At 66.6% G+C, this 114393-nt stretch carries 108 protein-coding genes and 2 pseudogenes (2 of these 110 only partly in view); 75 read left to right on the forward strand and 35 right to left on the reverse strand.

Translation table 11 applies throughout. The features are described from left to right. A protein-coding gene (locus AAYO93_RS00510; RefSeq protein WP_345763075.1) for an antibiotic biosynthesis monooxygenase family protein crosses the window boundary here: on the reverse strand, positions 1–4 show its 5' end (the start). It extends 284 nt beyond the left edge of the window; 4 of the gene's 288 nt are visible here — the first part of the coding sequence; it begins with the start codon at positions 2–4; its stop codon lies beyond the left edge, outside the window. A 105-nt stretch (positions 5–109) separates the two neighbouring features. Here AAYO93_RS00510 and AAYO93_RS00515 point away from each other — a divergent pair, with 105 nt between their 5' ends. Then, a complete protein-coding gene (locus tag AAYO93_RS00515) occupies positions 110–673 on the forward strand; it encodes a TetR/AcrR family transcriptional regulator (RefSeq protein ID WP_345763076.1) in 564 nt (187 codons plus the stop codon). Between the two features lie 139 nt (positions 674–812). Here the strand turns inward: AAYO93_RS00515 and AAYO93_RS00520 are convergent, their stop codons facing one another. Beyond that, complete coding sequence (locus AAYO93_RS00520) at positions 813–1406, reverse strand: dihydrofolate reductase family protein (RefSeq protein ID WP_345763077.1); 594 nt, start codon at positions 1404–1406, stop codon at positions 813–815. A gap of 504 nt (positions 1407–1910) precedes the next feature. On the opposite strand from AAYO93_RS00520, the gene AAYO93_RS00525 reads away from it, so the two are divergent. From AAYO93_RS00525 to AAYO93_RS00535, 3 genes are read left to right on the forward strand one after another with little or no spacing between them, the layout of a single operon-like run. After that, positions 1911–3200 carry an ABC transporter substrate-binding protein gene (locus tag AAYO93_RS00525; RefSeq protein ID WP_345763078.1) on the forward strand — a complete coding sequence of 430 codons (1290 nt, stop codon included), beginning with the start codon at positions 1911–1913 and terminating at the stop codon, positions 3198–3200. Between the two features lie 26 nt (positions 3201–3226). Next, positions 3227–4171 carry a carbohydrate ABC transporter permease gene (locus AAYO93_RS00530; RefSeq protein WP_345763079.1) on the forward strand — a complete coding sequence of 315 codons (945 nt, stop codon included), beginning with the start codon at positions 3227–3229 and terminating at the stop codon, positions 4169–4171. Continuing rightward, the gene (locus AAYO93_RS00535) at positions 4171–5064 is read left to right on the forward strand and encodes a carbohydrate ABC transporter permease (RefSeq protein WP_345763080.1); all 894 of its coding nucleotides are present in this window, start codon (positions 4171–4173) and stop codon (positions 5062–5064) included. Before AAYO93_RS00530 ends, AAYO93_RS00535 begins: the two co-directional genes overlap by 1 nt. Before the next feature lie 340 nt (positions 5065–5404). Here the strand turns inward: AAYO93_RS00535 and AAYO93_RS00540 are convergent, their stop codons facing one another. The 3 genes from AAYO93_RS00540 to AAYO93_RS00550 all read right to left on the reverse strand — a co-directional run bounded on the left by AAYO93_RS00540 (position 5405) and on the right by AAYO93_RS00550 (position 9624). Beyond that, positions 5405–5554 (reverse strand): hypothetical protein, encoded by a 150-nt coding sequence (locus AAYO93_RS00540; RefSeq protein ID WP_345763081.1) that lies wholly within the window; start codon positions 5552–5554, stop codon positions 5405–5407. Between the two features lie 64 nt (positions 5555–5618). After that, a complete protein-coding gene (locus AAYO93_RS00545) occupies positions 5619–8513 on the reverse strand; it encodes a hypothetical protein (protein WP_345763082.1) in 2895 nt (964 codons plus the stop codon). Next, positions 8422–9624, reverse strand: a complete 1203-nt coding sequence (locus AAYO93_RS00550; RefSeq protein WP_345763083.1) for an ROK family protein — start codon at positions 9622–9624, stop codon at positions 8422–8424. The genes AAYO93_RS00545 and AAYO93_RS00550 overlap by 92 nt, the downstream gene beginning before the upstream one ends. 143 nt (positions 9625–9767) lie before the next feature. On the opposite strand from AAYO93_RS00550, the gene AAYO93_RS00555 reads away from it, so the two are divergent. Both AAYO93_RS00555 and AAYO93_RS00560 read left to right on the forward strand, forming a co-directional pair. Then, complete coding sequence (locus AAYO93_RS00555; protein ID WP_345763084.1) at positions 9768–11318, forward strand: glycoside hydrolase family 43 protein; 1551 nt, start codon at positions 9768–9770, stop codon at positions 11316–11318. Between the two features lie 27 nt (positions 11319–11345). Further along, on the forward strand, positions 11346–11981 hold the full coding sequence (locus AAYO93_RS00560) for an SGNH/GDSL hydrolase family protein (protein WP_345763085.1): 636 nt from the start codon (positions 11346–11348) through the stop codon (positions 11979–11981). Between the two features lie 628 nt (positions 11982–12609). Here the strand turns inward: AAYO93_RS00560 and AAYO93_RS00565 are convergent. Continuing rightward, entirely contained in the window at positions 12610–12936 is a 327-nt protein-coding gene (locus AAYO93_RS00565) for an ATP-dependent DNA ligase (RefSeq protein WP_345763086.1), read from the reverse strand. 25 nt (positions 12937–12961) lie between these two features. Then, on the reverse strand, positions 12962–13126 hold the full coding sequence (locus AAYO93_RS00570; protein ID WP_345763087.1) for a hypothetical protein: 165 nt from the start codon (positions 13124–13126) through the stop codon (positions 12962–12964). A gap of 157 nt (positions 13127–13283) precedes the next feature. Between AAYO93_RS00570 and AAYO93_RS00575 the strand changes: the two genes are divergently transcribed. Continuing rightward, positions 13284–13889 (forward strand): response regulator transcription factor, encoded by a 606-nt coding sequence (locus tag AAYO93_RS00575; RefSeq protein WP_345763088.1) that lies wholly within the window; start codon positions 13284–13286, stop codon positions 13887–13889. Here AAYO93_RS00575 and AAYO93_RS00580 read toward each other — a convergent pair. Both AAYO93_RS00580 and AAYO93_RS00585 read right to left on the reverse strand, forming a co-directional pair. After that, positions 13852–14454 (reverse strand): GNAT family N-acetyltransferase, encoded by a 603-nt coding sequence (locus AAYO93_RS00580; RefSeq protein ID WP_345763089.1) that lies wholly within the window; start codon positions 14452–14454, stop codon positions 13852–13854. The genes AAYO93_RS00575 and AAYO93_RS00580 overlap by 38 nt on opposite strands. Positions 14455–14527: 73 nt before the next feature. Beyond that, positions 14528–15334, reverse strand: a complete 807-nt coding sequence (locus tag AAYO93_RS00585; RefSeq protein WP_345763090.1) for an SDR family oxidoreductase — start codon at positions 15332–15334, stop codon at positions 14528–14530. Positions 15335–15408: 74 nt separating this feature from the next. Between AAYO93_RS00585 and AAYO93_RS00590 the strand changes: the two genes are divergently transcribed. From AAYO93_RS00590 to AAYO93_RS00600, 3 genes are read left to right on the forward strand one after another with little or no spacing between them, the layout of a single operon-like run. Then, positions 15409–16059, forward strand: coding sequence for an HAD family hydrolase (locus AAYO93_RS00590; protein ID WP_345763091.1), 651 nt, complete (start codon positions 15409–15411; stop codon positions 16057–16059). Positions 16060–16085: 26 nt separating this feature from the next. Then, entirely contained in the window at positions 16086–16808 is a 723-nt protein-coding gene (locus tag AAYO93_RS00595; protein ID WP_345763092.1) for a histidine phosphatase family protein, read from the forward strand. Further along, positions 16738–17667, forward strand: coding sequence for an ADP-dependent NAD(P)H-hydrate dehydratase (locus AAYO93_RS00600; protein ID WP_434056658.1), 930 nt, complete (start codon positions 16738–16740; stop codon positions 17665–17667). The genes AAYO93_RS00595 and AAYO93_RS00600 overlap by 71 nt, the downstream gene beginning before the upstream one ends. A gap of 46 nt (positions 17668–17713) precedes the next feature. Here AAYO93_RS00600 and AAYO93_RS00605 read toward each other — a convergent pair whose 3' ends face one another. Then, a complete protein-coding gene (locus AAYO93_RS00605; protein WP_345763093.1) occupies positions 17714–18019 on the reverse strand; it encodes an ATP-dependent DNA ligase in 306 nt (101 codons plus the stop codon). A 16-nt stretch (positions 18020–18035) separates the two neighbouring features. After that, entirely contained in the window at positions 18036–18353 is a 318-nt protein-coding gene (locus AAYO93_RS00610; protein WP_345763094.1) for a MerR family transcriptional regulator, read from the reverse strand. Between the two features lie 52 nt (positions 18354–18405). Here AAYO93_RS00610 and AAYO93_RS00615 point away from each other — a divergent pair, with 52 nt between their 5' ends. The 13 genes from AAYO93_RS00615 to AAYO93_RS00675 all read left to right on the forward strand — a co-directional run bounded on the left by AAYO93_RS00615 (position 18406) and on the right by AAYO93_RS00675 (position 31274). Next, the gene (locus tag AAYO93_RS00615) at positions 18406–18873 is read left to right on the forward strand and encodes a hypothetical protein (RefSeq protein ID WP_345763095.1); all 468 of its coding nucleotides are present in this window, start codon (positions 18406–18408) and stop codon (positions 18871–18873) included. Between the two features lie 228 nt (positions 18874–19101). Beyond that, a complete protein-coding gene (locus AAYO93_RS00620; protein WP_345763096.1) occupies positions 19102–19833 on the forward strand; it encodes a hypothetical protein in 732 nt (243 codons plus the stop codon). Next, positions 19830–20246 carry a phage holin family protein gene (locus AAYO93_RS00625; protein ID WP_345763097.1) on the forward strand — a complete coding sequence of 139 codons (417 nt, stop codon included), beginning with the start codon at positions 19830–19832 and terminating at the stop codon, positions 20244–20246. The genes AAYO93_RS00620 and AAYO93_RS00625 overlap by 4 nt, the downstream gene beginning before the upstream one ends. Continuing rightward, a complete protein-coding gene (locus AAYO93_RS00630) occupies positions 20243–20812 on the forward strand; it encodes a DUF3618 domain-containing protein (protein ID WP_345763098.1) in 570 nt (189 codons plus the stop codon). Before AAYO93_RS00625 ends, AAYO93_RS00630 begins: the two co-directional genes overlap by 4 nt. Before the next feature lie 145 nt (positions 20813–20957). Further along, positions 20958–21518 carry a Dps family protein gene (locus tag AAYO93_RS00635; protein ID WP_434056659.1) on the forward strand — a complete coding sequence of 187 codons (561 nt, stop codon included), beginning with the start codon at positions 20958–20960 and terminating at the stop codon, positions 21516–21518. Then, positions 21476–22531 carry an acyl-CoA dehydrogenase family protein gene (locus tag AAYO93_RS00640; RefSeq protein ID WP_345763099.1) on the forward strand — a complete coding sequence of 352 codons (1056 nt, stop codon included), beginning with the start codon at positions 21476–21478 and terminating at the stop codon, positions 22529–22531. Before AAYO93_RS00635 ends, AAYO93_RS00640 begins: the two co-directional genes overlap by 43 nt. Continuing rightward, positions 22525–23784 (forward strand): PIG-L family deacetylase, encoded by a 1260-nt coding sequence (locus AAYO93_RS00645; RefSeq protein WP_345763100.1) that lies wholly within the window; start codon positions 22525–22527, stop codon positions 23782–23784. Before AAYO93_RS00640 ends, AAYO93_RS00645 begins: the two co-directional genes overlap by 7 nt. Beyond that, positions 23781–24482 carry a glycosyltransferase gene (locus tag AAYO93_RS00650; protein ID WP_345763101.1) on the forward strand — a complete coding sequence of 234 codons (702 nt, stop codon included), beginning with the start codon at positions 23781–23783 and terminating at the stop codon, positions 24480–24482. Before AAYO93_RS00645 ends, AAYO93_RS00650 begins: the two co-directional genes overlap by 4 nt. A 263-nt stretch (positions 24483–24745) precedes the next feature. Continuing rightward, positions 24746–26077 carry a glycoside hydrolase family 5 protein gene (locus AAYO93_RS00655; protein ID WP_345763102.1) on the forward strand — a complete coding sequence of 444 codons (1332 nt, stop codon included), beginning with the start codon at positions 24746–24748 and terminating at the stop codon, positions 26075–26077. A gap of 88 nt (positions 26078–26165) precedes the next feature. Then, on the forward strand, positions 26166–27185 hold the full coding sequence (locus AAYO93_RS00660) for a zinc-binding dehydrogenase (protein ID WP_345763103.1): 1020 nt from the start codon (positions 26166–26168) through the stop codon (positions 27183–27185). Positions 27186–27212: 27 nt separating this feature from the next. Next, positions 27213–28922 carry an IlvD/Edd family dehydratase gene (locus AAYO93_RS00665; RefSeq protein WP_345763104.1) on the forward strand — a complete coding sequence of 570 codons (1710 nt, stop codon included), beginning with the start codon at positions 27213–27215 and terminating at the stop codon, positions 28920–28922. Next, positions 28919–29827, forward strand: a complete 909-nt coding sequence (locus tag AAYO93_RS00670; protein ID WP_345763105.1) for a fumarylacetoacetate hydrolase family protein — start codon at positions 28919–28921, stop codon at positions 29825–29827. The genes AAYO93_RS00665 and AAYO93_RS00670 overlap by 4 nt, the downstream gene beginning before the upstream one ends. After that, the gene (locus tag AAYO93_RS00675; protein WP_345763106.1) at positions 29820–31274 is read left to right on the forward strand and encodes an aldehyde dehydrogenase (NADP(+)); all 1455 of its coding nucleotides are present in this window, start codon (positions 29820–29822) and stop codon (positions 31272–31274) included. The genes AAYO93_RS00670 and AAYO93_RS00675 overlap by 8 nt, the downstream gene beginning before the upstream one ends. 72 nt (positions 31275–31346) lie before the next feature. Here AAYO93_RS00675 and AAYO93_RS00680 read toward each other — a convergent pair whose 3' ends face one another. Beyond that, entirely contained in the window at positions 31347–32114 is a 768-nt protein-coding gene (locus AAYO93_RS00680) for an SDR family NAD(P)-dependent oxidoreductase (RefSeq protein ID WP_345763107.1), read from the reverse strand. 162 nt (positions 32115–32276) lie between these two features. Here AAYO93_RS00680 and AAYO93_RS00685 point away from each other — a divergent pair, with 162 nt between their 5' ends. The 7 genes from AAYO93_RS00685 (at position 32277) to AAYO93_RS00715 (ending at position 39080) form a co-directional block, all read left to right on the forward strand. Next, a complete protein-coding gene (locus AAYO93_RS00685; RefSeq protein ID WP_345763108.1) occupies positions 32277–33308 on the forward strand; it encodes a LacI family DNA-binding transcriptional regulator in 1032 nt (343 codons plus the stop codon). 277 nt (positions 33309–33585) lie between these two features. Beyond that, entirely contained in the window at positions 33586–34962 is a 1377-nt protein-coding gene (locus AAYO93_RS00690; protein WP_345763109.1) for an ABC transporter substrate-binding protein, read from the forward strand. Next, the gene (locus AAYO93_RS00695; protein WP_345763110.1) at positions 34959–35894 is read left to right on the forward strand and encodes a carbohydrate ABC transporter permease; all 936 of its coding nucleotides are present in this window, start codon (positions 34959–34961) and stop codon (positions 35892–35894) included. The genes AAYO93_RS00690 and AAYO93_RS00695 overlap by 4 nt, the downstream gene beginning before the upstream one ends. Next, positions 35894–36682 (forward strand): carbohydrate ABC transporter permease, encoded by a 789-nt coding sequence (locus tag AAYO93_RS00700; protein ID WP_345763111.1) that lies wholly within the window; start codon positions 35894–35896, stop codon positions 36680–36682. The genes AAYO93_RS00695 and AAYO93_RS00700 overlap by 1 nt, the downstream gene beginning before the upstream one ends. Before the next feature lie 18 nt (positions 36683–36700). After that, positions 36701–37057 carry a tautomerase family protein gene (locus AAYO93_RS00705; protein WP_345763112.1) on the forward strand — a complete coding sequence of 119 codons (357 nt, stop codon included), beginning with the start codon at positions 36701–36703 and terminating at the stop codon, positions 37055–37057. Then, a complete protein-coding gene (locus AAYO93_RS00710; RefSeq protein WP_345763113.1) occupies positions 37054–38136 on the forward strand; it encodes an NAD-dependent epimerase/dehydratase family protein in 1083 nt (360 codons plus the stop codon). The genes AAYO93_RS00705 and AAYO93_RS00710 overlap by 4 nt, the downstream gene beginning before the upstream one ends. Then, positions 38133–39080 carry an aldo/keto reductase gene (locus tag AAYO93_RS00715; protein WP_345763114.1) on the forward strand — a complete coding sequence of 316 codons (948 nt, stop codon included), beginning with the start codon at positions 38133–38135 and terminating at the stop codon, positions 39078–39080. The genes AAYO93_RS00710 and AAYO93_RS00715 overlap by 4 nt, the downstream gene beginning before the upstream one ends. A 10-nt stretch (positions 39081–39090) precedes the next feature. Here AAYO93_RS00715 and AAYO93_RS00720 read toward each other — a convergent pair whose 3' ends face one another. From AAYO93_RS00720 to AAYO93_RS00730, 3 genes are all read right to left on the reverse strand, one after another. Continuing rightward, a complete protein-coding gene (locus tag AAYO93_RS00720; protein WP_345763115.1) occupies positions 39091–39915 on the reverse strand; it encodes an oxidoreductase in 825 nt (274 codons plus the stop codon). A gap of 14 nt (positions 39916–39929) precedes the next feature. Further along, entirely contained in the window at positions 39930–40751 is an 822-nt protein-coding gene (locus tag AAYO93_RS00725; RefSeq protein ID WP_345763116.1) for an FUSC family protein, read from the reverse strand. Positions 40752–41159: 408 nt separating this feature from the next. Next, complete coding sequence (locus AAYO93_RS00730) at positions 41160–41747, reverse strand: TetR/AcrR family transcriptional regulator (RefSeq protein WP_345763117.1); 588 nt, start codon at positions 41745–41747, stop codon at positions 41160–41162. 83 nt (positions 41748–41830) lie between these two features. Here AAYO93_RS00730 and AAYO93_RS00735 point away from each other — a divergent pair, with 83 nt between their 5' ends. The 11 genes and pseudogenes from AAYO93_RS00735 (at position 41831) to AAYO93_RS00785 (ending at position 54125) form a co-directional block, all read left to right on the forward strand. Then, a complete protein-coding gene (locus AAYO93_RS00735; RefSeq protein ID WP_345763118.1) occupies positions 41831–42775 on the forward strand; it encodes an aldo/keto reductase in 945 nt (314 codons plus the stop codon). A 114-nt stretch (positions 42776–42889) separates the two neighbouring features. After that, positions 42890–43258 (forward strand): hypothetical protein, encoded by a 369-nt coding sequence (locus AAYO93_RS00740; protein WP_345763119.1) that lies wholly within the window; start codon positions 42890–42892, stop codon positions 43256–43258. 107 nt (positions 43259–43365) lie between these two features. Beyond that, positions 43366–44358 (forward strand): LacI family DNA-binding transcriptional regulator, encoded by a 993-nt coding sequence (locus AAYO93_RS00745; RefSeq protein WP_345763120.1) that lies wholly within the window; start codon positions 43366–43368, stop codon positions 44356–44358. A gap of 134 nt (positions 44359–44492) precedes the next feature. Continuing rightward, a complete protein-coding gene (locus tag AAYO93_RS00750) occupies positions 44493–46595 on the forward strand; it encodes a beta-galactosidase (RefSeq protein WP_345763121.1) in 2103 nt (700 codons plus the stop codon). Between the two features lie 28 nt (positions 46596–46623). Continuing rightward, positions 46624–47982: an extracellular solute-binding protein gene (locus AAYO93_RS00755; protein WP_345763122.1), complete on the forward strand. Its 1359-nt coding sequence runs from the start codon at positions 46624–46626 to the stop codon at positions 47980–47982. 69 nt (positions 47983–48051) lie between these two features. Next, on the forward strand, positions 48052–49005 hold the full coding sequence (locus AAYO93_RS00760) for a carbohydrate ABC transporter permease (RefSeq protein ID WP_345763123.1): 954 nt from the start codon (positions 48052–48054) through the stop codon (positions 49003–49005). Beyond that, positions 48998–49939: a carbohydrate ABC transporter permease gene (locus AAYO93_RS00765; RefSeq protein ID WP_345763124.1), complete on the forward strand. Its 942-nt coding sequence runs from the start codon at positions 48998–49000 to the stop codon at positions 49937–49939. Before AAYO93_RS00760 ends, AAYO93_RS00765 begins: the two co-directional genes overlap by 8 nt. Then, positions 49936–51933 (forward strand): beta-galactosidase, encoded by a 1998-nt coding sequence (locus AAYO93_RS00770; protein WP_345763125.1) that lies wholly within the window; start codon positions 49936–49938, stop codon positions 51931–51933. The genes AAYO93_RS00765 and AAYO93_RS00770 overlap by 4 nt, the downstream gene beginning before the upstream one ends. A 97-nt stretch (positions 51934–52030) precedes the next feature. Continuing rightward, positions 52031–52912: an aldo/keto reductase gene (locus tag AAYO93_RS00775; protein WP_345763126.1), complete on the forward strand. Its 882-nt coding sequence runs from the start codon at positions 52031–52033 to the stop codon at positions 52910–52912. A 150-nt stretch (positions 52913–53062) separates the two neighbouring features. Beyond that, positions 53063–53814 (forward strand): annotated as a pseudogene (locus AAYO93_RS00780) (helix-turn-helix transcriptional regulator). Beyond that, positions 53811–54125 carry a carboxymuconolactone decarboxylase family protein gene (locus AAYO93_RS00785; protein ID WP_345763127.1) on the forward strand — a complete coding sequence of 105 codons (315 nt, stop codon included), beginning with the start codon at positions 53811–53813 and terminating at the stop codon, positions 54123–54125. Before AAYO93_RS00780 ends, AAYO93_RS00785 begins: the two are co-directional and overlap by 4 nt. Before the next feature lie 39 nt (positions 54126–54164). On the opposite strand, the gene AAYO93_RS00790 is transcribed toward AAYO93_RS00785, so the two are convergent. Then, entirely contained in the window at positions 54165–54422 is a 258-nt protein-coding gene (locus tag AAYO93_RS00790) for a hypothetical protein (RefSeq protein WP_345763128.1), read from the reverse strand. Between the two features lie 70 nt (positions 54423–54492). Between AAYO93_RS00790 and AAYO93_RS00795 the strand changes: the two genes are divergently transcribed. The 3 genes from AAYO93_RS00795 to AAYO93_RS00805 are packed head-to-tail and all read left to right on the forward strand — an operon-like array spanning position 54493 to position 56983. After that, on the forward strand, positions 54493–54981 hold the full coding sequence (locus tag AAYO93_RS00795; protein ID WP_345763129.1) for a MarR family winged helix-turn-helix transcriptional regulator: 489 nt from the start codon (positions 54493–54495) through the stop codon (positions 54979–54981). 57 nt (positions 54982–55038) lie between these two features. Continuing rightward, positions 55039–56655: an AfsR/SARP family transcriptional regulator gene (locus AAYO93_RS00800; RefSeq protein WP_345763130.1), complete on the forward strand. Its 1617-nt coding sequence runs from the start codon at positions 55039–55041 to the stop codon at positions 56653–56655. A 40-nt stretch (positions 56656–56695) separates the two neighbouring features. After that, positions 56696–56983 (forward strand): DUF4242 domain-containing protein, encoded by a 288-nt coding sequence (locus tag AAYO93_RS00805; protein ID WP_345763131.1) that lies wholly within the window; start codon positions 56696–56698, stop codon positions 56981–56983. Positions 56984–57008: 25 nt separating this feature from the next. On the opposite strand, the pseudogene AAYO93_RS00810 reads toward AAYO93_RS00805, so the two are convergent. Further along, positions 57009–57669: pseudogene (locus AAYO93_RS00810) on the reverse strand (Type 1 glutamine amidotransferase-like domain-containing protein). Between the two features lie 81 nt (positions 57670–57750). Further along, positions 57751–59232 carry an MFS transporter gene (locus tag AAYO93_RS00815; protein WP_345763132.1) on the reverse strand — a complete coding sequence of 494 codons (1482 nt, stop codon included), beginning with the start codon at positions 59230–59232 and terminating at the stop codon, positions 57751–57753. Positions 59233–59352: 120 nt separating this feature from the next. Between AAYO93_RS00815 and AAYO93_RS00820 the strand changes: the two genes are divergently transcribed. The 3 genes from AAYO93_RS00820 (at position 59353) to AAYO93_RS00830 (ending at position 61363) form a co-directional block, all read left to right on the forward strand. Further along, a complete protein-coding gene (locus AAYO93_RS00820) occupies positions 59353–60003 on the forward strand; it encodes a TetR/AcrR family transcriptional regulator (RefSeq protein WP_345763133.1) in 651 nt (216 codons plus the stop codon). 171 nt (positions 60004–60174) lie between these two features. Continuing rightward, positions 60175–60903: a hemerythrin domain-containing protein gene (locus tag AAYO93_RS00825; RefSeq protein ID WP_345763134.1), complete on the forward strand. Its 729-nt coding sequence runs from the start codon at positions 60175–60177 to the stop codon at positions 60901–60903. Between the two features lie 52 nt (positions 60904–60955). Next, the gene (locus AAYO93_RS00830; protein ID WP_345763135.1) at positions 60956–61363 is read left to right on the forward strand and encodes a nitroreductase/quinone reductase family protein; all 408 of its coding nucleotides are present in this window, start codon (positions 60956–60958) and stop codon (positions 61361–61363) included. A gap of 15 nt (positions 61364–61378) precedes the next feature. Here the strand turns inward: AAYO93_RS00830 and AAYO93_RS00835 are convergent, their stop codons facing one another. From AAYO93_RS00835 to nirB, 6 genes are all read right to left on the reverse strand, one after another. Beyond that, positions 61379–61732, reverse strand: a complete 354-nt coding sequence (locus AAYO93_RS00835; protein WP_345763136.1) for a hypothetical protein — start codon at positions 61730–61732, stop codon at positions 61379–61381. Positions 61733–61752: 20 nt separating this feature from the next. Beyond that, on the reverse strand, positions 61753–62394 hold the full coding sequence (locus AAYO93_RS00840) for a winged helix-turn-helix transcriptional regulator (protein WP_345763137.1): 642 nt from the start codon (positions 62392–62394) through the stop codon (positions 61753–61755). Positions 62395–62399: 5 nt separating this feature from the next. Further along, positions 62400–62834: a VOC family protein gene (locus tag AAYO93_RS00845; RefSeq protein WP_345763138.1), complete on the reverse strand. Its 435-nt coding sequence runs from the start codon at positions 62832–62834 to the stop codon at positions 62400–62402. Between the two features lie 126 nt (positions 62835–62960). After that, positions 62961–64094 (reverse strand): uroporphyrinogen-III synthase, encoded by a 1134-nt coding sequence (locus AAYO93_RS00850; protein WP_345763139.1) that lies wholly within the window; start codon positions 64092–64094, stop codon positions 62961–62963. Next, positions 64091–65113: a uroporphyrinogen-III C-methyltransferase gene (gene cobA, locus AAYO93_RS00855; protein WP_345763140.1), complete on the reverse strand. Its 1023-nt coding sequence runs from the start codon at positions 65111–65113 to the stop codon at positions 64091–64093. The genes AAYO93_RS00850 and cobA overlap by 4 nt, the downstream gene beginning before the upstream one ends. Position 65114: 1 nt before the next feature. Then, positions 65115–67712: a nitrite reductase large subunit NirB gene (nirB, locus tag AAYO93_RS00860; RefSeq protein WP_345763141.1), complete on the reverse strand. Its 2598-nt coding sequence runs from the start codon at positions 67710–67712 to the stop codon at positions 65115–65117. Positions 67713–67952: 240 nt separating this feature from the next. Between nirB and nirD the strand changes: the two genes are divergently transcribed. From nirD to AAYO93_RS00910, 9 genes are all read left to right on the forward strand, one after another. Beyond that, the gene (gene nirD, locus AAYO93_RS20150; protein WP_434056660.1) at positions 67953–69011 is read left to right on the forward strand and encodes a nitrite reductase small subunit NirD; all 1059 of its coding nucleotides are present in this window, start codon (positions 67953–67955) and stop codon (positions 69009–69011) included. A 49-nt stretch (positions 69012–69060) separates the two neighbouring features. Further along, positions 69061–70479, forward strand: coding sequence for an MFS transporter (locus AAYO93_RS00875; protein ID WP_345763142.1), 1419 nt, complete (start codon positions 69061–69063; stop codon positions 70477–70479). A gap of 17 nt (positions 70480–70496) precedes the next feature. Next, entirely contained in the window at positions 70497–72587 is a 2091-nt protein-coding gene (locus AAYO93_RS00880; protein WP_345763143.1) for a molybdopterin oxidoreductase family protein, read from the forward strand. Further along, positions 72584–74164: an FAD-dependent oxidoreductase gene (locus AAYO93_RS00885; RefSeq protein ID WP_345763144.1), complete on the forward strand. Its 1581-nt coding sequence runs from the start codon at positions 72584–72586 to the stop codon at positions 74162–74164. Before AAYO93_RS00880 ends, AAYO93_RS00885 begins: the two co-directional genes overlap by 4 nt. Positions 74165–74169: 5 nt before the next feature. Beyond that, entirely contained in the window at positions 74170–74586 is a 417-nt protein-coding gene (gene panD, locus AAYO93_RS00890; protein WP_345763145.1) for an aspartate 1-decarboxylase, read from the forward strand. 247 nt (positions 74587–74833) lie between these two features. Next, positions 74834–76849, forward strand: a complete 2016-nt coding sequence (locus AAYO93_RS00895; RefSeq protein WP_345763146.1) for an MDR family MFS transporter — start codon at positions 74834–74836, stop codon at positions 76847–76849. A gap of 61 nt (positions 76850–76910) precedes the next feature. Next, positions 76911–77519, forward strand: coding sequence for a TetR family transcriptional regulator (locus AAYO93_RS00900; protein WP_345763147.1), 609 nt, complete (start codon positions 76911–76913; stop codon positions 77517–77519). A 48-nt stretch (positions 77520–77567) separates the two neighbouring features. Then, positions 77568–78182, forward strand: a complete 615-nt coding sequence (locus AAYO93_RS00905; protein WP_345763148.1) for a hypothetical protein — start codon at positions 77568–77570, stop codon at positions 78180–78182. Positions 78183–78240: 58 nt separating this feature from the next. Continuing rightward, positions 78241–79356, forward strand: coding sequence for a 5-methyltetrahydropteroyltriglutamate--homocysteine S-methyltransferase (locus AAYO93_RS00910; protein WP_345763149.1), 1116 nt, complete (start codon positions 78241–78243; stop codon positions 79354–79356). A gap of 18 nt (positions 79357–79374) precedes the next feature. Here AAYO93_RS00910 and AAYO93_RS00915 read toward each other — a convergent pair whose 3' ends face one another. Continuing rightward, positions 79375–80265, reverse strand: coding sequence for a hypothetical protein (locus AAYO93_RS00915; protein ID WP_345763150.1), 891 nt, complete (start codon positions 80263–80265; stop codon positions 79375–79377). A 187-nt stretch (positions 80266–80452) separates the two neighbouring features. Between AAYO93_RS00915 and AAYO93_RS00920 the strand changes: the two genes are divergently transcribed. Further along, a complete protein-coding gene (locus tag AAYO93_RS00920; protein ID WP_345763151.1) occupies positions 80453–83095 on the forward strand; it encodes an Ig-like domain-containing protein in 2643 nt (880 codons plus the stop codon). A gap of 14 nt (positions 83096–83109) precedes the next feature. On the opposite strand, the gene AAYO93_RS00925 is transcribed toward AAYO93_RS00920, so the two are convergent. Next, positions 83110–83742, reverse strand: a complete 633-nt coding sequence (locus tag AAYO93_RS00925; protein ID WP_345763152.1) for a class I SAM-dependent methyltransferase — start codon at positions 83740–83742, stop codon at positions 83110–83112. Positions 83743–83826: 84 nt separating this feature from the next. Here AAYO93_RS00925 and AAYO93_RS00930 point away from each other — a divergent pair, with 84 nt between their 5' ends. Further along, a complete protein-coding gene (locus AAYO93_RS00930) occupies positions 83827–84693 on the forward strand; it encodes an ion transporter (protein WP_345763153.1) in 867 nt (288 codons plus the stop codon). A gap of 42 nt (positions 84694–84735) precedes the next feature. Here AAYO93_RS00930 and AAYO93_RS00935 read toward each other — a convergent pair whose 3' ends face one another. The 4 genes from AAYO93_RS00935 to helR form a co-directional block, all read right to left on the reverse strand. Beyond that, a complete protein-coding gene (locus AAYO93_RS00935; protein ID WP_345763154.1) occupies positions 84736–85698 on the reverse strand; it encodes a patatin-like phospholipase family protein in 963 nt (320 codons plus the stop codon). A gap of 193 nt (positions 85699–85891) precedes the next feature. Beyond that, the gene (locus AAYO93_RS00940; protein ID WP_345763155.1) at positions 85892–87496 is read right to left on the reverse strand and encodes a phospholipase C; all 1605 of its coding nucleotides are present in this window, start codon (positions 87494–87496) and stop codon (positions 85892–85894) included. Positions 87497–87644: 148 nt separating this feature from the next. Next, positions 87645–91082: an esterase-like activity of phytase family protein gene (locus AAYO93_RS00945; protein WP_345763156.1), complete on the reverse strand. Its 3438-nt coding sequence runs from the start codon at positions 91080–91082 to the stop codon at positions 87645–87647. 76 nt (positions 91083–91158) lie between these two features. Next, on the reverse strand, positions 91159–93312 hold the full coding sequence (gene helR, locus AAYO93_RS00950) for an RNA polymerase recycling motor ATPase HelR (protein WP_345763157.1): 2154 nt from the start codon (positions 93310–93312) through the stop codon (positions 91159–91161). A 314-nt stretch (positions 93313–93626) separates the two neighbouring features. On the opposite strand from helR, the gene AAYO93_RS00955 reads away from it, so the two are divergent. Both AAYO93_RS00955 and AAYO93_RS00960 read left to right on the forward strand, forming a co-directional pair. Then, positions 93627–94451, forward strand: coding sequence for a Fic family protein (locus tag AAYO93_RS00955; protein ID WP_345763158.1), 825 nt, complete (start codon positions 93627–93629; stop codon positions 94449–94451). A gap of 301 nt (positions 94452–94752) precedes the next feature. Beyond that, positions 94753–95481 (forward strand): hypothetical protein, encoded by a 729-nt coding sequence (locus AAYO93_RS00960; protein ID WP_345763159.1) that lies wholly within the window; start codon positions 94753–94755, stop codon positions 95479–95481. On the opposite strand, the gene AAYO93_RS00965 is transcribed toward AAYO93_RS00960, so the two are convergent. Then, complete coding sequence (locus AAYO93_RS00965) at positions 95478–97001, reverse strand: MDR family MFS transporter (protein WP_345763160.1); 1524 nt, start codon at positions 96999–97001, stop codon at positions 95478–95480. The two genes, AAYO93_RS00960 and AAYO93_RS00965, sit on opposite strands and share 4 nt — an antisense overlap. 65 nt (positions 97002–97066) lie before the next feature. Between AAYO93_RS00965 and AAYO93_RS00970 the strand changes: the two genes are divergently transcribed. From AAYO93_RS00970 to AAYO93_RS00995, 6 genes are all read left to right on the forward strand, one after another. After that, positions 97067–97672 (forward strand): TetR/AcrR family transcriptional regulator, encoded by a 606-nt coding sequence (locus tag AAYO93_RS00970; protein ID WP_345763161.1) that lies wholly within the window; start codon positions 97067–97069, stop codon positions 97670–97672. A 169-nt stretch (positions 97673–97841) separates the two neighbouring features. Next, on the forward strand, positions 97842–98252 hold the full coding sequence (locus tag AAYO93_RS00975; RefSeq protein WP_345763162.1) for a hypothetical protein: 411 nt from the start codon (positions 97842–97844) through the stop codon (positions 98250–98252). After that, positions 98249–98896 carry a gluconate 2-dehydrogenase subunit 3 family protein gene (locus AAYO93_RS00980; RefSeq protein ID WP_345763163.1) on the forward strand — a complete coding sequence of 216 codons (648 nt, stop codon included), beginning with the start codon at positions 98249–98251 and terminating at the stop codon, positions 98894–98896. Before AAYO93_RS00975 ends, AAYO93_RS00980 begins: the two co-directional genes overlap by 4 nt. After that, positions 98886–100529 (forward strand): GMC family oxidoreductase, encoded by a 1644-nt coding sequence (locus AAYO93_RS00985; protein WP_345763164.1) that lies wholly within the window; start codon positions 98886–98888, stop codon positions 100527–100529. The genes AAYO93_RS00980 and AAYO93_RS00985 overlap by 11 nt, the downstream gene beginning before the upstream one ends. Then, positions 100526–102361: a thiamine pyrophosphate-requiring protein gene (locus tag AAYO93_RS00990; RefSeq protein ID WP_345763165.1), complete on the forward strand. Its 1836-nt coding sequence runs from the start codon at positions 100526–100528 to the stop codon at positions 102359–102361. Before AAYO93_RS00985 ends, AAYO93_RS00990 begins: the two co-directional genes overlap by 4 nt. Then, positions 102361–103485, forward strand: coding sequence for an enolase C-terminal domain-like protein (locus AAYO93_RS00995; protein ID WP_345763166.1), 1125 nt, complete (start codon positions 102361–102363; stop codon positions 103483–103485). Before AAYO93_RS00990 ends, AAYO93_RS00995 begins: the two co-directional genes overlap by 1 nt. A gap of 101 nt (positions 103486–103586) precedes the next feature. On the opposite strand, the gene AAYO93_RS01000 is transcribed toward AAYO93_RS00995, so the two are convergent. Next, positions 103587–104084, reverse strand: a complete 498-nt coding sequence (locus tag AAYO93_RS01000) for a DUF6328 family protein (RefSeq protein ID WP_345763167.1) — start codon at positions 104082–104084, stop codon at positions 103587–103589. Between the two features lie 128 nt (positions 104085–104212). Here AAYO93_RS01000 and AAYO93_RS01005 point away from each other — a divergent pair, with 128 nt between their 5' ends. Further along, positions 104213–105235: an SDR family oxidoreductase gene (locus AAYO93_RS01005; protein WP_345763168.1), complete on the forward strand. Its 1023-nt coding sequence runs from the start codon at positions 104213–104215 to the stop codon at positions 105233–105235. 12 nt (positions 105236–105247) lie between these two features. On the opposite strand, the gene AAYO93_RS01010 is transcribed toward AAYO93_RS01005, so the two are convergent. After that, complete coding sequence (locus AAYO93_RS01010) at positions 105248–106984, reverse strand: glycoside hydrolase family 15 protein (protein ID WP_345763169.1); 1737 nt, start codon at positions 106982–106984, stop codon at positions 105248–105250. A 112-nt stretch (positions 106985–107096) separates the two neighbouring features. On the opposite strand from AAYO93_RS01010, the gene AAYO93_RS01015 reads away from it, so the two are divergent. Then, positions 107097–107828, forward strand: a complete 732-nt coding sequence (locus AAYO93_RS01015; RefSeq protein WP_345763170.1) for a DUF5666 domain-containing protein — start codon at positions 107097–107099, stop codon at positions 107826–107828. 350 nt (positions 107829–108178) lie between these two features. Here the strand turns inward: AAYO93_RS01015 and AAYO93_RS01020 are convergent, their stop codons facing one another. Next, on the reverse strand, positions 108179–108799 hold the full coding sequence (locus AAYO93_RS01020; RefSeq protein WP_345763171.1) for a TetR/AcrR family transcriptional regulator C-terminal domain-containing protein: 621 nt from the start codon (positions 108797–108799) through the stop codon (positions 108179–108181). Positions 108800–108878: 79 nt separating this feature from the next. Between AAYO93_RS01020 and AAYO93_RS01025 the strand changes: the two genes are divergently transcribed. Genes AAYO93_RS01025 through AAYO93_RS01050 form a run of 6 tightly spaced genes read left to right on the forward strand, consistent with a single transcriptional unit; the run spans position 108879 to position 113486 of the window. Next, on the forward strand, positions 108879–109499 hold the full coding sequence (locus AAYO93_RS01025; RefSeq protein ID WP_345763172.1) for a biotin transporter BioY: 621 nt from the start codon (positions 108879–108881) through the stop codon (positions 109497–109499). Continuing rightward, positions 109496–110746, forward strand: coding sequence for a class I adenylate-forming enzyme family protein (locus AAYO93_RS01030; RefSeq protein ID WP_345763173.1), 1251 nt, complete (start codon positions 109496–109498; stop codon positions 110744–110746). The genes AAYO93_RS01025 and AAYO93_RS01030 overlap by 4 nt, the downstream gene beginning before the upstream one ends. Beyond that, entirely contained in the window at positions 110736–111875 is a 1140-nt protein-coding gene (locus tag AAYO93_RS01035; protein ID WP_345763174.1) for a thiolase family protein, read from the forward strand. Before AAYO93_RS01030 ends, AAYO93_RS01035 begins: the two co-directional genes overlap by 11 nt. After that, positions 111872–112561 carry an energy-coupling factor ABC transporter ATP-binding protein gene (locus tag AAYO93_RS01040; RefSeq protein ID WP_345763175.1) on the forward strand — a complete coding sequence of 230 codons (690 nt, stop codon included), beginning with the start codon at positions 111872–111874 and terminating at the stop codon, positions 112559–112561. Before AAYO93_RS01035 ends, AAYO93_RS01040 begins: the two co-directional genes overlap by 4 nt. Continuing rightward, a complete protein-coding gene (locus AAYO93_RS01045) occupies positions 112558–113166 on the forward strand; it encodes an energy-coupling factor transporter transmembrane component T family protein (RefSeq protein WP_345763176.1) in 609 nt (202 codons plus the stop codon). The genes AAYO93_RS01040 and AAYO93_RS01045 overlap by 4 nt, the downstream gene beginning before the upstream one ends. After that, positions 113163–113486 carry a CHY zinc finger protein gene (locus AAYO93_RS01050; protein ID WP_345763177.1) on the forward strand — a complete coding sequence of 108 codons (324 nt, stop codon included), beginning with the start codon at positions 113163–113165 and terminating at the stop codon, positions 113484–113486. The genes AAYO93_RS01045 and AAYO93_RS01050 overlap by 4 nt, the downstream gene beginning before the upstream one ends. A gap of 4 nt (positions 113487–113490) precedes the next feature. On the opposite strand, the gene AAYO93_RS01055 is transcribed toward AAYO93_RS01050, so the two are convergent. After that, complete coding sequence (locus tag AAYO93_RS01055; protein WP_345763178.1) at positions 113491–114006, reverse strand: DUF6611 family protein; 516 nt, start codon at positions 114004–114006, stop codon at positions 113491–113493. Positions 114007–114351: 345 nt separating this feature from the next. Between AAYO93_RS01055 and AAYO93_RS01060 the strand changes: the two genes are divergently transcribed. Next, positions 114352–114393 carry the start of a potassium-transporting ATPase subunit F gene (locus tag AAYO93_RS01060; RefSeq protein ID WP_345763179.1) on the forward strand. The gene runs 48 nt beyond the window's last position, so the window shows 42 of its 90 coding nt (coding positions 1–42); it begins with the start codon at positions 114352–114354; its stop codon lies off the right edge, out of view.

The raw sequence follows: 114393 nt of genomic DNA on the forward strand, positions 1-114393 counted from the left end.
ACATTGGGTCTCCGAATGATTGTTAGGTTGAGACATTAGTGTCTCATGTTGAAACGCGGCGGTCTACAGGCGATATAGTCTGGGCACAACCAATTGTGGGATCGGAGACATGAGCAAGAGCGACGGCGCACGCCTCCGAACCACAGCTGCAATCATCGACAGTGCTGCGACCGTCCTCGCTGAGCGTGGCGAGGCTGCGAGCATGGATGAAATCGCGGCTACGGCCGGGATCGGCCGCGCAACGCTTTACCGCTATTTCACAAATCGCGAGGAGTTGCTCAGGGCAATGGCTGCGGCGAGCGTTCAGGAGCTCGCGGCACGGATCGAGGAATCCAAGCTCGACTCGGTCCCGATCGAGGAGGGTTTCGGTCGCCTTGCACGTGCTCTCCTTGCAACTGGCAAAAAGTTTGTCGCGCTCAGTGAAGACAGCGTCATGTACAGCGCCACCTATCCCGACTTCGACGCCAGGGTAACCGAGCCGATGCGTGCTCTCTTCCGCCGAGGGATCGCTGAAGGCTCTTTGAGGAGCGACCTCCCCTTCGACGTGCAGATCGACCTGTTCTCTGGACTCATCAAAGCAGCGCTGGGCGCAACGGCGAGCGGTCGTCGAGGCGTCGAGGAGACCGCCGCAGCAGTCACCTCCGTCTTCCTCCACGGTGCCCGCGCAGCCTAACGAGAGTCGGACTGCTCCGGTGGGTGCCTCGCCAGCGCGGCAGGTCTGGCGTGGCAGGCAATTCGGGCCTGGAGGCCGGATGGGCCATGACCGACTGGTCGATGTCTGCGCTAGGTCTCGACGTCGAATGACCGTGTGCTCACAGCAGCTCCGCGGTGCCGCGGACGTTCTCGTGGGCGCCGATCTCGTATCGAACGTACCCGAGGTTCTCTCCGATGCCTTTGGCCTCGATCAGGCTAACCCGCCTTTTGTCGCCGAGGTCACTGAAGAGGCGCTGGCCGACTCCGAGGACAACCGGGAAGACAATCAATCGCAGCTCGTCGGCCAAATCGTTTTCGATCAGCGTACGCGCGAGTTGGCCGCTGCCGTAAACGACAACGTCGCCCTCAATTTCTTGCTTCAGCTTGGAGACTTCTGCAAGGAGGGGGCCCCTCAGAATCGTCGAGTTGACCCATACCGGGTCGCCAAGGGTCGACGATACGACGTACTTAGGGAGACCGTTCAATAGGTTCGCGTATTCATCAGTCCTCGAATTCCAGCGTGACCCGAAGTATTCGTCAGTGTGCCGCCCCAACAGCAGGGCCTTGGCGTGCTGCGCCTCGGCAAACAGAACCTTGTACCACTCATCCCCGTCCCCGCCGATGTACTGCTGAAACCAGCCAGTGTGTTTGAAGCCTTCGTCTTGGTTGACTCCGTCGAGAGTGATGTTCTCACTGATAATGATCTTGCCCATTGTGCTTCTCCTGTCGTTACGGTTGGCCCTGCTTTCTATGTAGACACCGGAATGGCAAGGGAATGTGCGCTCCCGGCGCCTAATTGCCCTAGGCGGCGCGTAATCAGTTGATCGGGGCGGTCGCGAGGATCGATCCCAGGGGCTGTCTTCCGTGCCGCGCATCACTTTCGCGGCACACAATCGCCGGCGTTGGCGGCACAAACACTTGGGCATCGCCCTGTTCTCACTCAACGAAGTCAATATGCCAGCGGCGACACCTCTGGCAGCAAGGCGAACGGGTCCAGCGGGTCTACTACCGGGCCCCTCCGGAACGGTTCCGCGACTGACCTGCGGTGCATCCATCACTCAGATTGCGGAGTTATTGTGATGCCGAACGCGAGTCCCATTTTTCGATGTAAGACGAGCAGTAGAATTAAATACGCGACTTGTGCATATAATTACGGCGGGTCGACGTACGACCCTCGTCCCATCAAGATCACAGTCGCTCTCAAGAATGGACCCACCGTGTTTAAACGCCGTACAGCCGTGATCGTCGCGGCCACGCTTACCCTCGCTCTGGCAGGATGTGGCACCAATCTCCAGTCGCAAGGCTCCGGAACAGACAAGCCAATCGTCTACTGGGGCACCTGGGCAGCCAACACCCCACAGGCGAAGCTCTTCACCAGCATCATCAATGACTACGAGAAGAAGACCGGACAGCACATCGACGTCCAGTGGGTCGGCTCGGGGGCCACCGACAAGCTGAAGAACGCCATCGCAACCGGGACCGGACCCGACTTCTACGACACGTCGATCAACGGCGCGCCGGAGATGGCAGCCTCCAAGGCCCTCGGGGATGTCTCCACGATTTTCGACACCCAGATTCCGAACGAGAAGAAGACGATCAGGGAGGTGCTCCCCGCCAGCGTTCTCAAAGGCATCTCGAGCGACAAGGGGCCGCAGTTCGTGCCATACTCGATCTTCTCGATCGGGCTCTGGTATGACTCCGCGACCCAGCCTGACTTCGACACCACGCCGCCGGCGACGTTCGATGACTTCCTCGATGTGGCAAAGAACGTGAAGAGCTCAACCGGCAAACAGCCGATCGCTCTCGATGGCGGAATCTCGCCGTACAACGGCTACTGGTTCTATCAGTTGCTGTTGTCCACCGCAGGCCCCGGAGAGCTGGAGAAGATGGCTACCAGCCCCGCGGCGTGGGACGATCCCGCCGTACGGGACGCCGCGGAGGCGGTCGGCCGGCTCGTCAAGACGAACCTGTTCGAGAAGGACTACATGGCGACGAAGTTCCCGGCCGGTCAGAACGGATGGGCCGCGGGCGACCAGACCTTCATCGCGAACGGCACCTGGCTCGCAAGCGAGACTCAGCCGGTTCGCAGTGCGACCCAGAAGCCGAAAGTCATCGTGATGCCGCCCGTGCACGCGGGTGCGACCGTCACTCCGATGCTCGGCGCTCTCGGATGGGCTGTGAACCCGGACTCCAAGGTGCAGAAGCAGGTCGGGCAGTTCATCGCATTCGCGCTGCAGAAGAAATACAACGACCGCATCGCGACGGACACTCAGAACATCCCGTCGCGCAGTGACTCGCCGGCACCGAAGGAGCTCCTGGAGATCCAGAAGAGCCTGGACGGCGCATCGAAGGTCGCGCTCGACTTCGATGGCACCGGCTGGCTGGCTCCGCAGTGGTTCAACAATGTGTTCGTCCCGCTCGATGATCAGATGATCGGGGGCAAGCTCACGGCCGACCAGTTCCTCGCGCAGGGCAAGCAGAAGACCGCAGCACTGCTAGGCAAGTGAGCTGTTAGTTGACTATCTTCACTCCGTTGCCCCAGGCCGAAATGCCGGCCAGGGTTGCTGATCACGGGAACGGCGGCGCGCTCGATCGGGCGCGCCGCCGGGTCTACCTTCCGATGCTGCTCCCCGCGCTCATCCTGTATGTCGTGCTCTACGTCGCCCCGGCGATCGCGGGGATGCTCATCAGCTTCACGACCTGGTCCGGACTTGGGGCCGAGGCGACCTGGGTCGGTTTCCAGAACTACGTCGACCTGTTCAGGGACCCGGTGTTCCTCGCGGCCCTCGGCAACACCTTGGCGCTGACCTTGATCGTCGGGGTCGCACTGTTCATCATCGTTTCGGCTTCGATGATCGTCCTGCGCAGCACCAAGGGGCGCGCGTTTATCCGCTCCGCCGTGTTCGTTCCCGCGATCATCTCGCCGATCGCCATTGGCGTGTCCGTGTCGTTCATGTTCAACCCGAAGGGTCTGGTGAACGGTGCGCTGGGGGCGGTCGGGATGGGGGCCCTCCAGCGCCCGTGGCTCGGGCCGGACTACATCCTGTCGATCATCGTCCTCGGCGTGATCTGGAGTGCTGCAGGCTTCTACGCCGTGCTCCTGATGTCGGCCGTCGACAGCATCCCCGAGAGCCTGTTCGAAGCGGCCAGGTTAGAGGGGGCTTCGCTGTTCCAGCAGTTCCGCCACATCACACTTCCTCTCACCCGCGACATGTTCTCGACGGCTGCAGTTCTTTGGGTCATCGCGGGTATCAAGACGTTCGAGATCATCCTGGCCGTCACCGGCCAAGCCGGCATTCCGCCGATTCAGGCACGAACACTTGCGATCGAGCAGTATCTGCGAGTGACCACCGGGGAAAGTGGCGGCATCCCCCAGCTGGGGAGCGCCACAGCGATCGGTGTCGTCATGACGGCGATCACGGTGATCTTGATCATTCTGTCGCGGCGTATCGCGCGACGAACCAATCTGGAGCTCTAATGGGTCGCAATCGCACGGACGTTGCCCCGCCGCTGTTGTCGGCATTCGAGTACTTCGTCAGCTTCGCGATCAAGGCATCGCTATGGCTGTGGGTGCTGTTCAACGTCGCCATGGTCGTGTGGATCTTCTTCAACTCGGTCAAGACCCCGCGCGACATTTTCGCGAACCCGGGGCTGCCTGCGAGCTGGCAGTGGAGCAACTACTGGACCGCATTAGCCACGTCGGGGCTGGGTATCGCCGCGGTGAATACGGTTGTGATCGTCGCGATCTCCGTGACGGCCATCATGGGGTTGAGCTTGCCGGCGGCCTACGCATTGGCACGCCTCGGTGGCAAGTCCAAGGGTCCGATCGCGACGCTGTTCGCCAGCGGCATGAGCGTACCGATCCAGGCGCTCACCGTGCCCCTCGTGCTGATCAGCGCCGGGCTTTCGCGGTTCATGGTTGAGTGGGTGTTCGGCACATGGGATCCACGGATCACGGTGGTGCTGTTCTACGTGGTATTCGGTCTCCCTTTCACCGTCTTCGTGCTCGTCGGATACTTTCGTTCACTTCCGGCTGAACTCGAGGAAGCGGCCGCCCTCGACGGAGCCGGCCCGTTCAGGACATTTCGCAGCGTCATGCTCCCACTCGCTCGATCCGGCATCACCACGATGGTCGTACTCAACGTGCTCGGGCTGTGGAACGAGACCGTCATCGTGCTCCTGCTCATCCCGAACCAACAAATGCAGACCCTCAATGTGGCACTCCTGAACTTCTACTCGGCGATGCAATACACCTCCGACTGGGGTGGCCTCTTCGCCGGAATCGTCATCGTGATCATGCCGATGATCCTGCTGTACTTCTTCGTCGGTCGACGCGTGATCAGCGGAATGACTGAAGGATTGGGCAAGTAACCGGTGCGAGCCTCACAGGCGAGGCTGCCGGCGTCCGATAGCGTCGAATCGTGATCCGCTGGGTGAATGGCCCTTTCGGCGGGCGGCAAGACGACCACGTTCGCGCACTGGTCGACGCGCGCCCTGATCTTTCCGGTATTCGACACCGAATGGATCGGGGCGATGCTCGAAGCGCCGCTTCGTGGGAAGCTGCCGGTTGACGATTTCCAAGACTGGCCGTCATGGCGAGAGCTTGTGATCGCTGCGCTGCTCTCAGTCGAAAGGCGATTGGCGGGACGATTGTCGCGCCCCAGACAGTGCTCGTTGAGAACTACTGCGACGAGATCATCCACGTCTCGCGCTAGGGGGAGTCGAGGTCGAAGCCGTCACCCTTGTTGCACGTCACGCCGAGCTCGTAGAGCGCATTCGAGCGGACGCGGTTGAGGAAGCGGCGGTCGCCTGGCGAATCAAGCAGCTGGCCGACTTTGAGAGCGCCGAGTGGATCGCACACCGGACCAGGCTCGTTTCGACGCTGGATCGTACGCCTGAGCAGGTCGCCGAAAGCATTCTGCAGACTAGCTCTGTAACAGCCAGGACGAGATCTCCCACGGGTTGAGTTCGACCTCCAGTCCGCTCATCGCATCGATGGCTGCTCCGGGATTGCCGAGAAGATCAATGGGCGACGCGGAGCGGAACGGCCCGGTGACACGCGCACATGCTGGACTCGGGCTGAGGGCGACCAGGCGCAGCTCGACACCCCCGCTGACTCGCCTCAGGCTGCTCACGTGAACGTCACGTCCACTCACCTCGAACCCGGGTCTGAACCTTCTTGCGGCTGAACCAACCGCGGAGCCTCTGGAGATCAGGACGTCAGAGCGGAACAAGCTCGCACGCTCAACCGCACCGGCAGCACGCCACCCGGCTCGTGAGGGAAGAATCGCGGCGCGGACCGCAACGGTCGAGCCGATTTCCTGTGCACCCGGAATAGGAACCTCGGCGTACGCGGGTTCCTCTCGCAGGGGGTGGACGTTCACGCTGATCGAGCCGACGGCGCGAAGAAGAGTAATCGCGAGTTCAGACTCCCGCGAGCCGGCGGAATCCACGACCTCGTACTCGCTGGCATGCTCGAGCAGCACCGTCACCGGCCCGGCACTCACGAATGAATCGGCCGGATATGTCGGGAGCGGGTACTCGCCCCAGCCGCCCTCGCTTTCACGACCTCGAGCGGTGACGGCGAACTGCCCTTCAGATTCGGAACCCGGGACGTGCTCACCCAGAGGCACGTGCAGCCTGACACGGTGACTGCGAGAGGGATTTACGAATTCGACGTTCAGTCTCACGAAGTCTTCGTGGCTGCGCAGCTCGACGACCATGTCGACGACCACATCGACCAGGTCGATTCCGCGCCGATCGGCATTGCAGTCCAGGTCGGTCGGCCAACGGTAGGTGCGGCGAATCCTCAGCCGGCCTCGCAACGGCCCGCTCTCCAAGACCTCGACCTCCACAGAGACGGGTTCGTCGATGAGGCGATCGTACATCGGGGGGCCGTAATTGTAGCTGTCGCCGCGGTCTCCGCCGTCGACAATTCGACCGACGCCGGATAGGACAGTCCCGTCCGATCCGGTGATCGTCAGACACCCGTGGGTGTCGACTATTGCGCTCACGTCAGCGTTGGAGATCCCGGCCGAACCTGCAACAACGCCATCCAAGACGGTGTCGACATCAGAAGTGACCGCGGCCGGATCGAGAGACACCGGAACGATGGACGATCCAGCGATGGGCAGCTCGATGAGCACTCTCTGGCGTGGTCCGGCAAGCGTGAGCACACGCCACCGACCTGGGTGCGCTTCTGCTGCTTGGTGGAGTTCGGCGCGAAAACCAAGCAGGTCAAAAAGACCGGGGCGCGCGATCGAGGAAAGGCGGAACGTGAGGGTGCCGGGTTCGATGGTGTACGACTCGATCTCGAACCCGAACAGCTCGGTGCGGTGGATACGGTTCGCCACGCGATGCAGGTCTGAAGCCGAGAACGACTCGTCTGCCAGTACCGCATTGGTCTCATCGAGGAGCTGCGTCCGCAGCCCCGTCCCGTTCGCGCTCGCAGATATGCCCCCGAGGTGGGCGGACGACTCCACCTCCACCTCGGCCAACGCGACACGAGCGAACGGAAGGGCGTTGAAGGCGACGAACATGCTCTGCGGCACTGATGTCGCCATCTCAGCGATCACTCCATCGCGCACCGCGCGGGCGATCTGCCCGGCTTCGGCCAGGCGGGCAGCCACCTGCGTCACCGTTTCATCTGTGCCCGACCCGACGACCGAGTCATGTGCGGAGGACTCGATCACCTTGCGCCACGCGGCGTCCAAGAATGGCGAGAAATCGCGTTCCGAGTGCGACGCGGCCAGACGTTCGGCATCGAACAGCAGACGTTCGGATGCACTCATCGCGACCTTCAGATCGCGGCGAATCGAGAGCACGCCCGGGAGAATGTTGCCTCGCACGTGACTTCGAAGTTCTCCCTCGACCACCATGAGTGTCTCGGGGGATGGCATCATGTCGACGTATTCGTCAAGCGTCGCGATACGAGCCGGAAATTCGGGCTGATCTACATGCTGCACCCACTCGAGCAGGGCAGGGTTCGGTGCCATGTGATCGGTCCCGAACATGCCGAGCACGGGATCCGTCGCCCAGCGGTCCGCGGTATTGGATGCGTATTCGGCCACCGCCTCCCGAACCCGCTCCGGGAGGAGGAACAGGTCCAGTGCGTTGCTGTACGTGTCAAAGAGATACTCCGCACGCACGCTCGAACCGTCGGGCGCCCGCCAAAGGAAGGCATGTTCTTTCACGCGGCCGGGCACACCTCGCCAGAGCGCCGTGTGAAGCCTGCCGGTCTTGGCGAGGATCTGAGGCATCTGGGCGATGTGGCCGAACATGTCAGGGAGGTAGCCGACCTTCATCGCGCCGCCGAGCCCTTCGGCGATGGACACGCCCAGCTGGAGATTGCGAACGATCGTCTCCCCCGAGCAGAGGAACTCGTCGAGCAGGATGTACCAGGGGCCGATCGCAAGCTGACCCGCCGAGACGAGCGCACGAACACGCTCCGCGTTCTCCGGGCGAATCGCCAAGTAGTCATCGATGGCCGCTGCTTGACCGTCCAGAGTGAATCGAAACGCCGGCTCGCGCTCTGCGAGTTCGAGAACTTCGTCGAGCACCTCGACCAGCCGGAAACGGAAGACCTGGAAGGGTTCGTACCATTCACGATCCCAATGGGTGTGGGGTACGAATACGATTCCGGCTGCAGATGGTCCACTCATGAAATGGACATTACCCGATTCGGCAAATAAAATACCAACTGTCGAAACTAATCGACGGATCGTGTTTTCAGATGGCCGCGGTGGTGAGTAACTCGGCCGACGGTGCCGGGAAGGCCGACCCCTCGGTGACGGCGGCCGCGAGACGACCTTGCACGACATCCAACGCCAGTCGAACCGCACCGAGGACCACCGACCTGTCCGCCAGGGTCGACAGGCGAATCTCTGGATGGGTGATCGTCCGTTTCCGCACGTGGCGCTCCAGTGGTTCGAGAAAGCTCGCTCCGGCCGCGCTTACGCCACCGCCGATGACCACCACTTCCGGGTCGAGCGCGAGCACGTACGCCGCGACTCCGGTCGCAATCGCGTCGCTGAATCGGTCCACCGCGTCGGCTGCGGGGGCGGCGCCTGCCGCCGCGGACTGGAAGATCTCGGTGCGGCTCAGCTCCCGGCCGTCCACGACGACGCCGGAAAGATGCTCTTGGGAGTGTAGCCAGCCCAGTTCCGGAAGCGCGCCGAGTTCGCCGGCTCCGCCCGCGAATCCGCGGAAGAGGTGACCGGCCGTCATGATGCTGGCGCCGGTCCTGTTTCCCACCAGCACGTAGACGATGCTCGAGGCCTCCTTGGCTACCCCCAGCCAGTGTTCGGCGAGAACGGCGAGATTCACGTCGTTCTCCACGACCACATGGCACCCGAGCGTATCCCTCAGGGTGGAGGCGAGGTCGAGCCCCTGCCAATCGACCATCTCCAGATCGTGATAGATCACACCGTTCTGAACCACGCCAGGGGTCCCCACCGCCGCAATCCAGACGTCGTCGAGACTCATGCCGGCCCCGGCAAGTGCCGCGTGGACGAGATCCACGGCCACCTTCAAGCGCTCGTCGGCGCCGAGGGATTCGGCGACCTCGGTGCGGGTCACGAAGAGGCCCCGCCCGGCGAGGTCGCTGACCTGGACCTCGACCTTGTGTGGTCCGATGTCCATCCCGAGGACGCAACCGACCTCTGCGCGAAATCGAAAGCCCCGAGCCGGCCGGCCCGCTCCGATTCTCGGTTCGGGCTCGATGGCCGCGGCCCAGCCGAGTGGCACCAGGTCGTCGATGATCGCGTCCACGGCGGTGCGCGACAGCCCGGTCGAGTCCGCGAGCTGGGTGATGGTCTGAGGGCCATCCATCATGCGCTCCAGCAGGGCGAGCAGGTTCATGCGGCGCAGAAGCGAGCGATCTCCTGCGACCGCGTGCTGGGACGACGCCCGTTCCGGGTTGGTTTTTGGCATTCTCGGCACCGCTGCTACACTCCTGGTTTATCGTAACAAAGTTGCGTAATTAGTTATTGCTAGTGCAACAGTAGATCAGGATGGGGCCGCATGGGCGCGGACTCGGCACGACACCCTGACGACTCTTCCGGAAGGAGACGGTCATGAATCCCATGTCCGCACCTGAGTACCGCATCGCGCCTGAGGAGGCGAACGTCCCCTGGACGCTCGACCCCTCGACAGACAGGTTCGAGTTCGAGCGCAGCGCGGATCAGAGCGCTCTCGAGCGAGTCGGTCGCGAGAGCGCCCTCTATGTGAGCCGTGCGGCAGCCGCCGATTCGAGGGTGACGACCCGCATCATCGAGCAGTCGGCTCTCCACGAGAGTGGGATTTTCCTGCGCAATGACTACACCGCAGGTGACCGCGCTGGGTGTGTCACACTCGGCGTGACCGCGGCCAATCGACTCGTCATGACGTGGGATCCCGCCGGTGCGGAGACGTACGCGGTGTCGTCCGCCGAGCCGATCAGCGTGCCGCTCTCACTGCGCCTGACGCGGAACGGCATCGCAGTGACGAGCTCGTTCTCGGTCGATGGCATGACGTGGACGAAGCTGCACACTGCACTGGTCCCGGGCAGTGCGGAGCGGCAGGACGCCGGGTTCTTCGCCGCGACCACCGAAGCAGCAAAGGTCGAACGGGTGAGTTTCGAAAGCTTCACGGTGGATGCGACGGAGACCGATCGCCACTCGTCGCCCTACCTGGCGATCGGGATGGATTTCCCGGACCCGGCGGTCATCGAAGCCGACGGTACTTTTTACGCGTATTCGACCAATCTGGTGCCGGCGTGGATGACGGACTCCTCATCGTGGGACAGCGACAACTCGGACCGTATCCTCGCCAATGTCGGCCTGGCGACGGCCGACGATCCCTACGGCACGTGGACCTATCAGGGCGACGCGCTCCCCGTGCTGCCGCCGTGGACCGAGAAGGGGAGGGTGTGGGCACCCGACGTCGATCGCCTCGACGACGGTTCGTACATCATGTACTACACGACCCTCAATGCTGCCGCGCTGGCCGCCACTCAGGAGTACCACGAGTGCATCGGCGCTGCGACGGCATCGAGTCCGAGGGGCCCATTCGTGCCGGTCGGGGAGTGGCCGCTCATCGCACGATCGGATTCGTGGGCCCTTGACCCCTCGGCGTTCGTCGACACTGACGGCACGCGATATCTGCTCTACACGCAGCGCATCGGTGATGACATCACGCAGCGACTGCAGAAGGTCGCCGCCGACGGCATCACGTTCCTTGGCGAGTCGACGCCGCTGTTGCACCAGTCATGGACCGACGGCTCGTTCGAGGCGCCCCACATCACGAAGCACGCCGACAAGTACTACCTCTTCTATTCGACGGGGGATTTCTCCACATATGCGACGCGGTATGCCGTGGCGGATGCGGTAGCCGGACCATACACGAGGGTGGAGACCCCCCTCTTGGCGCCGAGCCCCGGACTCCTCGGCCCTGGGGCGATGGTGACACTGCGCCCTCCGGCCGCATCTGATACCGACGCTCAGACGATCGCGTTCCATATCAGGCTGATGGCGCCAACCGTGCAGCGCGGCATGGCGATCGCCGAAATGGTGTGGGACGACGGAACACCCCGGGTAGACCTCAGTAGGCCACTGTCGACGATGGCGGCAACCACCAAGGAACCCTAAGGTTCCGTGCAGCTCGAAAGGACATCCATGACCATACCGCTGCCCACCAACGGCACCGTGCTCTTCACGGGCGACAGCATCACCGACTGCCATCGTCTCGAGACGGACGTGCCTCGGCTTGGCGATGGCTATGTTCGAGACATCGCGGCCGAGCTGTCTGTCAGGCTGCCCGGCATTCGGGTGCTCAACACAGGGATCTCGGGCAACCGGGTGCCCGACCTTGAGCAGCGATGGGATGCCGATTGCCTCGCGCTGAGACCGGACGTGCTCACGATCCTGATCGGCATCAACGACACCTGGCGGCGCTACGACAGCGATGACCCGACGAGCGTCGACGTGTTCGAGGCGGGCTATCGCCGGTTGCTGACCCGCGTGCGGGACGAACTCGGATGCACTGTAGCGCTGATGGAGCCGTTCCTCACCCCTATTTCGAAGGACCAGGATCGCTGGCGAGAGGACCTCGACCCGAAGATCGATGCCGTGCGACGGCTCGCCCAGCAGTTCGAGACGGTCCTGCTGCCCACCGACCGCGTGATGAACGAGGCCGCCGAACGGCTTGGCGCGGCGGCGGTCGCTTACGACGGGGTGCATCCGACCCCCCTCGGCCACCGGGCGCTCGCTGACACTTGGCTTACCCAGGTATCAGCTGTCGAGCCCGCATGACACGCACACCTCGATCTCCCGGGCGGTCATCGTCGGCGCGGTGCGGTGCGGTTGGTCTTGCCCTGACGAATTGCTTAGTCGACCACCGTCAAGGTTGACGCGGGCTGTCGCTCGGCTTTGTCGGTTCGGTCCGCACGACGAGGATCTGGTCCCTTGATTGCGGATCACCCAAGGCCCACAGCCGGAAGGTTCCCCCCAAACCTTCCGGCTGTGGCTACCTCCGCATTGGCCCCGCAGACCTAGGAGACCTATCGGAACCTAATCGTGATGGTGGTAGGAACCGACGGACAAGGCCCAGCCTTTAGAACTACCAGCCGCATTCCACAGCTCGCTGCGCTGAGCACAGGTCGGGATGGGCCGCGCGATGTTTTCCGGAGGCGTCGCACGAGACGAAATGCTCAGCGACAAGTTCGACTGTGCCCACGAGTTGCCCGGATCGTAGGGCGACCCAGAGATCCCGTTTCTGATGCGTCCACGCCACAGCCGACAGATCGTCCGCCCGTTCGGAGCCGTCCAGTGCGGAGTCAGAACTGGTCATTTTCACGGCGCCCATCTGTCACCCGGTTCCTGTGGTCTTGCCACGGCTTCGACGCTATGCCGAGAACCTCGCGTGCGCGAGGGATTGACTTCACGAAAGCATGGGCATGACTCGCTTCGTTGCGGCGCTTTCCTGGAGCACGTGAAGTCCACGCGGGCTGTTGGAGCTCTGGCTGAGTTGTTCCAGCCAATCGCGGTCGATCGGGGTGGCGACTCTGTCCTCGTACCGGAACACGAGCGGGATCGCAGGGTCGATCCAGACGGAGCAGCGTCGTTGGCTGTCTGCGCCGCACTCATTCCACGTCAGGAAGAACCCTTCCCGCCGTCGCAGTTTCAACCCGATCGCGATCTGTAGGTGGGACAGGGTGCGATCGTCGACTGCGATTTCGTGTCCGTTTCCGTAGACGAGCGTTCCCATCGTTGCCTTTCCACTACCCAACGGTCTAAACGCGATGGCGTCCAGTGAGAAGTCGCACCAGGAAGACGATTACCGCGATGACCAACAGCACGATTCCGATCCAGAGGAGAAAGTTCAGCGACTGCACCAGCCCGCCGGTCAGCAGCAGAATGATCGCGATGATCGCGATGACGATGACAAGGATGTTCATGATTGTTCCTTTCCAGGAGAGCGGCACCTGATCCTTCGACTTCATCACCCTTGTGGGTGTGGCGTCACACCCCTTGGGGTGGAATCGTTGAGGTGTGATGACATCGAGCAGGGCAGGCGGTTCGCCGATCAAGGTCGCTCTTGTCGACGACTACGACGTGGTGCTGCTCGGCCTGGCCCACATGTTCGATCAGTACCCGGAGCGCGTCGAAGTCGTCGAGATCGACGCAGAGGAACCGCTTCGCGACGTCGTCGACATCGTGATGTATGACTCGTTCGCCCAGCCCGAAACCGATCAGGAAGAAGTTGCGTCGCTGATTCGGAATCCCCGTTCGAGGCGTGTTGTGGTCTACACGTGGAACTTCCATCCCTCTCTTGTCGAGAGCGCCAAGAAGCACGGCGTGCACGGCTACCTGTCGAAGACGTTACCCGCGCGTGAGCTCGTCGCGGCTCTCGAGGCGATCCACAGCGGCGAACTCGTGGTCAGCGATCCGCCCAGACGGGCGAGCAGCGCGCCCGGGCTCGACTGGCCCGGACGTCTCGAGGGCATCACGGATCGCGAGTCGGAGATCCTGGCATTGATCGCTCAAGGCAAGAGCAACGCCGACATTGCCGCTCTTACCTACTTGAGCCCGAACACGGTGAAGTCCTACATCCGCAGCATTTACCGCAAAATCGATGTGGAGAGTCGCACCCAGGCAGTGCTGTGGGGCGTTGGCCACGGGTTCACTCCCGATCAGCGGCGTATGGAAGATTGGCGTTGATTCTCAGGGCGTTTTCGATGCTCGCCAGGCGCGGGTCGCGAAGTCCGACCATGTCGGTCTTCCACAGCGCGTCGGGGTAGATCACGTAACCCGTCATCCAGTCTTCGTAGCTCGACAACCGCGCGATCTGGAAGCCGGGTTCCGGGATTCGCAGCGACGGGCGAAGCACGTTGAGCGACACGGCAGAGGTGAACCCGTGTCTGCTGTAATAGTCCGGGTCACCTTCCAGCAGGACGGCAGCAGCCCCCCTTTCGTCGGCTGCCGTCAACGCTTCCTCGAGCAGCCGCGTACCGATTCCTTGACGCTGACGTTCGGGCACGACAGAAAGCGGTGTGAGGGTCAGCGCGTCGACGAGCCTCGGCCGGGCGTCGATCCATGCGGTGCTCAGCTGGACATGTCCGACGATCCCGTCATCGTCTGCCACAAGACTGATCTGCGTCGCACCGGATTCATTGAGGGCACGGATCATGTGGACGACAGGCCCATCGGGTTCCTCGCCGAAGGCCCGGGCGACGATCGCCTCGATCGGTGGCTCGTCCTCCGCATGGGCGGCACGGATCTCCATGCCGCAAACCCTAATAGCTGACCGGGGCGGGGGCTAGCACGATCGTGGGCGGCTGAGATACCGAGGTCCATGGTCACGCCTTTCGCCAGTCGTCGCTTGTCAGGTGCGAGCCGGCTTGCGGTCCCATCTGCAGCACCCCGCCGTCGACGGTCCAGGACGCGCCGGTGACGTAGGACGCGGCAGGCGAGGCGAGGAAGGCGATGACGGCCGCGACTTCGCGCGCGTCCCCCGGGCGACCGAGCGGAATGCCGGGGCGGTGCACCTGGCGCGGGTCCTCATCCGTAGCGTTGTTCATCGGGGTCGAGATCTCGCCGGGGGCGACCGCGTTGCAGGTGATGCCGTATTCGCCGAGCTCGAGGGCGAGTGTCTTGATGAGTCCCCCCAGGCCGTGTTTGGCGGCGTCGTAGGCGGATGACCCGACTCGCGGCTGGTGCTCGTGCACGCTGGTGACGGCGATGATCCGGCCGCCGCGGCCGGCGTCGACCATGCGGCGTGCGATGCGCTGGATGCACACGAACGGGCCATCGAGGTCGGCGGCGACGGTGTTGCGCCAGGTGTCCCAATTCGTGTCGAAGAAGGCCGGTCCGCCGTTGACGCCGGCGTTGTTGACGAACACGTCGCAGCTACCGAGCGCGTCGGCCATGCCGTCCACCACATCACCGCAGGCGGGCGCGTCGGTCGTGTCCAGCCGGGCGACCACTGCGCGTCTGCCTGCCTCACGAACGAGGCGGGCGGTCTCTTCGGCGCCCTGTTCATCCGAATGCCAGGTGATGCCGACGTCGAGCCCGGCCTCAGCCAGCGCGACGGCCGTTGCGCGCCCGATGCCGGAGTCGGAACCGGTGACGATTGCGGTGCGGGGAGCGAAGTCTTCTTCAGTCATGCCGCCGAGTGTCCGCTCGAACGAGTCTCGCGGCAAGGGGTTGCGTGTGGGCTCAAGGCGCGTAGGTATGGGGGATGAGCGTTTCAGCGGTCCTATTCGACGTCGACGGCACAGTCGTCGACTCCAACTTTCTGCATGTCGACGCCTGGCAGCGGGCGTTCGCCGACCTGGGGGAACAGGTGGATGGGTGGCGCATCCATCGCGCGATCGGCCAGGACTCGTCGCGACTGCTGCACTCGCTCGTGGGTGAACGAGACGACGACTGGGTCGCGCGGGCCAAGGAACTCCACTCGACCTACTACCGTGAGCTCGCGCCGCGGTTGCGAGCGTTCGACCACGCGGCCGATTTGCTGCGGGTGCTGAGCGATCGCGGTGCGCGTGTGGTGCTGGCCACGTCCGCTCCGGATGATGAACTCGAGATTCTGTTGCGGGTTCTGGATGCAGGCGATGCCGTCTATGCGACCACGTCTGCCACGGATGTCGACGAGGCCAAACCCGACCCGGGCATCCTGAAGGTCGCGCTGGATCGCGCGGGGGCGGGGCCGGCCGACGCCGTCATGATCGGCGATTCGACCTGGGACATCGAAGCGGCGGCCCGGGCGCACGTGCGCTCGATCGGGGTGCTGTCCGGTGGAACCGGCGCGGCCGAACTGCTCGAATGCGGCGCGAGCCAGGTGGTCGAGGATCCGGCCGCACTGCTCGGGCAGGTCGACGAGTTGTTCTGAATCGGCGTCGGCGTACACTTCCCGCCATGACAGCGGGAAAGCTCCTCCTCATCCGTCACGGCGAAAGCACGGCGAACGTCGCTGCTACGGCGGCCGAGCTCGCAGGCGAGGAGACGATCGCCGTCGGTTCGAGGGATGCGGATGTTCCTCTCTCCGCGCTCGGCGATCAGCAGGCGGCCGCGCTTGCGCTTCGGTTGGAGGCTGAATTCGACGACAAACGTGCGACCCCCGCACTGGTCTGGGCTTCGCCGTACTTGCGCGCGATCCGCACGGCGCAGCTCGCGCTCGGCAGCATCCCCTTCGTCATCGACGAGCGGTTGCGCGACCGCGAGCTCGGCATCATCGACGCCCTGACCGCCCGCGGAGTCGAAGCTCGGCTGCCCGATGAAGCTGCGCGTCGCCGGTGGCTCGGAAAGTTCTACTATCGTCCGCCGGGGGGTGAGGCCTGGACAGATGTCGCATTTCGCCTGCGATCGTTCGTGCGTGACCTGGACAGCGCGGATGACCGGCCGGTTGTGCTTTTCACGCACGACGCCGTGGTGAGTCTGTTCCTCTATGTACTACTGGGTTGGACGGAGCAACAGCTCGACGAGTTCTTGCTGACCAGCGTTGTCGGCAACGCTTCGGTGACGACGCTTGTTCGTGACGATGCAAGGTGGCGTGTCGAGGCATTCTCCGATGACTCTCATCTGGCTCGTGCCGGACTTCCGGCGACCGCGCACCCAGGGGCGGCGCGTGTCACCGAGTAGGCAGGTCACCGAGGTCGACGCGATGCTGCTGCGAGAGTGGCCGCTTCCCGCGCCCGGCGGCTCCAAGCGATCGCGAGGCGAGGTGGTCGTTGTCGGCGGCGCGGCGCGGTCGCCGGGCGCTGCGATACTCGCCGGTCGGGCCTCTCTTCGTGTCGGCGCCGGCCGCCTCACCCTAGCTCTTGGTGCCTCGTCGGCGGCCGCCGCAGCCGTCGCGTTTCCCGAATCCGGCGTGGTAGCGCTCGGCGAGACGGTGTCGGGCGCCATTCGTGGCAAGTCGATTGTGACCGTGCATGACGACCTGGACGCGGCGAACGCAGTGCTCGTGGGTCCGGGCCTCGACGATATCGCGGAGACGGTTCGGATGCTGCGGACCCTTCGCCCGTACGTCGGCGGTGCGACGACTGTGGTGCTCGACGCTTACGCGCTCGCTGCTCTCGCCAAGTGGCGTGGGCGCTTCAACGTCGCCAGGCTCATCCTGACCCCCAACCCCGCGGAGGCAGAAGTCCTTCTCGGCCGCTCGCCCGGTGGACTCGACGAGGCCGTGGCGGCGATCGCCGACCGCTACCGGGCGGTCGTGTCATGTCAGGGGTGGGTGGCCGACCCCACGGGAAGGCTTCTCCGGATCCGCACGGGTGGTCCGGGCCTCGGGACGTCGGGGAGTGGAGATGCTCTGGCGGGGGCGATCACCGGTCTCGCGGCCCGCGGTTGCGAACCACTGCAGGCGACAGCGTGGGGAACTTACCTGCACATGGCTGCCGGCGAGTCACTCTCGCACGAGGTCGCGACGCTCGGCTTCCTCGCCAGCGAGATCGTCGACCGGCTCCCACACGAACTCGCGAGTATCGAAATGGACCTGTAACAAGCGGCGGTTCGCCGTCGCTCGCCGAAGAGTTCGGACCCACTGGTCAGGCGATCGCTGCTTCTTCGGGAAGGAGGTGAAGTCCGCGGGCGCTGTTGGAGCTCTGGGTGAGCTGTTCCAACCAGTTTCGGTTGACCGGTGCGCTCGCGGTGCCGTCGTAGCGGAACACGAGGGGGATCCCGGGGTCGATCCAGATGGCGCAGCGTCTCTCGGTGTCCGTGTCGGTTTCGTTCCAGCTGAAGAAGAATCCTTCCTGGCGCCGGAGTTTCAATCCCATCGCGATCTGCAGGTGGGAGAGAGTGCGGTCGTCGAGGGTGATTTCTTGGCCGGTTCCGTAGGTCAGCGTGCCCATGAGTCGTTCTCCTCTGTCATCCTGAGGTTTCGTCGCCGTCAGCCTTTTCAGCTGTCGTGGAGTCGCCCATCGCGCGGCGCAGGGAGGCGTTTTCGACCTCGAGGTCGAGAACTTTGCCGATTCCGGCGAGGTTGACGCCGTCGTCCTGGAGGTCAGCGACGCGACGCATCCGCTCGATGTCGTCGGCGCTGTACCGCCGGGTACCTCCCTCGGTTCGCGCGGGCCGCAGAAGTCCTTTGCGCTCGTAGAGGCGCAGCGTCGCGGGCGGCAGGCCAAGCAACTCGGCGGCCACCGCCATGCTGTAGAGCGGAAGATCGTCGGGCGTCTTTTCCATGCTTCAAGTTTGCAGCGCCCCAGCGTGATGTCAAGAAGAAGGTGCAGAAAATATGAATCAACCGATCCAGTTTATCTGCAAAGAGATCGCGCGGTATCAGTGCCGGCTACGACACGGCGTGCTCAGCGGATGGCCGCCCGAGCCGATCTGTCAACCGGTAGACGGCGCGGGCGAGACGGTGTTAGGAAGGGGTATGAAGCGGATCTACTACGCGGGTGCGTCAATTCTTACCGGGGAACGAATTGCCGAGTCGGTTCTCCGGTACGCGGAGGCGCTCGCAAAGGCAGGATCAGCCGACGAGATCGCAGTCCCGTCGATTGCCGAGGATGGGAAGCGCGAAGAGGCGATGCTTCTGGTCGGACCCGCCAGCCAGCTTCTTGCCGAGGATGAGCCTTCCCGCTCCGATCTCGAGGATCCTTCGTTCGTGGCCGAGCTGGACAGGAAGACCAGTGCATTGGGCGTTTCGCAGGCCCAGCCGGTTGAGTCGGAAAGCGATCAGATCGACTACGACATGCTCTGACTTCTCGGAGGCGGCGGCACCGCGTTTTCCACGAGCTGCACCCTCACGAAGCTGGTCAGCGTTCTCCAGCCGGCACGTCCGGCTCGAGTGAGCCCGGGCCCAGCGGTTGCGGATACGCGCGCACCGGTACCCCTGAATTGCGCTCGGGGGAATCCCTATTCTTCGCGGGCGTCGGCGCGAACACTGTGCCCCAACCTCATATCCGCACACCGAGGAAGGGCGTTCACCATGACGGACATCAATCAGCCGACAGGCTTCACCGAGCCAGGGGGCTTCAATCAGACGACACCGATGACGACCGGCACCGGCACCGACACCGACACGTCGGAGGGGATCGCCGGCGTCGCTCGCGAGCAGGCCGCACACGTGGCGGAGGCCGCGCAGGAGTCGGGCCAGCACGTCGTCGACACGGCCAAAGACGAGGCGGCGAACGTCGCCCGCGAGGCGAAGTACCAGCTGACCGACCTCTACGAGCAGGCGCAGGATGAGGTGAAAGACCAGGCGGCGGTCCAGCAGGAGCGCGTCGCGGCACGCCTGCGCGACGTCAGCGACCAATTCAGCCAGATGGCCCGCAATTCGTCGACCGGTGGTATGGCGACGGACCTCGTGCACGAGGCGGCCGCGAGGACCGGCGAGATCGCATCCTGGCTCGACCAGCGCGACCCGGGGGCGCTTTTGGATGAAGTGCGTTCGTTCGCTCGCCGCCGCCCGGGTACGTTCATCGCCGTCGCAGCGTTGGCCGGCGTGCTGGCAGGGCGACTCACGCGCTCGGTCGCGAGCGGCGCATCCGAATCGTCGACCGAGACGGACAGGCAGGACAGGAAGCAGACACGGCCGCCGATCAAACGTCCACCGCGGGCGCACATCGTACCGGCGATGGATGAGTACCCCGCGTCCGGCGCGAGCGAATCACCACGCGCCACCGGAACCTCGGACATCGCCGGGACGGAGTGGCCGTGAGCGACATCCCGACTCCATCGGAGCAGAAAGCGGAGACCACCTCGCTCGGCGATCTCCTGACCGAGGTCTCGCGGGACATCTCGACGCTGATGCGGCAGGAGGTCGAACTCGCGAAGGCCGAAATCCGGGAGAGCGCTGTCCGTGCCGGAAAGGGCGCGGGCCTGATGGGCGGCGCCGGGTATGCGGCGCTCATGGCTGTCTTCTTCTTGTCGGTCGCCCTGTGGTGGGCGCTCGGCTACCTGATCGGCAACGCCTGGTCGGCGGTGATCGTTGCGGTGATCTGGGCGATCATCGCGCTGGCCCTGTACTTCGCCGGTCGCAGCAGCATCAAGTCGATCCGGGGCGCCCCGCAGACCGTGGACACCATCAAAGAGATCCCAGACACTCTGAAACGAAATGAGGAGAACCGATGACGAACAACCCAGATGCGATTCGCGCGGACATCGAAGAAACTCGCCGCGAACTCGGCAGCGATGTCGACGCACTGGCCGACAAGGTCAGCCCGTCGAAGATGGCGCAGCGCCAGACCCGAAAGCTGCGTTCCGCGCTCGGCTCGGTCAAGGACACTGTGATGGGTGCGACGGACGATGCGAAAGACGCGGCGGCTTCGGCCGGCGACAGCATCGCGGACGCCGGGCACACGGCGGTGGCCAAGGCACAGGGCAACCCGCTGGCGGTCGGATTGATCGCGTTCGGGGTGGGTTGGCTCGCCGCCTCGCTCATCCCTGCCTCCGAGAAGGAGAAGGAGCTGGCATCCACGGTCAAAGAAGCCGCCCAGCCGTTGGTGCAGGACGTCGCGGCTGTCGCGAAGGATGTGGCTGAGAACCTGCGCGAGCCGGCCCAGGATGCGGTGGATGCGGTCAAGGACACGGCGACGGATGCGGTCCATTCCGTCAGGGCGGAAGCCTCGATGGCCGTCGACGACGTCAAGGACCAGGCCGCCGAAGCGAAGCACGTCGTGCAAGAGGGCAACGGCTAGGGCACGCTCATGCCGGACGGGTTCCGGATGACCGGGGAGAGTGCGGAGCTCCCGGCTCACGCCGTTTTCCCGCGGCTGTCAACCCGTTCATCCGAGCCCGATGTCGGCCTACAGTTCCGAGCACCGACCAACTAGGAGGAACATCGTGGCGACAACGCAGGCGAAGACGACGAAGAAGGCACCGCTGCAGTCCAAGAGCACGACCGTGGGCAACCGGCCGACCCGGCGCGAGAACGCCGAACACGGGTTCATCGCGTCGGCCGAGCTCGCACGCAACCTCCAGCAGGTCCACGTCGACCTGATCGAGCTGCACCTCCAGGGCAAGCAGGCCCACTGGAATGTGGTCGGCAAGAACTTCCGCGACCTGCACCTGCAGCTTGATGAGATCGTCGAGTCTGCGCGTGAGTTCAGCGACGAGATCGCAGAACGGCTTCGCGCCCTTCACGCGACGGCCGACGGTCGTAGCGAAACAGTGGCGCACACGACGAGCCTGCGCCCCTTCCCGAACGGCGAAGTGGATACGGCGGAGACGGTCGACCTGATCACGGAACGGATCGAGGCCGCCGTAGCGACCATCCGAGACGTCCACGACCAGGTCGACGAGGAAGACCCGACGTCCGCGGACCTGTTGCACCAGATCATCGCCACGCTGGAGCAGTACGCGTGGATGGTGAGCGCAGAGAACCGCAAACCGGCCACGAAGTGAGTGCGGCGGCCGAGCGCTACCGTGAAGCGGCGGTCGCCTGCGCGGGGCAGGCGGCACCGCTTCTCGACGTGCTCCGGACCGAGGATGCGGTCTTCGCGCCCCTTCCCGGCTCGCGGGTGGGAGCGACCGCCGAACGTCACCGCATCCTCTCGTGCGCGGCCGCGATCGACATCACTGCGGCCCGCGTGCTCGAGCCGCATCTCGATGCGCTCGCGATCCTCGCGGAGGCCGGGCAGGAGCAGACCGGCAGCGGACACACCTGGGGTGTCTTCGCCGCCGAGGCCCGGGACGTCGCCCTGAACGCTCGACAGGTTGGTTCGTCCTGGGTCCTCGAGGGCGTCAAGCCCTGGTGCTCGCTCGGCGCACGGTTGACGGATGCGCTGGTCACCGCACGCGACGGGGCGGGTGAGCGCAGGCTGTTCCGCGTCGATCTCACCCAGGACTCGGTCGCCGCCGAGCCCACCAGCTGGGCGTCGCGTGGACTGGCCGACGTGGAGAGCGGTCCTCTGCGGTTCGATGCTGCGGAGGCGGTCCCGGTTGGCGAGCCGGGCTGGTATCTGTCACGCCCGGGCTTCCGCTGGGGTGCCATCGGGGTCGCGGCTGCCTGGTGGGGCGGATGCGTCCCTCTCTTTCAGGCGCTTCTCGCGCGTGCGCGCACCGAGTCCGCCAACCCACTGCTCGTCGCGCGGGTCGGCGGCCTGTTCCGGCTGCTCGACGCTGCCGGTCTGCTTCTCGAACGGGCCGCCGAGTCGATCGACGCCTGGACTCCGGCCGGTCGTGTCGACGCCGATCAGGCCGCCGTTCTCGCACATTCCGTTCGGGGCGCGGCTGCCGACGCCGCGGTCGAAACGTTGTCGACGGCGCACGACCTGCTCGGTCCGGCAGTGTTCGGGTTCGACGAGTCGCTGGCCCGCCGTGCGGTCGACCTGCAGATGTACATCTCGCAGTACCATCGCGGTCCCGACGACGTTTCATTGGTGTCGCATCTTCCCGGGTCGGGCCGCTGGTGGTGACGTTCGACGCGCGCGTCGCGGTAACGCGTCCAGACGAGTGGGAGGGCCGCGTCGAGTGGGGCGGCATTCCCCAGATCGACTCCGAAAAGTTCGGCGATGTCGACCAGCTCGTCGTGTTCTCGGCGCACGCCGACGACGAAACGCTCGGCGCCGGAGGGCTCCTCACACGCGTCGCCTGCGAGGGCGTCCCCGTTCGGATCGTCGTCGCCACGGGCGGTGCGGATCGTGCCCGCGAGCTCGACACCGCTCTGTTCGAGCTCGGCGTGCCTGCCGAGGTCGAACTGCTCGGCCTGACCGATGGCGGGTTGAAACACGAGATCGAGCTGCTCCGTAACGAGATCGACCGGGCGCTGGAGCAGCGCGGCGCGCACTGTCTGATCCTCGCGCCCTGGCCGGGCGACCGCCACGGCGACCACCGCACGCTCGGCAGAGAGGTCAGTGACGCGGCCCGGCGTGCCGACGCGAGACTGCTGTTCTATCCCCTCTGGCTGTGGCAGTGGGGCACACCTGACGATGTTCCCTGGCCGCGGCTGGTCGACGTCGCGCTGACGGCGAGCGAACGCGACGCCAAGGCGACGGCGATCGGATGCTTCACCAGCCAGTTGACGTCACCGACCAACCCGGACGGCGTGCTCACACCCGAATTCGTGCAGCACGTCGCTACGCGGGCCGAGGTGCTCATCCGCCCCGAATGGGCTGTGCAGGATGCGCATTTCGAGAAGCTGCACCAGCGTGACGACGACCCCTGGTCTGTGCGCACGCGCTGGTACGAGCGTCGCAAGCGCGAACTGATGGTCGCAGCGCTTCCGCGCGAACGCTACCAGCGTGCGCTGGAGCTGGGATGCTCGGTCGGCGAGACGACAGCCTCTCTGGCCAGGCGGTGCGACGAGGTGGTCGCGGTCGACCACGCAGCTGCGGCGGTCGCGTCGGCGTCACGCCGCCTCGCGGACGCGACTCGGGTCACGGTGGCGAGGATGCGCATCCCGGACGACTGGCCCGACGGAACATTCGACCTCATCGTTGTCTCCGAGATCGGCTATTACCTGGCCGAAGACCAGTGGGCGCTGACCATCGAGCGCTGCCTTCGTGCACTTCGGCCCGGCGGCGAGGTCGTTCTGTGTCATTGGCTCGGTCGTTCGGACGACTTCGCCCAGACCGGGATCGATGCGCACGACACATTTCGCCGTCGGTCCGGACTCGCCGTGGTCGTCGAGCATCGAGAGCCCGAGTTCATCCTGGAAGTCTTCGCATGACGGCCGAAGTCGAGCGGGTCGTCGTGGTCATCCCCGCGAGGAATGAAGAGGAAACCCTGGCCGCATGCCTCACCTCCGTGCAGCGCGCGAGTGACCATATCCAGATTGCCGTGACCGTGGTGCTCGTCCTCGATTCGTGCACCGACCGCTCGGCGGAGATCGCTGCGTCGTTCGCGGACGTGGTCGTGCTCGCGGGAGAGTTTTCAAATGTCGGGCTGGCCAGAGCATCAGGGTTCTCGGCTGCGCTGGCGTCCTGCACTGAGGATCCGAAGGCGGTATGGCTCGCCAGCACGGATGCCGACAGTGTGGTCCCCTCCCGTTGGCTGGCCGAGCACCTGCGGGCGGCGGGGGAAGGTGCCGACGTCTACGTCGGGGCGGTGGTGCCAGTACTGCACGACCTTGACGCCGAACGTCGCCGTGCCTGGCTGCACACACATCCACCCGGTGCCACTCTCGGCCATGTGCACGGTGCGAACCTGGGGATGCGCGGCTCCGCCTATCGCGCGGCAGGCGGCTTCATGGGCTTGGCGATCGGCGAGGACGTCGAACTGGTCGCCCGGATGCGCGGCCTCGGGGTGCGGTTCGCCGAATCGGAAGCGCATCCGGTCGTCACGTCGAGTCGCTTGGCGGGTCGAGCCCGAGGTGGCTATGCAAACTACCTCACGGGGCTCACGCCGTCGCTTGCCTCCTCAAACTAGCCGCAACCCGACCTGCGAGCGAGAATGAACGCTTCGACCGCCATGGGTTTTGTGACCAGCTTGACACTCTGAGGCGGGTTCCTTAGCCTTGGAACACGACGAAACTAGTCGTAAATCGAGAGAAATGTTTCGCGACAGTGAGGTCAGGCAACATGGTCGAAGAGCGTCCGCCACGATTCGTCAGTACTCAGGGATCCCAGTTTCTCGATGGCTGGGGCCGTCCCATCCGTTTCACCGGTGTGTGCGTCGGTGGATGGCTCAACATGGAAAACTTCATCACAGGCTACGCGGCGAATGAGACACTGATGCGAGGCAAGGTGGCCGCCGTGATCGGCACCGACCGCGCGGACCGCTTCTTCGAACGGTTGCTGACCGCGTTCTACGGGGAGGCGGATGCCTCCTTCCTCGGGTCATGCGGCATGACGGTCATCCGCATTCCGGTGAACTACCGGCACTTCGAATCGGATGCAGACCCGTTCACCATCCTTCCCACCGCTTTCGATCATCTCGACCGCGCCATCGAGCTTTCCGGGCGGTACGGTATCTACTCGATCATCGACCTGCATGCTCTTCCGGGCAGCCAGAACCACCACTGGCACTCCGACAACTCGACCCACGAACCCCACCTGTGGCAGCATCCGCATTTCCAGGATCGGGTCGAGAACATCTGGAAGGCGATCGCCGAGCATTACCGGGACAACACGTGGGTCGCGGGATACAACCTGATGAACGAGCCGGCCGACGAGTCGCGCGCCGTAGTCGGGCCTCTCTACCGGCGACTGTTCGAGGCTGTCCGAGCCATAGATCCGGACCATACGATCTACCTCGACGGGAACACCTATTCCACCGAGTTCGACATGTTCGACGCTGAGCCGTGGCCCAACACGGTGTATGCGTTGCACGATTACGTTGCAGCAGGGCTGGGCCGTGGCGGCGACTATCCGGGATACACCGACGGAACCTACATCGACAAGGACTACGCGAGGGAGAAGTTCTTGCAACGCTCCGAATACGCACGACGCACCGGGACGCCGATCTTCGTCGGCGAGTTCGCGCCGATCTACACCGGCGACGAGCGCACCGACGCTATGCGCAGGCAGATCCTCGCCGACCAGCTGGAGCTGTACCGCGAGTTCGACGTCAGCTGGACCAGCTGGATGTACAAGGACCTCGGGCGTCAGGGGCTCGTGAACGTTTCAGCGGATTCCCAATACCGTCTGCGCTTCGACGACTTCGTGGCCAAGAAGAATCGACTCGCCGCGGACCAGTGGGGAAGTGACCGCCTCGGCGGGGACGGGGTCCGTGAGGTCAGCCAGGCCGTGCAAGACCTGGCCGCACGCGAGTTCCCGAACTGGACGCCGTACCCGTGGGGCCGGTTCGACACCGTCGCGACCCTGCTCAACAACCTGCTCTTCGCCCAGCCGCTTGCCGATGAATACGCCGAGCTGTTCCGCGGCCTGACCGACCAGCAACTGGACGCGCTGGCCGATTCGTTCTCATTCGAGCAGTGTGTGGTGCGTGAGAGCCTGCGCGATCAGCTGGTGGCCGGTCAGGATCTGCAGGCAGTTCCCGCGGCGACCGCCAGGCAGTCGTGACCTCGTGCGGGCTGTAGTTCTCCGCGCACCGGGTACGCCGCCGCGGATAGAGGAGGTCGAGCTCTCGTCGCCTCACCAAGGCGAGCTAGTGGTGAGAATCGAGGCGGCGGGAGTCTGTCACAGCGACTACCACTACATGACCGGAGACCTGACAGGACCTCTGCCGCTGGTGCTCGGGCACGAAGGGGCAGGCATCGTCGAGGAGGTCGGCGACGGAGCATCCGGCCGAATCCGGGTCGGCGACAGGGTCGCCCTGCTGTGGAGACCGCGCTGCGGACAGTGCGCCGCCTGCATTTCAGGCAACCCCGTTCTCTGCGAACGAGGACCCGTGCAAGCCCAATCGGGCGGACTGCCTGACGGCACATCCCGGCTGTCGTTTCCTGGCGGGGGCGAACTGCACCACCTGATGGGGGTCTCCTGCTTCGCGGAGCGCGTGGTCGTGAACGAGAACGCGGCGGTGCGTGTGCCGGACGGCGTGCCATCGGAGGTGGCGGCGATCTCGGCGTGCGCTGTCATCACGGGCGTCGGTGCCGTGTTCCACGAGGTGCACGACGCCGAGGGGCGACCACTGCTCGTCTTCGGCGCCGGCGGCGTAGGCCTGTCAAGCGTGATGGGTGCGGCGCTCGTCGGGGCGTATCCCGTGATCGTCGTGGACGTCGACGACGCGAAACTCGAACGTGCACGCGAGCTGGGCGCGACGCACACGGTCAACGCCCGCACCGAGGACGTGGTCGAGCGCGTGCTCGCGATCACAGGAGGTGCGGGCGTCCCCTGGGCGATCGAGGCCATCGGGCGCGCACAGACCCTCGAGCAGGCGATCACGTGCGTCGCACCCGGTGGAACACTCGTGGCCGTGGGGCTCGGCGCCGCCGCGGCGAGTTTTCAGGTTCCCCTGAACCAGCTGGTTCAGCGGCAGAAGCGTATCGTGGGTTCGCTCTACGGGTCGAGCAATCCACAACTGGACCTTCCGAGGATATTCTCGCTGTATCTAGCGGGGAAGCTTCCGATCGATCGCCTCATCGGGGACCGCCTTCCGCTGACGGAATTCACCGAGGCGTACCGGCGGCTGGCCGCCGGAGGAGTCGGTCGTGGCATTCTCGTGCCGTAGGGCACTCAATCGAAGGAGACTGAACGCATGGTCCGATCACAGGGATGGTACGGCGGTGAAGGACGCGACTCGTACATCCATCGTGCGTGGATGCGCAGGGGTGTGCCCGATCACGCGTTCGATGGGCGTCCGCAGATCGCGATCGCGAACACTGCGAGCGACCTGACACCGTGCAACATGCACCTCAATGAGGTCGCCGACTACGTCAAGCAGGGCGTGTGGGAGGCGGGAGGCGTTCCGGTGAACCTGCCCGTCGTCTCGTTGGGGGAGACCCTGGTGAAGCCGACGGCCATGCTCTGGCGCAGCATGGCGGCGATGGCGATCGAAGAGATGTTGCGCGCCAACCCGATCGACGCGGTCGTACTGCTCGGAGGCTGCGACAAAACGATCCCGGCCCTCCTGATGGGCGCAGCATCCGTCGACCTCCCCGCCGTCGTGCTTCCGGGTGGTCCCATGCTCAACGGGCACTTCCGCGGAGAACGTATGGGCTGCGGCACCGGCGTGTGGCAGCTGTCGGAGGAAGTGCGCGCCGGCAATCTGGCCGCCGCCGAGTTCGAGGCGACCGACAAGAAGATGATCCGGAGCAAGGGTCACTGCAACACGATGGGCACTGCGTCGACGATGGGCCTGATGGCCGAGGCACTCGGCATGACGATTCCCGGTGTTGCCGGAACACCGGCCGCCGACAGCCGACTGCTCGAAGCGGCCCACGCCTCCGGGAGGCTCGCCGTCGAGCTCGCCATCGAGGATCGCCGGATCTCGCAGGTCATCACGAAAGAGTCTTTCCACAACGCGATCGTCGCGCTCGCGGGCATCGGCGGCTCGACCAACGCCGTCGTCCACCTGCTCGCCATCGCCGGACGGCTCGGAATAGACCTCACCCTTGATGACTTCGACCGCATCGGCGCCTCGGTGCCGCTTCTGGTCAACCTGCAGCCCGCCGGTCGGTACCTGATGGAGGATCTGTTCCGCGCGGGCGGGTTCCTCGCCGTCCTGGACGAGCTCACCGATCTGCTCGACACCTCCGCGCAGACCGTGACCGGACGGCCTCTGACCGACTACCTGGGCGGCAACACGGTATGGGATCGCGATGTGATCTCGTTGCGCGCCGACCCGTTGCAGGACGACGCGGGGATCGTGGTGCTCCGCGGCAACCTGGCGCCGCGCGGCGCGATCATCAAGCCGGCGGCCGCCACACCAGAACTCCTCGTGCACACGGGTCGCGCGGTGGTCTTCGACTCGATCGAAGACGCACACGCACGCCTGGACGACCCGGACCTCGACGTCGACGCCGACTCGGTGCTGATCCTGCGCGGATGCGGTCCGAAGGGGTACCCGGGGATGCCGGAGGTGGGCAACCTTCCGCTGCCGCAGAAGCTGCTGAAGCAGGGCGTCCGGGATGTGGTGCGCATCAGCGACGGTCGCATGTCCGGAACGGCATATGGCACCGTCGTCCTGCACGTCGCCCCGGAGGCCGCGGCGGGCGGCCCTCTTGCGCTGGTGCAGGATGGCGATCTCATCACCCTGGATGTGCCCGGGCGGCGCCTGGAAGTCCAGATCGACGAGGCAGAACTCGCGAGGCGCACGGCCTCGCGGCGACAGGTCGACGCGTTCGCGAGCGCGGACCGTGGCTGGCAGAAGCTTTACATCGAACACGTACAAGGAGCCGACACCGGCGCCGACCTCGACTTTCTCGTCGGGTCGAGCGGATCGGAAGTCACGAGGGAATCGCATTGACGACGACACACAACACATCTGTGAGGCCGGAGGTCGCACTGGCCCGCGTGGAAGCCAACGGGCGGACCCAGTGGGCGGTGCGCCGGGGCGACGAGTATTCGCCGCTCGGCATGACCCTGTCGGAGCTGCTGCGGCTCCCGCCCGCCGACGCCAGGCGGACGGTCGAGGAGGCGACGGGGGGTGGGCTTCGACCGGCCACCGTTCTGTCTCCGGTCGACCCGGGGCAGGAGGTATGGGCTGCCGGGGTGACTTATCTTCGCAGCCGTGACGGTCGTATCGAGGAGTCGACGGACGGCACCCCGTACGACCGCGTGTACGAGGCCGAGCGTCCGGAACTCTTCTTCAAGTCGACAGGCGCGCGCGTGATCGGGCCGGGTGGACAGGTCGGCGTCCGCGCCGATTCCGCCTGGAACGTGCCCGAGCCCGAGCTCGGCATCGTGCTCGACTCCGGTGGCGGCCTGTTCGGCTACGTGCCCGGCAACGACGTCTCCAGCCGTTCGATCGAGGGGGAGAACCTGCTCTACCTCCCGCAGGCCAAGGTCTACACCGCGGCATGCGCCCTCGGCCCGGAGGTGGTGCCCGCGTGGCTTGCCCGCGCCCCGTTCGCCATCTCGCTCGAGGTCCGGCGTGATGGCGAACTGAGGTTCGGCGGCACTGCCTCGACGGAACAGCTGGCGCGCCGCCTCGACGACCTCGCGAACTGGCTTTACAGCTGTCTCGACTTTCCGGACGGCGTGATCATGCTGACCGGTACCGGGATCGTGCCGGAAGCGGACTTCACGCTGCTTGCCGGCGACGAGGTCGCGGTGGACATTGCCGGTGTCGGCCGCCTCGAGAACGGTGTCGACCTTGTCGGCAGGGATATTCTCGCGGGCGCGGACCGCAAGGGAGGCCAGGATGAGTGAGGTGACCCGGATGGCCCTGTCGGTCGACACGGCGATGGCGGATGCTGCGACAGCGGCACCGCTGCTGGCTGCGTCCGAACCGGGCGACCGTGCCGGCTGGCTGCGTGCCATTGCCGACAGGCTCGATGGCGACGCGGAGGCGCTGATCGCGCTAGCCGCGCGCGAGACGCACCTGACGGAGCCGCGCCTGCGCGGCGAGCTCGTACGCACGACGTTCCAGCTCCGACTGTTCGCCGAGGTGGTCGAGGAGGGCCGCTACCTCGGCGCGATCATCGACCATGCGGACCCGGATTGGCCGATGGGAGCCCGACCTGACTTGCGTCGGATGCTCCGGCCACTCGGACCGGCAGCGGTCTACGCGGCGAGCAATTTCCCATTCGCATTCTCGGTGGCCGGCGGCGACACGGCCGCTGCCATCGCGGCCGGCGCGCCGGTCGTGGTCAAGGCGCATTCCGCGCATCCCGAGCTCAGTCGCGCCGTGGCCGCACACGTGGATTCCGCACTCGCACTGTCGGGAGCGCCTCGCGGGGCGTTCGCACTGGTGGAGGGACGCGAGGCGGGCCGCGAGCTGGTGCTGGACGCGCGGCTCACGGTCGCCACGTTCACCGGGTCGCTCTCGGGCGGACGGGCGCTCTACGACCTGGCATCCGCACGCCCTGAACCGATTCCGTTCTACGGCGAGCTCGGCAGCGTCAACCCCGTCTTCGTGACCCACGCCGCGGCCTCGGCTCGCCCCGAAGAGATCGCTCGGGGATTCGCCGCGTCGATGACGCTGGGAGTCGGGCAGTTCTGCACCAAGCCTGGTGTCTTGTTCGTGCCAGAAGACTCAGCGATGACCCCGTTGGTCGTTGAGGCGGTTCGTGCGTCCGTGGGAGGTCCGATGCTCTCCGGCGCGATTCGCGACGGGTATTACGCGAGCCTCGACCCGCTCGCCGATCGCGAAGGCGTCGAACTACTGGCCGGTTCGTCGGCCCGCAGCGACCAGCCGACTCCGACGGTGTACGGCACAGACGTGACGACGTTTCTCGCGCATCCCGAGGAGTTGCTGGAGGAGCATTTCGGTCCGGCGGCGCTGATCGTGCGGTACCGAGCGGAGGGTGATCTTCTCGACGCTGCGCGCAGCCTGCGCGGCCAGCTCACCGCGACGGTGCAGGGAGAAGACGGGGACCGGATCGGCGAACTCGTCGAATTGCTGGCGGTCAAGGCCGGGCGTGTGCTCTGGAACGGCTGGCCGACCGGCGTCTCCGTGACGTACGCCCAGCAGCACGGCGGCCCGTTCCCCGCGACGACCGCGCCGCATTTCACCTCGGTGGGGACCACCTCGATCGGGCGCTTCCTTCGGCCCGTGGCCTATCAGGACACCCCGGATGCGCTGCTCCCGCCGGCGCTCCGTGACGCGAACCCGTGGGGCGTGCCCCGCCTCGTCGACGGCAGGCAGACCGAGTAACTGGATCAGACCGCGAATACAGGCAGATCGTTGGCGATGGTGACGCCAGTCAATCCGTGACCCGTTCCGCCCTCACTGCCATCCCCCGTCCACGACCCAGGTCTGAGCGGTTGCGAGACGGGAGTCGTCGGCCGCCAGCCACAGCATCAGCCGGGCCACATCGGCCGGGTACAGGAGTTCTGGCACGCACTGAGCCGCGAGGATCTTCTCCTGCTCGGCCTCACCGACCCAGCTGCTCAGCTGCCTGGGTGTCATGATCCACCCGGGAATGATGCAGTTCACCCGGATGCTGTCCGGCCCGAGCTCGCGGGCGAGGGTTCGGGTCAGCCCCTCGATGCCCGCTTTCGCCGCAATGTAGACCGGCAATTCGACGAGGTCGATGTGTGCGCTTATCGAGCCGAGGTTGATGATCGAGCCGCCGCCCGCCGCCTTCATCGTCGGCCAGACGGCCTGAGCGGCGAAGAAGTGGTGCCGCATGTTCACGGCGATCCCCTCGTCCCAGCGGTCGGCGTCGATGTCGGCGACCGCCCGGCGGGTGTCGTTCGCGGCGTTGTTCACCAGCACGGTGAGTGGGCCGAGAGCGTCGCAGGCGCGGGCGATGGATTGCTGCAGTGCGGGGATGTCACGCACGTCGACCGTCTGGAAGTACGGTTCAGGATCGCCCCGCTGGGCAATGGTCGCAGTCAGTTCTTTCCCGGTAGCTTCATCGATGTCGACGAAGGCGACTCGGGCGCCCTGGGCGGCCAGCTGCGAGACGAACTCGGCTCCGAGTCCGGTCGCGCCTCCGCTGACGTACGCGTTCCGTCCGGCCAGGGATGGATAGGCGGCGAACTCAGACATCGTCACCGCCGCGCTGAGCAGTCGGGAGCAGGTCGGCGGTGGTCGTCATCGATACCCTTTTGATGTACGTTTCTCAAGCAGAGAGAAAACTATCTGGCAATCCACACTATGAGGTGGCACGCGCTCCGTCAACCGGCCACTGCCACGGATACGATGAGGCCCATGAGAAACGACGCCACCGGCGAAGCGCCGCCGACGCGAGCCACGCTTTCGGAGGTCGCGTCGCTCGCGAAGGTGTCGGTGGCCACCGTCTCCAAGGTCCTCAACGGACGCACCGGGGTCTCGGACGAGACGCGCAGGCGGATCGAATCCCTCCTCGATGAGCGCAACTACAACCGCAGGCTCACCGCGCAGAGTTCCGCGCCGCTCATCGATGTGCTCTGCTACGAGATCGACAGTCCATTCGGCGGCGCCGCGATCGTCGGCATCGAGCGCGTCGCGCGCGAGCAGGGCATCGGGATGGTCGTCACGAGCACAGAGGAATCGCACCTACCGGGCTCGAAATGGGTCGACGGTGTGCTGCGCAGGCAGCCGCTCGGCATCATCCTCGTGGCGGCTCTGCTGCCGGAGAAGGACAAGGCGCGACTGCGGAGCCGGGCGATCCCGATCGTCATGATCGACCCCTACGGCGCGCAGGCGACGGATGCGCCGTCCATCGGTTCGGCCGACTGGAACGGTGGATTCCTCGCCACCCGGCACCTCATCGAACTCGGGCACGAGCGCATCGCCATCGTCACCGGCCCGAGCAGCATGATGGCCTCCACCGCGCGACTCTCCGGCTACCGCGCTGCGCTCGATGGAGCCGGGATCCCGGTTCGCCCTGAGTACATCCGCCCGGGCAACTTCCACCGTGAAGACGGCGTCTCCGAGGGGCGCGAACTGCTCACCTCGGCCGAGCCTCCGACTGCGATCTTCGCCTCGAGCGACCTCCAGGCACTCGGCGTCTACGAGGCTGCCCGAACACTCGGCCTCCACGTGCCCGACGACCTTTCGGTGGTCGGCTACGACGATCTCGCCATCGCGCAGTGGGCCGGTCCGCCGATGACCACGGTGCGCGTTCCTCTGGGTGAGATGGCCGAGCAGGCCACGCACCTGGTGACCAGGTTGCGCGACGAGCCTGAGCTCGCTTTCAGTCGCGTCGAGATGGCGACGTCGCTCGTCGTGCGCGAGAGTACCGCCTCTCCTCGCGCCTGACATCACCCGGGGTCCTTCGTCCCATCGCGGCCTCCAGCGAGCGCCCACGAAAGGGTCCTCTCGCGTTCTCGTAACGAAACGTTTCCAATTCAACTGTAAAACTTGACTTCCGTTTTCTCTCGCCTTACATTCGTCCACAGTGGTACGGCTCGCCGCAGGGCGCGCCATGAAGACGACGAGGTCACACGCGGACCTCGCCTCCCTTCGATTCCGCCGGGTCCCCTGGCCCGGCGCTCACCCGGACACGTTGGTGTGTCCGCGACGCAAGAGGACTGACATGCGATTCAGATTCACATCGAAGACAGCGCTTCGGTCGATCGCCGCTCTGGCTGTGGCAGGTCTGGCAGGTATGGGCCTCGCCGCCTGCTCCAGTTCCAGTCAAGGCGAGGCTGGCTCGGCGACGAGCGGAACGATCAATTGGTGGGGCTGGACCCCGACCAACACGGACGAGGCCAAAGAGTTCATCGCCGCGTTCAACAAGAAATACCCGGACATCAAGGTCAACTTCAAGCTGATCGGCATCTCGGACTATCAGGCCGCCATGCGGCCGGCCCTCTCCTCGAACGCCGGGCCGGACGTCTTCGACCTTCAGCCCGGCGCGTACGTGCAGCAGTTCGGCACCTACGCGAAGGACCTCACCCCGGTTGCCGAGAAGGCACTCGGCAGCGACTGGCAGTCGAAGATCGCGAAGATCGCAGTCGACGGCCTCACCGCGAAAGGCAAACTGACCGCCCTGCCGATCGGTTCCTCCTACGCCGGCTCGCTCTGGTACAACGCCGAGCTCTTCAAGAAGTACAACCTCCAGCCGCCGAAGACGCTTGACGAATGGAAGCAGGTCTGCAAGACCCTCCAGAGCAATGGTCAGGGATGCTTCGCGCAAGGTGCATCCCAGGAGGGCTTCGACCAGGACACTCTGCAGGCCATCTCGAACTCGGTCGAGCCCGGCTACTGGACGAAGGCATCCAAGGGAGACGCGAAGTGGGACTCTCCCCAGATCGTGAAGACCCTGTCGATCTGGAAAGACCTGTTCGACAGCGGCATCATGCAGAAGGGGGCGTTGGGGGCCCAGCAGTACCCCGACATCAACAACGCCTTCCTCACCGGCAAGTACGCGATGGTCATGATGGGCAGCTGGTACACCCAGTACGCGACCGAGGCTGCGATGACCCAGGCGATCTCAGCCGCGGGTGTCGCGGGGGCCAAACCGTTCGCCATCCTTCCGCTCCAGTTCCCTGACGTGGCAGGCAAGGGCAACACGAGCGAGATGTTCGGCGATGCCGACTACGGTCTCGCGGTCGCGACCAAGTCCAAACACACTGCGGCGGCAGAGGCCTTCGTGCAGTGGATGGCGACGAGCCAGGAGGGCCAGCAGGTCGTGGCGAACCGGCTGGACACGACGCCGGTGCTGAAGGGCGTGGCACCCGACTTCTCAACCATCAAGTTCGTCGACTCGGCGACCCAGTCGGATCCGGTGAACAGCTATCTCGCGGGCACAGCTGCCATCAATGAGCCCCGGTTCGCCCTCCTGAACGCAGACATCGAGAACGCCTTCCTCGCGGCGGCGCAATCGGTGGGAAGCGGGAGCGCGACACCCGAGCAGGCTGCGAAGACGCTGCAACAGGCCGCTGACGCGGCGAAAGCTGCGAACGGATGACGGTCACCACCCCTCGGGTGGACAGCGCGGTCGGCTCGACGAGCCGGCCGCGCCGCCACCCTCGCCGTATCCAGGCGCCCGGTCTGCCGTGGATCGTGCCCGCTCTCGTTCTCAGCGCCGGGCTCATCTACTACTGCATCGGGTACACCGGGTTCCTGTCGACGCTCAACTGGGACGGCGCGAGCCCCGACCCGGAGTCCATCGGACTGAAGAACTATGCGAACCTCGTCAGTGACCCGGTGTTCTGGAAGGCGATCTGGCACACGGTCTCGTTCTTCATCGTCACGTTCCTGGTCCAGACGGCCATCGGCGTGCTGTTCGCGGTCATCATGCACTCCCGCATCCGGCTGGCCGTGGTCTACAAGGTCATCATCTTCGTGCCCGTCGTGCTCGCTCCGGCCATCATGGCGCCGGTCTTCCGGCAGATCTTCGCCGCAGACGGACAGCTCAACTGGGTGCTCAGCCACATAGGCCTCGGCTTCCTCGCGCAGCCGTGGATCGGCCAGGAGTCGACGGCGCTGCCCGTGATCATGGCGATCACGATCTGGCAGTGGACGGGACTCACGTTCGTGCTCTACTACGCCGCTATGAGCCAGATCGACCAGTCGCTTCTCGAGGCGGCCCGCATCGACGGAGCAGGGAACATCCGGACACTCACTGCGATCATCTGGCCCAGCCTGCGCGGTACCACGCTGGCCCTCGGCATCCTCAGCGCCATCGGAGCCCTGAAGACGTTCGATGTGCCGTGGCTGGTGACCATCGCCGGACCGAACAACGCGACGCAGTTCCTCGGGACGTACATCTATCAGATGACGATCCAGCTGGCGCACGTCGGTTACGGGGCCGCGCTGTCCATCGTCCTTCTCGTCATCGCGCTCGTGATGGCGATCGTCCTCCAGGTCGCAGGGCGCGAGAAGCCGGGAGGCCGCTGATGTTCGAGGTCCGCAGATGGTGGAGCAAGGGCCTGCTGCAGTTGCTCGCGACGGTGCTCGTCCTCCCATACCTCTTCCCGCTCGTCGCGATGGTGCAGGGCTCGTTCGCCGGCGACGGCTGGGGCAACTATCGCGATGTGCTCCAGGTTCCGGGCTTCTTCCGATTCTTCCTGAACAGCGCGATCATCGCGGCGGGCGTCATCGTGCTCGTCTACGCCGTGACGATGCTCGCCGCCTACGGGTTCTCCAAACTGCACATCCGGTTCAGGGAGGTGTACTTCTGGATGCTCCTGGCGTGCCTCACCCTCCCGGAGGTCGTGCTTCTCACCCCGCTGTTCACCACCACCCAGGCGCTCGGCCTGTCCGACACCTATTGGTCGGTCATCCTGCCTTTGGCGGCATTGCAGGTGCCGTTCGCCGTGCTCCTGACGCGCAACTTCATCAACGGGCTGCCTGACGAGATGTTCGAGGCCGCCCGCGTGGACGGGGCGTCGTCGATGCGCGGTTTCATCCACCTGATCGTCCCGCTGACGCGGCCCATCGCGGCCGCGGTGCTCATCTTCACGCTGATCGGCGCGTGGAACGACTACCTGATGCCCTTGGTCTTCCTTCAGTCGCAGGACATGCAGACCATCACCCTCGTGCCGCAGTTCTTCGTCGGCGAGTTCAGCAACGACCAGACCAAGATCCTGGCTTCCGCGGTGCTCACCGCCATCCCCGAGATCGTCGCATACCTGTGTCTGCAGGGCATGTTCGAGCGCGGCCTCTCGGCCGGCGCCATCAAGTGACCAACCCCAAGGAGTGAAATGCCACTGATCCAAGTCGACCTCGACCGCAGCCTCTATGAGTCCTCGCACGACGCGATCGGCAGGGCGATCCACGACGCGCAGATCGAGGCGCTCGGCATCCCCGCTGACGACCGGTTCCAGGTGTTCCGGCCCCGCGAAGAAGGCGAATTGAAGTTCGACCCGGCCTACAACGGAGTCGCACGAGACAGTCTGGTGCTCATTCAGATCACGGCGGTGCACATGTATCCGGTCGCCGTGAAGCGCAAGCTGTTCGAGACGATCGCTGCCAAGCTCGGCCCACTGGGCATCCACGCCGAGGACCTGCTCATCTCGCTGGTCGAGAACGGTTTCGAAGACTGGTTCGCGGGCCGATGAGCGCCGCAGAGATGCTCCGCTTCGATGGAGCGCCGCTGCGTGTGTTGTTCCTTGGAGGCACGGGGACGATCAGCGCTTCGAGCGTGCGGCTCGCGGCGGCGCACGGTATGGCGGTCACCGTGCTGAACCGCGGGGCGAACACCGCCGGGCGCTCCTTGCCGGACGAGGTGGAGCAGGTGACCGGAAACGCCGCAGACGACGCGTCGCTGCGCGCCGCCATCGGCGACCGTACCTTCGACGCGGTCGTCAACTTCCTGTCGTACGACGAGGATGACGTCGCCCGCTGGGTTGCGCTGTTCAGCGGTCGCACGCACCAGTACGTGCACATCAGTTCCGCATCGATCTACTCCAAGCCGGTGATGGTCACGCCGATCACCGAATCGACACCGACCGGACCCAACCCGCCTCTCCCATACGCGACCGCCAAGTGGCGCGCCGAGCTCGCCCTGTCGAGAGCGCACCGCGAGCACGGATTCCCGGTCACGGTGATCCGGCCCTCGCACACCTACGACGACGCGAACCCTCCGCTGCCGGGTGGGTGGAGCGTCGTCGACCGCATCGCGCGTGGCGCCGAGATCCCGGTGCACGGCGATGGCACATCGCTGTGGACACTCACCCACGCCGAGGACTTCGCAGTGGGTCTCGTCGGGTTGCTGGGCAGTGCCCGAGCGATCGGTGAGACGTTCCACATCACAGGGGACGACGTACTGACCTGGGACCAGATCTACACACTCTTCGCGACGGCCCTGGGCGTGGAGCCGAAGCTCGTGCACGTTCCGAGCGAACTCTTTCCCGTCGTCGCTCCCGAGTGGTTCTGGTCGGGTGAGTTCGTCGGTGACCTCGGCCATTCGGCCGTCTTCGACAACAGCAAGATCGGCCGCTTCGTGCCCGGCTTCGCGCCTCGGCTGACGTTCGAGCGGGCGGTGCGGCGGATGCTCGACTGGCGCGCCGCGCATCCCGAGTCGACGCAGGGGGATGCGCAGACCGAAGAGGTGCTCGACCGTATCGTCGACGCGTACCACGCCGGGCGGAACGCCTTCGCCGATCGTGCGCCGGCCCTCATGGAGGCCGTGCGGTGAGTCTCGACGTCCATCCTCTCGGGTCGACGGGGCTCGTGGTCACCGAGTTGTGCATGGGAACGAGCCCCCTCGCGAGCATGCCGCGGCTGTACGGCTACGACGTGACGGACGATCGGGCGATTGCGACCATCGAGGCCGTTCTCGGCAGCGACATCCGGTTCATCGACACATCGAACGGATACGGCGAGCACGGTGAGGCCGAGAACCGGATCGGCCGCGCCCTTGCGGCACACATCGGTGGTCGCGAAGACCTCGTCCTCGCGACCAAGGTCGACCCCGACCCGCTCACCGGGGACTTCTCCGGCAAGCGGGTGCTGGACTCGTACCGCGAGAGTCTCGATCGACTCGGCGTCGACCGGGTGCCGCTGCTCTACCTGCACGACCCGGAGCGCATCCGATTCGAGGAGGGTGTCGCGACCGGCGGGCCGGTGGAGGCGCTCGTGCGACTTCGCGACGAGGGGCGAGTCGATCACATCGGCGTCGCAGGCGGGCCGGTGGACCTGATGGACCTTTACCTCGGTACGGGCGAGTTCGAGGTGGTCCTGAGCCACAACCGGTATACCTTGCTCGACCGTTCGGCGAAGGAGCTTTTCCGATCGGCGCGGGACCGGGGGATCGGGGTCGTGAACGCGGCGCCGTACGGAGGGGGGATGCTCGCAAAAGGGGCCGACGTGCAGGCGAAATACGGATACGGCGAACGTGACGACGGGATCGCCGAAGCAGCCCGCGCGATGGTGGCCGCGTGCGCCCGCTACGACGTTCCCCTGGCCGCGGCGGCTCTCCAGTTCTCGCTCCGCGCGCCGTTCGTGGACTCCACGGTCGTTGGCATGTCTTCGCCCGAACGCGTCGAGCAGACGGTTCAGTACGTGGCGCAGGAGATTCCCGATGATCTGTGGGCGGAGCTGGAGACGCTCGTACCTTCATCCGAACACTGGCTGAACTGACCGGTTCCGTTCACGTGTCGAAGTCGGTGCTTCGGCTGACGGCTTCCCACTGATCGATGAGGTCGAGCCTCTTGTGGAGCGACGCGCGGTACATCTCGAATGCGTCGCTGCCGAGAAGAAGGAATCCGGGATCACTGGCGTTGTCGACGACCCGAAGGATGGTCTCTGCGGCTTTCTGAGGATCGCCCTTGGCGGGTGCGTTGACGACGTTCTCGATCCGCCGCTTTCCTGCCGTACCGGCGTAGTCGTCGATGACCGTCGACGATTGTGTCAGGGAGCGGCCGGCGAAATCGGTGGCGAATCCGCCTGGCTCGATGACCATGGCGGTGATGCCGAGTGGTTCGAGTTCTCCGCGGAGCGCGCCGGTCATCCCATCGATTGCGGCCTTGGCCGCCGCGTAGTAGCCGGAACCAACGGGTGTGTAGGTCGCGGCAATGGAGGAGAAGTTGACGATCGTGCCGCTGCGCCGGGCACGCATGCCCGGCAACACCGCTTTGATCATCGCGGCGGAACCGAAGAAGTGCGTATCGAAGAGTCTGCGGACATCGGCCTCGTTGCCTTCCTCGATCGCGGCCCGATAGCCGTAGCCCGCGTTGTTGATCAGGACGTCGACGCCTCCGAAAACGTCCTCGGCCTCGGCGACTGCCGCCGCGATCTGTTCAGGGTCGGTGACGTCCAGCGTCAACGCCAGCACGTGGTCGTTTCCTTCAGCGAGATCGGCGACCTTCGATCGGTCGCGTGCTGTCGCAGCGACGTTGTGTCCTGCCGCGATGGCGGCTTCGGCGAGGGCGCGACCGATGCCGGTCGAGCATCCGGTGATGAGCCAGGTAGTCATTGATGTTCCTTCGTTCAGGTACCAATACCAGTGAACTCCACGGACCCGATTGCCGGGAGGTTCCGGTCACGAGCGAGGTATTCGCGCCAGATAGCGCGTGGCGATAAGGACGACAAGCGAGACGGCGACGCGAGGATCGTCTCGATCACCCGATCCCGTAGCAGTTGATTCAACGGCTGAGGTGCACCCAGTTGCACAAGGATCATGGCCATCGGGGTGATGGCTGTCACGGCGATCCCGTAGTTCCTCGCGACGAAGAGCTCGGTGACGACCTGAAGGAAAGCGACGAGGAGCACCAGGATCCACGCCGCCGGGTTGACCGCCAGCACAATCGCTGCGATCCCGATGCCGACCAGTGTGCCGGCCACGCGAAGGAAGGCGCGGGCGGCGTTGACGGCGAGCGTGGATCCGACCAGTGGGACCGTGGCTGAGACGGCCGCCCAGTATGAGTGTCCGATACCGAGTGCAGTCGCGAGGGTCCCGGCGGCGAGAGGGCCGGCGATGTAAGCGGTCAGCGCTTGTCGGCCGTTCGGCGACAGCCTCTTCACGGCGGCTGCCGTACTGTGCTGCTCGTGGGTGAGAGTGCCGGCTCGAAACGGCCGCCCGACTTGCCCGAGTGCGATTCCGAAAAGGGCGGAGCCGAGGGCGATCAGTGTCCCGATGAGCAACGCCTGCCACACGTGCGAGTACGACGAGAGCGTTCCGGCCGCGAAGACCATGAACAGGGACGGAACCGGCATCCACCCGAACCGCCTGGCGAGAACGAAACCGAATCCGCTCAGTGCGGCCATCACGATCACGGCAGCATAGCTGGCCGGTGCCAGGATGCCGATCAAGGTTCCGAGAAAGACGGAGCCCCCCCATGCACAGACCCACTCCGCACTGGTCGCGAAGGCGTTTTCCATAGTCGGCGGAGCGGCTGTGGATGGCGCTCATAGCGCCGAACGCAGCAAACGCGGTCCACTCCTGCTGGGAGAACGCGACGAGCAGAGCCAGCGGAACGGTGACAGCGATCGCGACGCGGGCGGCCGGCCAGTGAGCACGGTCGTGAGGTCGGATGGAGATGATCTCACTCCACGCTTCACGGAAGAAGCGGGACGAAGCTCGGCCGGTCACCATTCGAGTATCCGCCCCTCGCGGGATTCGCAGCGTCAGTCGCGACGCCCGCCGTTCACAATTCAGGAGTTTGTGTGACGGGCGAGGTTAGCCCGAGCACGCGTCACGGTGACCCAGCGACGTGGGCCTCAGCGGGTGCGGGGGCGCAGCGCGTCGATGAGCAGTGCGCGGAGGCGGGCGGGCTGGTCGGAGGTCCCGCTCGTCGGATTGGTCAGGAAGACGCCTACGAGGAGCGCCGTCACATCATCGGGGACGACGTCATCACGAAAGACCCCGGCCTCGGCGCCCGCGGCCAGGATCGTTCCGATTGCCGCGGTGATCCGTTCGCGCGTCGTGGGGGTCGCAATGCGCCCGGATGCCCAGCCCGCGCGAAGCGTGTCGAGCATCCCGCGCTTCGTCGCCACGAATTCGGCATACCCTTTCATCCACTCGTCGAGGGCGACATCGGGTGGAAACGCTTCGACGAGAGTCTGCGCACTCGACGTCACGTCGTCGAGTTCGGCTGAATATACGGCCTCCACCAGCGACTCGCGAGTCGGGAAATGGCGGTAGAGGGTGCCGATGCCGACACCTGCGGCGCGGGCGATGTCTTCGAGTGGAACCTGGTCGTCGGCGGCGGCGAACGACGAACGCGCGACCGCGAGCAGGGTGTCGCGGTTGCGGACCGCATCCTTTCGAAGCGGACGCACGGCGGGTGGCGATGACTCGATACTCAAAGCGGAGGTTCCTCCGTTAATGCTACTCTCGGTAGAGCGGAGGTTCCTCCGCTTTCGCTATCATCGCATGAGATGGAGTCGTAATGACCATGCCCGGTCTCCCTTCTTCGCCCACCACGGCATCCGGTGCCCCTCGCGCCGGCGGCGCCGGCCGCCTCGGCGGCGCCACCGTCTCCCGCATCGGCTTCGGCGCGATGCAGCTCGAACGCCTCCACGGCGACCCGGATGCCGCTGTCGCGCTGCTTCGACGCGCGGTCGAGCTGGGAGTCGACCATGTCGACACCGCCGAGTTCTACGGCGACGGGGCCGTGAACGCATTCATTGCGGATGCGTTTTCGCCGGCCGACGGCGTCACGATCGTCAGCAAAGTGGGCGCGACCCCCAACCCGCAAGGGCCGGTCTCCCTTCGCCTCGCCCAGCGACCGGACGAACTGCGGGCGAGCGTCGAAGACAATCTGAGAAGCCTGGCGGTCGACCGGATCGACATCGTGAATCTGAGGCGCACCGATTCGGGGCCCGGCCTCCGTGCAGAAGGCGACCAGGTGGTCGATCTCGACGACCAGCTCGCGGCGATGACCGCGATGCGCGACGAAGGCAAGGTCGGCGCGATCGGGTTGAGCAGCGTCAGCCTCGACGTTGTACAGCGGGCGCTCCCGGCAGGCATCGTCTGCGTGCAGAACGCGTACAGCCTCGTCTCGCGAGACGACGACGAGTTGCTCGAATTCTGCGTGGCGCACGATATCGCCTGGGTCCCGTTCTTTCCGCTGGGGAGCGCGTTCGCGCACCTGCCCAAGGTGACCGACGAGCCGGCAGTGATCGCAGTCGCCGAGCGACTCGGGTACTCCTCATCGCAGGTCGGACTCGCCTGGCTGTTGCATCGCGCGCCGAACATCCTGCTCATCCCCGGAACGGCGGACGCCGCCCACCTCGAAGCGAACGTCGCGACCGGGCAGGTGGTTCTCGACGAGGAATCGCTCGAGTCGCTCGGGGAGGTTCCTTCGCGGTCCGGAAGCGTTTCGCTGAGCTGAGCGCCACGCTCGGCGCGCGAGGGGCTGCCGCATTTTCCGTGTACTGACAGTCACTCCCTCGGGCGCAGGGGACCGGCCCACCGCTCAAAGTATGAACTGTCGACCGGCTACCGGTTGATCGACACGGCGACCGCGTATGCCAACGAGGGCGGTGTCGGCGACGCTATCCGCGACGTCGATGGATCGTCGTCGACGCAGGTGAAGGCGGGTGAGGATGTTCGGATCCTGATCACGGCCGACTCGCCCGACCGGGGGTTGCCCATCGCGACTCTCGCCACAGACTTGACCGGTGCCGGGTTGCTCGGCGACCCGATCGCTGTCACCCCTGCGCCTCACGTGTCGATCGCTCAGCAATCCCGGTTCGACCGGCCCGGAACGTACTTCATCGCGGCCGGGGTCACCGCGCAAGGCGGTCTCGACGCGGGAGTGGCTGTTGGTCGCGGCCACAACATCGCGCGGGCAGATGTCACGGTGACCGAGTGACGGTTGCCGCATTGCCGAAAAACGGGAATGGTCGGGGGTGAGGCGCGTCTCGTTGCGGCATAGCCCGTCTGTGACGGTTTCGAAACCACTGTGAGACACTACATTCCATGAGGCGTGCCACCATCTATGACGTGGCCCGTCAGGCGGGTGTCTCGCATCAGACGGTGACCAGATTCCTCAACGGGTTCGAGGGGATTCGCCCCGAGACGCGTGAAAAAGTTCAGGCGGCTCTCGCTGAGTTGAATTACCGTCCGAACGGCGCCGCGCGCTGGTTGAGGTCGCGACAGTCGAACAGGATCGGTGTTCTCGCTCACCGCATGGAGCTTTCGGGTCCGGGCCGCATAATCGTGGGCGCGAACGCCGCGGCGCGCAGCCGTGGGTTCGTGCTCGACATCGCGTCGATGGACGGCGAAGACGCCGCCTCGGTCGATGCCGCTCTCGATCTGGTGATGGAGCACCAGATCGCCGGCGTGTTCGCTACGGCACAGACTGATGTTGTGCGGGCGGCGGTCGCAAACCGCGCCATCGACATCCCGATCGCCATCGACTCCGGCGAGGGTCTGGCCTCGGCGGGCGATAATCCGCGCGCGCACCCGGGCCTGCTGGCGGCTGCGCACCTGGCCGAGCTCGGTCATCGACGGGTTGCGTTCGTGAACGGGCCGAGCATGTGGATCGCTTCGGGGGAGCGTCGGACGGGGTTCCTCGACGAGGTGGCCGCGCGTGGTCTCGAGCTGGTGTGGGAAACGGAAGGCGACTGGTCTGCCGAGTCGGGCTACCGCGCGTCGCGGGAGCTCCCAGAGGATGTGACGGCGGTCGCGCTTGCAAATGACAGCATGGCGATCGGTTTCATCTTCGGTCTCGCCGAGCGAGGCATCCGGGTGCCCGAGGGCGTCAGTGTGATCGGGATGGACGACTCCCCCGAGTCGCGTTTCCACCTGCCATCGCTGTCGACCATCCGCCTCGACTTCGAGGGGGAGGGTGCGTACCTGATGAATGTTCTCATCGCGAACATCGAGGGCGAAAGCGTCGCCGACGTCCCTGGCTACGAACTGCCTGAGCTTGTAGCTCGCGGTTCCACTGCGCCCATCGCTGCAAAATAACCATCTGGTCACGACCCTTGTGCCAGTGTCGCAAGGCTGTGTAGCGTGACAGTCATCCAAAATGTTGTCGACAACATTGCTCGCCCAGGCTTGGAATGTTGTCGACAACAGCGAAATCTCGCAGAAGGTCGACGATGACTCAGATCCCTCAGTTCTCTGGTGTGCTCTTCGGAGCTGCCTACTACGCCGAGTACCAGGAAGAGGGGACGCTCGATCGTGACCTCGACCTGATGGTGGAGGCGGGATTCACTGTCATCCGGGTGGGCGAGTCGGTCTGGTCGACGTGGGAGCCGCGAAACGGTGAGTTCGACCTGGACTGGCTGCAGCCGGTGTTGGACGGGGCGCACGCGAGGGGCATCTCAGTCGTCCTCGGCACGCCGACGTACGCGATCCCGCCGTGGTTGCAGACGTTGCACCCCGAGATCGCCGCCATCGCCGCCGACGGCCACCCGATCGGATGGGGAGCGCGTCAGGAGATGGACCAGTCGATCCCCGTCTACCGCTGGTACGCCGAACGGATCATCCGCAAAGTCATCGCGCGCTACGCCGATCATCCGGCCGTGATCGGTTACCAGGTCGACAACGAGCCCGGCAACAACCTGGCGCACAACGAAACCACCTTCCAGGCGTTCGTCGCCTGGCTGCGCGCCCGCTACGGCACAGTCGAGCGCCTCAACGAGGAGTGGGGTCTCGTCTACTGGTCGCACCGGATAGCCGAATGGTCCGAACTCTGGCGACCGGGCGGCAACCTGATGCCGCAGTACCAGCTCGAGTGGAGGCGCTTCCAGGGCGAGCAGGCCACCGATCTGATCGCGTGGCAGGCCGGGATCGTCCGCGAGTATGCTCGCGACGAGCAGTTCGTCACGACCTGCATCTCGTACTCGCGGCCGCAGATCTCGGATGACGAGCTCGCCGCCTCGCTTGATATCACCGCGGGCAACCCGTACTACTTGATGCAGGACGGACTCTCCGCCGATGTGGATCTTCCCCGACGGGTCGAATGGTGGCATTCAGGTCCGTGGGCGCTGTTCCAGTGGGGCGACCGGGCTTTCTCTTCGGCGCAGGAGCGATTTCTTGTCACCGAGACGAACGCTCAGTCGATCGGGGGTCCGTGGCAGAACCAGCCGCCGTATCCGGGTCAGATCAAGCAGGCCGCGTTCGCCCTGATCAGCCGAGGCGCCCGCATGATCGAGTACTGGCACTGGCACACCCTGCACTTCGGCGTCGAGACGTATTGGGGCGGCATCCTTCCGCACAGCCAGCGGCCCGGTCGCATCTATCACGAGGTGGCGGAACTCGGGGCAAGCCTCAAACGTATCGGGGGAGCGCTCGACGACTTCGATCCCGACGCGGACGTCCTGATTCTCTACTCGACTGACACAAAATGGTCGTTCGACTTCTTCCCGCCCCTTGCGACGGAAGACGGCGAACCGGACCGGCGCTCGTACGCGCACATCGTCGATGCCTTCTACCGCGGCTTGAGCGAGGTGGGCGCTCAGGTGCGCGTTCAGCACACCCGCCAGTTCGTCGAGCAGGATGCGGCCGCGCTCGTAGCGCGCTATCCGGTCCTCGTTGCCGCGGCGGAATATGTGGCCGATGATGCCACTCTCGATGCGCTTCGCGCTTATGCTGAGGCCGGCGGGCACCTCGTACTCGGCATCCGTACTGGTTACGGCGACGAGCTCGCGCGCGCCCGTCGTGGCGTTGCCCCCGACCGCCTGCACGACGCGGCCGGGGTCTGGTACGACGAGTACAGCAACCTAGCCGAGCCCCTCGCTGTGACAGCGGCTGGCGTCGGCTTCGAACTCGAGCCCGGTTCACAGGCGACCGCCTGGCTCGATGTGCTGAACGTCGACACCGCGGAAGTCCTGGTCGAGTACGAGCCGACCGAGCTCGGGGCGAGCGCCGCGATCACTTCGGCTGCGTTCGGGGCGGGCCGGATAACGTATATCGGCACCGTTCCCAACCGGCCTCTCGCGCGCAGTATCGCCCGCTGGCTGGTGCCGTCCACCGCATCCGGGTACTGGCGTACGGAACTTCCGGTCACGGTCAGTACCGGCCGATCCGGCGACCACTCGGTCGTCTTCGTGCACAACTGGTCGGCAACGACGCACTCGGTGACCGTACCCGACGACTGCACCCACATCGAAACCGGTGAGCCAATCGCTGCCGGATTCCGTTTCATCCTCGAACCGCGCGATGTCGCCGTGTTCGAGGTCACCGGTTCACACGCGTGACCGGATCACCAAGAGAAAGAGAACGCTCATGAGGAAGAAAGCACCGAGAAAAGCGGTCGTGCTTGGCACCGGCCTCCTGGCTGTCGCCCTCGCGCTGACCGGATGCACGGGTGGCGGCGGAACGTCGAATACAACGACCAAGCCGGTATCGCAGTCTGAGATCGACAAGGCGATGACGACACCGACCACGCTCACGTTCTGGACCTGGGTTCCGAACATCAAGGACGAGGTCGCCCTCTTCGAGAAGAAGTACCCGGCGATCAAGGTCGATGTCGAGAACGTCGGTCAGGGAGCTCCGCACTACCAGAAACTGCGTACCGCGCTGAAGGCGGGCAAGGGCGCCCCGGATGTGGCGCAGATGGAGTTCCAGTACATCTCGTCGTTCACGGTGACCGACAGTCTGCTCGATCTCACTCCGTATGGCGCGTCCAGCCTGGGCAGCGAGTACGTGCCCTGGGTATGGAACCAGGTCAAGCAGAACAACGGGGTCTATGCCATCCCGCAGGACTCAGGCCCGATGGGCAACCTGTACCGCAAGGACATCCTCGACAAGGCCGGCATCGCCACACCGCCGACGACGTGGGATGAATACGCTGCGGATGCTGCGACGGTGAAGAACAAGACCGGCGTGTACATGTCTGACCTTGCCTCGAGCCAGGCCGGCCAGATGCTCGGACTGCTGTGGCAGGCCGGCGTCAAACCCTTCGGATATGACGGAAGCAAGGGCGTGAAGGTCGACGTCAACAGTGCGGAGGCGAAGAAGGTCGCGTCGTACTGGCAGGGCCTGATCCAGAAGGGATACGTCTCGACCGACCCCGACTTCACCGACAGCTGGTACCAGGGTCTGGCCAACGGCAAGTACGCCGGATGGCTGACCGCGGCGTGGGCTCCCGTCTTCCTGCAGGGCACGGCGGCGAAGACCTCTGGTCTCTGGCGCGCCGCCCCGCTGCCGCAGACCCCCGGCACGAAGGCAGCATCCGGCAACTGGGGTGGATCGTCCGACGCCGTTCTGAAGACGACGAAGAATCCGATCGCCGCCTACGAACTCGCCAAGTTCATCAACAACGACCCTGAGTCCACGCTCATGTTCGCGAACAAGCAGTTCCTGTTCCCGACACTGAACGCGACGTTGAAGGATCCTGCGTTCGTCGACCAGGCGGCTCCGTTCTACGGCGGCCAGAAGGTGAACGCCCTGTTCGCGAACATTTCGACCACCGTCGACACGAAGTTCGACTGGCTGCCCTACATGGACTATGCCTACTCGAGCTATACCGAGACGATGGGCAAGGCGCTCGCGGCGAAGGGCGATCTCTCTGCCGGGCTCGACGCCTGGCAGAAGGCTCTCGTCACCTACGGGACCCAGCAGGGGTTCTCCGTCAACAAGTAAGACCTGGGGGTGGCGGGCACCGACTACCCGCCACCCCGCAGCGCACCTGGCCGAACAAGGGAGTTCATCATGACCCAGTCCGTCGCACCTGCCTCGGTGCAGGCGCGTGAGCACGCTCAGCAGCAACGGCCGAAGCGCAGTGCGAACAAACGACGGCTGAACATCGCCGCATACCTGTTCGTGGCGCCCTTCATGATCGTCTTCGTCGTGATGCTGCTGCTGCCGCTGTTCTACGCCGGATATCTCAGCTTGTTCACGACGCAGCTCATCGGTGGCCAGACCTTCGCCTGGTTCGCAAACTACGTGAGGGCGTTCACCGATCCCGACTTCCTCGCCGGTATCGGACGCATGGCCCTGTTCCTGGTCATCCAGGTGCCGATCATGCTGGCGCTCTCGCTGTTCTTCGCGCTGGCACTCGACAGCGGAAGGGTACGTGGGTCCGTAGCGCTCCGGCTGCTGATCTTCCTGCCGTTCGCTGTTCCCGGCGTGGTCGCCACGTTGATGTGGGGTTACCTCTACGGCAATGACTTCGGTCCCATCGCCCAGACGTTCCGGGCCATCGGGCTCGCAGCGCCCGACCTTCTGAGCGACCAGAACATGCTCGGCTCGATGATGAACATCGTCACCTGGGCTTTCGTCGGCTACAACATGATCATCATGTACGCCGCCCTGCGCTCCATCCCGACGGAGCTCTTCGAGGCTGCGGAGATCGATGGGGCCAGTCAATGGCGGGTGGCGTGGAGCATCAAGATCCCTGGCATCCGGCCGGCGATCATCCTGACCGTGATCTTCTCGATCATCGGCACCTTCCAGCTGTTCAACGAGCCCAGCCTTCTGCACTCGCTCGCACCCAACGTCATCGACAACGGATACACGCCCAACTACTACGCGTACAACCTCGCGTTCACCAACCAGGACGTCAACTACGCCGCGGCCATCGCCTTCCTGCTCGGGATCGTGATCGCCGTCGTGTCCTACGTCGTGCAACTTTCGGCCCAGCGGAGGGAGACCCGCAATGACTGAGACAGCAACGGACCAGATCGTGTCCACGCCCGGGGCGGCTGCCCCCAGACGGCGCGGCAGGCGCGGCGACACCCGGGGCTACGCCCGCGAGAGTCAGCGCAGCACACTCCTGACGGTGCTCTTGTGGATCTGTGCGCTCTACTTCCTGCTGCCGATCGTGTGGCTGTTCATCGCGTCGACCAAGAACAACGGCGATCTGTTCAGCACTTTCGGTTTCGCATTCGGGCGTTCGTTCGATCTGTTCACCAACATCGGAGCGGTGTTCACGACGCAGAACGGCATCTACCTCCAGTGGGCGCTCAACACCCTGATCTACGCCGTGGTGGCTGCGATCGGTGCCTCGCTCCTCGCGACGATGGCTGGGTATGCCTTCGCCAAATACAAGTTCCCCGGGGCGCTGGTCATGTTCAGCATCGTGCTGGGCGCGATCATGATCCCGCTGACAGCGCTCGCCCTTCCGACCTATCTGATGTTCAGCCAGATCGGGATCACGAACACCCCGGCCGCTGTCATCGTGCCGTCGCTGGTGAGTCCGTTCGGCGTGTTCCTGATGCGTGTCTATGCCGCGGACGCGATCCCGGATTCGATGATCGAGGCCGGACGGGTAGACGGGGCCGGGGAGTTCCGCATCTTCTGGCAGGTGGGAATCCGGCTGCTCGGGCCAGGAATCGTCACCGTCTTCCTGTTCGCGTTGGTCGGCACGTGGAACAACTATTTCCTTCCGCTGATCATGCTCAACAGCTCCAGCCTGTACCCCCTCACGGTCGGTCTCGCCCAGTTGCAGGCGACGAGCGCCGCCGGGGGAGGTTCGCAGGCGCTGTTCTCGGTCGTCATCACGGGGTCGCTCGTCTCGATCATCCCGCTGGTCATCGCGTTCCTCTTCCTGCAACGCTATTGGACGACCGGACTTGCGAGCGGGAGTGTGAAGGAATGAGCGTGTTCTGGTATGGCGGGGATTACAACCCGGAGCAGTGGCCGGCCGAGGTCTGGCGCGACGATGTGCGGCTGATGAACCGAGCCGGTGTGAACCTGGCGTCGGTCGGCATCTTCTCCTGGGCGCGCATCGAGCCGCGTGAAGGCGAGTTCGACTTCGCCTGGCTCGACGAGGTGCTCGACCTGTTGCATGCGGGAGGGGTGCGCGTCGACCTGGCCACGGCCACAGCGTCACCGCCTCCGTGGCTGGCGATCGCGCATCCGGAGATCCTGCCCGTCACCGAGAACGGGGTGACGCTGTCGTCGGGGAGCCGGCAGGCCTACTGCCCGAGCTCGCCGGTGTACCGGCGCTACGCAGCTCGTCTCGTCGAGGCGATCGTAGAGCGATACGCTGACCATCCGGCGCTGGAGCTGTGGCATGTCAACAACGAATACGGATGCCACGTCAGCCATTGCTACTGCGACACGTCGGCCGCCGCGTTTCGTGACTGGCTGGAATCGAAGTACGGCACGATCGAGTCGCTCAACGATGCCTGGGGCACCGCCTTCTGGTCGCAGCACTACGCGGCCTTCGACGAGATCCTGCCCCCGCGTGCAGCCCCGACGTTCAAGAACCCTACCCAGGTGCTCGACTTCGATCGATTCAGCTCCGACGAACTGCTGGAATGCTACCGGGCTGAGGCAGCGATCATTCGCCGTGCCTCGTCCGTACCGATCACGACCAACTTCATGGGATTCTTCAAGCACGCGGACTACTGGAAGTGGGCGCAGGAAGTCGACATCGTGTCCGATGACTCCTATCCCGACCCGGCCGACCCGCAATCGCCGGTCTACGGCGCCATGCAACGCGATCTGATGCGCTCGCTTGGTGGCGGAAAACCCTGGCTGCTGATGGAGCAGTCGCCTGGAGCGGTCAACTGGAGGGAACGCAACGCTGCGAAGCTTCCTGGCCAGATGCGAGCGTGGTCGTACCAGTGCATCGGGCGCGGCGCCGACGGCATCCTCTTCTTCCAGTGGCGACAGGCGGTCGCCGGCGCAGAAAAGTTCCATGCGGGGATGGTGCCGCACGGCGGGACGGACACACGGGTCTTTCGCGAGGTCGAACAGCTCGGCGCGGAGTTGCGTGCGCTCTCCGAGATCGACGACCTGCTCGGCACCACCGTGGACGCGTCCGTCGCGATCGTCTTCGACTGGGACTCCTGGCGGGCCGTGGAACAGCAGGCCTCACCCACGGCGGTCAGCTACATCGCCGGGGTGTTCAGCTGGTATCGGGCCCTTGCTTCTGCCGGAGCGATGGTCGACTTCGTTCAGCCGTCCGATGATCTCACCGCCCGTCGAGTGGTCGTCGTGCCGTCGTTGTTCGTTGCCGACGACGAGCAACTGGTCGCGCTCGACGCCTACGCGGCCGGCGGCGGAACGCTGGTCATCGGGTATCTCACGGCCATCGTCGACCCCGACCTGCACGTGCGGACGGGCGGGTATCTCGGCGCGCTCCGCGAGACACTCGGGGTCTGGATCGAGGAGTTCGCACCGCCGGCGTCCCCTGACCTCGCAGCCACGGGTGGAGGGACTCCGCGCGCGCTGGCGGTGCGAGGCGACCTCATCGGCGGGCTGGGAGCGGCATCGTTGTGGGGCGAATACGTCCGTGTCGATGCGGCCAGTGTTGACGCCGTCTTCGAGGGAGGCGCGCTGCACGGCCAGCCGGCCGTCACCCACCACGATCGCGGAGCAGGAACTGCCTGGTACGTCGCGACGCAACTCGACGACGCGCCACTCGGTGCCCTCGTCGACACGATCCTCGCCGCCGCGGGAGTGGATCTCCTGCCGAAGGTGACAGGGGTCGAGTTCATGCGTCGTGGAAACCACCTGCTGGCGATCAACCATTCTGCTGGGGCTGTCGTGCTCGATGTGTTCGGCACTGACATTCTCACCGGCGTGCGGGCTTCAGGGCTGACGCTCGCTCCTCAGGGCGTCGCCGTCGTGTCGGCGGGGTGAGTAGAACATCCGAACTCGGGACGATGAGGAAGTGGCGGGCTTTCCGTGTCCTGACAGTCACTCCCTCGGGCGCGCGGACCGGCCTACCGTTGAGAGCATGAACAACATCCTCATCCTGAACAACGGAGTCGAGATCCCGGCGCTCGGCTTCGGCGTCTTCCAGACGCCGCCCGACGAGACGACGGATGCCGTGGCCACTGCGCTGTCGACCGGCTACCGGTTGATCGACACGGCGGCCGCGTATGCCAACGAGCGCGGTGTCGGCGACGCCATCCGCGACTCCGGACTCGCCCGCGATGACATCTTCATCGAGACGAAGGTCTGGATCAGCGACTACGGCTACGACGAAACGCTGCACGCGTTCGACAAGAGTGCCCGCAAGCTCGGCGTCGACACCATCGACCTGTTCATCCTGCACCAGGCGCTGCCCAGCGCGTTCGACAAGACCGTCAACGCGTACCGCGCGCTCGAGCGGCTGCTCGCCGACGGGAAGGTGCGCGCGATCGGCGTCAGCAACTTCATGCCCGCCCACCTCGCGTCCCTGCTCGAGCAGACCGAGGTCGTCCCGGCCGTGAACCAGATCGAGGTGCATCCGTACTTCACGCAGCCCGAGGTGCGGACGGTGGACGCGGAGCACGGCATCCTGACCCAGGCGTGGTCGCCGATCGGCGGCATCACGTCCTATCGAGGCGAGGGTGCGACAAGCACGTTCCACAATCCCGTGATCCTGGCGATCGCCGCCGTTCACGGCAAGTCGGCTGCTCAGGTGATGTTGCGGTGGCACCTGCAGGAAGGCCGCTCCGCGATCCCGAAGTCAGTGAAGCCGGAGCGCATCCGCGAGAACTTCGACGTGTTCGACTTCGAGCTCACCCCCGACGAGCTTCATCAGATCGATGTGCTCGATCGTGGCGTTCGCGGCGGACCCGAGCCTGATGTCATCACTCTCGATACCTTCGGCCGCGAGATTCCCGAGAGCTGACGGGTGGGCGGCATGGACAATCCAGCCGAGGTGCGCGAGTTCCTTGTGACACGCCGCGCACGCCTCACACCGGAACAAGCCGGAATCATCGGCGGTGGCCGCCGTCGCGTGGCCGGCCTGCGCCGCGAGGAGGTCGCGATGCTCGCCGGAATGAGCACCGACTACTACGCCAGGATGGAGCGCGGAAACCTCGCCGGCGTATCGCCTGAAGTCCTCGAGGCGTTGGCGCGAGCATTGCAGCTCGACGAGGCCGAAATCGCGCACCTCCACGACCTTGCGCGGGCCGCGACACCCGTGAACCCCATCCGGAAACGCTCCCGGGCCGCGGAGGCGACCGTGCGCCCGCCACTCCAGCGGCTGCTGGATGCGATCAGTGTGCCGGCGTATCTCGCGAACGTGCGCAAGGACTTCCTGGCCACCAACACGCTCGGAGCGGCGGTGTTCGCTCCGATCCTCGACGACCCGTCGAACGGGCGGAACAACGCCCGCTTCACCTTCCTGAACCCGGCATCCCGAATCTTCTACCCGGACTGGGAGCAGGGAGCCGCCAGCATCGTCGCTTCCCTCCGGGTCGAGGCGGGAAAGAACCCTCACGACAAGGCGCTCACCGACCTCATCGGGGAGCTCGTCACCCGCAGCGACACGTTCCGCACCCAGTGGGCGAAACACGACGTCGATTCCACCGGAGCGGAACCAAACGCATCCATCACCCTGCGGTCGGCGATCTCGAATTCGACTACGAGGCAATGGAGGTGCCGAGCAATCCGGGGTTGGTGATGTTCGCGTGCACTCCTGAACCCGGCTCCCCGACGGAGGAGCGTCTTCGACTGCTCGGCAGCCTCGCCGTCACGGATGTCGCCCCTATTCACACCGGGTCGAAATCAGAAGAGGAAAACGCATGACCCAGCCAACTTCTGCCCAGGCCGCGATCATGGACTTCGCACCCAAGCTCGTCGAGCTCACTGACGACGTGCTCTTCGGCGATGTATGGGAACACGGCGACCTGCCAAAACGCGACCGGAGTCTCATCACCGTCGCGAGCCTGATCACCTCCAGCAGCTTCGAGCAACTGCCCAATCAGCTTCGGTTGGCGAAGGCGAACGGGCTCACCGAGACCGAGATCACGGAAGCGATCATCCACCTCGCGTTCTACGCGGGCTGGCCCAAAGCCATGTCGGCGATCCAGGTCGCCGAGAAGGTGTTCGCAGAGTAGTTCCGCCGGCTGGGGCCGGCCGTCGTCGTCACTCTCAGGTCAGTGTTCTGCTTTCGGATAGTTGCCGTGTCGGAGTCGAGCAGGGCGGACGAGAGGGGCGCGTCCCTCTCTCGATGCGCCGATGTACGTGCCTTCGACTGCCGGGTCGGGACCGTCTGTCCCGTCGGCTCTGGTGTAGGTGCCGTGCACTGTTCTGAGAACTTGAGGCTCGGGCTCGACGTGGGTGTACGTGCCTTCGTAGTCGTCGCGCGTGGGGCCGGAGGTGCCGTTCGCGTTCTGTGCAGATGACATGGTCATTGTCATCATCTCCTTAATTGCGCTATCGCAATTGTTGCACTTTACGTGGTGATTGTGAATACTGAGCAGCATGAATCCCGCACGAGCCCTCAGCGTCGGAGTGGACGAGTTGAATGCGGCCCTCGCCGCTGCCAACGTGATGATGCGGGTAGCTGCCCGGTCGGTTCTCGACGTGGAAGACGTGGTCACGACGCCTCAGTTGCGCGTTCTCATGCTGATCGCCGCGTTCGGTCCGCAGAACCTCGGTGCTGTCGCAGTCGAGTTGGGCGTGCATCCGTCGAACGCGACCCGAACCTGCGAAAAGCTGGTCCAGGCCGGGCTGATCGTCCGGTCGGACGACCCTGCCGACCGTCGCTACATCCAGCTCGAACTCACGACAGAGGGCTCGGCGGTCGTCGATCGGGTGCTCACAGAACGACGGGATGCGATGGCTGACGTCTTCGCGAGCATGTCACCGGAAGACGCAGCCACGGTGGCGTCAGCCTTCGAGACATTCGCTCGCGCGGCCGGCGGCGAGCCGACGCGCGACGGCCGGTTCGCCTTCGGCTTCACCTTCTGAGGCGACGGCGAGATCTGCATCGCCGCGCCCCGATTCCACCGGGATTATGCTGGATGGATGACCGGCGAGCGGCTCGCCATATCGCTTCTCGGCACCTTCTCTGTTGCCGTGGACGATCACGTCGTTCCCGAGGGCGAATGGCATCTGAAGCGCGCGGCCGATCTGGTGAAGCTCCTCGCCATCGTTTCGCGGCACAGGCTCGCGCGCGAAGAAGTGATAGAAGCCCTCTGGCCAGAGGGACGTCCTGAGCGGGGCGCGACGAATCTGCGCAAGGTCGCATTTCAGGCACGGCGTGCCCTCGGTTTGACTGACGGCATCGTGCTCGACGAGGGGCTGGTGGCGCTGGCGCCAGACCATTCCGTGCAGACCGACCGCGACCGATTCGTGGATGCGGCATCTCGAGCGCTGGCGTCCGGGGATCCCGCGGCCTGCCGCGCGGCGGCTTCTCTGTACAATGGCGAGCTTCTCCCCGAAGATCCTTACGCCGTGTGGTGCGAGGCGGATAGGCGTTATCTGAAGGGGCTCTTCCGCGACGTGTTGGCTCAGGGACAACTGTGGGGCCGGTTGGTGCGTGAGGAACCAACTGACGAGCGCGCGCATCGGGAGATCATGCGGGCCCAGCTGGAGCGGGGCGATCGCGCGGGCGCAATGCGGCAGTTCGATCTGCTTCGCACGACGCTTCGGGACAGCCTCGGTGTTGCGCCGGGCCCGGACACGGTCGAACTCTACGATCGGGCGCTCAACATGGATGGCCGAGACGTCCCGACGCCGGCCGAGCGCGCTCGGGCCCTCCTGGCCTGGGGCATGGTGCACTGGCATCGTTCCGATCTCGACGAGGCGGAACGAACCGCCATCGAAGCACGCGCGCTCGCCATCGATGCGGGGTTGCCTCGGGAACTCGCCGAGGCCAGCGAGCTGCTCGCACTGATCGCTCATGTGCAGGCCAGATGGCATGAGGTGTTCGCGGACAGCTTCTTGGAGAGTCTTTCCCGCAATGCGGATCTCGCTCCGTTCGTCTTCGACGCGAACGTGTGCATGAGCGAATTCGTGCTCTGGGAGCAGAACGGATTGCGTGACGTCGCCGACGTCGCGAGGCAGCTGATTCAGTTCAGTACCACCCGGAGCGCGCCTCAGGCTGAAGCGGTGGGCAGGCTGCTGCGCGGCGAAGTCGCGCTGCTGTCGGGACGTGTCGGAGCCGAGGTGCGTGAAGACCTGGCTCGCGCCGTGGCGCTACACGACGAATCGTCATCGACAACGGGTTTGGCGTTGTCGGTGGAGCGTCTCGCCCAGCTCGAGGCCCGGGTCGGGGACCGAGCACGAGCAGGGGAGGAGCATCGGCGTGCTCTGCAGATCGCTGAGCAGACGGCTGTGCGCGAGCACCTCCTGCCCCTGATCTACGGGGGCATGCTTCAGGGTGAAGCGACCGGCAGAGCACACGAGGTGATCGACGAAGCCGAGGATGCGTTCGGCCGGCTCACGCCGTGTGACACGTGCGCGATGTCGTTCAGGGTGAATGCCTCGCTGGCATACGCGCACTCCGGTGACCTGAGCCGCTCGGCGGATTACCTCGCGGAAGCACGCCGCGTGGTTCCGATGTGGTCGGGTGGGCCGTGGCACGCGGCAGTCGATGAGGCGGATGCCGCCCTGCGTCTCGCGGGCGGCGGCTCGAGGTAACGCTCGAGGAACGCCTGTCTCGTAGCGTACGAGCTGCGGGATGAAGGTCATCCTGACGATGAGCAAGGAGGATGCCATGCCACTGTTCATGGACATTCATCGCAGCATGCCTGACGGTGCGGACGCCGAAATGCTGGAGCACGCGCACCAGGCGGACCTGAAAGTTCAGGAGAAGTACAACGCCACTTACCTCAATTACTGGTTCGACGTCGAAGCCGGACGGATCTTCTGCCTCGTCGAGGCGCCAGACGCGGAGAGCGCAGAGGCGGTTCACCGTGAGTCTCACGGCCTGGTCGCCGATGAGATCTACCCGGTCGCGCAAGGCTGAGGGCGTCCCGCAACACGGTGGCGGCTCAGGAGCGAAGCTGAATCCACTGTCCCTCGGAAACGACTTCTGCGACTCCGCCCACGACGGAGATCGCGGTCTCGTCGTCCATGGCGTACGCCGGTCCGTCGATCTCCGTGGCCCATCGCTCCGCCTGGGCGAGCGTGTTGGTCGGGAAGACGTCGAGATGCGGGAAGATCGAGAAGTCGACGAGGCCCAGGGTCCTGTCGTCTTCAGCGCCCGACCACTCCACGAAGGCGGAACCGATCCGAGGCGTCATCACCATGCTGCCGGCGCTCACCCCGACCCAGACGGTGTCGTTCAGCGACGGCAGGAGGTCGACCAGTCCCGACTGCCGCATCCAGTGACACAGGTACGTCGCGTCGCCGCCGTCCACGAGCAGGACGTCTGCTTCACGGACCCAGGGCACCCAACGCTCCTGTCCGATGGGGCAGCGCCGACAGCTCGAGAAGGCCCACCGAGGCCCAATCCAGGGAGGTCATTCCTCCCCAGGGCGGCAGGCCGCTCACGAAGCCTCGTGCTGATTCCGGCCCACACAGGGGGTGGCCCCACTGCGCGGTCGGAATGCAGAGGGCTGAGGCCTCTGCGATCGGCTTGCCGAGCAGGCCGGCCAGCGCGTCCTGGATGCTCTGGTTGGTAATGCCTCCGGACGTGAGGAGAAGTTTCACCGCGCCTCCTGGGTCGAAAATGGCGGGTCGCACGGACGTCGTCCACTATCCCGATCCTAAGTTTCGACCCAGGGGGCGTGTCTACTTGTGCGGTTTCTCCAGCTCGAAGAAGTCGTCCACTCCTGCGGCCTCGGCCTCGCGACGGCGGGCGCGCTGAGACGGTGCGACCAGCGCGGCGATGATCGCAAGAACTCCGACGGCGGCAGATACCCAGAAGCCGATCGTGAAGGCGTCGTCGGTGGGAGCACCTTGCGCGGTGATGTTCGAGGAGATCAGCGCGGCGATGACGGCCGTGCCGATGCTGCTGCCGACGGTGCGGATGACGGTGTTCGCGCTGATCGCCTCGCTGGTCTGGGTTGCCGGCACGCTCTCGACGATCGCGTTCGACGTCGCGGCCAGCGCCATCCCGATTCCGATGCCGGTCAGGATTCCCGACACGACGATCTGCCATTCCTCGGCATGGCCGAGTGCGGGAATCAGGAAGGCCACGGTGACCGAGACGCCGCCGAGGATCATCGGGATCTTGGGGCCGATGCGACGGATGAGGATGCCCGCGGCGACACCCGCGAGAACCATGGCGACGACGGTGGGAAGCAGGAAGAGGCCGGCCTCGCTGACGGACTTGCCGAATCCGTAGCCGAGGATGGTGGGCAGCTGCAGCAGCGTCGGAACGAGGATGAAGGTGCCGAACATCGCGAAACCGAAGGCGAGCGCGACGACGTGTGCGGTCCAGACGCCACGGTGCTTGAACAGGCGAACGTCGATCAGCGGCTCCTTGACGCGGAGCTCGACGAAGACGAACACGATGAGGGCGACGCCGCCGAGGATGAGCAGACCGATCGTTTTGCCGTCGCCCCAGCCCCACTTCTCGCCCTCGCTGATGGCGAGAAGCAGTGCGACGAGACCGATGGAGAGGATCGCTGTGCCGAGCATGTCGAGGCGGCCGGGCGTGCGAACCGGGGATTCCGGGATGCCGAAGATCGCACCGAGCAGGGCGATCACGACGAGGATCGCGGGGAACCAGAACAGCCAGTGCCAGCCGAGCCCTTCCACGATGGGACCCGCGGCGACGATGCCGACGCCGGCGCCGATGCCGAAGATCGCCGAGAGCAGCCCGATCGTCACGCTGACGCGCTCCTTCGGCAGTTCATCGCGCACGATGCCGATCGACAGCGGCATCACGGCGCCTGCCGCTCCCTGCAGAACACGAGCCACGATGAGCACGCCGAGGTTCGGCGCGAGTGCCGCCAGCACTGTGCCGACGAGGAGCAGGGCGAGGACGATGATGATGACCTTGCGCTTACCGACCATGTCGCCGAGGCGCCCGAGGATCGGAGTCAGCACTGCAGCGGAGAGGAGGTAGGCGGTGAGCACCCAACTCGCGTCCGCCGTGGCGACGCCCAGATCTTTGCCGATGGTGGTGAGCGCAGGCGCGACGAGGGATTGCAGCACCGCGAATGACAGACCTCCCAGCGAGAGGAAGAGGATGATCGCGGTTCCGCGTGACCGCGTCGCCTTCTGGGTGGATACCGAGCCCGTGACGGGACTCTGAACGGCGGACATGTAACTCCCTAGCTATGTAAGCACGTGCTGACTTGACGAGTATTCCCTATGGGGGAAGGTGAGTCAACAAGCGTTTACTTTGAGTGTCGACCGGGTACAGTGGCCGGTGGGAACTGCGAAATGACCAACGAGACGAAGGAGTCAAGCGGGATGCTCGCTGAGACGGTGCTCGACGCGGATGACGAATTGGTGCGCTCGGGTCGCGACGCCGCGGCAACCCAGCGGGCCTTGGTGCGGGCAGCGCGGCGGCGGTTCGCGACCGAAGGATATCGAGCTACGACGGTGCGGCAGATCGCTGCGGATGCCGGCGTGAATGTCGCTTTGATCAGTCGCTACTTCGAGTCGAAGGAGGGGCTCTTCGAGGCTTGCATGATGCGCACCTCGAACGAACTGGACTCGCAGACTCCGACCGGATCGTCCGACGTCAGCGCCGTGATCGAGCGACTCATCGCTCACGTCGTGAACGCCCCAGACGGCGACGACCCTCTGCAGTTGCTCCTCCTGCTGCGCTCCTCCGGCGACGAGAATGCTGATCGCATCCGCCGCCGAACCATGGAGCACTTCACCGAGCGACTCGCTGAGGCAGCAGGGTGGAGGGCCGACGACCCCGAGACGGCGCCGATCCTGCTACGTGCCCAGCTCGCGATCGCGACGATGCTCGGGGTGGTGATGCTGCGCACCTCGACGGGGGTGCAGCCCATCGCATCCGCCGGATTCGATGACCTGGCCGAGCCGCTCGGGCGGATATTCGGCGAACTCCTCGCGGGCTGAGCACCCTCGGGCTCAAGCGCCAGCGTCAGGCACTCGTCGGAAGCCCGACGACCTGGCGGGCGCCGTCTATCGACTGACTGCACTCGCCGGAACGCGACAAGACGGCTCTTGTCGGCCGGGCTCACGCCTAATAGAGTTCGTTCGCCAGTTCAATGACGAACGGAGAGACTCATGTCCGCAACAGCTCTGCCTTCGAGTGGGGATGTACCCGAGCGGCCTGCAGGAAACGACAAGACCTGCGATGCGCGCGGGATGGCCGAGATCCACCGGCTTTTCCGTTCAGGTTTCGCCGAGGCGCCGGCGCTGGTGTCGGGCGTCGCGGAGGCCGATTCCGGGCACGCGGATGTCGTGGGCGATCATCTCGCGATGCTGTCCGTCGAGCTCCACGCACATCACGAGGGCGAAGATACGCACCTGTGGGGCATGCTGGAGCAGCGCGCACCCTCGTGCGCTGCGCACGTTGAGCGGATGAAGCAGCATCACGCCGAGTTACTCGTGCACCTGAAAGAGATGGATGCGGCGCTGCCCGCATGGCGGACCAGCGGGCGTGCGCGGGATGCGGACGCCGTGCGATCCGCCCTCGATGGAATCAACGCCGCCCTGGCTGTTCATCTGCCGGACGAGGAGGCGAACATCGTTCCCGTGATGGAGACGACACTGACTCCGAAAGAGGTCGAGTGGTTCGCCGACCACGGGCGCAAGGCGACTCCGAAAGGCAAGAGCTGGGAGACGATGGGCGCGATTCTCGCAGCCCAACCCGACGGGGGCGTCGAGTGGCAGCGCGAGAACCTGCCCGCGCCTGCCCGGCTGCTGTGGCGCATCGTCGGCAAAGGGCGGTACGAGAAGAACCGGAAGGAGCTGACCGGAGGTCTTGCAGGTGGAGGGTCCTCGAGCAGGTGAGACCCTTTCGTTCCTTCGGAAGTTTCCCGGCCGTGCGTGCGTTGCTGTAGTCATGGGTTGGAATGACGACAACATCAAGGCCTTCCGCGACAGCAAGGGCACCAAGAATTTCTGGGGCGAGAAGCTGGTCATCCTGCATTCGATCGGGGCCAGATCCGGCAAGACGCATCTGAACCCCGTCGTCGGCTTTCCCAACGGGGACGGCTGGCGGGTTGTGGCGTCGAAGGGCGGCTCTCCCGAGAACCCTGCGTGGTATCACAACCTGCGAGCGAATCCGTCGATCGACATCGAGGCCGTCGTCGACGGCGACGTCGTGACCGTACCCGTCACGGCGACCGAGATCTTGGGCGAGGAGTGGCGCACAGCGTACGACGCGATTGTCGCGGAGGCGCCGCAGTTCGGGGGATACCTCGAGAAGACCGATCGCCGGATCCCGGTGTTCCAGCTCACCCGCCGCTAGGGCTCGACGGTTCACTCACCGCAACAGCGGTCGTAGCTGTTCCTCGGTCACGGGGAACTGCACCGCGTAGTAGATCTGGTGCGCATTCATGTCGCCCCAGTCCTCCTTCTTCACGCGGATGCCGCCGGGCGACACCTCCGCGATACGGACTCGCAGCCAGGTGCCGTCGCCGAGCCGCAGTTCGTACGGGTCGGCAAGGTAACCGAGACCGAGTTCGTCGAGGACCTGCTCTGCGCGCATCCAGTCCACGACCTCCGTCGTTCGACGCCCCAACAGGTCGATGGCGACGAATCCCTCATCGACGGGCTGCATCCAGCCCACTCGCTCACCGTCGTACGCGCGGCGGTGTTCGATCCAGTCGGGTTCCATCCCTGTAGGGTAGCGACCGGTCACGCCGCCAGGTGAAATGTGTCGGCGAAGCGGCCCAGGAGGTCGCCAGGCCCGCGCAGCACCTCGACCGTGCCCGTCGAGATCGCGCGATCCGGTGCGAGCTCGCCCGAGATGAGTCGGCGGATGCCCGGGCCCGCCGCGAACGCCAGGTCGGCCGGCCCGCTCCCGCGCTGCACGTCGAGCAGGGGACCGTCGACGCGGATGAGCAGTTCGGCTTGCCCGAAACGGGCGGCGTAAGCGGTCGCCGGCAGGCTCTCGGCGACCCGCGGCCTGAATGCTGTGCGGAGGTCGATCGTCATGGAATCGGGTGTGATGATCTGTTCATCCCGCGGATCGCCCAGTGCTTTGAAGCCCCAGGCGCCGAGCGCGAGGACCACCGGCTCGAGTTCGCGACCGTACGGCGTCAGCTCGTAGACGATGATGCGGGAGTGCGGCGCGCGGCGGAGCACGCCCGCCGCCTGCAGCTCTTTCAGCCGCGCCGCCAGGATGTTGCTCGGGATCCGGGGGAGCCCCGCAGCGAGCTCGCCGAAGCGGCGGGGGCCGACGAGCAGGTCGCGAACGATGAGCATGGCCCAGCGTTCGCCGACGAGTTCGAGTGCTTGTGTGATGCCCGAGTACTGCCCGTACTCACGTGCGGCCAACGACGTCAGGCCTGTTGGTCGGCGAGGCCCTCGGCGCCAGCCAGGGCGGCCGTCGGGTCGAACCAACCGAACTCGAGGATGTTGCCGTCGGGGTCGTTGAGCTGGCGCTGGTACATGAACCCGTAGTCGGTCGCGGGGTGCGGTTCGACGCCACCCGCGGCGATGCCGTCGGCGACGACCTTGTCGACGGCGTCGCGGCTGTCGACGAAGATGGCGGTCGACACCGACGGGTTCAGTGCGGGGTCGCCGATCGGAAGCTCGGTGAAGGTCTGGAAGTACTCGCGCGTCAGGATCATGAGGAAGCTGTGGTCCTGCTCGACCACGAAGCAGGCGCCGTTGTGGTCTGACATCGCGGGGTTGTTGGTGAAGCCGATCGCCGAGTAGAACGCCTTCGAACGCTCCAGGTCGGCCGCCGGCAGGTTGACGAACATCGCAGTCATCGTGATCCCCTTTCATGGGTCCGATAGGTGGATGCGTCAACACTTGCAAAAAACAAGTGCCACGTCAAGACCTGCAGCTTGCGAGTTTGCGCACCGCCTGCTGTGCTGAGCGAGCGGGCGCTCCCGTCACTGCGGAACGGCGATCCGATACCCGCGTTTGATGACTGTCTGTACCAGCCGCGCATCCGGGAGCGCGCCGCGCAGGCGGCTCACTGCGACATCGACCCCGTGCTCGTCGAGCACTTCGGGAGCCGAGTGCGCGAGCTCCGCCCGCGACACCGTCACGCCTCCTGCGCGCATCAGGGAGCGGAACAACGACAGCGAGACCGGGCTGAGCGCGGTGCTCATCCCGTCGAAGCGTGTGATCTTGCCGCGGAGTTCGACAGCCCCGAGCTCCGTGTCGACGATGCAGACGCCGTTGCATTCGAGGTGTTCGCAGACCAGGCGGATGAGGGCGCCCATCCGGAACCGGTCTGGAACGATCGGGAGGATGCCCGCCTGAACGAGGGGTGCGGCGGTAACGGGGCCGACGGCGGCGACGACTACGTTCTCACGCATCGCGGCCTGCAGGCCGCCCAGTCGCCCGATGCCGTCGGCGATCGTGAAGAGGGCGTCTACTGCGGGAGCCGAGGTGAAGGTTATGGCGTCCACGCCCGCGCTACAGACGGCGGCGATCAGCCGTGCGACGCGATCGGAGTCCTCGTGGACCGACCACCGATACGGTTCGACGGTCAGCACGGTGGCGCCGGCGGCCGTGAGCCGCGCCAGCTGCTCGCGGTCGGTGAAACCGTGGAGCTGCACGGCGACCGTCGCCCGATTCACATCCTCGCGGAGGACCATGTCGACCAAGGACGTAGTGGTCTCCCGCTCGCTCATGCCGTGGTCGTCGAGGCCGGCCGCACGGATGGATCCGCGTGCTTTCGGGCCGCGGACGAGGATGCGCGCGGCTGCGAGGGTTTCGTTCAGTTCGTCACCGAGTCCGGCCGCGTCGGCGGCCTCGATCCATCGCCGCATCCCATAGGAGGTGGTGGCGAGCAGGATGTCGGGCTCGCTCGCGATGACGCGCCGGGTCTCGTCGATGAGCACGCTGTCGTCGGCGACCCCGGTCATCCGGATGGTCGGGGCGTGGAGCACTTCGGCGCCGCGCCTCTCGAAGGCGGCGATCAGATCGTCGGAGCGCCGGTCGCTCGTCACAGCGATCCGGAACCCGTCGAGTTGATCGGGCCGGAAGCCGGGAACACCGCGGTCGGGATCGGTCATGCGTATCCAGCCTGTGCCGCCGCCAGCTCCTCGACGGCTGTCGCTGTCACCACCTCGCCGATGACGATCACGGCAGGCGACTGAACGCGAGCAGCGCTTGCAGCGAGAACGACCTCGCCCAGGGTCGTCACGGTCGTCCGTCGGCTGGGGCTGAAGCCGCGCTCGATGACGGCTATCGGCATGTCCGGGCGCATCCCGTGACGGCGCAGCCCGGCGCTCAGGTGGGGGAGGGTGGCCACTCCCATGAGAATGACCAGCGTGCCACCGAGCCCCACGGCATGCTCCAGCTCGTCCTCGGTCAGCGGCACGTGACCGGAGATGACGGTGAACGCCCTGCTGACCTCGCGGTGGGTGACCGGGATGCCCGCCTCGCCCGGAACGGAGATGGCGCTGGTGATGCCGGGGATGACCTCGACAGGCACACCGGCGCGGCGACAGGCGAGCACCTCTTCGCCGCCCCTGCCGAACACGAACGGGTCGCCGCCTTTGAGACGCACCACACGCATCCCGTACAGCGCCTTCTCGATCATGATCCGTTCGATCTCGTGCTGGGGGACGGCGTGGTGCCCCGGGGTCTTCCCGACGTCGATGAGGTCGGCCGCCGGGGCCAGCAGGTGCAGGTCGTCGCGGGGCCCGAGCCGGTCGTGCAGCACGACATCCGCGGATCGGAGCGCCCGAAGCCCGGCTGCGGTGATCAACGAGGCATCCCCCGGACCGCCGCCGACGAGCGTGACCTGCCCGCCCGCAGCAGGCTCCACTGAGTCGGCACGGGCCGTGGCGATCCGCAGCACGCGGGCACGTTCGAACAGGCGCGACCGCTCGTCAGCCGTCCCATCCACCCACACGATCAGGTCAGGGAGGGTGGGAATCGCCGGTCGGTCGAGCGCGGCGATCGCGTGAGCTGCGAGTTCGACACTGACATCGGCGCCGCGCATCCGTGCCGCAGCGACCGCGTAACGGCTGCGCTGCGCCTGCCCGACGACGAGCACCCGCTTCGCCTCCAGGTCGATTTCGAACATGTCAGGCTCCTCTCACCGGGATCGACGGGCCGGCGACGAGGACCGATTCGCGTTCCTCTACCTTCGGCGGCCGTACCTGGCCGCGTTCGCGGACCTTCACCATGGCCGGGTCCGGGGTCGCGGGTGCGTTCACGAAGGACCGGAACCTTTTGAGCCGGTCGGGGTCGTCCAGCGTCGCCGCCCACTCGTCGTGGTAGTCGCCGACGTGCCGTGCCATAGCTTCTTCGAGTTCTGCCGCGATGCCGAGCGAGTCGTCGCACACGACGGCGCGCACGTGGTCGAGACCGCCAGGCAGTTCCTCCTGCCACCGGGCGGTGCGCTGCAGGCGGTCGGCCGTGCGCACGTAGTACATGAGGTAGCGGTCGATGTACCGGATGAGCGTCTCGTGGTCGAGGTCGCCGGCGAGCAACTGGGCATGCGCGGGCTGGAAGCCGCCGTTGCCGCCGACGTAGAGGTTCCAGCCGTTCTCGGTTGCGATCACCCCGATGTCCTTGCCCCGGGCCTCCGCGCACTCGCGCGCGCATCCGGAGACCCCCATCTTGAACTTGTGCGGCGACCGCAGGCCCCGGTACCGCTCTTCGAGAAAGATCGCCATTGCGACGGAGTCCTGCACGCCGAACCGGCACCAGGTCGAGCCGACGCATGACTTGACGTTGCGCAGGGACTTCCCGTACGCCTGCCCCGACTCGAAACCGGCGTCGACCAGCAGGCGCCAGATCTCCGGAAGCTGTTCGAGCCTGGCGCCGAACATGTCGATGCGCTGGCCGCCGGTGATCTTCGTGTAGAGGTCGAACTGCTCGGCGACCTCCGCGATCACTTTCAGCTTCGCCGGTGTGATCTCGCCGGCCGGGATGCGCGGGACGACGGAGTACGTGCCGTCCTTCTGCATGTTCGCCAGGGCGCGATCGTTCGTGTCCTGGAGGGGACCGGCCCCATCGTCGAGGATGTAGGCGGACGTCTGTGTCGCCAGCACGGATGCGACCACCGGCTTGCAGATGTCGCAGCCGAGCCCGGATCCGAAACGTTCGAAGACCTGGCCGGCAGTGCGGAGGCCGAGGATGCGCACCGACTCGAACAGTTCGCTCCGGCTCAGTTCGAAGTGCTCGCAGAGAGCCCGCGACACCTCGATCCCCGCACTCGTGAGCTCGGTTTCGAGGATCTTCTTCACGAGCGGCACGCACGAACCGCACTGCGTTCCGGCACGTGAGCACACCTTCAGCTCGCCCAATTCGGTGCAGGCCTCATCGCGGATCAGCGATCGGACGGCGCCGGCCGACACGTTGTTGCATGAACAGACCTGGGCATCGTCGGGGAGCGCGGGGGTGGATGCCGGTTCCGCGCCCGCCGCGGACAGGTAGGACGCGGGCTCGCCGGGCAGGTTCCGACCGAGCAGCGGTCGGAGCGACAGGTAGGGGCTCGCGTCGCCGACGAAGATTCCTCCGAGGAGAGTGGACACATCGGCGCTCATGACGAGCTTCTGGTAGAGACCGCGCGCCGGGTCCGCATAGACGACCTCGAGGGCGCCATCCGTGCGGGCGAGTGCGTCGCCGAAGCTGGCGACGTCGACACCGGAGAGTTTGAGCTTCGTCGCGTCGTCGATGCCGGGGAAGGTCGCTTCGCCGCCGTGGATGCGGTCCGCCACCACCTCGGCCATCGCGTTCGCTGGCGCGACCAGGCCGACGCAGGCGCCGTCGACACTGGCGACTTCGCCGATCGCCCAGATGCCTGCGACCGACGTCGAGCAGTCCGCTCCGATCGCGACGCCCCCACGCGGACCGAGATCCAGGCCGGCCTCGCGTGCGAGTTCATCGCGAGGCGTGATGCCGATCGAGAAGATCACGAGGTCGGCTGTCAGGGCGTCACCCTCGGGGAAACCGAGCCCGAGCACGGCTCCGCTGGGAGCGGTGATGACTTCGTCAGGCCGTTCACCCAGCCGAAGGGTGATGCCCTGACTCCCGATGATGCGGCCGAGCGCCTGGCCGGCGCCCTCGTCGAGCTGGGCCGACATCAACCAGCGGCCGGAGTGCACGATGGTGACGTCGGCTCCGAGCGAGAGCGCTGCCCCGGCGGCTTCGAGTCCGAGGAGCCCGCCCCCGACGACGGTGACCTTCGCCTGACGGCCCTTCCGCTGCGCGAGTTCACCGACTTCGCGTGCAAGGGCGTCGACATCGTCGACGGTTCGGTAGACCCGGCCCGCGGAGGCGCCCGGGATCGGCGGCACGGTGGCAGACGATCCGGTCGCGAGCACGAGCTCGCCGTAGCTGTGACGGTCACCGTTGTCGAGCGTGACCGTGCGCGTCGCCGGTTCGACGGCGACCACTCTCGTGCCGCCGGCGAAGATCACCCCGTCTTCGCGCCAGAGCGACCCGTCGCCGAAGGTCAGGTCGACATCGCGACCCTCGATGCCGCCGAGCAGGCGCGAGGTCAAGGCGACCCGGTCGTACGGGAGACGGGACTCTTCGCCGAACACGGTGATCGACCCGGTCGCCCGGGAGTCGCGGCGCGCTAGCAGCGACTCGACGAGCCGGTGTGCGGCCGGGCCGCCGCCGACGACGACCACGTCGGAACGGCCGGCGATGCCGTCGATTTCCTCAGTCATCAGCAGACCTCCTGAACTGTGCGCGTGAGTCGACCGTATTCGGCGCTCATGTCGTCTCCGTTGCCGCCGTGTGACGTTCTGTGTCGTGTTCCTCTCGGCGGGGGATCGGCGCCGAGAGGAGTTCGTTACCGCGATGTCACGACGGATGCGTCCGGCCGAAACACGCGGTGCCTAGCGTTGGCGTCCAGCAGGCTTACGCATCCACTCGACCTCATTCGACCCTGGAAGGACGGTGACCGCATGACGATCGCATACGAGTTCACGACGATCGACACCACCTGGAGCGAGGTGTGCCGGGTGGACGAACTGGAGCCCATGTGGGCGGAAGCCGCACTCGTCCACGGGCGTCAGGTCGCGGTCGTGCGCCTGGCCGATGAGCGTCTCTTCGCGTTCTCGAACCTCGATCCGGCGACCGGGTCGTCGGTGATGGCGCGCGGGATCGTCGGCTCCAGGGCGGGGAGGCCGACCATCGCATCCCCGCTCCACAAGGACGTCTACGACCTCGAGACCGGCGAGTGCTACACCGATCCTGTGCGCCGGCTGCCGGTCTGGCGCTGCCGGTCGGCCGACGGAATCGTCTCCGTCGCCGCGGCCCGCAGCCTCGTCGCCGCCTCGCACGGCACGAACGATCCCGCCGGCCGTCGTGCCGTCGCTGCTCTCGTGCAGGCTGTCCGCGACGTCCGGCCCGACCTCGCGGTGTACGACGCCTTCGTCGACGTGCAGGAGCCGGATGTGCGCGAAACGATCTCGGGCATCCGCCACGACCAGGAAGTGACGATCGTGCCTCTCCTCCTCTCGGCCGGCTACCACGTGAAGGTCGATCTCGCAGCAGCCGCGGATCCCAAGGGTGCGGTCGGCGTGACGGCCGCACTCGGTCCGGATGCGCGCCTCGTCGCGCTGCTCGCGCGTCGCCTTCACGAGGCGGGCCTGCGCGACGGGGACCGCGTCGTGCTCGCCGCGGCCGGATCGTCGGACCCCTCAGCGGTAGCCGACTGTCACGTGATGGGACATCTGCTCGCAGCCCAGCTGCGTCGTCCCGTGGCCGTCTCCTTCATCTCCGCGGCCGAACCGCGGGTTCCAGAGGCGGTCGCGTCCATGCGCGCCGCCGGGTCCGGCCGGGTCGCCGTGGCGAGCTACCTTCTCGCGCCCGGGTATTTCGCAACGCTCGCGGCATCCGCCGGCGCCGACCTGACCAGCGCTCCGCTCCTGGCCGACGGCAGCGAGCCGCCGCGCGAACTCGTCGACATCGTCGTGCAGCTCTTCGACGAAGCGGGCACCCGCCCCATTCCCGCTCCCTGATCCGTCGCCACACACCATCAGCGCACCACCGAACTGCCTGGAGGCACCGATGAACGCACCGATCCCATCCTCCGTCCTCACGGAGGACCCGACTGATCTGGTCGCCGCGACGCCAGGCGCTCCGCTCGTCCGTCGCCCACGGCGCTGGATCGACGGCTGGAACCCCGAAGACCACCAGCAGTGGCAGGCGATCGGCGCCTCGATCGCGCAGAGGAACCTGCGCTGGTCGATCTTCGCCGAGTTCCTCGGCTTCGTCGTCTGGCAGCTCTGGTCGATCGTCGTGGTCGCCCTGCCCGCTGCAGGCTTCCACTTCGACACCGCGCAGATCTTCTGGCTGATCTCCATGCCGAGCCTGGTCGGCGCCACGCTCAGGTTCCCGTACACCTTCATGGTGCCGAAACTCGGTGGACGGAACTGGACGGTCATCTCGGCGGCACTCCTGCTGATCCCGACCGTCGGCCTCGCGATCTGCGTGTCCGATCCGCAGACACCTTTCGCCGTCATGCTCTTCGTAGCCGCGCTTGCGGGGTTCGGCGGTGGCAACTTCGCCAGCTCGATGGCGAACATCACCTTCTTCTATCCTCAGCGCAAGAAGGGCTGGGCGCTCGGATTGAACGCGGCAGGCGGAAACCTCGGCGCCGCCGTCGCGCAGCTCGCCGTCCCGATCGTCATCACGATCGGCGCGGGGGTCGCTCTGCGGTTGCCACTGGCAGGGCTCGTCTGGATTCCGCTGATCATCGTTGCGATCGTCGGCGCCTGGTTCCGGATGGACAACCTGTCGAACGCCAGGGCTGATCTCAAGGCCTCGCTCGCAGCGCTGAAGGCGCCGGCGCTCTGGCTGATGTCCCTGCTCTACATCGGAACGTTCGGCTCGTTCATCGGGTTCGCCGGTGTCTTCCCCAAACTGATCGCCGATCAGTTCCCTGCCCACGCGACCTTTGCCGTCGGTGGTGCGACACTCTCCCTGGCATTTCTCGGAGCCCTCGTCGGCTCGCTCGCCCGGCCGTTCGGAGGTCGCCTGGCCGACCGATTCGGCGGGAGCACGATCACGATCGTCGCCTTCGTGGTGATGGCGCTGGGCATCCTCGCGGTCATCGTGACGCTGCCGCTCGACAACTTCTGGCTCTTCCTCGCCTTCTTCCTGGTGCTGTTCGTCGCGAGCGGCGCGGGCAACGGCGCGACCTACCGGATGATCCCGACGATGTTCGCCCTCCGGGCAGGCGCCGTGGATGCGCACCGCACGGCAGGCGACATCGGCTCGCAGAGAACCGCAGCTGCCGCGCTCGGCATCATCGCTGCCTTCGGCGCCTACGGAGGGTTCATCATCCCGCAGGTGCTCGGCTACTCGAAGACCACCACAGGTGGTTACACGACCGGCCTCGAGTGGTTCGTCGCCGCCTACGTCGTCCTCCTCGGCATCACGATTGGCATCGCGGTGTGGGGCCGGCGGCGCGCGGTCCGGATCTGAGGGAAGGCGAGTCGGCTATGACGACCATGACGGCGACGCACTGCCCATACTGCGCGCTGCAGTGCGCGATGACGCTGACCCCCGACTCCTCTGCTCCGACACCGGTCACGGTGAGCGGCCGGATGTTCCCGACGAACCGCGGGGGGCTCTGCAAGAAGGGCTGGACGGCGGCAGAACTGCTCGCCGTCCCCGATCGCCTGAGCTTTCCGCTCATTCGCACCGGCGAGACCTTCGCCGAGGCGACCTGGGATGAGGTGCTGGACCTGGTCGCAGAACGTCTTCGAGCCATCCGCTCCGAGTCGGGGCCGGATGCGGTCGCCGTCTTCGGCGGGGGCGGCCTCACGAACGAGAAGGCCTACCAGCTCGGCAAGTTCGCCCGCCTCGCCCTCGGCACGTCGCGCATCGACTACAACGGCCGGTTCTGCATGTCGTCGGCGGCGGCTGCAGGCAACCGCGCCTTCGGAGTTGATCGAGGCCTCCCGTTCCCCGTGACCGACCTGGACGACGCGAGCACCATCCTCCTCCTCGGGTCGAACGTCGCAGCGACCATGCCGCCGTTCATCGGTCACCTCGCCGGCGCCCGGGCCGGGGGTGGCCTGATCGTCGTCGACCCGCGCCGCTCGCAGACCGCGAGCCTGACCGAGGACGGCGCGGGCATCCACCTGCAGCCCGCTCCCGGAACCGACCTCATCCTGCTGCTCGGCCTTCTCAACATCGTGATCGCCGAAGGGCTCATCGACACGGAGTATCTCGAGCACCGCACAGTCGGGTTCGACGCCGTGCGGCGCAGCGTGAGCGGATGGTGGCCCGAGCGGGTGCAGGAGCACACCGGGGTGCCCGCGAGGCGCCTCCGCGACGTGGCCCGGAGGCTGGCCGATGGCCGGGGCACCTACATCCTCACCGGCCGGGGAGTCGAACAGCACGTCGACGGGACCGACACGGCGACAGCCGCGATCAACCTGGCTCTCGTGCTCGGCCTGGTCGGCACCGGCCGCTCGGGATACGGAACCCTCACCGGCCAGGGCAACGGCCAGGGAGGCCGGGAGCACGGCCAGAAATGCGACCAGCTCCCCGGCTACCGCAAGATCGCGGATCCTCGCGCCAGGGCGGCTGTCGCGGAGGTCTGGGGCGTCGATCCGCAGATCATCCCGGGCCCCGGCGTACCCGCGGTCGAACTCCTCGGGATGCTCGGGACTCCGGACGGCGTCCGCGCGCTGCTCGTGCACGGGGCCAACGTGGTCGTCTCCGGTCCCGATGCGACGACCATCCGCGCCGGGCTCGAGGCGCTCGACCTGCTCATCGTGTGCGATTTCGTGATGTCGGAGACGGCGGCGCTCGCCGACGTCATCCTCCCGGTGACGCAGTGGGCCGAGGAGGAGGGCACGATGACCTCGCTCGAAGGGCGCGTGATCCGACGCCGCAAGGCCCTGGCCCCTCCCGGCGCGGCCCGAAGCGAATTGTGGATCCTCGCCGAACTCGCGCGGCGGCTGGATGCCCCGTCGGTGTGGCCGACGGAACCGTCCGTCGTCTTCGACGAGCTGGCACGGGCATCCCGGGGCGGGATCGCCGACTACTCGGGTCTCAGCCACAGCCTGCTGGACACGGAGATCGCGGCGTTCTGGCCGTATCCGGCGGGCGCCGAAGGGACACCCCGCCTCTTCCTGGAACGGTTCGGCCACGACGACGGGCGGGCGCACCTGGTCGCCGTCCGCCGTCGCGACACGGATGCGGCCCCTCAGCTCGGCGGACAGCTGACCCTCATCACCGGCCGCCTGCTCGAGCACTACCAGTCGGGGGCGCAGACCCGCCGCGTGCCCGAACTGGTGGCGGCCCAGCCCGAGGTTCGAGCTGAACTACATCCCGAGACCGCACTTCGACTCGGCATCGCCGACGGCGACCCGGTCGTCGTCTCGAACAGTCGTGGTGCCGTGTCGGCGCGCGCCGACCTGACCGACGGCATCCGCCTCGACACCGTCTTCCTTCCGTTCCACTTCGCCGGCCGACACTGCGCGAACATCCTGACCGAGGGAATCGTCGACCCGATCTCGTTCATGCCCGAGTTCAAACGCACCGCAGTCACCGTGGCACGGGATGCGGCGGCGGTATGACGTATGTTGCCGATCGTCCGGTGCGGGTCATGCTGATCGGCTACGGCCCGGTCGGCGCGCGCTTTGTCGAGGAGCTCCTGCCGTCTGTCGCCGCAGGGTCGATCGAACTGTGCGTCGCCGGCGCCGAGAACGAAGACGCCTACAACCGAGTGCTGGTCGCCGAATACGCCGCCGGCGGCGCCGACCGGCGTCGGCTCGACATCACCGACACCGAGGCGGCGCGCGCGGCGGGAGTGCGCATCCTGATCGGGGAGGCGGTCGTCGGGGTGGACCGGATGCGGCAGCGGGTCGTGCTCGACTCCGGAGCCGAGCTGCCATACGACCGGCTGGTCTTCGCCACCGGGGCCCGGGCGAACATCCCGACCCTCGACGGCCTCGCGCGCAGCCGTCGAGACCGTCGCGAACCGCCGCGCTCGACGGACGTCGACGAAGGGGCGGAGCCGCTGCCGCGAGGCGTGGTCGCGATGCGCGACCTGCGCGACGCCGAGACCGCGGCGGCCGTGGTCGGCGCGGGCGGATCGATCGTCGTTCTCGGCGCCGGGGTGCTCGGCATGGAGTTCGCCCTCGCCGCACGGGAGCATGGAGCCCAGGTCGTGCTCGTGCATCACGGCGACATTCCGATGGCACGCAACCTCGACGATCACGGGGGGCGGATGCTCTCCCGCGCGGTCCGGGACGTCGGCGTCGGAATCGCTGCCCATTCACGGGCTGAAGGAATCCTTCTCCGCCACACGGACGGTGGCCGGCGTTTCGATGCGCTGCTCTGCGCGGACGGCAAGCAGATCCCCGGCGACCTGCTCGTGATTTCGTGCGGGGTGAGCGCACGCACCGAGCTCGCTGTCGCCTCCGGGCTCGCCTGCTCAGCCGGCATCCTGGTCGACCACCACCTGCGGAGCTGGGGCGACCCCGACATCTTCGCGATCGGTGACTGCGCCCAGATCGCCTCACCCGACGACGCGGATGCGACAGGCCGAGTGCCCGGCGCGCCGAGCGGTCTCATCGGGCCGGGCTGGCGCCAGGCGACCGCGCTCGCCCGCAACCTCGCCGCGGAGGCGGTCGGGCAGCCTGCGTTCGATGGGGAGACTCCGCCGAGCGAGCGGCCGGCCGTCGTCATGCTCAAAGCCGATGGGATCGACGTCGTCTCCGGCGGCGAGCATGAGACCCAGCCCTGGGCCGACGACGATGCCGACGTGAGCCTCTGGATCGACCCGGCCCGCGGCGCCTACCTCAAGACGGTCGCGCGGGGTGGCCTGCTGACCGGCTTCGTCTCGGTCGGCCTTCCCCGCGTGGGCGCCGAAGTGACCCTGCTGTTCGAGCGCGGGAGCGAGCTGCCCTCCGACCCGTCGGCGCTGCTGAGGCTCGACGCGCCCACCCGCGACTCCGCCTCCACGGCCGATCCTCTCGCCCCGGATGCGACGGTCTGCTGGTGCAACGGAGTCTCGGTCGAGCGCATCACCGACGCGGCGCGCGCGGGAAGCGACACGGTCGAGTGCGTCGGGCGCGACACGCGAGCCGGTACAGGATGCGGTGGCTGCAAGGGCCGGATCGCGGAGGTCCTCGCCTCGCTGGCAGGATAGAACGCGTGATCCGAACCATGTTCAAATCGAAGATCCATCGAGCGACAGTGACGCACTCGGCGCTGCACTATGTCGGCTCGCTGACCGTCGATCTCGACCTGCTCGAACAGGCCGATCTGCTGCCGGGTGAACAGGTGAGCGTGGTGAACATCGACAACGGCAACCGGTTCGAGACCTACCTGATCGCCGGCGAGCGCGGTTCCGGTGTCATCGGGGTGAACGGTGCCGCCGCACACCTGGCCGAGGTCGGCGATCTGGTGATCGTGATCTCCTACGCGCAGCTCACCACGGAAGAGGCGCGCAGCTACGAGCCGACGGTGGTGCATGTGGACGCGCGGAACAGGATCGTGGCCGTCGATGCCGATCCCGCGGGCGCGGTCGTCGACGGCATCGTGCCGCCCCCGTTCGCAGTCGCCCGATAGTCTGCGGCGGCTGCGATCCCGTAGAACGTTCAGGCTCCTTGCAGCCTACGCAGGTATGCATTCGTGTATTGTTGCGTAGTCTGCAAAAAGAGAAACGTCAGTGTCGGCGTTCGTTCCGCCCACTCACACGGCGAGACGACGAATGCGCGATGCGCTGCTTACCCATCGAAGGATTGTCTTGTCTACTATCACCGCGCCCACACGGGTGCAGCCCGGGGCCCCCTCGCCCCAGGTATCGAAGCCGATCATGTCTCACCGGCAGATCCTTCTCGTCATCTACGGCCTCATGGCCGGTATGTTCCTGTCCTCGCTCGACCAGACGATCGTCGGTACGGCGATCCGCACGATCGGCGATGACCTCCACGGGCTCAACGACCAGGCCTGGGTCACCACGGCCTACCTGATCACCTCCACCATCGCCGTTCCGATCTACGGCAAGCTGTCGGACATCTTCGGCCGCCGCCCGCTGTACATCTTCGGAATCGTCGTGTTCATCCTGGGCTCGCTCCTGTCGTCGATGTCCACGTCGATGATCATGCTCGCCGCGTTCCGCGCCTTCCAGGGAATCGGTGCCGGTGCCCTGATGTCGCTGCCGCTCGCGATCATGGGAGACATCCTCGCGCCTCGTGAGCGCGCCAAGTACCAGGGCTACTTCCTGGCCGTCTTCGGCATCTCCTCGGTCATCGGCCCGCTCATCGGCGGACTGTTCGCGGGCGCGAACCAGATCCTCTTCATCGAGGGATGGCGCTGGGTCTTCCTGGTCAACGTTCCGATCGGCATCGTCGCGCTCGTCATGGTGCTGCTGTTCCTGCACCTTCCGAAGTTCCAGAAGTCCTCGAAGCCGCGCATCGACTGGTGGGGTGCGACCGCCGTCATCGTGACGCTCGTTCCGGTGCTGCTCGTCGCAGAACAGGGACGCGAGTGGGGCTGGGATTCAGTCGCCTCGATCGCCTGCTACGTGATCGCCGCCGTCGGACTACTCACCTTCATCCTCGTCGAGATGTACATGAAGGACGACGCGATCATCCCGCTTCGCCTGTTCCGCGTGCGCGTGTTCTCGATGGCGACCATTCTCGGTGTGCTCGTCGGCTTCGGGATGTTCGGCGCCATGCTGACACTTCCGCTGTATCTGCAGATCGTCTTCGGGCTGAGCCCGACCGCATCCGGTTTCGCCACGCTGCCGATGATGGCAGGTCTGATGATCGCATCCATCGCGTCGGGCCAGATCATCGCCCGCACAGGCAAGTACCGCATCTTCCCGATCACCGGAACCCTGTTCACCGCCGCCGGATTCTTCGTGCTGACGTTCCTGACGATCGACAAGCCGCTCTGGTTCCTGATGATCGCGATGTTCCTCATCGGGCTCGGGCTCGGCCAGATGATGCAGACGCTCACCCTGGCGAGCCAGAACGCCGTCGCCCCGAACCAGATGGGCGTCGCCACAGGCGCGTCGACCTTCTTCCGCCAGATCGGTGGAACGCTCGGTGTGGCCGTGCTGCTCTCCGTTCTGTTCGCCGCCCTGCCGGCCAACATCGTCACGGCGACAGCCAACGAGAAGACCCTGAGCTCCGCATTGGATGCTGCACTGACGCCGGAGGTTGCGACCGCACCGGAAAACAAGGCGATCATGAAGCAGCTGTGGACGCCCATCGTCAGCCCGATCAAGAGCAGCATCCAGGATGAGCTCGCCGCAGGCGTGACGAAGGCGAAGGCCGCTGCCGACGCCGCCGTGACGCAGCAGGTCACTGCGGCCGTCAACGAGCAGGTCGCTGCGGGTGTCATCCCGGCGGAGGCTGCGGCGCAGATCATCGCCCAGCAGGTTGCGGCGGCTACGCCCCAGGGTGAGGCGGCGGCACTCGCCGCTGTCGCCAAGGCGGCGCACGCGACTGTGGTCAACGGCACGGTCGAGGTGAACTGGGCGAACGCGAGCCAGCGCGGCTTCTACGTCGACAAGCTCACGCCGACGCTCGCCACGGAGCTGAAGAAGGGCGACTCGAAGGCGAACAGTTCGAGCAACAGCGCGACGAGCGACACCTCGTTCCTCGACGGCGCCGACAAGCGCCTCAGCAAGCCGTTCATGGTCGGCTTCAACGACTCCGTCGTCCTGGTCTACACGATCGGCCTCGGCGTGATCCTGCTCGCATTCGTGCTCAGCCTCTTCTTCAAGGTGCCGCCGCTGCGCAAGACGTCCGCGCTGCAGGAGCAGGCAGACGTGGCCGGTTCGACCACCACCGGAAGCATCCGGGCGGTGCCCGTCGCCTGATCGGATTGCGGGCGGCGTCCCGGTGACGCCGCCCGCCTTCGACGGCGACGCGAATCAGATCGTGACCACAATCGAAACCAGCTCCGAGGCCGTCGGCCTGCGTGAGCGAAAGAAACAACAGACCCGGAACGCCATTCACGAAGCGGCTTTCCACCTCATCGACGAACAGGGTCTGGATGCCACGACGGTCGAGCACATCTGCCGGCAGGCGGATGTGTCGGGCCGCACCTTTTTCAACTACTTTCCCTCCAAGGCCGCAGCGGCTCTCCAATTTCAGGGAGCATCCATCGACCCGGCCGCGGAGGCCGCGTTCCTGGCCGCCCGCGGAAGCCTGGTCATGGCGTTGTGCGATGTCATCGGAAGCAATTCCGAACGCGGCCCGAGCCTCGCCCGCATGAAGCACCTGGTGGGTCGTCGTCCCGAACTGCTGACGACCGCGACGCAGCTGATGGTCGAGGTGCGTGAGACGTACATCGCACTCGCGGCCCGGCGCTCGAGCGACCGGGAGCAGGCGGAACTCGCGGTCTCACTGGTGCTTGCCGCCCTCAGCAGAACGATGCACGACGGCAGGCTGTCGGATGAGCCGATCGGCGAACAGCTGAAATCGACGGTGCGGATGCTTCTCGCTGTCGGCGATGACGACTTGCAGCCGCCCCACCCCGCGCAGTGAACTGAGATAGTTGAAGGACATCGCTACCGAATCGTCCGAGGCTGAGGGATGGCACCGTTTCAGAATCGAGTCACGCCTGCTGGTGACATAGTCGCCATCCCGCTGCGCGGGGCGTGGACGGGGAACCGCGGACGACTGCACGTCGGTCACGAGATCAGGAGGTTTCACGCCGGCAATCTCTGGATCACCTGCGCCCTCGAATTCCGGGGGCGGTACCACCAGCTCTGGCAGCCGAATCACTACACGTTCCTGTTCTTCCACGACGAGGCGGTGTCGTTCGCGGCGGGCCACCGCCCGTGCGCCGAGTGCCGTCGGCCCGCATACAACCAGTACCGATCAGCGTGGGTGGAGGCACTCGGAGGCAGTCGTCCCTCGGCCCAGGAGATCAACCGTCGACTTCATGAGGAGCGGATCTTCCGCGGAACCCACCGTCGCCGGGTTCATACCGCATCCTGGACCGCTCTCCCCGACGGGACCTTCGCGGTCCTGGATGAGAGGAGCGCAGTCGTCGTGAATGACCACCTCACCCTGTGGGGACCGGATGGTTACGGGGCGAAGGTTCGTCGGCCGAAGCTCGGAACTGCGACCGTGCTGACACCTCCCTCATCGTTGGCGGCCCTTCGCGCCGGCTACCCGGTGCAGATCGACGACGCGGCCAGGTGAACGGAACGAGAGCCAGGCTCGGCCACGCTGAGCCGAGCACTGCGGATACGCTGGAAGAGTGACTCACAATCCTCCGTTCCGTGCAGACGTCGTCGGGAGTTTTCTCCGCCCAGCAGCGTTGAAGGAGGCTCGGGCCGCCCATGCCGAGGGCCGAATCGGCGATGAGGCCCTTCGTGAGGTCGAAGACGGCGCGATCGCAGAGCTCGTCGCCAAGGAGGCCGACGCAGGGCTTCGGCTCGCGACCGACGGGGAGTTCCGGCGATCCTGGTGGCACTTCGACTTCTTCAGTGGGCTGGGCGGCGTCGACATCGTCGAGCTCGATCACGGCATCCAGTTCCAGGGTGTTCAGACCAAGCCGCGGGGCGTCGAGATCTCGGGTCCGATCCGGTTCGACGACGCGCATCCCTTCCTCGGTCATTTCGGCGCGCTCAAGGAGCAGCTCGCGCGCACGACCGGAGCGACACCGAAGTTCACCATCCCGTCGCCCACCGTTGTCGACTTCCGGCTGGAACCGGGTCACATCAACTCTGCCGTTTATGGAGGCCGTGACGACATCGTCGACGACCTCGTGGCCGCCTATCGGGATGCGCTCCACGCCTTCTACGACGCGGGCGCCCGCTATGTGCAGTTCGACGACACGGCCTGGGCGTACCTCTGTTCCGAGGTCGAACTGCAGAAGGCGCGCGAACGCGGAATCGACACGGACCGCATCGCCGAACGGTACGCAGCTCTTCTGAACCGGGTTCTGGCGGATAAGCCAGACGACCTTGTCGTCACGACCCACGTCTGTCGCGGCAACTTCCGCTCGACCTGGATCTCCTCGGGCGGTTACGAGCCGGTTGCGGAACAACTCCTGGGCGTCGTGGACTACGACGGCTACTTCCTGGAGTACGACAGTGATCGCGCGGGCGGCTTCGAGCCGCTCCGGTTCCTGCCCGAGGGCGACAAGACCGTCGTGCTGGGACTGATCACGACGAAGAGCGGCGAGCTCGAGAACATCGAGGCGACGAAGAAACGCATCGACGAGGCGTCGGCCTTCGCGCCGCTCGAGCAGCTCGCTCTGAGCCCGCAGTGCGGCTTCGCCTCTACCGAAGAAGGAAACCTGCTCACCGAAGCGGAGCAGTGGGCGAAGGTGCGCGAGGTCGTGGCGATCGCGGACGCGGTCTGGCGCTGACAGGCGACGCCTGGCCGATCATCCCGCTGCCGCCGCCTGGTCCGCGGCCAGCTGCGCGAGTTCCTCGAATTCCGTTTCGGAACTCGGCGCGCGGGTCAGCGTCGCATGCCCCTGGGTCGGCGAACCCAGCGGCAACTGGCGGAAGTAGAAGAAGTTGTCGCCGGGTGCGTTGGATGCCGGTGAGACGGTCATGATCTCGCCCGATGTGCCCGGCACGTAGATCGGGCCTACGGCCGCTGTGAGATCTGCCGTCCACGACTGGCCGCTTCCGCTGTGAAAGGTCCCGTCGAGCCGCACGCGATAGTCCTGTTTGACGGCCCTGAACGTGACGTAGAAACTGATCGTCTCACCGGGAGCCAGCGTGAACGTCGGCTGGCCGGCCTTGGTGTCGGGCTGGCCACCGCTGAGCAACTGGACGGCCTTGGACGGCTTATCGAGATCGACGGCGAGGGAGAGCTCCTCACCGCCGCCCGCGGTCGGGCAGTTCTGACCGGTCGCGTTCGCCAGCGCGGGATGCGTCGCGAGCGCAGTGGCGTGGAGGTCGTTCAGATACAGCTGGCCGGCCGAGCCCCCCGAGAACCTGTTGGTCACGCTGACTTCGTAGATCGGGTCGACCTGGTGGCCGAGCGCGAGGAGCTGCCTGACGTTCGCCTTCGTGCAGAAGTCGTGCAGCTGGATGAACTCGGTGCCGGGCGGCAGCAGGTAGTCGGCGCCGGCTTCCTGCGACCACGGCTGTGCCGTGATGACGGCGTCGTGCTCGGATGCGTTGCGCGGCGCGTTGGCGGAGGCGACGGCGAAGTAGATGCCGACCGCGCTGGCGGCAATAGTGAACATCGTGGCCACGCCGCCCAGGAACGGCATGACACGCGACGGTGCTTTCTTCTTCGCAGGCTTCTTCTTCTCGGCCATCCTCGTCCCTCCCTTGCCGGGAAGACGCTGATACCCCGAGCGTAGTCCTTGCGACCACTACCTTCCCATTTGGGGGGTATACCGGGCAGACTGTTCAGAACGCGAAGGAGCTGAGACGACGAACGCACGCGCATTTCGACACCTGGCCGCCGTCGCGGCCGGTATCTGCGCGCTCGCCGCAGTCCTCGTGATCAGCCCCACCGCCTCTCCGGCGAACGCGGCTTTCGCCGACCAGTGCGCGTCGCCGGATCGGACCCTGACCCCGACGACGTCCACGATCGCGGTGGCCTCCGGCGAGACGGTCCTCCTCACCGGAGGCTCTTTCACCGGCGGGATCGACTCGCTGCCCGCGGGCGGCACTCTCTGCGTGGCGGCCGGCGCAACCCTCGCGCCCCCGTACATGAACAACGCCGCCGGGTCCCTTCTGGTTGCCGGCGGGGCGACCCTCACGATGCCGTTCGTCTCTGTCGGCACCGGCTTCGCCCTCAGCGTCGAAGGCACCGCGGTCTTCGCCGGGCTCAACATCAACGGTTCTTCGTCGATCGACGTTGCTGCAGGCGGCGACCTCACGATCTCGAACAGCTTCTCGCCGGCCACCGGCTCGATCACCAACGCGGGCACGATGCACATCGCCTCGTCGATGAACCTCAATTCGTCCGTGAACCTCACGAATTCGGGAACACTGACGATCGACCAGAGCTCGACCGTCAACGGGAGCTTCGTCAACACGGGAGTGGCGCAGGTCACCGGTAGTCTCACCGTCAACGGGTCCGGGCTTCTGCAGAACGACTGCGCGATCGCCATGACCGGCGATCTGAGCAACAACGGCCCGTCCTCGACGAACCAGGGTCTGGTGCTCGTCACAGGGCGATTCAGCAACAACGGGACCTGGCGCCAGTCGGCGGTCGGCACCCTCGACTCCGCAACCCTCACCGACGACGGCCACGTGACCGGGTTCGGGCAGTACCACTTCAGCGGGTCGACCAGTGTTCAGGGTTCGTTCGTCGGCGACACGGCGAGCTCCCCGATCGTCGTCGACAGCACGGCGCCTCCCGGCCAGATCTTCGACGTACAGACCGGCACGGTGACCAACGTCGTCCGCGGCACCGTGGGTCGCTTCAACCTTCGCTCGTATCCCGCCCCCGATTGTGCGACGCCGCGGCCGGCGGCCGACATCATCGTCGGAAAGACCGGCCCGGCGACGGTCACCCAGAACTCGACCCTGACCTACACCATCTCCGTCGCCAACGCTGGCCCGGGGGCTGCGGATGCGGTCGTCGTCACGGATGCCCTCCCGGCCGGCCTCACCGGGGTGACGGCCTCGGCGGGTGGCACAGTCGGCGCGACCTCCGTCACCTGGAACCTCGGCACGGTCGCCGCTGCGACGACGGTGACGCTCACCGTGACGGGCACCGTCACGTCTGCCCCGGGAACCGTCCTGACCGACGTTGCGAGCGCGACCTCGACGACGCCCGACCCCGACCCCACCAACAACAACGGCACGTCGGACTCCAGCCGCGCGACCACGCTCGTGGTCCCCGTGATCGTTCCTAACACACGGCCGGTTGCTGACGACCTCGTGGTGCAGGGTGTCACCGGCTCGACGATCCTGGGACGGGTCACCGCCACAGACGCTCAGGCCGGCCAGACCCTGCACTTCTCGGTCGTGTCTGGGCCCTCGAACGGCAGGCTCGTGATGCTCCCCGGCGGCGAGTTCGACTACCGGAGCAACGCGTCGTTCACCGGAGTAGACACGGCGACGTTCCAGGCCTGCGACAACGGCGTCCCGTCTCTCTGCGACCAGGGCACGATCACCTTCAACATCTTTCCGATCGCCTCCGACGACATCGCCCAGACCTTCGAGAACCAGGCGGTCGTGATTCCGCTGGTCCCCGACAACGCGTCGCCCGGCGCAGTGCTCGTCAGCCCGCTCGTCACGCCCCCCGCGAATGGGACCGCGACGCTCTCCATCGCCGCCGGAACCGCGACCTACACGCCGAAGAACGGATTCCTCGGGACCGACTCGTTCGTCTTCCGGATCTGCTCGCCGACGGCGGCCACTCTCTGCGACACCGGCACCATCACGATCACGGTCATCAAACTGAACCGTCCGCCGGTCATCGATGACCTGACGATGCACACGACGGCACGGGTGCCCGTGCAGGGCCAGTTGTCGATCACCGATCCCGACGGCGACGCGGTCACTGCAATCCGTGGTATCCCGGCGAGGTCGGGCACTGCGACCGTCGGTCCGACAGGACTGACGCTGTACAACCCGTTGGGCGGATTCGCGGGTCGTGACCACTACACCGCCATCGCGTGCGATGCAGGTAGCCCCGAGCTCTGCTCCACAGGGATGGTGACGGTCGAGGTCGTGCCCGTCGCTCTGGCTGATTCGGCCACGACCACAGCTGGAGTCGCGGTGACGGTCACTGTCCTCGCGAACGACATCGGTACGGTGGTCGCCCCCACTGTCGTCAGCGGCCCGACAAACGGAACTGTGGCCGCCGCCGGCCGGGCGTTCAGGTACACGCCGGATGCGGGATTCGTCGGCACCGACACCTTCACCTACAGCATCTGCGCGGCCAACGCGGCGGACCTCTGCGCGGTGGCGACAGCATCCATCACCGTCACTGCGGCCGTGGTGCCCACCCCCACTCCCACTCCGCTTCCACCGGTGACCGAGGGCTCGGCCGGGTCGCTGCCCGACACGGGTTCTGACGTGAGCGGATGGGGTTGGCTCGGCCTCCTTGCGGTCGCGGCCGGGGCATCGATGCTGATCGCGCAGGCGACCGTGCGTCGAGTTCGCCGCCGCCGGCCGATGCCCTGAGAGGTGGCGGCGGTCTAGAGCCCGCGGTCCCGGACCGCGATGAGGACCGCATCCACCGCATCCCCCGCATCCGCAGCCTCGCGGTCCGCGGTATGGCGGATCTCGCCATCGTCGCTTCCGCGCCGCAATCGCTCGCACCGCATCACGGTGAGCACCGGCTCGACGGCCGCCCGCAGCGACTCCGGCGTGTAGAGCAGGCCGGGGTCCGAGGGTCCGTGGCCGCCCGCAGCGATGTTCTCCACATCGTGACCGACGACCACCACCCGGCCGCCCGGCGCGACCCATCCGGCGATGCGCCGCAGAACCGAGTCGCTGTCCACGAGGTGCAGGTAGCCGACGACGACGAGGTCGTACTGCTGCGGCGGCACCCACGTGCGGATATCGGCCTCGACCCAGTCGACACCATCGCCCCCTGAGCGGGCCCGCGCGAGCTCCAGACCTGCGTGAGAGAAGTCGACGCCGGTCGTCGACCAGCCGCGCTGCCGCAACCACACGGCAGTACGGCCGTCGCCCGTCGCCACGTCGAGCGCGGTACCCGGAGTGAGGCTGCCGACGCTCTCGCGGATGAAATGCGGCGGTTCGGTCGCCCAGATCCCGCCGTGCTCCCAGGCGGCCCGGTACCGTTCATCCCAGCCCGACGCATCCATTGCGCGTCCCCTTCGTGTCGTGTCACGTCGAGTATCGCAGCCCCACCAGTGGGATGGCGGGCTGACGCGTGCCACAATCCAGCCATGGCAAAGAAGCAGCGCAGTGAACTGAAGAGCACCGGTTACGAGATCTTCATCGGCATCCTGTCGATCCTCTCGATCGTCAATATCTTCTTGCTGTACCTCCTCAGGGACCCGGCCCTCGACCAGGTCATCGAGGTGATGAACGCCATCTTCAGTGCGGTGTTCCTCATCGACTTCACCTACCGAATAGTGACTGCACCATCGCGGAGCGCCTACTTCTTCAGGCACTTCGGATGGGCAGACCTGCTCGCCAGCCTGCCGTTCCCGCAGTTCAAGATCCTCCGCATCTTCCGTCTGGTCAGGGTCTACCGTCTTCTTCGCAAGGTGGGCATCCGCACCGTCGGGCGCACCCTCATCCGGGACCGCGCGGGCAGCGCCCTCTACGTGCTGCTGCTGATGGGCGTCTTCGTGCTGCAGTTCGGCAGCCTCTGGATCCTGCGCGTCGAGGAGCACGCGCCGGGTGCGAACATCACCACCGCTTCGGATGCGCTCTGGTACACGATCGTCACCATCTCGACGGTCGGGTACGGCGACCAGTACCCGGTCACACAGCTCGGACGCATCATCGGCACGGTGATCATCATCGTGGGCGTCGGCATCTTCGGTACCTTCACCGGTTATCTGGCGACGGTCTTCCTGGGGTCGCCCAAGACGGAGAGTGGAGAGGCCGGTGAGGCCCCGGCGGCCGAGGTTCCGACCGCTGAGGTGCCTGCCGCAGCGGCGACCGATACCGCGGCGGCGGACATCGCGGCGACCGACACAACAGCGCGAGACGCGACGATAGAACGGATGCGCATCCTTCTCGCGCAGTCGGAGGCGAACCTGGCCGAGTTGCGGCAGCTGGTCGACAGCGGGCTCGGCCGGTAGCCCGCCGTCGACCGGCATCAGGAGTTCACGCGACCGGCCGCGTCAGCGCCAGAATTCGGTGAGCTGACCGGCACGGGCTCTGCCTTGCTCGAATCCGGCCCGGGCGGCGGCCGGACGCAGCGACAGGTCCATCGCGTTGGCGCCGAACATGTGCTCGGACTCGGCCTCGGGGCTGATCGTCTCGACCCGGCTGCCCGCTGCACGCAGTTCGTCGACCTGCGCAGCGAGGTGCGTGCCCCACTCCTGCGGGTGCAGTGATCTGCCGCCGAAGGGCGACAGTACGAGCACCCGCTCGTACCCTGCCGCGAGATCGGCGTTCTCGTTGCGTCGGTAGCCGCCGTCGATGTACCGCGTGCCGTCGATCCCGTAGGGGAGACCGCTTGAACAGCTCGCGGCCACGGCATCGGCCAGATCGACTCCGCTGTGCTGGTCGAACACGACCGGTTCACCGGATTCGGCATCGACCGCCGTCAGGAGCACCGTGCGTTGCGGCCAGGCCCGACCGGGCAGCCGCGAGGCGACGGCCGCGCCCCACTGCGCCTGCCAGGTGCCATCCGACGCCGCATCCAGCTCCAGTGCCGCCGCGCCCAGCTTGCGGCGCAGGTCCTCCGGACCCTCAGCGGATGCGATGATTCTGTTGAGCCTCTCGAGGTGGTCCGTCACCGGTCTGGCAGGAGCGCGTCCCCGGTCGGACCCGCTCGGGCCGGGCCGTTGCGGCGGGACGGCCGCAAGGGTGGCGGCGAAGAGATCGGTCGCCGTCGCGCCGGCCAGCTGGGCAGCAGCCGTCGAGCCGGCCGACGTGCCGATCGTGAGGTCGGCTGTGGTCACATCGAGCCCGGCATCGAGCAGTCCGGCGAGGACGCCGATCAGCCAGGCATTACCTGTCGATCCGCCGCCACCGAGGACCAGCGCCCGCTCGCCCGCGACGGGCGGCGGCTCCGGATGGTCAGAGGCCGACGTGGAGGTGACGTGCCGGGTGGAAAAAGCGGTTGTGTTCGTGTTCATGGGAGTCGCCTTTCGCGAATTGCGTGGCGGGTGCTCCCAATGGCGACTAACCCAGTCGCGCGATCGTGGACTACAGGGGAGCACCCAATTCGGATACTGCGTTCATGGGTCTCACCTCCTGCCGACGGATCACGATCGCCAAGACCTTAGCACGCCGGCCTGCGCTGCGCGGCCGGATGGGCTCGGGCCGGTTCTATTTCGTCGGAACGACCGCCGCCACCGCTCCCGTCGTCGGCGAGAGCAGGACCTCACGGTGTTGCCTGGTCGCGAAGGAGAAGAGGGGGCCGAGAGAGCCGGCACGCGCGTCGAACGACGAGCCGCCGATGCGCCCGGTGCCCCAGTTCTTCTCGATGAAGCGGATCACCGAGGCCTGCTCGATCGGCGTGTGGTCGACGCGGTTCTGAGCCGCGTATGGCGAGATCAGGAGGAACGGGAGGCGCTGACTCGGGCCGCAGCGGTCGGCGTAACCCCCCAGCACCACCCCGACGCTCGAACACAGGCTCGTGTCGGCGGCAGTCGCCGATCCGTTCGTGACGTGGGGCGCGACGTGGTCGTACCATCCGTCGGAGTCGTCATAGGTGACGATGACGGCAGTGCTCGACCACGACTTCGACTTCTGTATCGCGTTGATCTCGTTGACCACGAATTTCTGCTCATCCAGGGGGTCGGAGTATCCGGCGTGGCCGTCCTGGGCCGACGGCGCTTTCAGGAACGAGACCGCCGGCACGTTGTTGTTCGCGAGCGCGGCGTCGAACGACGTCAGGTCGTACTGGTGGTTTGCCTGGTCGGTCTGCCCGATTGCCGCAGGCGACGACGGCGGAAGGTGGTGCGGGTTCGAGGTCGACTTGTAGTACTGGAACGGCTCGTGGTGCGCCGAGTAGTTCTTCGAGCCTGCTCCGCCGATGTTCAGGCTCGCGGTGTCGCACTTCGCGTAGTCGCCGCTCTTGCCGTCCCATGCGGTACTCGGCGTGAAGCCGCCCTGGAACCAGCCCCAGGTCACGTGGGAGAGGTTGAGCAGGTCGCCGATGTTTCTGCCGGACATTCCGACGACGGCGGTGGTCGCAGTGTGGTCGATGTTCGAGCAGTCGTCGTACACGGGGTCGGGGTCGCCGATGACCGTTCCGACGCCCTGCGCGTTCACTGACGCGATGGCGTTCGACGCTTGCGGTGCTCCCGTCTTCGGGTTGTATCCTGTCGCGCCGTGCGTCTGCCCGGAGATCAGGTTCAGGGCGCCGGGCGTCGAGGGTCCGAAGACGGTTTCCCAGTTGTTGTCGCTCATCGTGTAGTTCTGCGCGTAGTTCCACAGCCCCGTGACGGTATTGCCGTCGTAGTAGTCCATCGTGAGGCCGGGGGTCCCATACAGCCCGACGCAGGTGTCCGTGCTCGTCTTCTGCACGAACAGGTCCATCCTTCCGCCGTCGACAGCCTGCTGCTCGGCCGTGTACGCGTGGTCCTGATCGCAGGTGAGCGGATGCGAGTGGGGCAGCCTTTTCGGCGCATACAGGTTGGGATTCCTGGTCAGCAGCCCGGACGTGACCAGATTGTTGACCGCGGGCGTGCCCGCCGCCGCGTGGAAGGGCGTGCCATCGGTGTTCGTCGCGGTCGGGTATGTGCCGAAGTAGTGGTCGAACGTGATGTTCTCATCGAAGATCACGACCAGGTGTTTGATCGGCGTCACTGTGGGAGCCGATGCTGCGGTCGCGGGGATGGGCGACATCGCGAAAATCCCGGCGCCGACCAGTGCGGTCACGCCGACCAGGGCCAGACCGACGCCGCGCAGGCGGAACCGTCTAGACATATTGCACCTTCTCGCGTATCGCGAAACGGGGTCTTGTCCGCCTGGATGGCGGACATCGAAGCCGCCGCCAGAATACGCCCGCCGTGCGCCGTCCGATCCTGTGAAAGCTCACATGAACGGACGGCGCCGGCGGCGCTCCGGATTCCTTTCAGATTCGCGGCACCTCCACCAGGAGGTTGAGAACGCGAGTCCGCTGGGCCGCACCGAAGTTGTCGTCGCTGATCAGGCTCACCCCGAGCGTGTGCCCCGCGTGCGTCGTGATCGCCATGCCCTCGAAGTTGTCGAGGAGCGGGTTCGCCTGCGGTTCGAGCGGTGTCGCGCCGAGCGTCGGCCCCTTCACGAGGTCGGCGACGAGCTTCTTGCCGAGGGCGTCGCCCGCCGGCGCGGCCGACAGGTCGGCGACGCCGCTCACGTCGGCCGCGTGCGTCAGCCCGCTCACCGCGTAGAGGTCCACGGCGTTACCGGTGACCGGCGAGTACGAGGCCTCCTCTACGAGGAAGGCGTCATCGCTGTAGGCGGCGACTTCGGGGATGCGCATCCCCGTCTCCGCGCGATACTCGACCTGCTTCGAGAGCACCCACTGCCCATGGCGGTCCTGCGTGTAGACGAGGAAACGGTGCGCGGTCGCATCGCCCGAGGCCGACACGTCTCCGGAGAGCGCGCCCTCCATCGCCGCGATGACCGTGTGCCCCGACGGCGAGATCGTCAGGCCTTCGAGGGTCGCATTGCTGGTGGCCTGCCCATCCGGCGTCGTTCCCGTGACCGCGAAGCGCGCCGGTATCGGGAGAGACGCCTTCTGGATGCCGTCACGTCCGAAGATGCGGATGGACGGCTCGGTCTCCGAGCTGACGAGGTAGTCGCCGTCCGGCAGCACGGCCAGGCCCTCGTTGTCGGAAGTGGTGCCGTCGTACGGCGTGCCGTCCGCCCTCTTCAGCACCAGTGGGTCCCTGACGACCTTCGGGTCGGCGAGATCACGCACGAACCAGATGCGAGCGGGATCGGATGCGTGATTGTCGACGGCCGAGACCCAGGCGTTGGAGCGCTTGTCGAAGGCCAGCGACGAGAGGCCGCCGACTTCGACACCGTTGTGGACGAGCTTGTCCAGTGAGTCACTGTAGCCGAGCGCGATCGCGTCCGGCGGAACCAGCCGCGACTCCGGCTTGCCCTTCCCGAACGCGAGCCGCACCACCTGAGGATCGTGGTCGCTCACCTGGTTCGCGTACTCCGCATTGGCGTGCACGACCTGGTATTGCGGCGTCCCGACGCCCGCCGTCACGAGGATGTGGTCGAGCACCTCGCTTACGCCTTCGTAGTCGTACGTGTACTGCTGGTCGGCCGGCAGGGTCGAGATCAGGTCGGTCAGGATCGGCTTCTTGGACGTCGACCCGGTCAGCGTCGCGAGGGCAGGGCTGAACTGGTAGTCGTTCAGGTCACCCGCGACGACCACCTTCGCCTTCTTGTCCGCCTTCAGCAGGGACGCCACGAACGCGTTGACCTCGGCGGCCTGCTGCTGTCGCAGCACGGCCGACGACTGCGCCGGATACTGGAACCGCCCATCCTGGTTCTGGTCACCGAGCTTCGAGGCGAAGTGATTGCCGATCACGAACACGTTCTGGCCGTGGAAGGTGAACTCGCCGACGAGCGGTTTGCGGCTGCTCGTCCAGGCGTCGCTCGCCGGGTCGATCCGTCCGGGCGAGAGCGTCAGGTCGGGCTGGCCGTGAACCTTGGTCACCGTGGTCGCCGTAGTCGACCGGTCGACCGACGAGGATCCGCGGTCGTCGAAGGTGACGCGGGCGGGGTTGAACAGGAACACCACGCGGATGTTCCCACCGGGCTGCCCGCCGTCCTTGTCGTTCACCGGGTCGATCTCACGCCACTGGTAGAACGGTCCGCCCGCGGCACTGATCGCAGCGGTCAGTCGGCTGAGGGTCTGGTCGGCCGCCACGGTGCCGTTGTCGGCGGCGCCCGTGTTGTCCTGTACTTCTTCGACAGCGATGATGTCGGGCGAGGCCAGGTTCGTGACCACACCCTGCGCCAGCCGCGTGTACTTGTCCGCGGCATCCGTCGGCGCGAGGTTCTCGACGTTGTAGGTCGCGACCGACAGCTGGTCGGCCGACTGGGCTGTCGCCACGACCGGCTTGAGCCCGCCGTTGACCACGCTTCCGAGCTGGGTGGCGGCGATCAGGTAGCCGCCGAACTGCGAGTAGTCGATCGGGCCGACGGTCGCGCCGGAGAACACGTCACCGACGCTGACGCCGGGGTTCGAGCCGTTGGCGGCGACCACCTCGAGGCGCCCGGACGGCGTCGCGTTCTCCGCTGCGAGCAGGGTTCCGCCGCGGTAGCTGGCCAGCTGGGCGGGCTTGGTCGTCACATACTGCTCGGCGAAGCTGTCCGAGGGACCTACGACACGTGCGTCATCGACCTCGACGCGCATCCCCTCGACCGACTCGTAGAAGTCGAGCGCCGAACGCGCCGGCGTGATCGGCGTCGATTCGATGTTCGCGCCCCCCAGGTCGGGTGCGTACAGGTCGGGGACGGTCGTCGGGGTGAGCACGATCGGGGCGGGGAGCGCGTTGCTGTGCGAGAGGACGGAGATGGTCGGACTCGTGAGCTCGGTCACCGACAGGTTGGTCGTGGTCGCCGTGGTGTCGCCGGATGCGAGGGGATAGAAGTCCTTCACGGTCGCGCTGACGAGGACGGAGTCCCCGACGGCGACGGTGGGCGCCGCACCGGTGTAGACGAAGACGCCTTCGCTGGTCGCAGCACTGGAGTCGGGCGTCGGGTCCTGCAGCCAGAAGCCGCGGCTGCTGCCGCCGGGACGCACGCCGGTGACGATGCCCGGGACGTTCGTGACCGTCTGCCCGTTCAGCGGCGAGACCCAGCTCGCGCCCTGGAGGTCGTGGATGCGCAGGGGACCGGGCGTCGGCGGATTCGGGTCGACCGGTGTTCCTGTGTCATTGGCGGCACGGGGCGTCGGCGCTCCTGCGCTGAAGTCGACGGCGTTGCGGTCCGTGTCGGCGGCGTCCGTCCGCTGCACCGAGACGGTATTGGATGCGCCGGCGACCGGTGACGTCTCAGCGAGCGCCGCCGTGCCGTAGCCGACAAGGTCGACGGAGGCGGATGCGCACGCCGCGTCATCCGCGCAGGTGAGGGCTGTGGTCGACGCGACGAGTGCGACCGTTCCGGAGGTCGCGGAGAGAGCGATCGTGCCTGTCGCATCCGGTGCGGGCACGGCGGTCGTGCCGCCCGCGCCCTGCGACTCCTGTACGAGATACAGCCCACCCGGGGCCAGGGAACCGGAGACCGGGGTCGCCTGCCAGGCGCCTGTCGCGGATCCCGAATGGTATTGCACCGAATACCCCGAGAGGTCGATCGGAGCGCTGCCGCGGTTCGCCAGCTCGATGAAGTCGTTCGTGTAGGTCGCGCCGGAGTTGCCGCCGCCGCCGTAGACCTCGTTGACGACGAGGCCGGCGGATGGGCTGGCGTTGGCGGGCGCGGCGATCAGGAACGCCGCAATCACTGTCGTCGCTCCGGCGGCTGCGAGAGCGCCGCGAGCGGTATGGCGAACACCGAGACGTGGACGCATGATTCTCCTCTCAAATGGGGGTAGTACCCCCATACAACCCCTTAAATGTGAACCGCGGGTTGCGAGGAGGAGGACATCAGCCTGAGAGGACCGCCAGTTGCTGGGTGGCACGTGTCATCGCGACGTAGCGGTCGACGGCCCCTTCGATGCCGTCGCCGAACGTCTCGGGGTCGATCAGCACCACCAGGTCGAACTCGAGACCCTTCGACAACTCCGGCGTCAGGAGGCGGATGCGCGGGTCGGGCGGGATGCGCATCCCCGCGTCCGAGGTGCTGATCACGCAGCCGATCCCTTCCGGATGCGTGGCGAGCCAGTCGTCGACGATCGACTCGAGTTGCGCGACCCGTCCGTGGATCACCGGGATCCCGTTCGAGCGGATGGACGTGGGCACATTCGCGTCGGGGAGGACGGCCCGGATGACCGGCTCGGCCTCGGCCATGACTTCCTCGGGCGTGCGGTAGTTGATCGTGAGAGACGCGAGCGTGATCTCAGCGAGCCCGATCCGCTCCAGCCGTTGCCGCCACGACTCCGTGAACCCGTGGCGGGCCTGGGCGCGGTCGCCGACGACGGTGAAGCTCTGGGACGGGCAGCGGGAGCGCAGCATCTGCCACTCGGCGTCGGTCAGCTCCTGGGCCTCGTCGACGATGATGTGCGCGAACGGGCCGGCAAGCTGGTCCGGTTCGAGGCTCGGCAGGGCGGACTCGTCAACCAGGGTGTTCGCGAAGTCCTGGCCGCGCAGCATCCACATCACCATCAGCTCGCTGTCGTCCGACGCGATGAGATCGTCGACGACATCCGCCATCTGCGCCCGCTGGCGGGAGATCGCGGCCTCCCGCCGGCGATTGTTCCGCGCGGCCTCGGGGTCGCCGATCCTCTGTCGCGCCGCGTCCAGGAGCGGCAGGTCGGAGACGGTCCACGCTCGCGCATCCTCACGCTGGAGCGCCTGGACCTGGTCGGGAGCCAGCCACGGCGCGCACAGGCGCAGGTAGGCGGGCACCGACCACAGGTCGCCGACGACTCCAGCAGGGTCGAGCAGCGGCCACGCCTTGGCGAAGGTGCTCGCCAGTTGCTCGTTCTGCAGCAGAGCGCGCCGCAGGAGGTGCGGCGGCACCTCCTCATCGTCGAACTGGTCGATCAGGATGTCGAGAAGCGCCTCCCAGACCTGGTCGCGCGCCTCGTTGTGCGGTGTGCCCGCATCCGCCGAGTCGAACGCCTCCGCCCACTCGGCGGCGCTGAGCCAGAGGTCCGACCACGGGGTGTCGATCGACATCCCCTTCGCGGGCGGCCGCTCGTAGTGGCGGACTGCCGCCTCGACCGCCTTCACGAGTTCTGCGGACGACTTCAGGCCGGCCACTCGCGGATCGGCCTCCGGCACTGCCGCCGCGCCCTCGGAGACCAGGTCCCGCAGGGTGCAGGTCTGCACCCCCTCCTCGCCGAGACTCGGGAGCACGTCATCGACATACGCGAGGTAGCCGCGGTGGGGGCCGACCACGAGTACGTCGCCGCGATTGTTCGCGAGGTGCGGGTCGGAATAGAGGAGGTACGCCGCGCGGTGAAGCGCGACGACAGTCTTGCCGGTGCCTGGGCCACCGTCGACGACGAGCGCACCTCGTGAGCCCGCGCGGATGATCGCATCCTGATCCGCCTGGATGGTGCCGAGCACATCGCGCATCCGGGTCGACCGGCTGCTGCCGAGGCTGGCGATGAAGGCGGACTCCTCATCGAGCGCGGCGTTTCCTTCGAACCCGTCGGAGGTGAAGACCTCGTCCCAGAAATCGCTGATGCGGCCGCGGGTCCACCGGTAGCGGCGGCGGCTCACCAGTCCCATCGGGTTGGCGTAGGTCGCACCGAAGAACGGTTCGGCCGCGGGGGAGCGCCAATCGACCAGCAGCCGCTTTCCATCGCTTTCGGTCAGGCCGAGTCGCCCGACATAGACAGACTCCCGCTCCTCTCCGACCATGCGCCCGAGGCACAGGTCGAGGCCGAAGCGGCGCAGCAGCCGCAGCTGGCCGGTCAGGCGATGGATTTCGAGGTCGCGTGCGAGCGCTGCCTCGCCTTCGCCGCCGGGTGCCTTGCGCTCGATGTCGAGGCGGAGCGAGAGGTCGGCGATCGACTTCTCGAGGCTCTCGGCGATCGCCGCGAAGTGCTCCTCGTCGGCAGAGATCAGGGCCGCGTCGCGTTTGGCGGCGAGACGATCGGGCAGGTCGAATGCACTGGTGCTGACAGTCACAGTGCTCGATTCTCCGTCACGACGGGGGCCTTGCGGCAAGCCCCCCACTCCGCTATAGATTGAAAGTGGAAGGGAGTCGTACTCCCTTCCTTTTTTGTGCAGAATTGCCTTAGTTATTCTGAATTACGCCCGCTAAGTCGGAATAATGCTAAAAAGTCATTCCGACTTAAAAGTGTTAACTCGGAATATCGTGGCCACTGTTCCGGGTTCTCATCAGACCTCGGGAGCTCAGCGTGACGCCGATCTGGCCAGCCCATACCTTCGAAACCGTCGAATGGCGAAGCAGCAGTCGGCGGGGAACCCGCGAAGATCGAATGCTCACGGAGATCGAGGCGGCCATCCCGCCGATGATCGCCGAGCTCGACTACGTGGGTCCGTCCGATATCTCGTCCGAGATGGAGCGAGCCATCCAGGCAATTTGTGCACTGGAGTCGGGCGCGGGGCCTGGAAGCGGCGCGATCACATCCTTCCTCTTCAGGATCGAAGCGATCGCCTCATCCAAAATCGAGAGCGTCGAGGCATCTTCTGAGGACTTCGCCCGCGCGCTCGCGGGCAGCAAGGCGAATGAGAGTGCAGCGCTGATGGTCGCTGCTTCTCGCGCCGTCACCCGGATGATCGATCGAGCTTGTGCGACCGGTCGGATCACTCTCGAAGCGATTCTCACCGCGCACAAGGATCTCTTGGCCGATGAGCCGGACGATGGTCCGTATTCGGGCGACCTTCGCTCTGTCCAGAACTGGATCGGGGCCAGCGACCACTCCCCGCTTCGTGCGACCTTCGTGCCTCCGACGCCGCAACGGGTGCCCGAGCTGATGGATGACCTCATCCGGTTCATGAACCGCGACGACCTCCCGGCCATCGCGCAAGCGACGATCGCTCACGCACAGTTCGAATCGATCCATCCCTTCACTGACGGAAATGGCTGTGTCGGACGTGCGCTCATCGGCGCGATCATTCGGCGACGTGGGACGGTTTCGTTCGCGCCATGGCGATGGCAGCTCGAATCTCGAGCGAAGAGTCACTGGTATCGGTGGCGCACATCCGCGACCTTCCGATCGATTGGATCGAGCGACTCAGACCGCGAAGGGGAGGCGCCGCCTGGGCCCTTCTGGATCAGCTCATCGATCACCCCGTCCTGACTGCCGATGAGGCCGAGGGTATGGTCGGCGGCGCGACATCGAGCATATACGCCGCACTCGGCCGACTCGAAGAGGTCAGGATCATTCATCCGATCACCAACCGCACCCGCAACAAGGTGTGGGCCGTGTCGGCGATTGTCGACGAACTTGACGATCTCAATGCCCGGATCTCAGCGAGGGTTCGCGGGGGCCGCTGACGCGCCTTCGGGGAGACGTCAAGTCTCCTACGAGGTTGCGTTGCGCTCAGTCAACTCTCGGCGGCGATCGGCGACGATAGGAGGATTCGCGCCGAAAGGGTGACATGTCAGACTCCAAGAACGCTCGAACCCGAGAAGCCAAAGCGGCTGCCCGAGCGAAAGCCGCCGAACTGCTCGCGCAGCAGCGCAGACGTGAGCGCCGGAACCGGGTGCTCCTGTGGTCGGGTGTCGGTGTCGCTGTCATCCTCGTGGGCGGAGTCGTCGGCGGCGTGATCGTGGCGAACGCCAACGCGGCGGGCAAGGCGCCGGCGGCCGCAGGGTCGAGCAGTGCACCGACCTCCGCGTCGGGCGCAGAGTCGTCGCCGCCATGGGCGGCCCCGGCAGACCCCGGCGCGCGTGCCAAAGCGGCGGGTCTGACGATGCTGAGCAGCGAGGGCACCGTGGAGCACATCCACTCGCACCTGAGCGTCACGGTCGACGGCAAAACGGTCAAGGTCCCGGCACTGCTCGGAATCGACGAGGCGAACGCGCAGATCTCGCCGCTCCACACCCACGACGAGACCGGCATCGTCCACGTCGAGTCCCCGGTCAAGACGACGTTCACCCTCGGCCAGGTCTTCACGGAGTGGAATGTCGCGCTCGCCGCGGGCCGGATTGGTTCGTACTCGTCCGCATCCGGCGACACCGTGACGACCTTCGTCGACGGCAAGCCCATCACCGGCGACCCGGCAGCGATCACGCTCGCCGACCACGAGGACATCGACATCGTCGTGACCAAGTCGGGCGAGACAGCGACCGCGCCGGCCGCCTTCAGCTGGCCGGCGGGCTACTAGCCCCTTTCGGGCACGGCCGGCGGTGAATCGACCGACTCGACCCCGTCAGACGGAGCTGCCACCGGCTCGACCCTCTCAGCCGCGTTCGCATCCACCGCCGTGGGTCCGGCGACCCGTTGCGCCTCCGGCTCGACCACGCGTCGCGCGGGCAACAGGAACGACAGCCCGATCGCGAGCACGGTGAACCCGACCGCCCACCAGAATGCCGTGTCGAACGCATCCGAGATGCCGTCGAGCGTGTGCGCACCGACGGCGGCCGTCTGAAGAATGACGGCCAGCACGGCGACTCCGAACGATCCGCCGACCTGCTGCGCGATCCGGGTCAGGATGCTGGCGTGCGGCACGTCGGTGCGATCAAGTCCGACGAACGCCACGGTCATGAGGGGGATGGTGACCGCGCCGAGACCGAAGCCGCGGACGAGAAGTGCCGCCATGAGCAGCCACTCGTTCGTGACCGGCGTCGCGACAGCGAACGGGAGCGTCGCGAGGCCGACGATCGCGAATCCGGCCATCGTGACGATGCGGGCGCCGAGCTTGTCGGTGAGACGCCCCGCAAGGGTGCGGCTGAACAGTGAGCCGATTCCCTGGGGCACCAGCAGGAGGCCGGCGCCCAGAGCATCTGCGCCGCGCACCTCCTGGAAATAGAGGGGGAGCAGCAGCATCGCGCCGTACAGGGATGCGCCGGAGAGGAAGAGCAGCGCCGAGGCGGAGGCGACCGGGCGATGCCGGAAGAGTCGCACATCCACCAGCGCGGCGCCCGCCTTGTGCACCGCCCAGAGGGCGAAGGCGACCAGGAGCGCGACGCCCGCGATCACGGGGATCAGCACATCCGCCCGGGCGAAGCCGCCGTCCTCGCCCACGTTCGACAGACCGTAGAGGATGCCCACCATCGCCGGCGACAGCAGCACGAGACCGACGACGTCCAGTCGAATGGGCCTGCCGGGGCCGTCCTTCGGCATGAGACGCGACGCCAGGACGAGGCCGACGAGGCAGAACGGGACGTTCACCCAGAACAGCCAGCGCCAGTCCAAGGTGGTGAGGATCAGGCCGCCGACGACCGGGCCCAGGATGGGGCCGAGCACGGCCGGCAGGCTGACGACCGACATGATGCGGCCGAGGTTCTGGCCGTGCGCGGCCTGCATGACGAGGGTCGACATGAGCGGGAGCATCAGCCCGCCGCCGACGCCTTGCACCACGCGGAAAGTGATCAGGCTGGGGGCGTCCCAGGCGAGGCTGCAGAGGATCGAGGCGAGGAGGAAGATCGTGAGGGCGATCATCCAGAGTCGTTTGCCGCCGATGCGCTGTTGCGCCCATCCGACGAGCGGGATGGTCACGCCGAGCGCGAGCAGGTAGCCGGTGCTGACCCACTGGATGGTCGAGACCGAGGTGTGGAGGTCGGTCGCCAGGGTGTGGAGGGCGACGCTGACGATGGTCGTGTCGAAGACGACGGCCAGGGCGCCGACGACGACGGCGAGCGAGATCTTGAGGACCCCGGGATCGATGCGATCTTTCTCGCCCATCATTCTCCTTAAGGTACGAATGTGTATCTAAAAGGGAGCATAGGCCGATGCGATAGGATACGCAAATGGATCTTATCGAGGAGGCTCCGGCCCGGCGGCGGCGCGGCCAGGAACTCGAGGATGCGCTGCTCGACGCGGCCTGGGACGAACTGCTCGAATCCGGGTACGCCGCGCTCACGTTCGACGCGGTCGCCGCGCGTGCGGGAACCAGCCGGACCGTGGTCTATCGGCGGTGGCCCACCAAACCCGACCTGGTGCGCGCCTCGGTGGCCCGGGCGGGCACGAGGGACAGGGTGCCCGCTCCCGACACCGGCACGCTGCGCGGGGATGCGATCGCGCTCCTGAAACGGGCCAACGAGACCCGGCTCGGATTCGCGGCAGTGCTCAGCGTGCACCTCGGCCAGTACTTCCAGGAGACCGGAACCGGTCCGGCAGACCTCCGCGAGTTGATGATCGGCGGGCGCGCGACCACGCTGGACGACATCCTCGAACGTGCTGTCGCGCGAGGAGAGATCGACCGCGCCGTGCTCACGCCGCGCATCGCGGCCCTGCCGTTCGACCTGTTCCGGCAGGAGGTCCTGATGACGCTCAAGCCCGTGCCGCTTGCGACGATCACGGAGATCGTGGACACGATCTTCCTGCCCCTCGTCGGGCTGCGGCCGCTCGCCTGAGCTGTGCCACTCGAGCGCCAGCATGTGAATTCTCTCAGGAGGCTTACGCGACAAACGGCATGCGAGTACAGATTGGCGGCATCACCGCTGCGGCTGTACAGGGAGGGTCGTGCCAGTGCCACGTCGACGAAGAGCAGGAACAACGTCCCCGGTTCACGGGATCGATCAGATGGTCCGCAACGTCGAGACCGGCAGGTTCGAACGTTCCCTCTCCGCGCTGACGGCGGCCGGCGCGATCGTCACGGCTGGTGAGATCTTCTTCGAGCATGACAAGGCGAGCTTCGGCAACAGGTGGATGTGGGTCCCTGTCGTCCTCGGTCCGGTCGGCGCGGCTGCCGGGATCGCCGGCTTCTTCAGCGAACGGATGGCGAAGACGCTGTTGCCCATCGCATCCCTCACGATCATCGCCAACGGCGTCCAGGGCACCTACCTCCACGCACGCGGCATCGGGCAGAAGCCGGGCGGTTGGCGAAACCTCCGTTACAACCTCGAAATGGGCCCGCCCCTCCTCGCGCCGCTGCTGGTGACGATGGTCGGGGGCATGGGCGTGCTCGCCGCGATCCTCAGGCGTGAGAAGTGAACGGCCTCCCACTCGATCCGGAGGACGGCGGCGACCGGTTCCCCGGGTTCGATGTGCTCGAATTCCGCGCACACTGGGATGACGCCACGCGCAGCGTCGTCGACGGTCGTCTCGGGATGCTCCCCGCCATCCGGTTCTTCAGCGTCGTCGAGGAGGCAGCCGCCACTGCGCTCTTCGACCAGCTGCTCTATCAGCGCTCCGAGCCGAAGGTCCCGGTGACGCGGATGGTCGACTCGCGTCTCGCGGAGAAGGAGACGGACGGCTGGCACTACGACACGATGCCGCCCGACGACGTCGCGTGGCGGCGGTCGTTGGCATCGCTGGACGAGGACGCCCGAGGTCAGCACGGCGTCCCGTTCTGCGAATGCAGCTGGGACGACCAGACCGAACTGCTCTCCTGGGTCCACGCAAGCAAGGCGGACGAATGGCACGGTCTCCCGCCTGCACAGGTGTGGAGCCTCTGGACCCGCTACGCCTGCACCGCCTTCTATTCGCATCCGTGGGCCTGGAACGAGATCGGTTTCGCCGGCCCCGCGTATCCGCGCGGCTACAAGAACATCGGCGTCGACCGGCGTGAGCCGTTCGAGGTCGCCGACACGAGTCCGGGTGAAGACCCGGTGAGGGATGCGCCGGATGCCCGGTGACGTTCGCGAGCGCAACGAGTCCGCCTGGCTTCTCACCCCGCGCGGAGCGCTGCCGGACGACCTCGGGATGCGTCATTTCGACGACACCGACGTGGTGGACCTCGTGATCGTCGGGTGCGGAGCCGGCGGGTCGACTCTGCTGCAGCGCACCGCGCGCGCGGGATGGAAGGTGGTCGCGCTGGAGGCCGGACCGTTCTGGGATCCGGAGCGCGACTGGGTCAGTGACGAAGCCGGATCGCACCACCTGTACTGGACGGAGCCCCGCCAGATCGGCGGCGGCGATCCGGTTCCGCTCGGCTCCAACAACTCGGGCCGCGGGGTCGGCGGGTCGATGGTGCATTACGCCGGTTATACGCCGCGTTTCCATCCGAGCGACTTCCGGACGAAGTCCGTCGACGGCGTCGGCGCGGACTGGCCGATCGACTACCCCGATCTTGCTCCGTACTATGCGGACATCGAAGAAGAACTCCCGGTCGCAGGCGAGGACTGGCCGTGGGGCGACCCGCACGGCTACCCGCACCGGCCGCATCCGGTCTCCGGGAACGGCGAGCTGTTCCAGCGCGGCGCACTCGCCGCCGGTATCACCGCGAAGGTCGGACCGGTCGCCATCGCCAACGGCCGGTTCGGGCATCGCCCGCATTGCATCTATCGCGGGTTCTGTCTGCAGGGCTGCAAGGTGAACGCCAAGGCGTCGCCGCTGGTCACGCACATCCCGGACGCCGTGGCTCACGGCGCGGAAGTCCGCGCCGAGTGCATGGTCACCTCGATCGCGGTGGACGACCGCACCGGCGCCGCGACCGGCGTGCACTACCTTCGCGCAGGCCGACCACGGTTCCAACGGGCCCGGATGGTCGCTGTCGCCGGGTATTCGATCGAGACGCCGCGCCTGCTGCTGAATTCCGCATCCGGCCGTTTCCCCGACGGCCTGTGCAACGACTTCGACCAGGTCGGCCGGTACCTGATGGTGCAGGGAGCGCCGCAGACCGCGGGTCGCTTCGACTCCGAGGTGCGGATGTGGAAAGGGCCGCCCCCCGAAGTGAGCACCGAGGACTTCTACGAGACCGACCCGGCGAAGCCGTACAAGCGCGGGTTCTCCATCCAGACCGTGTCTCCGCTGCCGATCACCTGGGCCGAACACGTGATGGCTGAAGGGCGCTGGGGTGCGGAGTTCCGCAGGTACATGACCGACTATGTGCACTGGGCGTGCCTCGGCGCCCTGTGCGAATTCCTGCCGCAGCCCGGCAACCGGGTGACGCTCGCGGACGAGAAGGATCGTTACGGCCTGCCGGTCGCGCACTTCTCGTACACGCAGTGCGACAACGACCGGATGCTCGCGAAGGCCGCGCAGGAGGTCATGGAGCGCATCCTGAAGGCGGCCGGGGCCGACGAAGTGATCACGATCCAGCGCTACGCGCACCTCGTGGGCGGATGCCGGATGGCGGCCGACGAGACCGAAGGCGTCGTCGACGCGGACTGCCGCACGTTCGCCGTCCCCAACCTGCTCATCGTCGACGGCAGTGTCCTGCCCACCCAGGGCAGCGCGAACCCCGCACTCACGATCATGGCGATCGCCGCGCGGGCTGCAGACCGCCTGGTGCGGTACCCCGAACCCACAGAGAAAGGAAGATCATGACGACCACCGTCAGCGATTTCGTGATTCAGCGCATCCGGGAATGGGGGGTCAGCCGCGTCTTCGCGTTCCCGGGCGACGGGATCGGCGAGTTCGACGGCGCCCTCGGAAAAGCGGAACGGGACGGGGTCGGCGTCGAGTACATCCGCCCCACCCACGAAGAGATCTGCTCTCTGATGGCCACCGCTCACGCCAAGTTCACCGGCGAGGTCGGCGTGTGCATCGCGACGTCGAGCCCGGGCGCGTTCCATCTGCTCAACGGCCTGTACGACGCGGCGATGGACAATCAGCCCGTGGTCGCGATCGTCGGTCAGCAGGGCCTCAACGCTTTCGGCACCTTCAACCAGCAGCAGAGCAACCTCGAGCGGACGTTCTCCGATGTGGCGGCGTACGTGCAGACGGTCCTTTCTCCCGCCCAGGCGCAAGCGGTTGTGGACACGGCTTTCCGCACCGCGCGGGTGCGCCTGCAGCCGACGGTCATCATCCTGCCCCACGACGTGCAGGGGCTGGAGATGGAGGAGCCGTCACCCGAGACCTGGGTGTCCCGGTCGAGCGCGGTCGCCCCATCCATCGCGGTCCTGCCGCCTCACGAGCAGGTCGCGAAAGCAGCAGAGATCATCAACGCCGGCAGCAGGGTGACCTTCCTCGTCGGTCACGGCGCGAACGGCGCGACGGACCTGGTGCTGGAGGCGGCGCGCAAAGCAGGTGCGGGCATCATCACAGCTCTCCGCGGCAAACAGGTCATCCCCTCCGATGTGCCGTACCACACCCAGCAGCTCGGCCTGCTCGGGTCGCTGCCGAGCTACCACCAGATGAAGGACTGCGACACTCTCGTGCTGCTGGGCACGAACTATCCGTACGGGCAGTTCCTGCCTGCGAGCGGTCAGGCGCGAGCCGTGCAGGTCGACCTCCGGCCCGAGCAGCTGGGCCTGCGCTATCCGACGGAGCTCAACCTGTGGGGGGATGTCGCTGCGACGCTGGAGGCCCTGGTCCCGCTCCTGGAGGAGAAGGCGGATCATTCCTGGCAGGAGCGCGTCGCCGCCGAGATGGTCGAGTGGGAAGACGAGATGGCGGCCCAGGCCGAGGTCGAATACGAGGACGGCGTGAATCCGCGACGCGTCTACCGCGAACTCAACAAGAGGCTGCCGCCGCAGGCGATCGTCACCGCGGATGCCGGCTCGACCGCCGACTGGTACGGGCACCACATCCGGCTGCGTCGCGGGATGATGGGCGACCTCTCCGGCCGCCTGGCCACGATGGTCGCCGCCATGCCGTATGCGGTCGCCGCGAAATTCGCCTACCCGGAACGCCCCGTCATCTGCACGATCGGCGACGGCGCCTTCCAGATGCTCGGCATGAACGAGCTCATCACGATCAAGAAATACCTGTCGCGGTGGGAGAACCCGCAGCTGATCATCCTGGTGCTCCACAACGACGACCTCACGCAGGTCTCGTGGGAGATGCGCACGGAGGACGCGAATCCGGTGTGGGCGACATCGCAGGATGTCGAGTCGGTCGACTACGCGGGGTGGGCCGAACTGCTCGGCTTCACGGGCATCCGCGTCACCAGCGACGACCAGGTCGCGGCCGCCTGGGACACGGCGTTCGCGACCCGCGGCGTGACGCTGATCGACGCGCACACCAGCAAGAACGTTCCGCCGCTGCCACCGCACATCACCAAGGAATTCGCGAAGAACACTGCCCTCGCGTTCCTGAAAGGGGACCCGGACAGGAAGGGCGCGATCCTCGACTCGGCGCAGGCGCTTCTGACCGAGGGGGTTGAACGCGTCAAGAGCAAGCTGAACCTCGGCGGCGACGGCGCGTCGGGGGCGTGATGACGAAGGAAGGTGCCGCCACCGGCGCCGAGGTCCGCGGCTACACCGTGCCGACGCGCACGGACAGCGTCGAACGGCCCGAGTCGGACGGCACCGCCCGCTGGGATGCGACATCGTTGATCGTCGTGCAGGTCACCGCCGGTTCGGAGACGGGTCTCGGCTACGCCTACGGGTCGCCGGCGATGTTCGCGGTCGCGCGGGAGGTGCTGCTTCCGTCGCTGATCGGGTCTGATCCGCTCGACACGACGCGCGCGTTCTGGTCGATGGCGCGATCGGTGCGCAATCAGGGGTGGCCCGGGGTCTGCGCCGGGGCGATCTCGGCGGTGGATGTCGCGCTGCACGACCTCAAGGCGCGTCTGCTCGACGTCTCGCTCACCGCGCTGCTCGGTGGGGCGCGTCGGTCGGTGAGCGCGTACGGCAGTGGCGGATTCACCGACTACAGCGAGAGGGAACTGCGGGACCAGCTCGGGGGATGGGCGGCCGAGGGGATGCGCGCCGTGAAGCTGAAGATCGGATCGGATCCTGACGCGGACCTTGCGCGGGTGGCAGCCGCACGCGACGCGGTCGGGCCAGACGTCGAACTCTTCGTCGACGCCAACGGCGCGTACGAGCGCAAGCAGGCATTGTGGTTCGCGGAGCGCTTCGCCGAACTGGGCGTCACCTGGTTCGAGGAGCCGGTTTCCAGCGATGACCTTTCGGGGTTGCGGCTCCTGCGCGACCGTGCGCCGGGAGGGGTCCGTATCGCTGCCGGCGAATACGGGTACACGCCGGCCTATTTCCACGCGATGCTCTCGGCCGGAGCGGTCGACGTCATCCAGGCCGACGCCACGCGGTGCGGCGGAGTCAGCGGATTCCTGCTCGCGGCCGCGCAGGCTCAGGGCGCGGGGATCCCGGCGAGCTCTCACACGGCCCCAGCCATCCACGCGTCGCTCGGGGCGGCCCTGCCCGACGTCGTCAACGCGGAGTACTTCCACGACCATGTCCTCGTCGAGCGTCTGTTCTTCGATGGCCTGCCCACGCTGGCGGATGGCGAACTCGTTCCCGATCGGGGCAGTCCAGGGCACGGGCTCACGCTGCGGGATGCCGACGCCGAGCCGTACCTGACCGCACGCTGGCGGAGCTGAGTCGCGGGCGCCGAGCGCGCCCGTTGCGGTCGACAGCGTCTCGCATGCCGGGCGCGCTCGACCGGAAGTGGCGCCCTCGAGCTCAGGCAGCCCGCGCCGGGTCAGCGATGCTCGGCGCGGTCGCGCGAGCCGAGCGGCACGAGGAGCAGGAGCACCGCCAGCGCGATCCAGACCGCGACGCCCGCAACGATCCCCGCGACCGTCCCACCGACGAAACTGAAGATGAACAGGACGACGCCGCCGGCGAGCACCGCGACGAGGGCCACCGCCGCCTTGACGAACCTGTCGGCGATCGTCACGGCCTTCGCCTTCTCGTGACGCCGGAAGAGCGCCCGGTGCAGCGCGACCGGCACCAGCCCGAGTCCCGTGCAGATCGCCGCCAGGACGACGAGTGCGAGGTAGATGCCGGTGAGGAACGACCCCAGTTCAGTGAACCGCTGCTGGAAGGCGATGGTGAGCAGGAACCCGGTGATGATCTGGGTTCCCGTCTGGGTGACCCGCAGTTCCTGGAGGATCTCGTCCCAGTTGCGGTCCGAGCGCTGGCTCACCGACTCGTTGCGACCGTCGTCCGGGTCGACATCCGGCAATCCATCGTTCATGCCACGAACGATAGCCCCGGCACCGCCACGGCGTAAGCGTCCGGCGCGCGTAAAGCTGCCTCGCATACACGCATTTCCTCCGTTTTCCAGCCCTGTCCGGGGCAGTTGCACGGTGGGACCATGCGGGCATGGATACGGATTTTCAGGGAAAGGTCATCGTCGTCACGGGAGCTTCCGGTGGCGTCGGGCGCGCCACCGCGGTGGAGTTCGGGCGGCTCGGCGCACGGGTCGCGCTCCTCGCGCGGGGCCAGGCGGGACTCGACGGCGCAGCGAGAGAGGTCGAGCGCTCGGGCGGCTCGGCGTTGCCGATCAGCGTCGACGTGGCCGACGCGGAGGCGGTGGATGCGGCTGCCGAACGCGTCGAAGCGGAACTCGGGCCGATCGACGTGTGGGTGAACGTCGCGTTCTCGTCGATCTTCGCACCGGTGGCCGAACTCGCTGCGGCGGAGGTCCGGCGCGCAACGGAAGTCACCTACCTCGGCTTCGTCTACGGGACGATGTCGGCCCTGCGCCGGATGCGCGGACGCGGAACCGGGACGATCGTGCAGGTGGGCTCCGCACTCGCGTACCGCGGCATCCCGTTGCAGGCCGCCTACTGCGGGGCGAAGCACGCGATCCAGGGCTTCAACGAGTCGCTGCGCTGCGAACTGCTGCACGAGAAGAGCGCCATCCGCACGACCATGGTTCAGCTTCCGGCGCTCAACACGCCGCAGTTCAGCTGGGTGCTCTCACGCCTGCCGCACCAGGCGCAGCCGGTGCCGCCGATCTACCAGCCCGAGGTCGCCGCACGCGCGATCGTCTGGGCGGCCGCGCATCCGCAGCGTCGCGAATACTGGGTGGGCGCGAGCACGGTCGCCACCCTCCTCGTCAACGCGGTGGCGCCGGGGATGCTCGACCGCTACCTGGGTTCGACAGGGTTCTCGTCGCAGCAGACGGCCGAGCCGCGCAGCGACGACCAGCCGGCGAACCTCTGGGAGCCGGCGGACGGCTCCCGGGACTTCGGGACGCACGGCAGGTTCGACGACCGGGCCGCGTCCACGAGCCGGCAGTGGTGGTTCTCGAAACACCATCGGAGCGTCGGACTCGCGGTCGGCGCCGTCGTCGCGTCGGCGGCGGTGCAACTCACGGGCGGGCGTGCTCGTCGATCGTGATCGCGGCGTTGATCAGGCCCAGATGGCTGAGACCCTGGGGGAGGTTTCCCAGAACGTCTTCTGGTCCTCGTCGATCATCTCGGCCAGCACGCCCACATCGTTCGACAGCTTCACGAGCCGGTCCATCAATGCGACGGCCTCATCCTGTCGCCCGACGGCTGCGAGCGCGGCGGCGAGCCAGAAGGAGCAGGCGACGAAGGGATGCTCGACCGCGTCCATGCCCGAATACCGGTAGAGCAGGGGGCCGCGACCGAGTTGAGCGACGATCGTGTCGATGGTCGACGCCATCCGGGGTCCCGTGTCGAACCCGCTCACTGCGTGCAGGAGCACCGACGCATCGAGGTCGGTGCCGCCGGCCACCATGGTGTACGCGCCGAGTTCCTCAGACCAGCAATGCTCGCCGATCCAGTCGCGGATCCGTTCCCGTTCTGCACGCCACCGGTCCGGGCTGCCGTGCAGTTGCCCCTTCTCCGCAAGGTGCACGGCCGCATCGAGGGCCTGCCAGCATCCCATTTTCGATGACGTGAAGTGACGCGGCTCGACGAGTTCCCACATCCCGGAATCCGGCGTCCGCCAGAAGTCGCAGGCCCGGTTGGCGACTCCGGCGAGCATCCGTTTCGTCTTCTCGTCGAGGATGTTGCCGGCGTTCACGTACTCGCGAGCGAGTCCGAGCAGATCGCCGAAGACTCCGAGCTGCCGCTGGTCCTGAGCGCGATTGCCCGAGACCACCGGACCGATCCCGTTCCAGCCCGGAACGTCGAACGTCGTGACACCATGGGGGACGCTGCCGTCGAGATCGTAGAAAACATGAAGGTCGGAAGGATCGTCTTCGATGGTCTCGAGAAGCCACGAGAAGGCGGCATGGGTCTCTGTCCGCAGACCGAACCGCACGAGCGCCCGCACCGAATACGCGGCGTCGCGCACCCAGGCGAACCGGTAGTCCCAGTTCTTTCCGCCGTAAGCGCTCTCCGGCAGCGACGTCGTGGCGGCGGCCGCAACCGCCCCGGTCGGCGCGTACACCAGCGACTTCAGCAGAAGGGCGCTCCGCTGGACCTCGGACGACCACCTGCCGTCGAACGCGAAAGTCTTCGACCACTCCCGCCAGGTCGCGATCGTCCGGTCGATTCCAGCATCCACCGTCTGCGCGTCGGGCAGGTGGAGGGGCTCGTTCTCGGTCGCGACAAGGGCGAGGATGTGCCGGGACCCAGGAGCGGTCGTGAAGGTTCCATGCAAGGCGGTCTCCGAATGCGCCGGCTGACGGCGCCGGCGTGGGTGATGTTCTGTGCCTGTCACGCCGATCGTCACCGATCCCGCGTGGATGATCGAATGCGCGCCGTCATGGTGGATCCAGGGGGAGGCTGTGCCGAGCAGGGTTCCCGGCTGCACCGACCAGCGCATCCGCACCTCGCCTTCCACGCCCTCGATGCGCCGGCCCAGTTCAGTCCATGGGAGGCGGCCTTCGATACCCGTGATGAGCGCATCCGTCACGCGTACGCTGCCGGTCGGGGTGTGGATGAGTGACGTGAGCACATTGGTGCCGCGCACGTAGCGACGCGAAACGGTGAACTCGCCGACCGGGGCGAGTTCGATGCGGCCGCCCGACTCGTCGTCGAGGAGCCCTGCGAAGACCGGCAGGGAGTTGAGGCTGGGGAGGGGAAGCCAGTCGATACTCCCGTTTCGTCCCACCAGGGCGATGGTGCGACCGTCGCCGATCACGCCGTAGTCGCGCAGGGCCGAAGTCACAGTCACCTCTGGACTATCCGCCCGAACCGGGGCCGTGACAAGGGCGGGATCGGCGATTCCCACCGGAAACATAACCCGTTCCCAGCCGATTCCTGATCGCGAGTGCATCATTGTGAGCATGGACGAGAATATGCCGACGGAGCCGCTCCCCCCGGCTCAGCAGCCGCAGCCCGGTTACACGCAGCCGCAGCAGCCGCAGCCGGTGTACGCGCAGCAGCCGCAGCAGCCTGCACCGCAGCAGCCTGCCCCGCAGCAGTCTGCCCAGCAGCAGCACCAGCCGCAGGACAACGAGCCTTTCTACAAGCGCTACGGCCTCGCGTTCGCGATCTCGACGCTGATCCTGGGCGCGTTCGTGATTTTCGGGTTCGTGGGTGCCGGCGCCTTCGCGGTCGGCAACTTCGTTTCCCATGCCGGCAATGGCATCTCGCACGTGTTCGAACAGGACCGCGGCCGGCCGGAGCCGGGAATCCCCGGTCAGGGCAAGGGCCAGGGAAACGGGCAGGGCAACGGAAACGGGCAGGGGCAGGGCGCGGCGCCCAACCCGAACTCGGGGAGTCAGCTCGCGGTGGTCCGCGGCACGATCATGGACATCTCGGGATCGACCTGGACGATCGACACGCAGAAGGGTGTGACGGTCACCGTCGAGGTGTCGTCATCGACCCAGTTCGGTACGCCGAACCAGTCGGAGAGCGCATCCGATTTCGCGGTGGGCCAGGAGGTCATCGTGCTCGGTTCGCGTTCGGGTGACACGGTCACCGCGGTCCGCGTGCTCGACCTCTCGACGTTCAAGCAGCCCCTGCCCATCGGTCCGAACACCCCCGTAACCCCCGGCCCCAGCCCGAGCAAATAGCTCCGCTCCCCGCACTAATTGCGTCTCGGCGCACTACGTCTACTCAGTGCGGCGAGACGGAAATAGTTCGGCGAAGGTCACAAGGCCCAGCAAGCACGGCACTCTCGCAGCCACATCGGCAACCGCACTCGTTCCGCATGGGCGCACTCGTACATACGAGTGCGCCTGAACAGAAGACGTGCGGCGGAGCCGCGCCGCTCCCTCCGCGCACCCGGCGCGCGTGCGCGATGAGGTTCATTTGCACGAGGGTGCTTTCGCGCTCGCCGCACTAGCAGTGTCCCCGCGCACGCGTACCTACGCGTGCGGCGAGACAGAAGCAGTGCGGCGAGGCGGCAGGGTGCGGCCGCCGGCTACCGGAGGGTCTCGGCGGAGGCGCGGTAGACCTCGAGGCCGCCGGCCAGCAGGGTGATCCCGAAGTCGAAGCCGCCCGCAGTGTCATCGTCGTCGAGCGGGCCCTCCGGCTCTCGTGCTGCACCCAGGCTGCTCGCCTGCAGGTGCTGCTGCTCCCGCGACACGTGGCCAAGGATGAAGTGGAGCACCGCCCGGGCCGCGGCCGCACTCGTTCGGTCGTCGAAGCCGCCGCGCGCGATGGCCGTCGCGAGACGTTCTTCCGCCTGGTCGCCGCCCAACCCGAGCGCGAGTGTGCTGGAGACGACCTCCGCCCCGTCGCGGTAGGCGAGGAGAGCATCCCTCAACGCTCCGGCTTCCGAGTGCAGGTCTGCGCGCCAGTCCGCCGTCGGCGGCGTCACGCGCTGCTGGCTCAGGATGCTGTCGCTGACGGCCGCGAGCAGCGTCTGCTTGTTCGGGAAGTGCCAGTACAGGGCGCTCGGCTGCACATTCAGCACGGAGGCGAGCCTGCGCATGGTGAGGTCGGGAAGCCCCAGCTCATCGAGCACGGAGAGGGCGGCGCGCGTCACGTCCTGCTGCGTGTGACGGATGACGCGGGTGCCGTTGTCTTCCGAGTTGTCCATTACGCCAGCATAGTGAACAATGTTCACGTGAACGGTGTTCAGGTGAACGGCGTTCAGGATCCCGACAGGAGAAGAGCCCGTGAAGACACAGCGTGCAATCGACCCGCGCGACCTCGCCAAAGTCGCGGTGTTCGCGGCCCTGATCGCCGTCCTCGGCCTCCCCGGCGCCATCCCGGTGTTCGGCGGCGCGGTACCCATCACTGCGCAGACCCTCGGGGTCATGCTCTCCGGGGCGATCCTCGGGCCCTGGCTCGGGGCCCTCTCCGTGATCGTGTTCGAAGTGCTCGTCGCCCTCGGGCTTCCCCTGCTCTCGGGCGGACGTGGCGGGGTGAGCGTCTTCGTCGGCCCGTCGGCCGGGTACCTCTTCGGCTGGATCGCCGGATCGTTCGTCATCGGGCTGATCCTCTGGGCCGGCGGCAAGAAGCCGACCTGGCTGCGGGCGTTCATCGCCTGTCTCGTCGGCGGCATCGGGGTCATCTATGCGATCGGCATCCCCGTGCAGGCCTGGGTGACGCACATCCCGATTCCGCAGACCGCACTGCTCAGCCTCGCGTTCATCCCTGGCGACATCCTCAAGGCGGTGCTCGCGGCCACGATCACGATGCTGCTGTGGCGCGCGTACCCGCCCGCGTTCACGGCGTACGCCACGCGTCACGCGGCCAGGGCGAAGAAACCCGACGACCTGGTGGATGCGGGATGACCCGATCCGGCTGGATCTCACGGGGGGAGTCGCGCCTTCAGGGCGCAGACTTCGACGCCGCTGTGACTGCGCGCGCCGCCGAGCACGGCGGCCGTGGCGCTCGCATCGAGCCGATCCGCACGCCGGATGCACTGCAGGCACTCGTCGAGGCTTTCGCCGTCAGAGAGTCGGGCGGCATCCCGGTCATCGGCGACGACCGCTGGGAAGAAGAACAATGGCTCGACCTGCAGCTCACCTGCCGGAGCCTGTCCGCCCCTGCCGGGCTCGCGTGGGCGACACTGACGTCGGGAAGCACGCGCAGCCCCCGACTGATCCTGCGATCGGATGGGTCCTGGTCGTCGTCCTACCCGGACATCGCCCGGCTCCTCGGGCTCACCGCCGAGTCGGTCGTGTATCTCCCCGTCCACCTGGTGTCGTCGATGTCCATGTTCTCGATCGCGATGTCGCGCAGCCTCGGGCACAGCATCCGGCTCCCGCGCCTGCGCCGGCCGGCAGCCGACGACCTGGCGGATGCGACCCACGTGCACGCGACCCCGCTGCTGTTCGAGCGCATCCTCGACCTGGTCGAGGATGGCGCGTCCCACCGCCTCACCGCCGCTCTCGTCGGCGGCGCCCGACTCGACCCGGCGCTGCGCAGGCGTGCCGCCGAACTCGGCATCCGGGTCGTCACGTACTACGGCGCCGCGGAGCTCTCGTTCGTCGCTTTCGACGACGACGGCTCAGGGCTCCGCACGTTCCCGGACGTCGAATCCCGGCTCGATGGAGACGGCCGGCTGTGGGTGCGCTCGCCGTATCTCGCCGCCGGCTATGCGGGCGACGAGCAGGGCCCGTTCGCGATGGACGACGGCTGGGCCACTGTGGGCGACCTGGCGGCGATCGACGCCGCCGGTCGGCTGACGCTCCGCGGCCGGGCTGATGGTGCGATCCTCACGGCCGGCGCGACGGTGGTTCCCGAGGAGGTCGAGGCCGTGCTGCGAACGGTGCCGGGCATCCGCGAGGCCGTGGTGTTCGGCAACGCAGCCCACGGAACCGATTCGCTCGTCACCGCTGTCGTCGAGTTCGACCCGGATGTCCTGCTCACCGCACCCGAGCTCAGGGAGCGGATGCGTTCGGCGCTCATGCTGCCACACCGGCCCCGCCTCTGGTACAGGATGGAGCGCATCCCTCTGACCGCGACGGGCAAGCCCGCACGCGGGCGCGTACGCGAGGCCGTCGCGAACGGGGAGGTTCCCCGCCTTGGGACGTAGCACGGCGACGATCGTGGCGGCGCGGCGGACTCCCGTCGCCACGCGCGGCGGGCGGCTGGCACAGCATCCGGTGGATGCGCTGGCGGCCGCAGCGATCCGCGCGGCCGTCGACGACGCGGAGAGCTGCACCCGCGGCGAGCTCGCGGTCGCCGACGTCGTCATCGGCAACTGCATGGGTCCCGGCGGGAACACCGCACGTGTGGCGGCGCTCGCCGCGGGACTCGACGTCGCCGTTCCCGGAATGACCATCGACCGCCAGTGCGGCAGCGGCCTCTCGGCCATCATCACGGCGGCCGGCATGATTCGGGCCGGTGATGCCGAGGCCGTCGTCGCCGGGGGTGCGGAGAGCGCATCGACCGCGCCGGTCCGGGTGATGGACGGGCAGCCGTATACGCGGGCCGCGTTCGCTCCGCCGGGCCACCACGACCCCGAGATGATTCCGGCCGCCGAGGCTCTCGGGCGGCGGTTCGGCATCTCCCGTGACGAGCAGGACGCGTATGCGCTGCGCAGTCACCGCGCGGCCGAGCGGGCCATCCGCGCCGGTCTGTTCACCGACGAGCTGGTCGCGGTCGGCTCCACGACCGCGGACGACGGCCCCCGCGCCGATCTGGAACGCATGCTCCACCGATTTCCGCCGCTCGCAGGCGGAGCAGTGACCGCCGGCAATTCGAGTCGCGTGAGCGACGGGGCGGCCGCGGTCGCGATCGTCGACGATGCGCTTCGCGGCTCGGCGCCGGGACTCCGCCTGGTCGCCTCGGCGGCTGTCGGATGCGACCCCGCCCTTCCCGGCATCGGCCCGGTTCCCGCGGTCGAGCGCGTCCTCGACCTCTCCGGCAGCTCCCTCGACGATGTGGCCGCCATCGAGATCGTCGAAGCCTTCTCGGCACAGACTCTCGCCGTTCTCGAGTCGCTCGGACTGCACGGCGAGGGCCGCACCGATCCCCGCGTCTGCGCCCAGGGTGGCGCGCTCGCACTGGGACACCCGTGGGGTGCGAGCGGTGCGATCGCGGTCGTGAGGCTGTTCTCGCGGCTCGTGCGTGCGGGTGCACCGGCGGGCAGTCTCGGCCTCGCCACGGCGGCGGTCGGCGGAGGCCTGGGAGTCGCAGCACTGTTCGAGGTGGTCCGGTGAGCGACCGTCAGATCGTCTTCGACGATGCCACTGTCGAGTTCGGGGGAGTCCCGGCGCTCGCCCATGTCTCGGTGACGCTGGACGAACAGCGGATCGCCGTGATCGGCAGCAACGGCTCAGGCAAGTCGACGTTCGCCCGGCTTCTCAACGCCCTCACCCGGCCGACCTCGGGAACAGTTCGCGTGCACGGACTCGACACGGTCCGGCAGCAGAAGGAACTGCGCCGCCGGGTCGGTTTCGTCTTCAGCAACCCGGATGCGCAGATCATCATGCCGACCGTCGCCGAGGACGTCGCCTACTCCCTGAGGGGCAGCGATCTCAGCAAGGCGGAGCGGGCGGCGACGGTCGAGGCGGCCCTGCAGGAGTTCGGCCTCGCCGAGCTCCGCGACGCCCCGGCGCACCTGCTCTCCGGCGGCCAGAAGCAGCTCCTCAGCCTGTGTGCGGTTCTCGTGTCCGGGCCGTCACTGGTCGTCGCAGACGAGCCGACCGCGCTGCTCGACGCTGTGAACAGTCGCCGCATGGAACGGTTCCTCCTCGACGAGATGGACCAGCAGCTGGTGCTCGTCACCCACGACCTGAGACTCGCGGCCCGGTGCGACATCGCGATCCGCTTCGAGGGCGGCGGGCTCGTCGACCGCGGCGAGCCCGGCGACGTCATCGCGCGTTATGAGGAGGCGTTCGCGTGATTCCGGTCCATGTCGACGGCTCGAGCCCGGTGCACCGGATGCCCGCAGGGGTCAAGCTCGCGCTGATGATCGTCATCGTCACACTGATCTCCCTGACACCGAACGGCCCGCTCCTGGCCGCGTGGGGCGTTCTCGTCGTCGGCGCATATGCCCTGGCCGGCATGCTTCGCAGCCAGCTCTTCCGTCAGGTCCACCTGATGCGCTGGATCATCGTCGTCACCGTCGCCGGCCAGCTCCTCTTCGTCGGCGAGACTGCTGCGGTGTGGAACACGGTGCGCATCGTCATCCTCATCCTTGGGGCAGCGCTCGTCTCGCTCACGACCCGCGTCTCCGACATGCTCGAGACCGTCGAACGTCTCGTCGGCCGGTTCCGCCGGTTCGGCGCGAACCCCGAAGCCGTCGGCACCGTGCTCATGGTCGCCACCACGAGCATCCCCGTGATCGCGTCCCACGCGAGCCGGGTCAGGGAGGCGTACCGGGCGCGCCGGGCCGGGACGAACATCGTCGCCATGACCTCCACGATGCTCGTGCTCGCGATCAAGCACGCGGACGAACTCGGCGACGCCCTGGTCGCACGCGGCGGCCACGCGGGGAGCCGACGATGATGCGGGTGTACGGAGCGACCGTCGACGACGAGACCCGATGCATCCACTACCGGACCGAGAAGGACATCATCGCGATCCGCTTCGCGTGCTGCGGGCGCTACTACCCGTGTCACCTCTGCCATTCGGAGGCCGAGGACCACGAGGCGCGGCAGTGGCCGGTGGCCTCGCGGGAGACGAAGGCCGTCCTGTGCGGGGTGTGCAAGACCGAATTGACGATCTCGACCTACCTGACCGTGCTGGACTGCCCGAGCTGCGGCTCCGTCTTCAACGAAGGCTGCCGTCTCCACACCCACCTGTACTTCGAGGTCGAAGGAGCGTAGACGCTCAGGCCCGGACGACGGCCTTTCCGCTCGGCAGAGTGTCGTAGATCGCGGCCCACTGCGCCTCGTAGTGAATCGGATCCAGTTCGCCGGCGCGGCGCCGGGCATCCAACTGCTCGAAGGATGCGGCCGTGTCGCGGAGAAGCGCGGCGTCCCCGTACTCCTCGAGCTCGCCGCGGACGTAGACGCTGACGACCGAGAGCGAGCGGATGCGGTTCCGGAGCGGGCGCGTCAGTCGGGCCCCGAACCAGAACCCGGCGAGATACAGAGCGACGATCGCCACGCTGACCAGGACTGGCGGCCACGCGCTGCCCACCGTTGCCATGAGGACGAGTCCGAGGATGGCGCCCCCGATCGGCCAGGTGTGCGCGAAGTGCAGCGCGCGTCGTTCGGCACTCGTTGTCCCCGGGGGATAGACGGTCAACCGGACGCGTCGCCACATGCTCCGGTTCGCCGGTGAGACATCGACCGTGCCCCAGAGCTTGTCGCCTTCGGAAAGCCTTCGCAGGAATTCAACCACCGACTCAGGATGCGCCGGTTTTCGCGGCGCCCGCAGGATCCTTGCGAACTCCATACGGCTGAGGGCGGAATGCTAACGGGTCGCTGACGCGGGGCGTCGCTGCCGGATGGATCACGTTAGGACTCGGTTCGGAACCGTATGGGTTCCGTTAGGACTCGGTCGGCGGCCCCTCCCGGCTAGTTACATGAGTCCTTGGGTTCCGGCAGGTCGCCGGATCCCGCATTCCGTCAGCCGGCGGATGCGAACCCGCGGATGGAGAAATTCGGTGCTTGACATCGTTTGTGTATTGGGGATCCTCGCGCTCGCCGCGATCGTGGCCCTGGTCGGCAGAGGGGTGGAGAAGCTGTGATCTTCTTCAACCTGCTCGCGGCGGGGCTCGCCGTCGCG

Origin of the sequence: Diaminobutyricibacter sp. McL0608, assembly GCF_039613825.1 — a bacterium.
Taxonomy (GTDB): Bacteria; Actinomycetota; Actinomycetes; order Actinomycetales; family Microbacteriaceae; genus Diaminobutyricibacter.

Bases quoted from the DNA above. Each gene is read 5' to 3' on its own strand.
- AAYO93_RS00515 (WP_345763076.1), top strand. From the start codon at position 110: ATGAGCAAGAGCGACGGCGCACGCCTCCGAACCACAGCTGCAATCATC.
- AAYO93_RS00520 (WP_345763077.1), bottom strand. From the start codon at position 1,406: ATGGGCAAGATCATTATCAGTGAGAACATCACTCTCGACGGAGTCAAC.
- AAYO93_RS00535 (WP_345763080.1), top strand. From the start codon at position 4,171: ATGGGTCGCAATCGCACGGACGTTGCCCCGCCGCTGTTGTCGGCATTC.
- AAYO93_RS00545 (WP_345763082.1), bottom strand. From the start codon at position 8,513: ATGTCGTGCAAGGTCGTCTCGCGGCCGCCGTCACCGAGGGGTCGGCCT.
- AAYO93_RS00550 (WP_345763083.1), bottom strand. From the start codon at position 9,624: ATGCCAAAAACCAACCCGGAACGGGCGTCGTCCCAGCACGCGGTCGCA.
- AAYO93_RS00555 (WP_345763084.1), top strand. From the start codon at position 9,768: ATGAATCCCATGTCCGCACCTGAGTACCGCATCGCGCCTGAGGAGGCG.
- AAYO93_RS00560 (WP_345763085.1), top strand. From the start codon at position 11,346: ATGACCATACCGCTGCCCACCAACGGCACCGTGCTCTTCACGGGCGAC.
- AAYO93_RS00565 (WP_345763086.1), bottom strand. From the start codon at position 12,936: ATGGGAACGCTCGTCTACGGAAACGGACACGAAATCGCAGTCGACGAT.
- AAYO93_RS00570 (WP_345763087.1), bottom strand. From the start codon at position 13,126: ATGAACATCCTTGTCATCGTCATCGCGATCATCGCGATCATTCTGCTG.
- AAYO93_RS00580 (WP_345763089.1), bottom strand. From the start codon at position 14,454: ATGGAGATCCGTGCCGCCCATGCGGAGGACGAGCCACCGATCGAGGCG.
- AAYO93_RS00585 (WP_345763090.1), bottom strand. From the start codon at position 15,334: ATGACTGAAGAAGACTTCGCTCCCCGCACCGCAATCGTCACCGGTTCC.
- AAYO93_RS00590 (WP_345763091.1), top strand. From the start codon at position 15,409: ATGAGCGTTTCAGCGGTCCTATTCGACGTCGACGGCACAGTCGTCGAC.
- AAYO93_RS00595 (WP_345763092.1), top strand. From the start codon at position 16,086: ATGACAGCGGGAAAGCTCCTCCTCATCCGTCACGGCGAAAGCACGGCG.
- AAYO93_RS00600 (WP_434056658.1), top strand. From the start codon at position 16,738: ATGACTCTCATCTGGCTCGTGCCGGACTTCCGGCGACCGCGCACCCAG.
- AAYO93_RS00605 (WP_345763093.1), bottom strand. From the start codon at position 18,019: ATGGGCACGCTGACCTACGGAACCGGCCAAGAAATCACCCTCGACGAC.
- AAYO93_RS00610 (WP_345763094.1), bottom strand. From the start codon at position 18,353: ATGGAAAAGACGCCCGACGATCTTCCGCTCTACAGCATGGCGGTGGCC.
- AAYO93_RS00615 (WP_345763095.1), top strand. From the start codon at position 18,406: ATGAATCAACCGATCCAGTTTATCTGCAAAGAGATCGCGCGGTATCAG.
- AAYO93_RS00620 (WP_345763096.1), top strand. From the start codon at position 19,102: ATGACGGACATCAATCAGCCGACAGGCTTCACCGAGCCAGGGGGCTTC.
- AAYO93_RS00630 (WP_345763098.1), top strand. From the start codon at position 20,243: ATGACGAACAACCCAGATGCGATTCGCGCGGACATCGAAGAAACTCGC.
- AAYO93_RS00650 (WP_345763101.1), top strand. From the start codon at position 23,781: ATGACGGCCGAAGTCGAGCGGGTCGTCGTGGTCATCCCCGCGAGGAAT.
- AAYO93_RS00655 (WP_345763102.1), top strand. From the start codon at position 24,746: ATGGAAAACTTCATCACAGGCTACGCGGCGAATGAGACACTGATGCGA.
- AAYO93_RS00665 (WP_345763104.1), top strand. From the start codon at position 27,213: ATGGTCCGATCACAGGGATGGTACGGCGGTGAAGGACGCGACTCGTAC.
- AAYO93_RS00675 (WP_345763106.1), top strand. From the start codon at position 29,820: ATGAGTGAGGTGACCCGGATGGCCCTGTCGGTCGACACGGCGATGGCG.
- AAYO93_RS00680 (WP_345763107.1), bottom strand. From the start codon at position 32,114: ATGTCTGAGTTCGCCGCCTATCCATCCCTGGCCGGACGGAACGCGTAC.
- AAYO93_RS00685 (WP_345763108.1), top strand. From the start codon at position 32,277: ATGAGAAACGACGCCACCGGCGAAGCGCCGCCGACGCGAGCCACGCTT.
- AAYO93_RS00690 (WP_345763109.1), top strand. From the start codon at position 33,586: ATGCGATTCAGATTCACATCGAAGACAGCGCTTCGGTCGATCGCCGCT.
- AAYO93_RS00695 (WP_345763110.1), top strand. From the start codon at position 34,959: ATGACGGTCACCACCCCTCGGGTGGACAGCGCGGTCGGCTCGACGAGC.
- AAYO93_RS00700 (WP_345763111.1), top strand. From the start codon at position 35,894: ATGTTCGAGGTCCGCAGATGGTGGAGCAAGGGCCTGCTGCAGTTGCTC.
- AAYO93_RS00705 (WP_345763112.1), top strand. From the start codon at position 36,701: ATGCCACTGATCCAAGTCGACCTCGACCGCAGCCTCTATGAGTCCTCG.
- AAYO93_RS00710 (WP_345763113.1), top strand. From the start codon at position 37,054: ATGAGCGCCGCAGAGATGCTCCGCTTCGATGGAGCGCCGCTGCGTGTG.
- AAYO93_RS00720 (WP_345763115.1), bottom strand. From the start codon at position 39,915: ATGACTACCTGGCTCATCACCGGATGCTCGACCGGCATCGGTCGCGCC.
- AAYO93_RS00735 (WP_345763118.1), top strand. From the start codon at position 41,831: ATGACCATGCCCGGTCTCCCTTCTTCGCCCACCACGGCATCCGGTGCC.
- AAYO93_RS00745 (WP_345763120.1), top strand. From the start codon at position 43,366: ATGAGGCGTGCCACCATCTATGACGTGGCCCGTCAGGCGGGTGTCTCG.
- AAYO93_RS00750 (WP_345763121.1), top strand. From the start codon at position 44,493: ATGACTCAGATCCCTCAGTTCTCTGGTGTGCTCTTCGGAGCTGCCTAC.
- AAYO93_RS00755 (WP_345763122.1), top strand. From the start codon at position 46,624: ATGAGGAAGAAAGCACCGAGAAAAGCGGTCGTGCTTGGCACCGGCCTC.
- AAYO93_RS00760 (WP_345763123.1), top strand. From the start codon at position 48,052: ATGACCCAGTCCGTCGCACCTGCCTCGGTGCAGGCGCGTGAGCACGCT.
- AAYO93_RS00765 (WP_345763124.1), top strand. From the start codon at position 48,998: ATGACTGAGACAGCAACGGACCAGATCGTGTCCACGCCCGGGGCGGCT.
- AAYO93_RS00770 (WP_345763125.1), top strand. From the start codon at position 49,936: ATGAGCGTGTTCTGGTATGGCGGGGATTACAACCCGGAGCAGTGGCCG.
- AAYO93_RS00775 (WP_345763126.1), top strand. From the start codon at position 52,031: ATGAACAACATCCTCATCCTGAACAACGGAGTCGAGATCCCGGCGCTC.
- AAYO93_RS00785 (WP_345763127.1), top strand. From the start codon at position 53,811: ATGACCCAGCCAACTTCTGCCCAGGCCGCGATCATGGACTTCGCACCC.
- AAYO93_RS00790 (WP_345763128.1), bottom strand. From the start codon at position 54,422: ATGACCATGTCATCTGCACAGAACGCGAACGGCACCTCCGGCCCCACG.
- AAYO93_RS00795 (WP_345763129.1), top strand. From the start codon at position 54,493: ATGAATCCCGCACGAGCCCTCAGCGTCGGAGTGGACGAGTTGAATGCG.
- AAYO93_RS00800 (WP_345763130.1), top strand. From the start codon at position 55,039: ATGACCGGCGAGCGGCTCGCCATATCGCTTCTCGGCACCTTCTCTGTT.
- AAYO93_RS00805 (WP_345763131.1), top strand. From the start codon at position 56,696: ATGAAGGTCATCCTGACGATGAGCAAGGAGGATGCCATGCCACTGTTC.
- AAYO93_RS00815 (WP_345763132.1), bottom strand. From the start codon at position 59,232: ATGTCCGCCGTTCAGAGTCCCGTCACGGGCTCGGTATCCACCCAGAAG.
- AAYO93_RS00820 (WP_345763133.1), top strand. From the start codon at position 59,353: ATGACCAACGAGACGAAGGAGTCAAGCGGGATGCTCGCTGAGACGGTG.
- AAYO93_RS00825 (WP_345763134.1), top strand. From the start codon at position 60,175: ATGTCCGCAACAGCTCTGCCTTCGAGTGGGGATGTACCCGAGCGGCCT.
- AAYO93_RS00830 (WP_345763135.1), top strand. From the start codon at position 60,956: ATGGGTTGGAATGACGACAACATCAAGGCCTTCCGCGACAGCAAGGGC.
- AAYO93_RS00835 (WP_345763136.1), bottom strand. From the start codon at position 61,732: ATGGAACCCGACTGGATCGAACACCGCCGCGCGTACGACGGTGAGCGA.
- AAYO93_RS00845 (WP_345763138.1), bottom strand. From the start codon at position 62,834: ATGACTGCGATGTTCGTCAACCTGCCGGCGGCCGACCTGGAGCGTTCG.
- AAYO93_RS00850 (WP_345763139.1), bottom strand. From the start codon at position 64,094: ATGACCGATCCCGACCGCGGTGTTCCCGGCTTCCGGCCCGATCAACTC.
- cobA (WP_345763140.1), bottom strand. From the start codon at position 65,113: ATGTTCGAAATCGACCTGGAGGCGAAGCGGGTGCTCGTCGTCGGGCAG.
- nirB (WP_345763141.1), bottom strand. From the start codon at position 67,712: ATGACTGAGGAAATCGACGGCATCGCCGGCCGTTCCGACGTGGTCGTC.
- nirD (WP_434056660.1), top strand. From the start codon at position 67,953: ATGACGATCGCATACGAGTTCACGACGATCGACACCACCTGGAGCGAG.
- AAYO93_RS00875 (WP_345763142.1), top strand. From the start codon at position 69,061: ATGAACGCACCGATCCCATCCTCCGTCCTCACGGAGGACCCGACTGAT.
- AAYO93_RS00880 (WP_345763143.1), top strand. From the start codon at position 70,497: ATGACGACCATGACGGCGACGCACTGCCCATACTGCGCGCTGCAGTGC.
- AAYO93_RS00885 (WP_345763144.1), top strand. From the start codon at position 72,584: ATGACGTATGTTGCCGATCGTCCGGTGCGGGTCATGCTGATCGGCTAC.
- AAYO93_RS00895 (WP_345763146.1), top strand. From the start codon at position 74,834: ATGTCTCACCGGCAGATCCTTCTCGTCATCTACGGCCTCATGGCCGGT.
- AAYO93_RS00905 (WP_345763148.1), top strand. From the start codon at position 77,568: ATGGCACCGTTTCAGAATCGAGTCACGCCTGCTGGTGACATAGTCGCC.
- AAYO93_RS00915 (WP_345763150.1), bottom strand. From the start codon at position 80,265: ATGGCCGAGAAGAAGAAGCCTGCGAAGAAGAAAGCACCGTCGCGTGTC.
- AAYO93_RS00925 (WP_345763152.1), bottom strand. From the start codon at position 83,742: ATGGATGCGTCGGGCTGGGATGAACGGTACCGGGCCGCCTGGGAGCAC.
- AAYO93_RS00930 (WP_345763153.1), top strand. From the start codon at position 83,827: ATGGCAAAGAAGCAGCGCAGTGAACTGAAGAGCACCGGTTACGAGATC.
- AAYO93_RS00935 (WP_345763154.1), bottom strand. From the start codon at position 85,698: ATGAACACGAACACAACCGCTTTTTCCACCCGGCACGTCACCTCCACG.
- AAYO93_RS00940 (WP_345763155.1), bottom strand. From the start codon at position 87,496: ATGTCTAGACGGTTCCGCCTGCGCGGCGTCGGTCTGGCCCTGGTCGGC.
- AAYO93_RS00945 (WP_345763156.1), bottom strand. From the start codon at position 91,082: ATGCGTCCACGTCTCGGTGTTCGCCATACCGCTCGCGGCGCTCTCGCA.
- AAYO93_RS00955 (WP_345763158.1), top strand. From the start codon at position 93,627: ATGCTCACGGAGATCGAGGCGGCCATCCCGCCGATGATCGCCGAGCTC.
- AAYO93_RS00960 (WP_345763159.1), top strand. From the start codon at position 94,753: ATGTCAGACTCCAAGAACGCTCGAACCCGAGAAGCCAAAGCGGCTGCC.
- AAYO93_RS00965 (WP_345763160.1), bottom strand. From the start codon at position 97,001: ATGGGCGAGAAAGATCGCATCGATCCCGGGGTCCTCAAGATCTCGCTC.
- AAYO93_RS00970 (WP_345763161.1), top strand. From the start codon at position 97,067: ATGGATCTTATCGAGGAGGCTCCGGCCCGGCGGCGGCGCGGCCAGGAA.
- AAYO93_RS00975 (WP_345763162.1), top strand. From the start codon at position 97,842: ATGGTCCGCAACGTCGAGACCGGCAGGTTCGAACGTTCCCTCTCCGCG.
- AAYO93_RS00985 (WP_345763164.1), top strand. From the start codon at position 98,886: ATGCCCGGTGACGTTCGCGAGCGCAACGAGTCCGCCTGGCTTCTCACC.
- AAYO93_RS00990 (WP_345763165.1), top strand. From the start codon at position 100,526: ATGACGACCACCGTCAGCGATTTCGTGATTCAGCGCATCCGGGAATGG.
- AAYO93_RS00995 (WP_345763166.1), top strand. From the start codon at position 102,361: ATGACGAAGGAAGGTGCCGCCACCGGCGCCGAGGTCCGCGGCTACACC.
- AAYO93_RS01000 (WP_345763167.1), bottom strand. From the start codon at position 104,084: ATGAACGATGGATTGCCGGATGTCGACCCGGACGACGGTCGCAACGAG.
- AAYO93_RS01005 (WP_345763168.1), top strand. From the start codon at position 104,213: ATGGATACGGATTTTCAGGGAAAGGTCATCGTCGTCACGGGAGCTTCC.
- AAYO93_RS01015 (WP_345763170.1), top strand. From the start codon at position 107,097: ATGGACGAGAATATGCCGACGGAGCCGCTCCCCCCGGCTCAGCAGCCG.
- AAYO93_RS01020 (WP_345763171.1), bottom strand. From the start codon at position 108,799: ATGGACAACTCGGAAGACAACGGCACCCGCGTCATCCGTCACACGCAG.
- AAYO93_RS01030 (WP_345763173.1), top strand. From the start codon at position 109,496: ATGACCCGATCCGGCTGGATCTCACGGGGGGAGTCGCGCCTTCAGGGC.
- AAYO93_RS01050 (WP_345763177.1), top strand. From the start codon at position 113,163: ATGATGCGGGTGTACGGAGCGACCGTCGACGACGAGACCCGATGCATC.